This window comes from Pseudomonas sp. 1 (genome assembly GCF_056626735.1).
Genome location: NZ_JBWXMQ010000004.1, coordinates 173,015 through 286,386 on the forward strand (window position 1 = coordinate 173,015; position 113,372 = coordinate 286,386).

Annotated in this window: 109 protein-coding genes and 2 tRNA genes (2 of these 111 running past the window's edge); 63 read left to right on the plus strand and 48 right to left on the minus strand. The window is 60.3% G+C overall.

All coding sequences use genetic code 11. From position 1 onward, the window contains the following. From AC1MDC_RS08120 to AC1MDC_RS08140, 5 genes are all read left to right on the plus strand, one after another. Positions 1-63 carry the end of an AsmA family protein gene (locus AC1MDC_RS08120; RefSeq protein ID WP_480392808.1) on the plus strand. It extends 2,163 nt beyond the left edge of the window, so the window shows 63 of its 2,226 coding nt (coding positions 2,164-2,226); its start codon lies off the left edge, out of view; its stop codon occupies positions 61-63. After that, positions 60-1,127 carry an A/G-specific adenine glycosylase gene (mutY, locus tag AC1MDC_RS08125; RefSeq protein WP_480392809.1) on the plus strand — a complete coding sequence of 356 codons (1,068 nt, stop codon included), beginning with the start codon at positions 60-62 and terminating at the stop codon, positions 1,125-1,127. Before AC1MDC_RS08120 ends, mutY begins: the two co-directional genes overlap by 4 nt. Then, entirely contained in the window at positions 1,124-1,396 is a 273-nt protein-coding gene (locus tag AC1MDC_RS08130; RefSeq protein WP_007952551.1) for an oxidative damage protection protein, read from the plus strand. The genes mutY and AC1MDC_RS08130 overlap by 4 nt, the downstream gene beginning before the upstream one ends. Positions 1,397-1,487: 91 nt before the next feature. Next, positions 1,488-1,563, plus strand: a tRNA-Phe gene (locus tag AC1MDC_RS08135). 205 nt (positions 1,564-1,768) lie between these two features. Further along, complete coding sequence (locus AC1MDC_RS08140; RefSeq protein ID WP_480392810.1) at positions 1,769-2,029, plus strand: hypothetical protein; 261 nt, start codon at positions 1,769-1,771, stop codon at positions 2,027-2,029. Positions 2,030-2,034: 5 nt separating this feature from the next. Here AC1MDC_RS08140 and AC1MDC_RS08145 read toward each other — a convergent pair whose 3' ends face one another. Beyond that, a complete protein-coding gene (locus tag AC1MDC_RS08145; protein ID WP_480392811.1) occupies positions 2,035-2,484 on the minus strand; it encodes a carboxypeptidase regulatory-like domain-containing protein in 450 nt (149 codons plus the stop codon). A 261-nt stretch (positions 2,485-2,745) separates the two neighbouring features. On the opposite strand from AC1MDC_RS08145, the gene AC1MDC_RS08150 reads away from it, so the two are divergent. The 4 genes from AC1MDC_RS08150 to AC1MDC_RS08165 all read left to right on the plus strand — a co-directional run bounded on the left by AC1MDC_RS08150 (position 2,746) and on the right by AC1MDC_RS08165 (position 5,738). After that, positions 2,746-3,804 (plus strand): PDDEXK nuclease domain-containing protein, encoded by a 1,059-nt coding sequence (locus AC1MDC_RS08150; RefSeq protein ID WP_480392812.1) that lies wholly within the window; start codon positions 2,746-2,748, stop codon positions 3,802-3,804. 69 nt (positions 3,805-3,873) lie between these two features. After that, positions 3,874-4,845, plus strand: a complete 972-nt coding sequence (locus AC1MDC_RS08155; protein WP_480392813.1) for an alpha/beta hydrolase family protein — start codon at positions 3,874-3,876, stop codon at positions 4,843-4,845. 20 nt (positions 4,846-4,865) lie between these two features. Continuing rightward, the gene (locus AC1MDC_RS08160) at positions 4,866-5,279 is read left to right on the plus strand and encodes a hypothetical protein (protein ID WP_480392814.1); all 414 of its coding nucleotides are present in this window, start codon (positions 4,866-4,868) and stop codon (positions 5,277-5,279) included. A gap of 6 nt (positions 5,280-5,285) precedes the next feature. Continuing rightward, positions 5,286-5,738, plus strand: coding sequence for a hypothetical protein (locus AC1MDC_RS08165; RefSeq protein ID WP_085698044.1), 453 nt, complete (start codon positions 5,286-5,288; stop codon positions 5,736-5,738). A gap of 70 nt (positions 5,739-5,808) precedes the next feature. Here the strand turns inward: AC1MDC_RS08165 and gabP are convergent, their stop codons facing one another. Continuing rightward, positions 5,809-7,200, minus strand: coding sequence for a GABA permease (gene gabP, locus AC1MDC_RS08170; protein WP_085698043.1), 1,392 nt, complete (start codon positions 7,198-7,200; stop codon positions 5,809-5,811). Positions 7,201-7,752: 552 nt separating this feature from the next. Here gabP and AC1MDC_RS08175 point away from each other — a divergent pair. The 7 genes from AC1MDC_RS08175 to AC1MDC_RS08205 all read left to right on the plus strand — a co-directional run bounded on the left by AC1MDC_RS08175 (position 7,753) and on the right by AC1MDC_RS08205 (position 13,275). Continuing rightward, the gene (locus tag AC1MDC_RS08175; protein ID WP_007897462.1) at positions 7,753-8,526 is read left to right on the plus strand and encodes an ABC transporter ATP-binding protein; all 774 of its coding nucleotides are present in this window, start codon (positions 7,753-7,755) and stop codon (positions 8,524-8,526) included. 13 nt (positions 8,527-8,539) lie between these two features. Beyond that, on the plus strand, positions 8,540-9,286 hold the full coding sequence (locus AC1MDC_RS08180; protein WP_085684088.1) for an ABC transporter substrate-binding protein: 747 nt from the start codon (positions 8,540-8,542) through the stop codon (positions 9,284-9,286). A gap of 78 nt (positions 9,287-9,364) precedes the next feature. Next, complete coding sequence (locus AC1MDC_RS08185) at positions 9,365-10,060, plus strand: ABC transporter permease (RefSeq protein ID WP_085698042.1); 696 nt, start codon at positions 9,365-9,367, stop codon at positions 10,058-10,060. Then, positions 10,057-10,746, plus strand: a complete 690-nt coding sequence (locus tag AC1MDC_RS08190; protein WP_007952568.1) for an ABC transporter permease — start codon at positions 10,057-10,059, stop codon at positions 10,744-10,746. Before AC1MDC_RS08185 ends, AC1MDC_RS08190 begins: the two co-directional genes overlap by 4 nt. Continuing rightward, positions 10,727-11,962: a methyltransferase gene (locus AC1MDC_RS08195; RefSeq protein ID WP_480392815.1), complete on the plus strand. Its 1,236-nt coding sequence runs from the start codon at positions 10,727-10,729 to the stop codon at positions 11,960-11,962. The genes AC1MDC_RS08190 and AC1MDC_RS08195 overlap by 20 nt, the downstream gene beginning before the upstream one ends. A 345-nt stretch (positions 11,963-12,307) precedes the next feature. Beyond that, the gene (locus AC1MDC_RS08200; RefSeq protein ID WP_480392816.1) at positions 12,308-13,123 is read left to right on the plus strand and encodes an FkbM family methyltransferase; all 816 of its coding nucleotides are present in this window, start codon (positions 12,308-12,310) and stop codon (positions 13,121-13,123) included. Between the two features lie 76 nt (positions 13,124-13,199). Continuing rightward, positions 13,200-13,275 (plus strand) — tRNA-Thr (locus AC1MDC_RS08205). Between the two features lie 115 nt (positions 13,276-13,390). On the opposite strand, the gene AC1MDC_RS08210 is transcribed toward AC1MDC_RS08205, so the two are convergent. After that, entirely contained in the window at positions 13,391-13,816 is a 426-nt protein-coding gene (locus AC1MDC_RS08210; RefSeq protein ID WP_480392817.1) for a type II toxin-antitoxin system HicB family antitoxin, read from the minus strand. Positions 13,817-14,344: 528 nt separating this feature from the next. On the opposite strand from AC1MDC_RS08210, the gene AC1MDC_RS08215 reads away from it, so the two are divergent. Beyond that, complete coding sequence (locus tag AC1MDC_RS08215) at positions 14,345-14,611, plus strand: DUF3077 domain-containing protein (RefSeq protein ID WP_480392818.1); 267 nt, start codon at positions 14,345-14,347, stop codon at positions 14,609-14,611. Between the two features lie 58 nt (positions 14,612-14,669). Here the strand turns inward: AC1MDC_RS08215 and AC1MDC_RS08220 are convergent, their stop codons facing one another. From AC1MDC_RS08220 to AC1MDC_RS08230, 3 genes are read right to left on the minus strand one after another with little or no spacing between them, the layout of a single operon-like run. Beyond that, positions 14,670-15,380 (minus strand): SDR family NAD(P)-dependent oxidoreductase, encoded by a 711-nt coding sequence (locus AC1MDC_RS08220; protein WP_480392819.1) that lies wholly within the window; start codon positions 15,378-15,380, stop codon positions 14,670-14,672. 33 nt (positions 15,381-15,413) lie between these two features. Further along, positions 15,414-16,058: a DsbA family oxidoreductase gene (locus AC1MDC_RS08225; protein ID WP_085702719.1), complete on the minus strand. Its 645-nt coding sequence runs from the start codon at positions 16,056-16,058 to the stop codon at positions 15,414-15,416. Beyond that, positions 16,055-16,273 carry a tautomerase family protein gene (locus AC1MDC_RS08230; RefSeq protein ID WP_007952610.1) on the minus strand — a complete coding sequence of 73 codons (219 nt, stop codon included), beginning with the start codon at positions 16,271-16,273 and terminating at the stop codon, positions 16,055-16,057. The genes AC1MDC_RS08225 and AC1MDC_RS08230 overlap by 4 nt, the downstream gene beginning before the upstream one ends. 628 nt (positions 16,274-16,901) lie before the next feature. Between AC1MDC_RS08230 and AC1MDC_RS08235 the strand changes: the two genes are divergently transcribed. Continuing rightward, the gene (locus tag AC1MDC_RS08235; protein ID WP_085684111.1) at positions 16,902-17,828 is read left to right on the plus strand and encodes a LysR family transcriptional regulator; all 927 of its coding nucleotides are present in this window, start codon (positions 16,902-16,904) and stop codon (positions 17,826-17,828) included. On the opposite strand, the gene AC1MDC_RS08240 is transcribed toward AC1MDC_RS08235, so the two are convergent. From AC1MDC_RS08240 to AC1MDC_RS08280, 9 genes are all read right to left on the minus strand, one after another. Next, positions 17,745-18,062, minus strand: coding sequence for an AzlD domain-containing protein (locus tag AC1MDC_RS08240; RefSeq protein WP_007952614.1), 318 nt, complete (start codon positions 18,060-18,062; stop codon positions 17,745-17,747). The genes AC1MDC_RS08235 and AC1MDC_RS08240 overlap by 84 nt on opposite strands. Then, positions 18,041-18,757 (minus strand): AzlC family ABC transporter permease, encoded by a 717-nt coding sequence (locus AC1MDC_RS08245; protein WP_085702720.1) that lies wholly within the window; start codon positions 18,755-18,757, stop codon positions 18,041-18,043. Before AC1MDC_RS08245 ends, AC1MDC_RS08240 begins: the two co-directional genes overlap by 22 nt. Then, positions 18,754-19,131: a GNAT family N-acetyltransferase gene (locus AC1MDC_RS08250; protein ID WP_007952618.1), complete on the minus strand. Its 378-nt coding sequence runs from the start codon at positions 19,129-19,131 to the stop codon at positions 18,754-18,756. The genes AC1MDC_RS08245 and AC1MDC_RS08250 overlap by 4 nt, the downstream gene beginning before the upstream one ends. A 79-nt stretch (positions 19,132-19,210) precedes the next feature. After that, the gene (locus AC1MDC_RS08255; protein ID WP_011331995.1) at positions 19,211-19,957 is read right to left on the minus strand and encodes a 2OG-Fe dioxygenase family protein; all 747 of its coding nucleotides are present in this window, start codon (positions 19,955-19,957) and stop codon (positions 19,211-19,213) included. A 232-nt stretch (positions 19,958-20,189) separates the two neighbouring features. Then, a complete protein-coding gene (locus AC1MDC_RS08260) occupies positions 20,190-21,491 on the minus strand; it encodes an OprD family porin (RefSeq protein ID WP_085698033.1) in 1,302 nt (433 codons plus the stop codon). Between the two features lie 299 nt (positions 21,492-21,790). Next, a complete protein-coding gene (locus AC1MDC_RS08265; RefSeq protein WP_480392820.1) occupies positions 21,791-22,459 on the minus strand; it encodes a DsbA family protein in 669 nt (222 codons plus the stop codon). A 239-nt stretch (positions 22,460-22,698) separates the two neighbouring features. After that, complete coding sequence (locus tag AC1MDC_RS08270) at positions 22,699-22,911, minus strand: hypothetical protein (protein ID WP_007952633.1); 213 nt, start codon at positions 22,909-22,911, stop codon at positions 22,699-22,701. 245 nt (positions 22,912-23,156) lie between these two features. Continuing rightward, positions 23,157-24,263 (minus strand): agmatine deiminase, encoded by a 1,107-nt coding sequence (gene aguA, locus AC1MDC_RS08275; protein WP_007952634.1) that lies wholly within the window; start codon positions 24,261-24,263, stop codon positions 23,157-23,159. 179 nt (positions 24,264-24,442) lie between these two features. After that, positions 24,443-27,355 (minus strand): aminotransferase, encoded by a 2,913-nt coding sequence (locus AC1MDC_RS08280; protein WP_085698030.1) that lies wholly within the window; start codon positions 27,353-27,355, stop codon positions 24,443-24,445. A gap of 179 nt (positions 27,356-27,534) precedes the next feature. On the opposite strand from AC1MDC_RS08280, the gene rfbC reads away from it, so the two are divergent. From rfbC to AC1MDC_RS08300, 4 genes are all read left to right on the plus strand, one after another. Next, complete coding sequence (rfbC, locus tag AC1MDC_RS08285) at positions 27,535-28,080, plus strand: dTDP-4-dehydrorhamnose 3,5-epimerase (RefSeq protein ID WP_085698029.1); 546 nt, start codon at positions 27,535-27,537, stop codon at positions 28,078-28,080. A 106-nt stretch (positions 28,081-28,186) separates the two neighbouring features. Next, the gene (locus tag AC1MDC_RS08290; protein ID WP_085698126.1) at positions 28,187-29,995 is read left to right on the plus strand and encodes a sensor histidine kinase; all 1,809 of its coding nucleotides are present in this window, start codon (positions 28,187-28,189) and stop codon (positions 29,993-29,995) included. Continuing rightward, complete coding sequence (locus AC1MDC_RS08295; RefSeq protein ID WP_480392821.1) at positions 29,992-31,380, plus strand: sigma-54-dependent transcriptional regulator; 1,389 nt, start codon at positions 29,992-29,994, stop codon at positions 31,378-31,380. Before AC1MDC_RS08290 ends, AC1MDC_RS08295 begins: the two co-directional genes overlap by 4 nt. A 40-nt stretch (positions 31,381-31,420) precedes the next feature. After that, positions 31,421-31,876: a YiiD C-terminal domain-containing protein gene (locus tag AC1MDC_RS08300; protein ID WP_085698027.1), complete on the plus strand. Its 456-nt coding sequence runs from the start codon at positions 31,421-31,423 to the stop codon at positions 31,874-31,876. A gap of 13 nt (positions 31,877-31,889) precedes the next feature. Here AC1MDC_RS08300 and cysQ read toward each other — a convergent pair whose 3' ends face one another. Beyond that, positions 31,890-32,723: a 3'(2'),5'-bisphosphate nucleotidase CysQ gene (cysQ, locus tag AC1MDC_RS08305; RefSeq protein ID WP_480392869.1), complete on the minus strand. Its 834-nt coding sequence runs from the start codon at positions 32,721-32,723 to the stop codon at positions 31,890-31,892. Between the two features lie 5 nt (positions 32,724-32,728). Next, positions 32,729-33,295 carry an ADP compounds hydrolase NudE gene (gene nudE / locus AC1MDC_RS08310; RefSeq protein WP_064382762.1) on the minus strand — a complete coding sequence of 189 codons (567 nt, stop codon included), beginning with the start codon at positions 33,293-33,295 and terminating at the stop codon, positions 32,729-32,731. An 88-nt stretch (positions 33,296-33,383) separates the two neighbouring features. On the opposite strand from nudE, the gene yrfG reads away from it, so the two are divergent. Then, positions 33,384-34,046 (plus strand): GMP/IMP nucleotidase, encoded by a 663-nt coding sequence (gene yrfG / locus AC1MDC_RS08315; RefSeq protein ID WP_085698025.1) that lies wholly within the window; start codon positions 33,384-33,386, stop codon positions 34,044-34,046. A 70-nt stretch (positions 34,047-34,116) separates the two neighbouring features. Here yrfG and lysM read toward each other — a convergent pair whose 3' ends face one another. Continuing rightward, positions 34,117-34,557, minus strand: a complete 441-nt coding sequence (lysM, locus tag AC1MDC_RS08320; protein ID WP_085698024.1) for a peptidoglycan-binding protein LysM — start codon at positions 34,555-34,557, stop codon at positions 34,117-34,119. 137 nt (positions 34,558-34,694) lie between these two features. On the opposite strand from lysM, the gene AC1MDC_RS08325 reads away from it, so the two are divergent. The 4 genes from AC1MDC_RS08325 to AC1MDC_RS08340 all read left to right on the plus strand — a co-directional run bounded on the left by AC1MDC_RS08325 (position 34,695) and on the right by AC1MDC_RS08340 (position 39,549). Beyond that, positions 34,695-35,582: a LysR family transcriptional regulator gene (locus AC1MDC_RS08325; RefSeq protein ID WP_064382760.1), complete on the plus strand. Its 888-nt coding sequence runs from the start codon at positions 34,695-34,697 to the stop codon at positions 35,580-35,582. Between the two features lie 92 nt (positions 35,583-35,674). After that, the gene (fdhD, locus tag AC1MDC_RS08330; protein WP_085702727.1) at positions 35,675-36,514 is read left to right on the plus strand and encodes a formate dehydrogenase accessory sulfurtransferase FdhD; all 840 of its coding nucleotides are present in this window, start codon (positions 35,675-35,677) and stop codon (positions 36,512-36,514) included. Next, the gene (locus AC1MDC_RS08335; protein WP_227234130.1) at positions 36,511-38,859 is read left to right on the plus strand and encodes an FdhF/YdeP family oxidoreductase; all 2,349 of its coding nucleotides are present in this window, start codon (positions 36,511-36,513) and stop codon (positions 38,857-38,859) included. The genes fdhD and AC1MDC_RS08335 overlap by 4 nt, the downstream gene beginning before the upstream one ends. A 210-nt stretch (positions 38,860-39,069) precedes the next feature. Further along, positions 39,070-39,549, plus strand: a complete 480-nt coding sequence (locus tag AC1MDC_RS08340; RefSeq protein ID WP_085698021.1) for a glycine zipper domain-containing protein — start codon at positions 39,070-39,072, stop codon at positions 39,547-39,549. A gap of 65 nt (positions 39,550-39,614) precedes the next feature. On the opposite strand, the gene AC1MDC_RS08345 is transcribed toward AC1MDC_RS08340, so the two are convergent. The 4 genes from AC1MDC_RS08345 to AC1MDC_RS08360 form a co-directional block, all read right to left on the minus strand. Beyond that, positions 39,615-40,046, minus strand: coding sequence for an acyl-CoA thioesterase (locus tag AC1MDC_RS08345; protein ID WP_085698020.1), 432 nt, complete (start codon positions 40,044-40,046; stop codon positions 39,615-39,617). 31 nt (positions 40,047-40,077) lie between these two features. Continuing rightward, positions 40,078-41,301, minus strand: a complete 1,224-nt coding sequence (locus tag AC1MDC_RS08350; protein WP_266201101.1) for a 3-hydroxyacyl-CoA dehydrogenase — start codon at positions 41,299-41,301, stop codon at positions 40,078-40,080. Positions 41,302-41,410: 109 nt separating this feature from the next. Next, a complete protein-coding gene (locus tag AC1MDC_RS08355) occupies positions 41,411-43,339 on the minus strand; it encodes a RecQ family ATP-dependent DNA helicase (RefSeq protein WP_480392822.1) in 1,929 nt (642 codons plus the stop codon). 372 nt (positions 43,340-43,711) lie between these two features. Next, positions 43,712-44,215, minus strand: coding sequence for a polysaccharide deacetylase (locus tag AC1MDC_RS08360; RefSeq protein ID WP_480392823.1), 504 nt, complete (start codon positions 44,213-44,215; stop codon positions 43,712-43,714). Between the two features lie 304 nt (positions 44,216-44,519). On the opposite strand from AC1MDC_RS08360, the gene AC1MDC_RS08365 reads away from it, so the two are divergent. The 5 genes from AC1MDC_RS08365 (at position 44,520) to AC1MDC_RS08385 (ending at position 47,550) form a co-directional block, all read left to right on the plus strand. Then, positions 44,520-44,801, plus strand: coding sequence for a hypothetical protein (locus AC1MDC_RS08365; protein ID WP_085698016.1), 282 nt, complete (start codon positions 44,520-44,522; stop codon positions 44,799-44,801). 102 nt (positions 44,802-44,903) lie between these two features. After that, a complete protein-coding gene (locus AC1MDC_RS08370) occupies positions 44,904-46,031 on the plus strand; it encodes a hypothetical protein (RefSeq protein ID WP_480392824.1) in 1,128 nt (375 codons plus the stop codon). 347 nt (positions 46,032-46,378) lie between these two features. Continuing rightward, a complete protein-coding gene (locus AC1MDC_RS08375) occupies positions 46,379-46,678 on the plus strand; it encodes a hypothetical protein (RefSeq protein ID WP_085702731.1) in 300 nt (99 codons plus the stop codon). A 156-nt stretch (positions 46,679-46,834) separates the two neighbouring features. Continuing rightward, positions 46,835-47,278: a hypothetical protein gene (locus AC1MDC_RS08380; protein ID WP_085698013.1), complete on the plus strand. Its 444-nt coding sequence runs from the start codon at positions 46,835-46,837 to the stop codon at positions 47,276-47,278. Next, the gene (locus tag AC1MDC_RS08385; protein ID WP_085698012.1) at positions 47,278-47,550 is read left to right on the plus strand and encodes a type II toxin-antitoxin system RelE/ParE family toxin; all 273 of its coding nucleotides are present in this window, start codon (positions 47,278-47,280) and stop codon (positions 47,548-47,550) included. The genes AC1MDC_RS08380 and AC1MDC_RS08385 overlap by 1 nt, the downstream gene beginning before the upstream one ends. Before the next feature lie 172 nt (positions 47,551-47,722). Here AC1MDC_RS08385 and AC1MDC_RS08390 read toward each other — a convergent pair whose 3' ends face one another. After that, a complete protein-coding gene (locus tag AC1MDC_RS08390; RefSeq protein WP_085702732.1) occupies positions 47,723-49,264 on the minus strand; it encodes a phosphoenolpyruvate carboxykinase in 1,542 nt (513 codons plus the stop codon). 181 nt (positions 49,265-49,445) lie between these two features. After that, positions 49,446-50,348 carry an Hsp33 family molecular chaperone HslO gene (gene hslO, locus AC1MDC_RS08395; RefSeq protein WP_085702733.1) on the minus strand — a complete coding sequence of 301 codons (903 nt, stop codon included), beginning with the start codon at positions 50,346-50,348 and terminating at the stop codon, positions 49,446-49,448. Between the two features lie 104 nt (positions 50,349-50,452). Here hslO and AC1MDC_RS08400 point away from each other — a divergent pair, with 104 nt between their 5' ends. Beyond that, positions 50,453-51,253: a phosphatase PAP2 family protein gene (locus AC1MDC_RS08400; RefSeq protein WP_234206264.1), complete on the plus strand. Its 801-nt coding sequence runs from the start codon at positions 50,453-50,455 to the stop codon at positions 51,251-51,253. A gap of 65 nt (positions 51,254-51,318) precedes the next feature. Here the strand turns inward: AC1MDC_RS08400 and AC1MDC_RS08405 are convergent, their stop codons facing one another. Beyond that, positions 51,319-51,726, minus strand: coding sequence for an RNA-binding S4 domain-containing protein (locus AC1MDC_RS08405; RefSeq protein ID WP_085702734.1), 408 nt, complete (start codon positions 51,724-51,726; stop codon positions 51,319-51,321). 116 nt (positions 51,727-51,842) lie between these two features. Here AC1MDC_RS08405 and rimA point away from each other — a divergent pair, with 116 nt between their 5' ends. Genes rimA through rimK form a run of 3 tightly spaced genes read left to right on the plus strand, consistent with a single transcriptional unit; the run spans position 51,843 to position 54,020 of the window. Further along, complete coding sequence (gene rimA, locus AC1MDC_RS08410) at positions 51,843-52,622, plus strand: S6 modification regulatory phosphodiesterase RimA (RefSeq protein ID WP_234206262.1); 780 nt, start codon at positions 51,843-51,845, stop codon at positions 52,620-52,622. Between the two features lie 16 nt (positions 52,623-52,638). Continuing rightward, the gene (rimB, locus tag AC1MDC_RS08415) at positions 52,639-53,118 is read left to right on the plus strand and encodes a retropepsin-like aspartic endopeptidase RimB (RefSeq protein ID WP_011331964.1); all 480 of its coding nucleotides are present in this window, start codon (positions 52,639-52,641) and stop codon (positions 53,116-53,118) included. After that, positions 53,115-54,020 (plus strand): 30S ribosomal protein S6--L-glutamate ligase, encoded by a 906-nt coding sequence (rimK, locus tag AC1MDC_RS08420; RefSeq protein ID WP_065257794.1) that lies wholly within the window; start codon positions 53,115-53,117, stop codon positions 54,018-54,020. The genes rimB and rimK overlap by 4 nt, the downstream gene beginning before the upstream one ends. A 35-nt stretch (positions 54,021-54,055) precedes the next feature. On the opposite strand, the gene AC1MDC_RS08425 is transcribed toward rimK, so the two are convergent. Continuing rightward, positions 54,056-55,369: an ATP-binding protein gene (locus tag AC1MDC_RS08425; RefSeq protein WP_085698006.1), complete on the minus strand. Its 1,314-nt coding sequence runs from the start codon at positions 55,367-55,369 to the stop codon at positions 54,056-54,058. Between the two features lie 114 nt (positions 55,370-55,483). Then, positions 55,484-56,224 (minus strand): osmolarity response regulator transcription factor OmpR, encoded by a 741-nt coding sequence (gene ompR / locus AC1MDC_RS08430; protein WP_007952694.1) that lies wholly within the window; start codon positions 56,222-56,224, stop codon positions 55,484-55,486. A 360-nt stretch (positions 56,225-56,584) separates the two neighbouring features. On the opposite strand from ompR, the gene AC1MDC_RS08435 reads away from it, so the two are divergent. From AC1MDC_RS08435 to tauD, 7 genes are all read left to right on the plus strand, one after another. Next, the gene (locus AC1MDC_RS08435) at positions 56,585-58,909 is read left to right on the plus strand and encodes a Tex family protein (protein ID WP_085698005.1); all 2,325 of its coding nucleotides are present in this window, start codon (positions 56,585-56,587) and stop codon (positions 58,907-58,909) included. Next, a complete protein-coding gene (locus AC1MDC_RS08440; protein ID WP_007952699.1) occupies positions 58,909-59,292 on the plus strand; it encodes a PaaI family thioesterase in 384 nt (127 codons plus the stop codon). Before AC1MDC_RS08435 ends, AC1MDC_RS08440 begins: the two co-directional genes overlap by 1 nt. Positions 59,293-59,609: 317 nt before the next feature. Next, positions 59,610-61,193, plus strand: a complete 1,584-nt coding sequence (gshA, locus tag AC1MDC_RS08445) for a glutamate--cysteine ligase (RefSeq protein WP_480392825.1) — start codon at positions 59,610-59,612, stop codon at positions 61,191-61,193. A gap of 267 nt (positions 61,194-61,460) precedes the next feature. Then, entirely contained in the window at positions 61,461-62,438 is a 978-nt protein-coding gene (gene tauA, locus AC1MDC_RS08450) for a taurine ABC transporter substrate-binding protein (protein WP_134333984.1), read from the plus strand. A gap of 16 nt (positions 62,439-62,454) precedes the next feature. Further along, complete coding sequence (gene tauB / locus AC1MDC_RS08455) at positions 62,455-63,249, plus strand: taurine ABC transporter ATP-binding subunit (RefSeq protein ID WP_234206256.1); 795 nt, start codon at positions 62,455-62,457, stop codon at positions 63,247-63,249. Beyond that, complete coding sequence (gene tauC, locus AC1MDC_RS08460; protein ID WP_480392826.1) at positions 63,246-64,085, plus strand: taurine ABC transporter permease TauC; 840 nt, start codon at positions 63,246-63,248, stop codon at positions 64,083-64,085. Before tauB ends, tauC begins: the two co-directional genes overlap by 4 nt. 57 nt (positions 64,086-64,142) lie before the next feature. Continuing rightward, positions 64,143-64,985 carry a taurine dioxygenase gene (gene tauD, locus AC1MDC_RS08465; RefSeq protein ID WP_085698001.1) on the plus strand — a complete coding sequence of 281 codons (843 nt, stop codon included), beginning with the start codon at positions 64,143-64,145 and terminating at the stop codon, positions 64,983-64,985. A 161-nt stretch (positions 64,986-65,146) separates the two neighbouring features. Here tauD and mgrA read toward each other — a convergent pair whose 3' ends face one another. After that, positions 65,147-66,184, minus strand: a complete 1,038-nt coding sequence (gene mgrA / locus AC1MDC_RS08470; protein WP_234206254.1) for an L-glyceraldehyde 3-phosphate reductase — start codon at positions 66,182-66,184, stop codon at positions 65,147-65,149. 234 nt (positions 66,185-66,418) lie between these two features. Between mgrA and AC1MDC_RS08475 the strand changes: the two genes are divergently transcribed. After that, entirely contained in the window at positions 66,419-66,679 is a 261-nt protein-coding gene (locus AC1MDC_RS08475) for a hypothetical protein (protein ID WP_085697997.1), read from the plus strand. Positions 66,680-66,703: 24 nt separating this feature from the next. Here the strand turns inward: AC1MDC_RS08475 and betT are convergent, their stop codons facing one another. Both betT and epsC read right to left on the minus strand, forming a co-directional pair. Next, positions 66,704-68,665: a choline transporter BetT gene (betT, locus tag AC1MDC_RS08480; protein WP_176247724.1), complete on the minus strand. Its 1,962-nt coding sequence runs from the start codon at positions 68,663-68,665 to the stop codon at positions 66,704-66,706. 288 nt (positions 68,666-68,953) lie between these two features. Further along, on the minus strand, positions 68,954-69,880 hold the full coding sequence (gene epsC, locus AC1MDC_RS08485; protein WP_085697995.1) for a serine O-acetyltransferase EpsC: 927 nt from the start codon (positions 69,878-69,880) through the stop codon (positions 68,954-68,956). A 190-nt stretch (positions 69,881-70,070) separates the two neighbouring features. Between epsC and AC1MDC_RS08490 the strand changes: the two genes are divergently transcribed. The 12 genes from AC1MDC_RS08490 to AC1MDC_RS08545 all read left to right on the plus strand — a co-directional run bounded on the left by AC1MDC_RS08490 (position 70,071) and on the right by AC1MDC_RS08545 (position 82,234). After that, positions 70,071-71,075: a D-cysteine desulfhydrase gene (locus AC1MDC_RS08490; RefSeq protein WP_085702744.1), complete on the plus strand. Its 1,005-nt coding sequence runs from the start codon at positions 70,071-70,073 to the stop codon at positions 71,073-71,075. A gap of 312 nt (positions 71,076-71,387) precedes the next feature. Next, the gene (tcyJ, locus tag AC1MDC_RS08495; RefSeq protein WP_085697993.1) at positions 71,388-72,188 is read left to right on the plus strand and encodes a cystine ABC transporter substrate-binding protein; all 801 of its coding nucleotides are present in this window, start codon (positions 71,388-71,390) and stop codon (positions 72,186-72,188) included. Further along, complete coding sequence (gene tcyL / locus AC1MDC_RS08500) at positions 72,188-72,853, plus strand: cystine ABC transporter permease (protein ID WP_011331947.1); 666 nt, start codon at positions 72,188-72,190, stop codon at positions 72,851-72,853. Before tcyJ ends, tcyL begins: the two co-directional genes overlap by 1 nt. A 3-nt stretch (positions 72,854-72,856) precedes the next feature. After that, on the plus strand, positions 72,857-73,606 hold the full coding sequence (gene tcyN, locus AC1MDC_RS08505; protein ID WP_064382730.1) for an L-cystine ABC transporter ATP-binding protein TcyN: 750 nt from the start codon (positions 72,857-72,859) through the stop codon (positions 73,604-73,606). Between the two features lie 456 nt (positions 73,607-74,062). Continuing rightward, complete coding sequence (locus tag AC1MDC_RS08510; protein ID WP_085702745.1) at positions 74,063-74,827, plus strand: hypothetical protein; 765 nt, start codon at positions 74,063-74,065, stop codon at positions 74,825-74,827. A gap of 266 nt (positions 74,828-75,093) precedes the next feature. Next, a complete protein-coding gene (locus tag AC1MDC_RS08515; RefSeq protein WP_480392827.1) occupies positions 75,094-76,335 on the plus strand; it encodes an SfnB family sulfur acquisition oxidoreductase in 1,242 nt (413 codons plus the stop codon). 38 nt (positions 76,336-76,373) lie between these two features. Beyond that, positions 76,374-77,567 (plus strand): SfnB family sulfur acquisition oxidoreductase, encoded by a 1,194-nt coding sequence (locus AC1MDC_RS08520; protein ID WP_480392828.1) that lies wholly within the window; start codon positions 76,374-76,376, stop codon positions 77,565-77,567. After that, on the plus strand, positions 77,567-78,919 hold the full coding sequence (locus tag AC1MDC_RS08525; RefSeq protein ID WP_266201082.1) for an LLM class flavin-dependent oxidoreductase: 1,353 nt from the start codon (positions 77,567-77,569) through the stop codon (positions 78,917-78,919). Before AC1MDC_RS08520 ends, AC1MDC_RS08525 begins: the two co-directional genes overlap by 1 nt. A gap of 69 nt (positions 78,920-78,988) precedes the next feature. Next, complete coding sequence (locus tag AC1MDC_RS08530) at positions 78,989-79,798, plus strand: MetQ/NlpA family ABC transporter substrate-binding protein (protein ID WP_480392829.1); 810 nt, start codon at positions 78,989-78,991, stop codon at positions 79,796-79,798. Between the two features lie 2 nt (positions 79,799-79,800). After that, on the plus strand, positions 79,801-80,925 hold the full coding sequence (locus tag AC1MDC_RS08535; RefSeq protein WP_480392830.1) for a methionine ABC transporter ATP-binding protein: 1,125 nt from the start codon (positions 79,801-79,803) through the stop codon (positions 80,923-80,925). Then, positions 80,915-81,559: a methionine ABC transporter permease gene (locus tag AC1MDC_RS08540; RefSeq protein ID WP_016772208.1), complete on the plus strand. Its 645-nt coding sequence runs from the start codon at positions 80,915-80,917 to the stop codon at positions 81,557-81,559. The genes AC1MDC_RS08535 and AC1MDC_RS08540 overlap by 11 nt, the downstream gene beginning before the upstream one ends. Before the next feature lie 48 nt (positions 81,560-81,607). Further along, positions 81,608-82,234: a class I SAM-dependent methyltransferase gene (locus AC1MDC_RS08545; RefSeq protein ID WP_085697986.1), complete on the plus strand. Its 627-nt coding sequence runs from the start codon at positions 81,608-81,610 to the stop codon at positions 82,232-82,234. Between the two features lie 3 nt (positions 82,235-82,237). On the opposite strand, the gene AC1MDC_RS08550 is transcribed toward AC1MDC_RS08545, so the two are convergent. From AC1MDC_RS08550 to AC1MDC_RS08565, 4 genes are all read right to left on the minus strand, one after another. Then, positions 82,238-84,490: a glycoside hydrolase gene (locus AC1MDC_RS08550; protein WP_480392831.1), complete on the minus strand. Its 2,253-nt coding sequence runs from the start codon at positions 84,488-84,490 to the stop codon at positions 82,238-82,240. Positions 84,491-84,580: 90 nt separating this feature from the next. After that, on the minus strand, positions 84,581-87,646 hold the full coding sequence (locus AC1MDC_RS08555; protein ID WP_085697984.1) for an efflux RND transporter permease subunit: 3,066 nt from the start codon (positions 87,644-87,646) through the stop codon (positions 84,581-84,583). Then, positions 87,643-88,707: an efflux RND transporter periplasmic adaptor subunit gene (locus AC1MDC_RS08560; protein WP_480392832.1), complete on the minus strand. Its 1,065-nt coding sequence runs from the start codon at positions 88,705-88,707 to the stop codon at positions 87,643-87,645. The genes AC1MDC_RS08555 and AC1MDC_RS08560 overlap by 4 nt, the downstream gene beginning before the upstream one ends. After that, on the minus strand, positions 88,704-89,807 hold the full coding sequence (locus AC1MDC_RS08565) for an efflux RND transporter periplasmic adaptor subunit (RefSeq protein WP_480392833.1): 1,104 nt from the start codon (positions 89,805-89,807) through the stop codon (positions 88,704-88,706). The genes AC1MDC_RS08560 and AC1MDC_RS08565 overlap by 4 nt, the downstream gene beginning before the upstream one ends. Positions 89,808-89,951: 144 nt before the next feature. On the opposite strand from AC1MDC_RS08565, the gene AC1MDC_RS08570 reads away from it, so the two are divergent. Beyond that, entirely contained in the window at positions 89,952-91,112 is a 1,161-nt protein-coding gene (locus AC1MDC_RS08570) for an AAA family ATPase (RefSeq protein ID WP_085702755.1), read from the plus strand. A 412-nt stretch (positions 91,113-91,524) separates the two neighbouring features. Here the strand turns inward: AC1MDC_RS08570 and AC1MDC_RS08575 are convergent, their stop codons facing one another. The 9 genes from AC1MDC_RS08575 to AC1MDC_RS08615 all read right to left on the minus strand — a co-directional run bounded on the left by AC1MDC_RS08575 (position 91,525) and on the right by AC1MDC_RS08615 (position 100,825). Further along, a complete protein-coding gene (locus AC1MDC_RS08575; protein ID WP_085697980.1) occupies positions 91,525-92,322 on the minus strand; it encodes a MetQ/NlpA family ABC transporter substrate-binding protein in 798 nt (265 codons plus the stop codon). Between the two features lie 164 nt (positions 92,323-92,486). Then, positions 92,487-93,419 (minus strand): sigma 54-interacting transcriptional regulator, encoded by a 933-nt coding sequence (locus tag AC1MDC_RS08580; RefSeq protein ID WP_085697979.1) that lies wholly within the window; start codon positions 93,417-93,419, stop codon positions 92,487-92,489. Positions 93,420-93,472: 53 nt separating this feature from the next. Then, on the minus strand, positions 93,473-94,054 hold the full coding sequence (locus tag AC1MDC_RS08585) for an alpha/beta hydrolase (RefSeq protein WP_085702757.1): 582 nt from the start codon (positions 94,052-94,054) through the stop codon (positions 93,473-93,475). Positions 94,055-94,222: 168 nt separating this feature from the next. Next, positions 94,223-94,624 (minus strand): ExbD/TolR family protein, encoded by a 402-nt coding sequence (locus tag AC1MDC_RS08590; RefSeq protein WP_085697977.1) that lies wholly within the window; start codon positions 94,622-94,624, stop codon positions 94,223-94,225. Between the two features lies 1 nt (position 94,625). Then, entirely contained in the window at positions 94,626-95,351 is a 726-nt protein-coding gene (locus AC1MDC_RS08595) for a MotA/TolQ/ExbB proton channel family protein (RefSeq protein ID WP_227234097.1), read from the minus strand. A 45-nt stretch (positions 95,352-95,396) separates the two neighbouring features. Then, the gene (locus AC1MDC_RS08600; RefSeq protein ID WP_480392834.1) at positions 95,397-96,209 is read right to left on the minus strand and encodes an energy transducer TonB; all 813 of its coding nucleotides are present in this window, start codon (positions 96,207-96,209) and stop codon (positions 95,397-95,399) included. Between the two features lie 379 nt (positions 96,210-96,588). Further along, the gene (locus AC1MDC_RS08605) at positions 96,589-96,915 is read right to left on the minus strand and encodes a hypothetical protein (RefSeq protein ID WP_007952780.1); all 327 of its coding nucleotides are present in this window, start codon (positions 96,913-96,915) and stop codon (positions 96,589-96,591) included. 181 nt (positions 96,916-97,096) lie between these two features. Next, on the minus strand, positions 97,097-98,440 hold the full coding sequence (locus tag AC1MDC_RS08610) for an aryl-sulfate sulfotransferase (RefSeq protein ID WP_480392835.1): 1,344 nt from the start codon (positions 98,438-98,440) through the stop codon (positions 97,097-97,099). 24 nt (positions 98,441-98,464) lie between these two features. Further along, entirely contained in the window at positions 98,465-100,825 is a 2,361-nt protein-coding gene (locus AC1MDC_RS08615; protein WP_480392836.1) for a TonB-dependent receptor, read from the minus strand. A gap of 165 nt (positions 100,826-100,990) precedes the next feature. Between AC1MDC_RS08615 and AC1MDC_RS08620 the strand changes: the two genes are divergently transcribed. Next, entirely contained in the window at positions 100,991-101,935 is a 945-nt protein-coding gene (locus AC1MDC_RS08620) for a LysR family transcriptional regulator (RefSeq protein ID WP_085702763.1), read from the plus strand. 35 nt (positions 101,936-101,970) lie between these two features. On the opposite strand, the gene AC1MDC_RS08625 is transcribed toward AC1MDC_RS08620, so the two are convergent. Further along, on the minus strand, positions 101,971-102,474 hold the full coding sequence (locus AC1MDC_RS08625; protein ID WP_085702764.1) for a hypothetical protein: 504 nt from the start codon (positions 102,472-102,474) through the stop codon (positions 101,971-101,973). A 1-nt stretch (position 102,475) separates the two neighbouring features. Beyond that, positions 102,476-103,522 carry an AAA family ATPase gene (locus AC1MDC_RS08630; protein WP_085702765.1) on the minus strand — a complete coding sequence of 349 codons (1,047 nt, stop codon included), beginning with the start codon at positions 103,520-103,522 and terminating at the stop codon, positions 102,476-102,478. A gap of 322 nt (positions 103,523-103,844) precedes the next feature. Here AC1MDC_RS08630 and AC1MDC_RS08635 point away from each other — a divergent pair, with 322 nt between their 5' ends. Then, positions 103,845-105,455 (plus strand): alkaline phosphatase family protein, encoded by a 1,611-nt coding sequence (locus tag AC1MDC_RS08635; protein ID WP_085702766.1) that lies wholly within the window; start codon positions 103,845-103,847, stop codon positions 105,453-105,455. A 127-nt stretch (positions 105,456-105,582) separates the two neighbouring features. On the opposite strand, the gene AC1MDC_RS08640 is transcribed toward AC1MDC_RS08635, so the two are convergent. Continuing rightward, positions 105,583-106,503: a TauD/TfdA dioxygenase family protein gene (locus tag AC1MDC_RS08640; RefSeq protein ID WP_007952791.1), complete on the minus strand. Its 921-nt coding sequence runs from the start codon at positions 106,501-106,503 to the stop codon at positions 105,583-105,585. 181 nt (positions 106,504-106,684) lie between these two features. On the opposite strand from AC1MDC_RS08640, the gene AC1MDC_RS08645 reads away from it, so the two are divergent. Continuing rightward, complete coding sequence (locus AC1MDC_RS08645; RefSeq protein WP_480392837.1) at positions 106,685-107,605, plus strand: LysR family transcriptional regulator; 921 nt, start codon at positions 106,685-106,687, stop codon at positions 107,603-107,605. Positions 107,606-107,644: 39 nt separating this feature from the next. Here the strand turns inward: AC1MDC_RS08645 and AC1MDC_RS08650 are convergent, their stop codons facing one another. After that, positions 107,645-108,658: an ABC transporter substrate-binding protein gene (locus AC1MDC_RS08650; protein ID WP_480392838.1), complete on the minus strand. Its 1,014-nt coding sequence runs from the start codon at positions 108,656-108,658 to the stop codon at positions 107,645-107,647. A 303-nt stretch (positions 108,659-108,961) separates the two neighbouring features. Here AC1MDC_RS08650 and AC1MDC_RS08655 point away from each other — a divergent pair, with 303 nt between their 5' ends. The 3 genes from AC1MDC_RS08655 to AC1MDC_RS08665 are packed head-to-tail and all read left to right on the plus strand — an operon-like array spanning position 108,962 to position 112,997. Next, positions 108,962-110,560: an ABC transporter permease gene (locus AC1MDC_RS08655; protein WP_480392839.1), complete on the plus strand. Its 1,599-nt coding sequence runs from the start codon at positions 108,962-108,964 to the stop codon at positions 110,558-110,560. Beyond that, positions 110,557-111,372, plus strand: a complete 816-nt coding sequence (locus AC1MDC_RS08660; RefSeq protein ID WP_085702770.1) for an ABC transporter ATP-binding protein — start codon at positions 110,557-110,559, stop codon at positions 111,370-111,372. The genes AC1MDC_RS08655 and AC1MDC_RS08660 overlap by 4 nt, the downstream gene beginning before the upstream one ends. A gap of 14 nt (positions 111,373-111,386) precedes the next feature. Then, a complete protein-coding gene (locus AC1MDC_RS08665; protein ID WP_480392840.1) occupies positions 111,387-112,997 on the plus strand; it encodes an arylsulfatase in 1,611 nt (536 codons plus the stop codon). 130 nt (positions 112,998-113,127) lie between these two features. Here AC1MDC_RS08665 and AC1MDC_RS08670 read toward each other — a convergent pair whose 3' ends face one another. Beyond that, positions 113,128-113,372, minus strand: the end of a protein-coding gene (locus AC1MDC_RS08670) for a fatty acid desaturase (protein WP_480392841.1). The gene runs 832 nt beyond the window's last position; only the last 245 of its 1,077 coding nucleotides appear in the window; its start codon lies beyond the right edge, outside the window; it ends in the stop codon at positions 113,128-113,130.

The following is a 113,372-nucleotide window of genomic DNA, read 5'->3' on the forward strand; positions in this document are numbered from 1 at the left end:
AAACTGGGCGACAAAGTCAGCCCGGAACTGAAAAACGCATTGAAGGGGCTGTTCAAGCGATGAGAGCGGAGCAGTTTTCCACGGCGGTGCTGGAATGGTTCGACCGCCACGGCCGCCATGATTTGCCCTGGCAACAGAACATCAACCCGTACCGGGTGTGGGTGTCCGAGATCATGTTGCAGCAGACCCAGGTCAGCACCGTGCTCAATTACTTCGACCGCTTCATGGCCGCGCTGCCGACGGTCGAAGCCCTGGCCGAAGCGCCGGAGGATGAAGTGCTGCACTTGTGGACGGGCCTGGGTTACTACACCCGCGCGCGCAATCTGCAGAAGACCGCGAAGATCGTCGTCAGCCAGTACGGCGGCGAGTTTCCCCGGGATGTCGAGAAGCTCACCGAACTGCCGGGCATTGGCCTGTCCACGGCCGGCGCGATCGCCAGCATCAGCATGGGCCTGCGTGCGCCGATTCTCGACGGCAACGTCAAACGGGTGCTGGCGCGCTTTACCGCGCAGGAAGGCTACCCCGGCGAGCCTAAGGTCGCGAAACAGCTGTGGGCCAACGCCGAGCGCTTCACGCCGCAGGATCGGGTCAACGCCTACACCCAGGCGATGATGGATCTGGGCGCCACGCTGTGCACCCGCAGTAAACCGAGCTGCCTGCTGTGTCCGCTGAAAAAGGGCTGTGAAGCGCACCTGCTCGGCCTGGAGACGCGTTACCCGATCCCCAAGCCGCGCAAGGCGATCCCGCAGAAACGCACGCTGATGCCGCTGCTGGCCAACGAGGACGGCGCAATTCTGCTTTATCGTCGACCGTCCAGCGGATTGTGGGGCGGTTTGTGGAGCCTGCCGGAGCTCGATGACCTCGACGACCTGCAACACCTCGCCGTGCAGCACTCGCTGGAACTGGGTGAGCGGCAGGCGTTGCCAAGCCTTGTCCACACATTCAGCCACTTCCAGCTGTCCATCGAACCCTGGCTGGTTCAGGTGCAGGAGGTCGGCGGTCACGTGGCCGAGGCCGACTGGCTCTGGTATAACCTCGCCACCCCGCCGCGCCTGGGCCTCGCCGCCCCGGTCAAGACCTTGCTCGAACGCGCGGCCGCCGTCTTGAATGCAGGAGAGTCGACATGACCCGCACCGTAATGTGCCGCAAATACAAAGAACAACTCGAAGGTCTGGAGCGCCCACCGTACCCGGGCGCCAAGGGCCAGGACATTTTCGAACACGTCTCGGCCAAGGCCTGGGCCGACTGGCAGAAACACCAGACCCTGCTGATCAACGAAAAACGCCTGAACATGATGAACGCCGAAGACCGCAAATTTCTTCAGGGCGAAATGGACAAGTACTTCTCCGGCGAGGAATACGCTCAGGCCGAAGGCTACGTTCCGCCAGCCGAATAACCCCCGGATTTCGTAAGCGACGGAATTAATTTAAGAAATTTTAAAAAAGTCGTTGACGTAAATCCGAAAAACCCTTTTAATGCGCCCCGTTGCCCAGATAGCTCAGTCGGTAGAGCAGGGGATTGAAAATCCCCGTGTCGGCGGTTCGATTCCGTCTCTGGGCACCAAATACCGAAAACCCTGAATCGCAAGATTCAGGGTTTTTTTATGCCTGCGATTTGACGGTGGCCCGATTCCGCCCTTCTTGCAGACCGGAAATCGCGATACGTTGCTCAACCCTTACGCAAGAGGGTCATCCGCGCGATGAACCAGAAAAGAACCCGCGTTCCCCTCCCCCATCCCGCTCCACCGATAAAACGCACCGACTGGCTGATGATCGCTCTCGGCTTGGTGTTCATGCTGTGTACCGGCCTGATCGCCTATGAAACCGTGGACGGTTTGATTCAGGGACGCATCGGCAACCTGGCTCGCGGCAAACACTTCGCCGTGTATTCGTTGACCACACAACCCGCCAACTTCTGGTTTGCCATCGCCACGCATTGCCTCCTCGCCCTCTTCCTGTCGGGCGCAGCATGGGTATTGATCTGGCTGGGCCGCACGGCAACGGTCACGCCATCCCGGCGCGACCGGTAACGCTACTAGCTGTTGTCATTCCAGTGAAAAACCAGATTGCGCGCAGCACCGCCGCCTATTTCGGCCGCATCCCGGCGTGTTTCACCATTGCGGGTCGCCACGACCATGTATTTGCCGGGCGGCAACTGCACGTAGACCAATGGCCCGGTCTGATTCAGCGTCAGCACGGTCTGGCCCGGAGCTTTCTGGATCATCACGTCGACATCGGCGGTGTATTGGTTTTGCATGCCGACGGCGAACGTCATGTGCAGGTTGTAGCCCGCGGATTGCTGAATGGCTTTCGACTCATCTTCGCCAATCCCGCCAGCCAGATAGCGAACGCCGTTTTGTTCTTGCTGCTGAGCCTGCACAGCGGAGCTGTCGATCGGCTCCAGACTCGCAGCCTGCGCCATGACCGGAAACAGCAGCACCGCAGCAGCGGCAACGGGCAGCACGAATGAAAGAACACGTTTCATGAGGACGACTCCCGGGCTCTCGCGGAACCCAATCGTTACCTCTCTTTAGATTTTGTCTTGCGGGGTGGGTTTTAGAACGATTGGGAGTTGCGGTTGATACGAAAAGGACTACACGCCGTACTCCTCGTTCGCGGACTCCGTCAGCCTGATCTCGCAAAACCCGCCCACTCTTCCTTCAGTGGCATCAGACACGGCCGGCATCCCCAGGCCCTGAACAATTGGCATGCTCTTGCTTCTGTTCACCCCGAGCCGGAAGACCTGATGAGCCAACTGGAAACGGCTGAACCACAAGATTCAAAACTTGAGTCGCTGCTGGGCGATCTGGGCGACCTGATACGCGAGGCCAGGCAGAAAGTGCTGCGAACGGTCGACACAATTCAAGTCCAGACCTGCTGGCAGATCGGGCGACACATTGTCGAGTTCGAGCAACAGGGAGCCCGGCGTGCGGGGTACGGAAAACAGCTTCTGGCTACGCTGGCGAAGGAGCTGACTGCAGACTTTGGGAAAGGCTTCGACGTTACCAATCTTCGAAAAATGCGGCAGTTTTATCAGCTCTTTCCAATTCGAGACGCACTGCGTCTCGAATTGAGCTGGACCCATTACCGCAGGATATTGCAGGTCGAAAGCGAACCCGCCCGGCAGTGGTACATGAACGAAGCCGCTGCGCAAAACTGGTCAAGCCGCGCCCTCGATCGCCTGATCAACACCCTCTACTACGAACGTCTGTTGATGAGTCGAGACAAAACCGACGTCTATGCAGAGGCCGCAACCAACATTGCCGCGATGAAAAGCAATCCCCGGGAATTCATCCGCGACCCGGTCCTGCTGGAATTTCTCGGCCTGCCATCACCGGGCAAGCTTCAGGAATCCGAACTGGAGCAAGCCTTGATCGACCAGCTCCAGGGATTTCTCCTTGAGCTGGGCAAAGGCTTCGCTTTTGTCGGTCGCCAGCAACGCATCAGCGCTGGCGACGATGATTTTTACATTGACCTGGTGTTCTACAACTACCTGCTCAAATGCTTCGTCATCCTCGATCTGAAGCGCGGCAAACTCAGTGCTCGGGACGTAGGCCAGATGGACATGTACATCCGCATGTACGACGACCTCAAACGTAGCGAGGGCGACGGGCCAACGGTGGGGATCATTCTCTGTGCCCAACAAAATGAATCGGTGGCGCGCTACACGATCCTCAAGGGTAATGAACAACTGTTCGCCAGCAGCTACAAACTGGTGCTGCCGAGCGAAGAGGAGTTAAGAGCGGAGTTGAATCGGGAACACACGCTGCTGGAAGAGCGCTTGAGCGATCAGACGGCTGATTGATCGCCGACGGATTGTTCACCGAGCCAGCTGGGACTATCGTTGGCAGCTACTCCGCGAAGGTCGAGAGCCATGGGTTTTCAAGACACGCACGCACTGGAAGCTGCCCGGAACAGAACCACACTCGCAAGCGATGTTCAGGACGCCCCCTTTCAGGAACCTGCCGCCGACGGTTATCTGCTCGGCGGTTTCACCTGGCGTCACGCCTCACCAGACCCACAACGCCCAGTGGTAATCATCAACGCCGCCACGTCCGTGCGCTGCCGTCACTATTCGCGCTTCGCGGCGTACCTTTTCGCCAACGGCTTCGACGTGATCATTTACGACTACCGGGGCATTGGTGAATCACGACCGAAATCGATGAGGCATTTGCAGGCTTCATGGACGGATTGGGGCGCGCTGGATTTCGAGGCGATGCTCAAACGCGCGCAGCGGGAGTTCCCCGGGCAGCCGATCGATGTGGTCGGGCACAGCTTCGGTGGCTGCGCAGCAGGCCTGGGGGCGTCCGGGAAGATAATCCGGCAACTGGTGACGGTCGGCGCGCAATTCGCTTACTGGCGCGATTACGCGCCCGAGCACCGCTGGCGGATGTTCGGCAAATGGCATCTGCTGATGCCACTGGTCACGCTGTTTTGTGGCTACTTTCCGGGCAAACGACTTGGCTGGCTGGAAGACACCCCCGCCGGCGTGGTGCGCGACTGGAGCACGCCGGACGCACGTTATGAGCGGCGCCCGAGCGGCAGAACGATGACCGACTTGCCCTTCGCCAACGTCCGGGCCAAAGCCCTGGCAATCAGCATCAGCGACGATCCCTACGGCACGATTGCCGCCATCGAACGCCTGCTCGCTTACTTTCACAACGCGCAAAGGACCCACCTGCGAATCGAGCCGCAGGACATCGGTGAACAGCAAGTCGGACATTTCGCCTTTTTTCGCAGCGCATACCAAGCCACACTATGGCCCATCGCTCTGACCTGGCTGCAGACCGGCGAACTGGCCTCCGACACCCCGGGGCGCAAAATCCCACGCAGCCAAGCCCTTTAACGCACCACGGAACACACACCATGGCTTCCGCCAACAAGCAGCAAAAACGCGCCGCCCGAGCCAAGACCAAAGCCAGGCAGAACCGCACCAAGCGTGCCGAAGCACCGGTCGAGCTGGACCCGAACGACGACCGCATCGATTTCGAATCGGTGGACCTGACCGAACTGTTCAAGAAAATGATCGACGCCGGGAAGATCAGCCAGCAGGCCATGTGCACCGCGTTCCTCGAAGACCCGTTGCTGGAGCTGGTGTACGAGCAGGAAGGCGAAGAAGGCGCGATGGATTTCATCCTCGCCGCCCTGATCGAGTACCGCCAGTGGTCCACCGAGACCGACGAAGCCGGCGCCCTGGCCTGGATCGAGTCGCCTGATTTCCAGAAAGACTATGTGGCAGCGTCCGACGCGATCGCCGCACAAACCCAACAGAAAAACTGAGTTCCCATGGCATCCCTGAACAAGCAGCAGAAACGCGCCAAACGCGCCAAGGCCAAAGCCAAGCAGATCCGCATGGTCGGCCGCAAACCTCTGGCCCTGGACGATGACCACGGTCACCTGGCGGAGCCGATCCCGGAATACACCCTGGCGATGTTCAGCAAAATGCGCGACGCCGAAGCCGTCAGCCGCGACGAAATGCTGCTGACCCTGCTGCGGGAGCTGGCGTTCATCATCGTCGACCATCCTGAACTGCTGGACATGGAAAATGCTGACGACGAAGGCATGGCCGCCACTCACCTGGCCGCCGACATGCTGATCGACTACCGCATGTGGGCCGACGGAATGGATCGCGAGACCGCCCAGGCCTGGCTGAGCGAGCCGCAGTTCATCACCGATTTCGGGAAGGCACTGGACACCTACGGCCAGTCGCTCGAAGCGCAGGAAGAAAAGAGCGAATAAACCTCGCCCGCAAACAAAAACGGCCGCTTGTCATCGCTGACAGCGGCCGTTTTGCATGACGCGATACGGATCAGTTCAACACCACCGCACCACGGTTTTCTGCCTTGCGACGGCGTGCCACGAGCAGGCCGGTCGCGACAACCACCAGGCTCAGCAGGCCGGTCGCGAGGATTTCCACGCGGTGGGCTTCCTGGAACAGCATGATGGTCAGGGCCGCCACGATGAATACGATCACCGCGTAGGTCAGGCCCGGGAACAGCCACATGCTGAAGACGATTTTCTCGCCGCGAGCCACGCGTTGTTTACGCATGCGCAGTTGCGAAATCGCGATCACCAGGTACACCAGCAGTGCGATGGCGCCGGAGCTGGCCAGCAGGAACTCGAACACCGCTGCCGGGGCCACGTAATTGGCGAAGGTGCACAGGAACGCCGCGCCGGTGGACAGCATCACCGCCCAGTAGGGGGTGCCGCTCTTGTTGGTGCGGGTCGACATGGCTGGAGCATCGCCACGTTTGCCGAGGGAGAACAGCATGCGCGAAGAGGTGTACAGCGCCGAGTTCAGGCAGCTGGTCACAGCGACCAGTACCACGATGTCGACGATCATCTTGGCATTCGGGATGCCCATGCGCTCAAGCACGGTCTGGTAGGAACCGAGGCTGGCCAGCGCAGGATCGTTCCATGGCACCAGAGCCACAACGATGAAGATCGATACGAGGTAGAACAGGCCGATCCGCCAGATCACCGAGTTGGTGGCCTTGGAAATCTGCTTGCCAGGGTTCTTCGATTCCGCGGCCGCAATGGTCACGATCTCGGTACCCATGAAGGAGAACATGGTGGTCAGGATCGCGCCCAGCACCGCGCCCATGCCGTTCGGCAGGAAGCCCTGGGTGTCGAAGATGTGCGAAACGCCGCTGACCTGGCTGTTCGGCAGGAAGCCGAAAATGGCCGCGACGCCGAGAATGATGAAACCAATGATCGCCACGACTTTGAGCAGGGCGAACCAGAATTCGAACTCACCGTAGTTTTTCACGCTGAACAGGTTGGTCACGGTCAGCAGCATGGTGATGATCAGCGCGAATGCCCAGATTTCCACACTCGGAAACCAGGCGTGCAGGATGGTTGCGGCGGCGTTGGCCTCCAGCGGAATCACCAGAACCCAGAACCACCAGTACAGCCAGCCGATGGTGAAACCGGCCCAATGACCGATGGCACGGTCGGCGTAAGTCGAGAACGAGCCAGTGTCAGGCGAGGCGACAGCCATCTCGCCAAGCATGCGCATGACCAGCACAACCAGCGCGCCAGCAGCGGCGTAAGCCAGCAGAACAGCGGGACCGGCGGCGGCGATGGCATGGCCGGAGCCTACGAACAGACCTGCACCGATCACCCCGGCGATCGACAGCATGGTCACATGACGCGGTTTGAGCCCCTGTTCGAGGCCATTGGAGCTTTGGGTACTGCTCATTGAAACTACCTTTGCGAGGAAAGCGATGGCGTCCGGCCCGTCTGGCGTTCCTTCTCGTAAAAAGAATCCAACGGGGCGTTCCGAATTCTGCACGCAATAATTGCGCCAAAATGTTTCAAAGTCTTCTGGCCTGCGGTTTTCAGCGCGACCGGACAGTCATCGCAAGTCATTGAGAATAATGGCCTTTCGCCAAAGCGTTACCCTGCGACCCACTTTTCAAACGAATCAGCGCACCAGAAACACACTGAAAAAGTACGGGATGCACAATAAAAGGGCGAATGAGGAACGTTCGGCCGGTTAGCGCTTCCAACACCCCGCCAAAGGTGGCAACATCGCGCCTTTTTTTACGCGACACCCACGGGAATCCACGTTCAAACACCCGTTCGGTTGTTGATGGGGCGACAGTCTGCTGCGCCGATGCGACAACCTGCCACACGCCATCCGTTTACCGCTCGTAGCGCTGTTGGCTGCCATTGAAACGCTATGCTAGCTTGGCCGCCTCGCCAGGAAGGCCAACCAACAGCAGGAGCGCAACATATATGAGGAACGCACATGGCTGAGGCCACGCCCGCGCTTGAAATCCGCAACTTGCACAAACGCTACGGACAGCTTGAGGTGCTCAAAGGCATCTCGCTGACCGCCCGCGACGGCGATGTGATCTCGATCCTCGGTTCCTCCGGTTCCGGCAAGTCCACGTTCCTGCGTTGCATCAACCTGTTGGAAAACCCGCACCAGGGCCAGATCCTGGTCGCCGGCGAAGAACTCAAGCTCAAGGCCGCCAAGAATGGCGAACTGGTTGCCGCCGACGGCAAACAGATCAATCGCCTGCGCTCCGAGATTGGTTTTGTATTTCAAAACTTTAATCTATGGCCGCACATGAGCGTGCTCGACAACATCATCGAAGCCCCGCGCCGCGTGCTCGGCCAGAGCAAGGCCGAAGCCATCGAAGTCGCCGAAGCGCTGCTGGCCAAGGTCGGCATCGCCGACAAGCGCCACGCCTACCCGGCGCAACTGTCCGGCGGCCAGCAACAGCGCGCGGCGATTGCCCGCACACTGGCGATGCAGCCAAAGGTGATCCTGTTCGACGAACCCACCTCCGCCCTTGACCCGGAAATGGTCCAGGAAGTACTTAATGTCATCCGCGCACTGGCCGAAGAAGGCCGCACCATGCTGCTCGTGACCCATGAAATGGGATTCGCCCGTCAGGTCTCCAGCGAAGTGGTGTTCCTCCACCAGGGCCTGGTCGAAGAGCAAGGATCGCCACAGCAGGTGTTCGAGAACCCGCTTTCGGCGCGCTGCAAACAATTCATGTCCAGCAACCGCTAACGGAGCTACCCGCATGCAGAACTACAAAAAGGTCTTCCTGGCCGCCGCCGTCACTCTCGCGTTCAGCGCCGGTGCCATGGCCGAGACCCTGAAGATGGGCATCGAAGCGGCTTACCCGCCGTTCAACAACAAAGACGCCAGCGGCAACGTCGTCGGCTTCGATAAAGACATCGGCGACGCCCTGTGCGCCAAGATGAAAGTTGAATGCTCCGTAGTCACCTCGGACTGGGACGGCATCATCCCGGCCCTGAACGCCAAGAAGTTCGACTTCCTGATTTCCTCGATGTCGATCACCGACGAGCGCAAGCAAGCGGTGGATTTCACCGACCCGTACTACTCCAACAAGCTGCAATTCATCGCGCCGAAGGATAAAGAGTTCAAGACCGACAAGGACTCCCTGAAAGGCAAAGTGATCGGTGCCCAACGCGCGACCCTCGCCGGCACGTATATGGAAGACAACATGCCGGGCGTCGAAGTGAAACTCTACGACACCCAGGAAAACGCCTACCTCGACCTGACCTCCGGTCGTCTGGACGGCATCCTCGCCGACAAATACGTCAACTACGAGTGGCTGAAAAGCGACGCTGGCAAAGCCTACGAATTCAAAGGCGACCCGGTGGAAGAAAGCGACAAGATCGGTATCGCTGTACGCAAAGGCGACCCGATCCGCGAGAAGCTGAACGCCGCGCTGAAGGAAATCGTCGCCGACGGTACCTACAAGAAGATCAACGACAAGTACTTCCCGTTCAGCATCTACTGATCCTGACCTGCCGGATCGGCACCGCCACATGGCGGCGCCGATCCCCGGCCTTGCCTGCCGCGATTTGAAAAGAAATCCATGATTATCGACCTCCACGGATTCGGCCCGGCGCTCTTCGCCGGTGCGCTGATGACCGTCAAACTGGCACTCTCGGCCCTGTGCCTGGGGCTGGTGCTCGGTCTGCTCGGCGCCTTGGCCAAGACTTCCCCGTACAAGCCGTTGCAGTGGCTTGGCGGAACCTATTCGACCCTGGTGCGCGGTGTCCCGGAATTGCTCTGGGTGCTGTTGATCTACTTCGGTACGGTCAACGCGATGCGCGCGCTCGGTGAGTTCCTCGGCAATCCCGAACTGGAACTCAGCGCCTTTGCCGCCGGCGTCATTGCGCTGGGCCTGTGCTTCGGCGCCTACGCCACAGAAGTGTTTCGTGGCGCGATCCTCGCCATTCCCAAAGGCCACCGTGAGGCCGGCGTGGCCCTGGGCCTGTCGAAATGGCGGATCTTCACCAAACTGATCATGCCGCAGATGTGGCGCATCGCCCTGCCCGGCCTGGGCAACCTGTTCATGATCCTGATGAAGGACACCGCGCTGGTGTCCGTCATTGGCCTGGAAGAAATCATGCGTCACGCGCAGATCGGCGTGACCGTGTCCAAGCAGCCATTCACCTTTTATATGGTGGCGGCGCTCATGTACCTGTGCCTGACCGTGCTGGCGATGATCGGCATGCATCTGCTGGAAAAACGCGCCGCACGCGGCTTCGCGAGGAGCGCTCAATGAATTGGGAAGTCATCATCAAATGGCTGCCGAAACTGGCCCAGGGCGCGACGCTGACCCTGGAACTGGTGGCCATCGCCGTGATCGCCGGTTTGCTGCTGGCAATTCCGCTGGGTATCGCCCGTTCTTCGAAGCTGTGGTACGTGCGCGCTTTGCCCTACGCCTACATCTTCTTTTTCCGTGGCACGCCGTTGCTGGTTCAACTGTTCCTGGTCTACTACGGCCTGGCGCAGTTCGATGCGGTGCGTAACAGCTCGATGTGGCCATACCTGCGCGATCCGTTCTGGTGCGCCACTGCGACCATGACCCTGCACACCGCAGCGTACATCGCCGAGATCCTGCGCGGCGCGATCCAGGCGATTCCGCCGGGCGAGATCGAAGCGGCACGGGCACTGGGCATGTCACGGCCGAAAGCACTGTTCTACATCATCCTGCCGCGTGCCGCGCGCATCGGTCTGCCGGCCTACAGCAACGAAGTAATCCTGATGCTCAAGGCCAGCGCCCTGGCCAGCACCGTGACTCTGCTGGAACTGACCGGCATGGCGCGCACGATCATTGCCCGCACTTACTTGCCGGTGGAGATCTTCTTCGCTGCCGGTGTGTTCTACCTGGTGATGGCCTACGTGCTGGTTCGCGGCTTCAAGCTGCTTGAACGCTGGCTGCGCGTCGATGCGTGCCAGGGGCGCTGATTCTTCTGACGTGCTGATGGGCGAGGATCTGCTCGCCCGTTTCACGGCACTGGATACATTTCTCACAGCGCATCAGGCGCTGTGGAAACCCCGCCCGTTCACTCATCTGCAACTGCCTTGGGAAGCGTCCTACCCGGAACTGGCCTCGTGGCTACGCAGGCGATCGCTGGAAGATGCGGAAAACGCCCACAACCAACCTGCCGAACTTATAGATGCGCCGGAGCCGTTTGCTTCATTGGCAACGTTGTCGCTTGAGCTGGGTTCGGTGGGTGATTTGCCTGCGCATACGCTGGAAGCCGCCGGACATCGCCTGAATATCGATGTGCCGGGGCGCAAATGGCAGCAGATCGAGGCGTTCGCCAGCTGCTTGGCGTTTGCCGCGCAACCGAAGCACTGGCTGGATTGGTGTTCGGGCAAAGGCCACTTGGGCCGGCGTCTGCTCGGTGCTGACCAGCAACTCACATGCCTGGAATATGACCCGGCGCTGGTCGCCAGCGGTCAGGCATTGAGTCAGCGTCATCATTTGCATGCGCTGCATGTCGAGCAGGATGTGCTTGCGGCGAACACCGCATTGTTGCTGAGCGCCGAGCACACGCCCGTCGCTCTGCACGCATGCGGTGACTTGCACGTGCGGCTGATGCAACTGGCTTCGGCGGCTGGTTGCCGACAATTGGCCATCGCCCCGTGTTGCTACAACCGGATCAGTCGCACGGAGTATCAGGCGCTATCTTGCGCCGGTTCGCGATCAGCCCTGCAGCTCTCGCTGGAAGATCTGTCCCTGCCAATGAGCGAAACCGTCACGGCTGGTGCCCGCGTCCGACGTCAGCGTGACGCCTCCATGGCCCGCCGACTGGCCTTTGATCTATTGCAACGGCAAGTGCGTGGCGTCGACGAATACTTGCCGACGCCGTCCCTGCCGAGCGCCTGGCTGGACAAACCGTTCGCCGATTACTGCCGCGATCTGGCAGCGTTGAAAGAGTTATCCACAGTTGGCGCGCCAGATTGGGTAGCACTGGAAGCCGCTGGTTGGCAGCGATTGGCCGAAGTTCGCAACCTGGAATTGCTGCGCGGACTGTTCCGACGGCCGCTGGAGCTTTGGCTGAATCTGGATCGGGCACTTTTCCTCACCGAACAAGGATATGTCGTACGTCTCGGCACCTTCTGCGAGGCGCCGCTCACACCGCGCAATTTCCTGTTGCTGGCAGAACGCGATTAATCCTTCACAGCCTGTGGATAACTCTGTTGATGGAATTGTCGTGGATCCAATATCTACGGTTGTTTCAGGCCATTAACAGCCTTGGTCATTTTTTGTTCATGAAAAGAAAAAACCGGCAAAACAGGGATTTGCAACTCAGATGAGAACCCGTTCACAAAAACCTGCCTAAGCGCGTTCTCTACAAAGCCTGTTGTGCATAAGCCTTCGAATAAAAGGACATAACCGCCGAATCGCGGACGCCGGCAACCGGCAATTGCGCCTGCCCACCGCCCTTGTTATACAGACCTACGCCGTGCAGGTAGCGCACGCCCGAACAAGAAAAAATCTGACCGACAGGAAGCGACCGTGACGTTCATTTCTTACGCACAGAATTTCGAGGACGTTCGCCTCTGGCGCGCCCTGCAGTATTTTGAAAACGGTTTTTATATCGACGTCGGCGCCAATGACCCGATCCACGACTCGGTCACCAAGGCCTTTTACGATCGTGGCTGGCAGGGCATCAATGTCGAACCGATGCAGAACTACCACGACGCACTCCGCCAGCATCGCCCCCGCGACACCACGCTGCAATGCGTGGCCAGCGACCAGCCGGGCGAACTGACCTTTTACGGTATTCCCGACACTGGCCTGTCCACCGCTGACCCGGTCATTGCACAAGAGCGCAAAAACCTCGGCATGAACGTGCAAAGCCTCACCGTCAATGCACGCACACTGACTTCAATCTGCGAAGAACACGCCGCCGAGCGGCCGATCCACTTCCTGAAAATCGACGTCGAAGGCCACGAAGAAACCGTCCTGCGCGGCATGGACTTCAGCCGATTCCGCCCATGGATCATCCTCATCGAAACCCCATGGGAGCGCGACCACACCTGGGAACACCTGGTGACCGACGCCGGCTACACCAACGTCCTGTTCGACGGCCTCAACAGCTTCTTCCTCGCCAACGAACACATCAACCTCAAACCCGCGTTCGACCTGCCACCGTGCAATCTCGACAACTTCCAGCTGTGCAAAGGCCACAACCTCGCCCACCCGGTAAACCCTGCACTGGAAACCGCCCTGCAACGCGCCGAACAAGCCGAAGCCGAACTGCGAGCCATGCAAAACAGCCGCGCCTGGCGCGCTGTACAAAAACTGCGCAAAGTCCTGCGCCGGGCGTGATTCGAAGAGGGCGCAAAAATAGTCTGAATTCAGGGGTTTACAGAAGCACCCGAGTCGCTATAATCGTCGCCCACACGCCGGTATAGCTCAGATGGTAGAGCAACTGACTTGTAATCAGTAGGTCCCGGGTTCGATTCCTGGTGCCGGCACCATACAAAACAAAGCCCCTGCAGAAATGCAGGGGCTTTGTTGTTTCTGGGGTTTGGGTTTTCCGCGCCAAATGAAAAGCCTCCGACAGCAATCGCTGTCGGGGGCTTTTCTCCAATCCTACGCAGCCTCAACCGAGAGCAAAATCCGGCGCCCAAGCTGCTGCAATGCACGCTCGACATTCTCGATCTTGGAGTGATGCAGGAAATCGACTAATCGATCTACCTGGGGTCGTTGTACACCCAAGCGTCGTGCCAGTTCAGCTTTGCTGACCCCAGATTCCAGAAGCGTATTCCAGAGCCCAACCTTTGCCGCAGTCAGTGCAGGCAGACGCAATACCGCGTCACTTTCCTGCTCTCCCGCATCACCTGTCGGAATCAATCGGCGATCATCAACGTAGATCGACAAGGCTGTTTCCATTGCATCTATGGCGCCGTCGAGTGCTTCCTCGAGGGTGTCGCCAGCGGCGTGCATCTCTGGAATTTCTGCGCAGGACAACCAGACACTGCCCGGCTCCTGGTGGACTTCCAACGCATATTCGAACATCACGTTTCCTCTCATGGGGTACAAACTCAGTCTCACCCTTGTGGCCTAGCTGCATCGCTGAAACTCGATGTCGCTTATGCGCATCACGCGCTATTTCGGCAGAGCGACCGTGCAACATATTTGTTACCCATGCAACATAAGTGTTGCATGCGATTATGTCGGCCTCCCCGCCACCACCTGGCCACGATTGCGCTCTCCCCCTCCCTCAAGCTACCGTCAATCCCGTCGCTGCCAATTCAGCGACCGGGCCTGAGAACCCGCGTAAGATGCAGGCGCACCAGCGCCCCGACCCACGTTTGCCGGCGTTTTTTTGTGCCTGCATTTCCGTGCAATGGCGGCTGTGCGTGGGAGACCTTCGGGTCTGCCGGGTTCCTGTATCTCCGGTTTCTCAGCCTGCGCATAGCTGCCACCCTTTCGCCTGAGAACGAAGTGGTAGCGCTCATTTGATACAGGGAGTTTCACAAATGATTAGCATCGATCCGTCCAGAGTCTGCCCCTTCCACCAACCAGCCAACGGTAGGTGAAGCCATGACCAAACCCAACGATCTGAAAACCCTCGGCCTCACCCATTTCTCCTTCCAGTCCAACCACGCACTCTTCCGCACCAACCCCGGCGTCCCGGTCGTCACCGCCCTCTCCCACGCCTCCCACCTGCTTCATATTTCCAAATTGCTCACCTCGGATACTTCTGCCGCCAACGATCCGGAACTCCACGCCTGCGCCTCGCAATATTTGCAGGAGTTGAGCAAGGCGCTGGTCGATGATGCGGTCAAAGTGCTGAGTCCGGATCCATAAAACGCGACCCACAAAAAAGCCCTCGCATCGCTGCAAGGGCTTTGTGTTACCGGATCAATCAGTGCCCAGCGCTCTGCCCGCCATCCACATGCAGAATCTCACCGGTCACGAATTTGGCGTTATCGAGATACACCACCGCCTGCGCAATGTCGTCGATCTCACCCATGTGCCCAACCGGATGCAGCGCCCCCAGTGCCGCGTGGGTTTCCTCGCCGTGCATCGGCGTCTTGATGATGCCCGGCGATACCGCATTTACCCGAATTCCGCGTTTGGCGTATTCGATGGCCAGGGATTTGGTCGCGGCGTTGAGGCCGCCCTTGGTCAGGGAAGCGAGGACCGAAGGCACGCCGTCGATGGCATGGTCGACCAGGCTGGTGGTGATGTTGACCACGTGGCCCTTGCTCTGTTTTTCCATCTCGGCGATGGCCAGCTGGGTGATGTAGAAGAAGCCGTTGAGGTTGACCGACAGCACCGCCGCGTAGTCTTCCGGGGTGTAGGCGGTGAACGGTTTGGCGACGAAGATACCGGCGTTGTTGACCAGGGTGTCGATGCGGCCGAAGCGTGCCACGCCTTCGCTGATCACGCGTTGAGCAGTGGCCGGGTCGCCGATGTCGCCGGCGATGGTGAGGATCTGCGGGTCGTTCGACGGCTTGATCGAGCGCGAGGTGGCGACGATGTTGTAGCCCAGCTCACGGAAGGCCTTGACCATGCCTTCGCCCAGACCTTGGGAAGCACCGGTGATAACAACGGTTTTTTTCGAGTTGCTCATGATGAAATCCTCAATCAATAAGTGGGTGTTGAATCAGGCGATAGCCAGTTGTTTCAGCATTTGTTCGTAGTACTCGACCGATTGCGAACCGGACACCAGGTGCTTGCCGTTCAGGATCAGCGCGGGCACCGAGTTGATCCCGTGCTGCCGGTAGAACGCCTGCAGTTGGCGCACTTCGCTGGCGAATTCGTCGTTGGCCAGCACCTTGCGAGCCCTCGCCGCATCCAGCCCCGCTTCGGTCGCCAGACGGATCAGCGTCGGGTGATCGTTGGGGTTGTCACCATCGCGGAAGTAAGCGCGCAGCAGGATCTTTTTCAGCGCAACCTGCCGCCCTTCCTGCGCCGCCCACATCAGCAAGCGATGGGCGTCGAAGGTGTTGTGAAAGTGCGTGCGTTTCTCCAGGTCGAACTCGAAACCGATGGCCTTGCCGCGTTCGATCTGCATCTTCTTGCCGGCAGCGACGTCTTCGGCGGTGCGGCCGTATTTGCGCATCAGGTGCTGCACGGCCGGTTCACCTTCGGCGGGCATGTCCGGGTTGAGTTCGAAGGGCTTGTAGGTCAGCTCCACCGAAATCTCGCCGGCCAGATTGCCGATCGCCTGCTCCAGCGCTGTCGCCCCGAGTGCGCACCAGGGGCACACCACGTCGGAAACGAAATCGATGGTCACGGTCGGGGTCATGACTGACCCCGTTCCGCCAGTTGTCGGCGGTATTCGGTGGTGGTGATGCCGGCGTAGCCCCAGTTATCGGTGTCGACTTCTTCGATCACGATGTGGGTCAGGTCCGGGCGTTTGTTGAGGACGCGTTCCAGGGTTTCAGTGATTTCGGCGATCACCTGAGCTTTCTGCTCACGGGTAACGCCGTCGCGGGTGATGCGTACGCTGACAAATGGCATGACGACTACTCCAGTGACCTGCCCTCGGGATGATGGTCAGGTGTTGGAGCTCAATTTAGGCATGTGTCGGGTGGGGAAAAAGTAGGGGTGGGGTACTTCATTTGTGAGGTGGTGTAATGAATTGACAAGCCGAAGTTCAGTGACAGAGAATCCCCTCAAGAGCGCGAAACCGGCTGCCATCAGGTGGCGATAGTCGGCGTTAGGAACCCCGTTGATGACCTGAAAATCAGCGTTCGGGTGAGACCTCTTCTCCCCTGCTTGAGGGAGCACAATTTCGAGTAACTTCGACAAAAAAGCCGACAGTGATGTCGGCTTTTTTATGAGCGTTATTTGAACTTCGTTTGAGATATGCCTGCTCAATTGCTGACATAACGCGCCGACAATGTCAGTCGTTTCCCTTTGAAAATCCCCGCAGACGCACCCAAACCGTGCACTTTTTTTGACCCCAATCACCCCCGCGTCGCCAAAAACCCCGATCCTGTGTCAGCCTCCAGCCATCGGCGAGGACATCAATTCGCTACTAATTGCGCGACAACTATGCTCAGGTACAGGAATATAGCCGGCAAATGGAGCCGTTCAGGCCGTCACGTACACAACAATACCCAGCCCACTTCAGAGGGCATTACCCATGGATAGCAGAACCTTACGCAACCTCATGCGCATCGTGCAGACCGGCTCGTTGTCGGCCGCAGCCGAGCATTCGTGCCTGACCGTGCAAGCCCTGGCCGCACAGTTGAACAAGGTCGAAGAGCAGTTCGGTTTCCGCTTGTTTAGACGATCCAACAAGGGGCTGACGCTGACGCCGCAAGGCACGGAGCTGACGCCCTATATGGACAGAGTGCTGATTGCCACGCGGCAGATGGAAGAGAAAGTCGAAGCGTTGAAGGTGCCGGGACAGCGCACGCTGAAAGTGGCGTTGAACACTACGCTGGACCCGGATTTCAACCGGCGACTGATCGGACGCCTGATCGAGGTGTTTCCCGACTACCAGATGGAATTCAGCTACGCCGAATCGATGGAAAACCTCAGCAAGCTGAAGAACGAGGATTTCGATCTGGCGGTGCTGATCGGGCCGCAGCGTCCGGGCTTGCCGAGCATTGTCCTGCCGGAAGTGCAGGTGCAGGTGGTCGGCGCGCACTGTGGTCAGGAGAACGATCCGCTGACGTTGCTCGGCAACAAGTTTCAGGTGCGTCCGGCAGAAGATTGTCCGTATTCCCACAGCTTTTTGCGTTTTCTCGACGCCGGGCTGGGCAATCACGAGAACAGTCAGCGGACGATCTACTCCTGCAGCGAAACGCTGACCTTGTCGCTCATCACGCAGATGGACGCCATCGGCATGGTCTCTCGCGAGGCCGCTCAGAAAAACGGCCTGACGATCTTCCCCGGGTTCGAGGATTTCCTCGAAGTGCGCCTGGCGGTGAACAACCCGGACCTGTCCGGCCAGGCGTTGAACGACGTGGTCGATCTGCCGCTACATGAACGAGCCGAGCGCAATGTACGCAGCCGTCCCAACCGCCACACTGAGAAAGAGGTTTTTGCTGAAGTACGCACATAACAGCGTCGGAATCGCTGCATAAAATTCCGGGCGATCGAGCTGTATGTGCTGATCCTTGATCAACAAGGGTGTCAGGCTGATCGCAGCGACGATCGCCACCGGCAGGTATTCCAGCGCCCGGGCGACGAAGGGCGGCCAGTGCTCGGTGTTGACCTGCAGCGGCAGAGCCCGAGGCAGAAAGGTCACGGCCATCATCAACGCGACCACCAGAATCAGGAACGTTTGGTCAGGCATACACCCACTCCGCAGCCCACAAACGTGGCGATGAAAACGTTGAACGGCGAGCTGCCCACCAGGCTCAGAGCGCCCATGCAGACGACGGCGGCCATGGCGGCGATGAGCTTGTTGCGGGTGTTGCACAGCGAGACCAGCACGTAGAGCATCATCGCGGTCAGCGCGTAATCGAGCTGGTACTTGATCAGGTGCGACGCGTACTGCGCACACAGGGCGCCGAGCAATCCGCCGATCACCCAGGAGGTGTGGCAGAACAGGTTGAAGCCGATCAGATAGCGGATGTTCACCGGCGCACCGGTGCCGAGTTTGACGCTGTGGAAGGCAAACGATTCATCGGTCAGGCCGCCGGCGTAGCACCAGCGCTCCATGCGGCTCAGGCCCAGCGCCCGCAGGGCTTTTGCCATGTAGACCGACATCAGCATGTGCCGCGCATTGATCAGAAACGTGGTCAGCACGATGGTGGTCAGCGACGCCCCGCTGCTGATCAGCGCCAGCGCCGCGAATTGCGAAGCCCCGGCATACACGAACAGACACATGGCCACCGGCAGCCACAGCGGCAGCCCCGCGTTGACCGCCATCAGCCCGAACACGAACGACACGGTGAAGTAACCGGCCACCACCGGGCTGGCTTCGGCAAAGGTGCGCGACGGCTGACGGTCGACCATCAGCGGCGCACTGCCGGATGTTTCATTCATAGATCCCTCTCAAATGTCCGCTCGCCATGAGGTTCGCAAAAACCCTGGGCCGTCCAGAAACGCTTGCCCGCGAGGTTAGCATCATCGACGAACAGGAACATCCGCAGCACACCGACCCGTTTCATGTCGGCCGACGCCGCTTCCACCAGCCGCTGGCCGACGCCCTGGCTGCGATAGCGCAGACTGACCGCCAGATGGTTGATCGTGCCGCGACTGCCGAGCATGCCACCCAGCACCGCGCCGACGATCTCGCCTTCGACATCGAAGGCCAGATAGGCCGTGGTGGTTTTCTGGATCAGCACGCCGCGCAGGCATTTGGCGTCCTGCCATTCACAGAACGACACTTCGTCGAACTGACGGAAGAAACGCTCCATGCGCTGTGCGTCCTTGGCCGTCGCGCGCCGCAGCACCACCGGCGTCGAGCATTCGACGCCGTCGATTGGGGTGATCTGATTAGCGAACAATGTCGAAAGCGGTCCCGGGCCGCGAGAAGGAAATCGCCAGGATCTGCCGGTACGCCATGGCGTGGGAGTGAGTGTTGCGTGCCGGTGTCACGTAGTGGCGCATGTCGCGGTCGAGGAAGTACGTGGTGTCGAGGATTTCCTGGTAAGTGGTCGACGCCAGTTGCTGCTCGTGAATGTCGTACAGGCGGCTTTCGGCGCCCTCGACATTGTTGCGCCCCCAGAAGTGCACGCCGCTGAACGGATAGCCGTCGCAGTGAATCCCCTCCGGAGTGATTTCCAGTTGTTTGCCGGGTTTGATCTCGATACGGATCTGATGGATCTGGCATTGCCAGATTTCATCGTGCAACTCTTCCGGCAACACGCTTTTGTACACTTCGAAATCGGTGTCGATCAGGCTGCGCATCACCGGCGAGCTGATGACTTCGTCCGAGAAGTCCTGGAAGTGCCGCACCACACCGCCCACATAGCTGTTGTTGGCCTTGGACTGCACGTACGCGCGATGTTCCAGCTGCTTCAGTTCGCGCGTCTTGGGGTTGTATTCAAAGTCGCTGTAACGACGGTAACGCATGCCGGCTTCGGCCTGACCGTAGTAACTGTCAGGCTCCATGTTTTCCCAACTTTTGGTCAGTCTGACGAAGTCGGCGAAATGACCGTAGAGATTGAAGTCAGCACCCTGCACATTGGCGTACTTGTCGCGCCGTAGCGATTCGCCCACTTCTCTGGTTAAAACGATCATTACCCAATTCTCCGCTGCGTTGAGCGGCCTAATCTATTAGGTGGAGAATTTGCGTCCATGAGAAAGAATTTCAGGCACTTAAAGCGCTGTTTGAAACGCGATTTGAAGCCGCCTGAAAGTGCATTTCAAATGACAAAAACACGGGTTTTTATGCTGTTTTTTCAAAAAGCGTCAAAAAAAAACCCCGAACGAGTCGGGGTTTTTCTGTCGCGTCTTGCGGGTCAATCGATCATCAGAAGACGTTGATCGGGTAATCCACAAACACACGCAGTTCGTTGCCGCTGACGTTGTATTCGCTGGATTTCTGCGACACACGCAGGATCGAGCTACGCAGCTTGATGCTCAGGTCTTTGGCCGGGCCACTTTGCACGACGTACTTGAACTGGTTGAAATATTCGCGCTCGGTACCGCCAGTGCTGGTGGAGGTAGTGATGTTGTCGCCACGCACGTACGCGAAGTTGTAGCTCAGACCCGGTACGCCGAACGCCGTGAAGTCCAGACCGTAACCCAACTGCCAGCTGCGCTCGTCTTCAGCATTGAAGTCGGACCAGTAGGAGTTGGCCAGGTAGATGGTATTGCCGCCATCACCCACGCGCCCTTGTTCTTTCTGATAGCCGCCATAGGCATAGCCCAGGTTGCTGTCACCAGTGGAGCGCTGATGCGCCACGGTGAACGAGTGCGGGCCGGTGGCGAAAGTTGCTGCCAGGCTCCAGATCTTGTTGTCGTCGCCGGTCACACCATTTTCGCGGACATAGGAGTTGTCCAGCTTGGTGCGGTAGCCGTTGAAGTCCAGGGTCAGGGACTGGTCCTTGTCGATCGGGAACACGTAGTTGGCGTTCACGTATTGCTTCTTCAGCACGTCTTCGACGTCGGAAGCGTACAGCGCAGCCTTGAACTGTTCGGTGAACTGGTAGCTACCGCCCAACACGTTGATCGACTTCAGACCACCGCTGTCACGACCTTCAGCGCTTTTGCGCGATTCGGCAGTAAAACGACCGGCATTCAGCTCCAGGCCTTTGATCTCTTTGGAAGTGATCAAGGTACCGGTGTAGCTTTCCGGCAGCAGACGCACATTGTCGTAGCTCAGCACCGGCAGGGCCGGCATCTGGTCACCGTAAGTCAATACGGTGTTGGAAATACGGAATTTGACGGCCGCGCCGCCCTTGGACAGGTCATGAGCGGCTTTATCGCTTGAGCCTGGCGGGTGATCGCCCTGCTTGAAAAAGTCGATACCCTGCGCGCCGGTATGGCCTTCGCCACCATCCAGACGCAGTGCATACAGACCGAAAGCGTCCACACCCACACCTACGGTGCCTTGAGTGAAACCGGACGAGAACGTACCGATGGCCGCCTGGCCCCACTCGGCTTTGTCTTTACGACCGTCTTTGTAGTCACGATTGATGTAGGCATTGCGCAGCAGCACTTTGAGGCTGCTGTCTTCCACAAAACCCTTGGACTCGGCCTGGTCGTTAGCCATTGCCTGAGTGGCGCTCAACATCCCCAGTGCGATCAAACTGATTCGCTTGTTCAACATTTTGTTTTCCTTATTACGGGTTGAAACGCGCTGTGTCGAACGGCTGAAACGGCGCTTGGTGCACTCTTTTATTCACCCCGAAACAAAAAGACCCGCTCAAGACAATGTCATGGCGGGCCTGCTCCTGATTTTGAATCATGGCGGTTAGCCACAGGCGTTGGGCCGAATCGTAGCCGCGCCCTCGACAATGTGTCAATTTCAAGAATCGTCTTTAAATAGGCGAAAAACGTCTAAAAAAAGTAAATTTTGCGATGGCCGATTGCACGGAACTGCCAGCAATCAGGGATTTTAATGCGGGATCATGCGCAACCGTCGAGGCCACAGACCGGCAGGCTTTCAGTCCCTCGCGCCGGTGTAAACGACTCCCTCAACCATTGGGCAAAAGCCTCTGGCTTGCCAAGCCACGGCCCGATATCAACCAATGCGAATTGATCGTCCTGTTCCAGTGCGAAAGTTGGAAAACCCTGCCCACCCAGTTTTGCCAACAGGGCGCGGCTGTTCTTTATGTGTTGTTCGGTGTCGACGGACTGCAAGGCATACAAGAACCTCTCGGCGTTGTAACCCTGCGTCACCGCGTATTCCACAAGCACACTTTGGTCGGCAATTCGCCGCCCTTCGACATAGTGCGCAGTCTGCAAACGTCCAAGCATTTCCAGGCCACGGCCGTCGATTTTTTCGGCTGCCATCACAGCGGCAATGGGTGGTGTCGAATCAAACACCGCCGAGTGATCGCGCAACAGACCTTCGAAGTACGCTTCGCCAAACGGCTGACCGGTGTATTCGGCGATGCGCCGGTCGTGAGGCATCACGTAGTTGCGAAGTTGCGGCGAAATGCTCTGGCGGTTGGCACCGGTCATCATGCCGCCGGCGTGGGCGATCACCGGCAGCACCTGCTGCGCGGCTTGCACCAGCGGTGTGGCGCCATAGCACCAGCCACACAGCGGGTCGTAGATGTAATGAAGAGCCATCGGAGAACTCCGGCAAAGGATGGGAAAGATGCCGGCACATTAGTCCCTCGGTCGCTGCGGAAAAACGCCGGAATGACTTTCAGTCTGTTGCGGCAATCGGTCGAATCAAAACCGCCAGCCGTCATCGCCAGAAAGGCAGTCAACCTGGTGGTCAACGACCCCAACAGCTTCTGATATCGCGTCCATAAAAAAAGCGCTGCCATCCCGGCAGCGCTTTTTACAATCCTTGTTTGTTCTTCTTATCCTTCCATCACATCCCAGAGTGCTTCCAGTTCGGCCTCGCTGAACAGGCCAGCGGGGTAACGCTCGATCATCATCCGGCGCGGATCAGGTTCCCTGATCTGACGCGTTCCATTGGACTTCAACCAGTGCGCGACAATCTGGAGCGACTCACTATTTACAGCCATGGGATGCAACGTCCGCTCGCTGATTACGTTCACTTCGGCGTTCATTTCAGCGCTCTCTCCCCGTTCATGAGCGGCTAAGTTATCCAAGGTTTATGACAGAACCGTTGAAGTTCTCCCCCCTCCCTAGTGCGCCATAAGCGATACAAGAGCTATGCCAACGTAATCAAATTGTCGACCAGCGGACATAAAGAAACCCGCAGTCCTGACGGGCTGCGGGTTTCTCTTCAAGCATGGGCAACAAATGACTGCCCGGTCGTTTTTCCAATCAACTCAAGCTGTTACATCCGCACTCACTCTTTGTGCGGCGCGGGTTGCTGTTGGGTAAGGCAGTGAATGTTACCGCCCCCCAGTAACAGTTCACGGCCCGGCACCATGACCACTTCGTGTTGCGGGAACAGGTTCTGCAGGATCTCCCGGGCCGGAGCATCCATCGGGTCGTCAAAGCTCGGTGCGATGATGCCGCCATTGACGATCAGGAAGTTCACGTAGGAACCGGCCAGGCGCACGCTCGGATTGCGCTCCTGGGTGCCGTCCACCGGATCCACGCCCGCGCATTCTTCTTCAGTGGCAAACAGCGGCCCCGGAATCGGCATCTTGTGCACCGTGAACGGGCGCCCCTTGGCGTCGGTGCTGCTTTCCAGCACTTTCATCGCAGCCTGGCAGCGCGGGTAGTTCGGATCCTGCGGATCGTCAGTCCACGCCAGCAGCACTTCGCCCGGACGCACATAGCAGCAGAAGTTATCCACATGGCCGTCGGTTTCGTCGTTGAACAGGCCATCCGGCAGCCAGATGATCTTGTCTACCGACAGGTTTTCGCTGAGCACCGCTTCGATTTCTTCGCGGCCCAGGTGCGGGTTGCGATTGCGGTTGAGCAGGCATTCTTCGGTGGTGATCAGAGTGCCTTCGCCGTCGACGTGAATCGAGCCGCCTTCGAGCACGAAGCCTTCGGTGCGGTAACGCGGGCTGCGCTCGATTTCAAGAATCTTGCCGCCAACCTGGGAATCACGGTTCCACGGCGAATACAGGCCGCCGTCAAAGCCGCCCCAAGCGTTGAAGTCCCAGTTCACACCGCGCACTTCACCGCTGTTGTTGATTACGAAAGTCGGGCCGCTGTCGCGAACCCAGGCATCATCGCTGGACATCTCGACCACACGGATATTCGGCACGTCGAGACGAGCACGAGCGTTTTCGTACTGGCCGGCGGAGACCGCGACGGTCACCGGTTCAAAACGCGCGATGGCCTTGGCCACTGCCGCATGAGCAGCCTGAGCCGGCTTGCCGCCCAGACGCCAGTTGTCCGGACGCTCGGGCCAGATCATCCAGGTCTGGGTTTGCGGCGCCCACTCGGCCGGCATGTAGAAGCCATCGGCGCGTGGGGTACTTTTCAAGGTGGTCATGTCGATCAGACTCCAGGGAACCGTCGAGGTTTTTTCAACACGCCGTACAGAATTGGACGACGGACTATGGCGACTTTATAAACGATAAATATCGGCTTTAGAAGCCATAAACAAAAAACAATCCCAATTTAACCCGTTAAATATCGATACAAATCGGTATTTAACGGGTTCGAAACGCCTTAGAGTCCTTCTTCCAGCACCTTCACCAGCATGTCGACGAAGAAATCCACACTCTGACGCGAGGTGACCATCGGCGGCTTGATCTTCAGCACGTTCAGATAATCACCGGTCGGCTGCATGAAAATTCCCAACTCGCGCAGGCGATCACACAACCGCGTGGTTTCCTCGGTCGCCGGTTCCAGGGTTTCCCGATTGCGGATCAACTCGACCCCCAGGTAGAACCCGGAACCGTGCACCGCACCGACCAGCGGATATTGATCGATCAACGCCTCCAGCCGCGCCTTGAAGTGCGCGCCGACCACCTGGGCGTTTTCCCAGAGTTTTTCTTCTTCCATGACATCCAGCACCGCCATGCCGATCTGGCAGCTCACCGGACTGCCACCGGCGGACGAGAAAAAATAGCCCTCGGCTTCCAGCGCCTCGGCGATTTCCCGGCGGGTGATCACGGCGCCCAACGGCTGGCCGTTGCCCATGCCTTTGGCCATGGTGATGATGTCCGGCACCACGCCTTGCTCCTCGAAACCCCAGAAGAAGTGGCCCATGCGCCCGTAACCGACCTGCACCTCATCGGCGATACACACGCCGCCACGGGCGCGCACCATTTCATAGACCTTTTTCAGGTAACCCGGCGGTAGCGAGATCCCGCCCGCGTTGCCATAGACCGGCTCGCAGATGAACCCTGCCAGTTGACGTTTCTGCTCATCGATCTTCGCCAAATGCTGTTCGACGCTGCGCACGTAATCCGGCGCCGAATCCGGGCCGCGAAATTCGCCGCGATAGGTGTTGGGAGCGGTCACCGCATGTACCCAGTCCGGGCGACTGCTCAGGGCCTGCGGGTTATCGGCAATCGAGGTCGACACCGCATCCGCCCCTACCGTCCAGCCGTGATAGGCCTCCAGCACGCTGATCATGTCGCGTCCACCGCTGGCGGCCCACGCCAGACGAATCGCCAGGTCATTGGCCTCGCTGCCGCTGTTGACCAGGAACACCCGATCCATGCCCTCCGGCGCCAGTTTCAGCAAGCGCTCGGAAAACTCGGCGACCGCCGCATAGTTGAATCGCGAGTTGGTATTGAGCAGCGACCACTGCCGGCTCGCCACCGCCGCCATGCGCGGATGACCATGACCGAGCACCGCGACGTTGTTGAGCATGTCGAGATAGGAGCGGCCCTGCATGTCGATCAGGTGATTGCGCCAGCCACGTTCGATGCGCGGCGGGTCGACGTAATAGTGTTTCTGGGTGCGGGCGAAACTGGCGTCGCGGCGCGCCAGCAGGGTCTTGGCGTCCAGTTCCGGCTCGGCGTCGCAGGCCAGGCCCAGCAGCGCTGCCGGCGACGGGGACAACGCCTGCCACGCCGGCGCACGGCTCGGTGTACAGAACAGCGGCGCCTGCAGATGCGCATCGCGAACCCACTGCACAATCAACGGACCGTCCACCGAACCCAGCACCTGGCCTTTGACCAGCGCTGCGCCGCTGTGCAACGAAGGCTTCACACCGAGCAAACGCAAGCTCAGTTGCGGGCCGTCGAGTCGCAGCGCGCCGTCAGCCGACAGGTGAAATACGCCAGCAAACGGTGCTTCCACCGTAGAACCCTGGGGCACATGCAATTCAACGTGCAGCGGGAATGTCTCTGGCTCTTCGGCACTGTCGGGCCGGGTGCGCGACAACCGGTATTGCCCGTATCGACTGGACGCCAGGCCATGGATAGCAGCAGCTTCACTCAACAGACGCTGATCGATGCCAGGCTGCTCCCAGTTGCCCGCCTCGAAGTGCGCACTCAACACCCCCAGATCGATCAACGCGAACTCGCGCCCGACCAGACCGGGCAACAACGGCGCAAAGCCTTCACTGTCGATGGCCGGTAACGTCTGCCCCACTGCCGTGAGAATCGCCGCCTCCATCAATGCCAGCGGCACCGAAGTGGCGACCCGGAAGATTTCCCATTCGTGGGTCAGGTTGTCGCGGCTGTAGGTGTTGCCCGGATCGATGCTGACCTGTTGCTCGCCACTGAGCACCAGCACCGCCGCCCGCGCCACGATCAGCGGCCACAGCGCCAGAAGCTCTTCGCGTTGCAGCGGATTGACCGCGTGATAGGCCTGCACCGCCGGCAGAATCACGAACGGATCGCCGGCGGCGTGGTGCAGCAGCGCGGCGCAGGTGACCGACAGATCGGTGATGCGCCAGGTGCGCACCAGATCACCGAAATCGATGACGCCCTGCAACTGCCAGTGGCGCCGTGCGTCACGCTGCCAGACCACGTTGTCATCGGTGATGTCCATGTGGATCGCCTGCACCGGCAGCTTTTCCACCAGCGGTTGCAAACGAAGCCGGGCCTGCTCGCCAGCCTCGGCGATCAGCGCACGCTGGCGTTCGTCTTCGATCACCGGCAGCAGGTGCTCGATCAGGGCGCTGGCGTGGCGCGCATCCCATTGCAACGTGCGCTCAAGCCCCGGATGATCGAAACCGGCGAGGGCCAGATCCATTTCGCCGCAAAGTCGACCGAAGCCGGCGACAACCTCATGGCCAAGATGATCAAGGGCCGTCAGCGGCTGCCCCTCGATGTAATCGAGCAGCCGCACATGCACCGACTCGCCCTCGACGTCCAGCGTCAGCAGGTCAGCGCCGTTGCTGGCCGCAATCACCCGAGGCACCTTCACCGCGCCCTGCTCGGCCAGGTACTTGAGGCCCGCATGCTGGGCTTGCAACTCCACCAGCGAATAATCGCCCCGGCAGATCTTCAATACGAACCGCCCACGCTCGCTGTCGACCCGGTAATTGAGGTCCTGTTGGCTGCCCAGAGCCAGTAACGTGCCGTTCAAGCCGTAATGCTGCGCCAGCAGATGCCGGGCCTGCTCCAGCGAAACCTGAGGACTGGGCAAACTGGCGCGATGAATCAACGTGGCGAACGACATGGAACGACCCCTGAAATTTTATTAGGCGCCTATATCGCCATTGCTTCGGGCGATAAGCAACCCCCGACCATCCGTCCCCCGACACGCAGCGAGGCAGATGGATTTGCATGCCCCCCTCGCACCCAACGGCACTTTGCGCAAGAATGTCGGCCATTCAAACCTGCCACTGGAATATCCCGATGAATGTAATCCCCACTGACCTGCCTGGTGTCCTGATCATCGAACCCAAGGTGTTCGGTGACGAGCGCGGGTTCTTTTACGAAAGCTTCAATGCCCAGGCCTTTCAGGACGCGACCGGCCTCGACACGCAGTTCGTGCAGGACAACCATTCGCGCTCGCAGAAAGGCGTTCTGCGCGGGCTGCATTACCAGTTGGAAAACACCCAGGGCAAACTGGTCCGCGTCACCGTCGGCGAAGTCCTCGATGTCGCCGTGGATATCCGCCGCAGCTCGCCGCATTTCGGCAAGTGGGTGGCGGTGCGTCTGTCTGCCGACAACCATCGTCAATTGTGGGTACCGGAAGGTTTCGCCCACGGTTTCGTGGTGCTGAGCGAATTCGCCGAATTCCTCTACAAGACCACCGACTACTACAACCCGTCGTCCGAGCGCAGCATTCGCTGGGACGACCCGGACCTGGGCATCGACTGGCAACTGGATGAAGCGCCAAAACTGTCGGCCAAGGATCAGGCTGCCGCCCTCCTCAAGGACGCCGATGTCTTTTCCTGAAGTCCTGTGTGAATCTTCAGCGCCGCTGCACACCGGGCCACGGGTGCGCAGACTGCGCCTGCAAGCCTAGGCATAATGCGCCTGTACCCACAGGCGCTCGATGCTCATGACTCCAACCCTTCCCCGCCGCCCTCGCTGGCGCAGCCTCGCCCTGCTGGCCCTGTGCCTGGCACCGCTGCTGTGGCCGCTGGAACATCTGGCCGAGCGTTATTACCGCAGCGAACTGGCCGGCCAGAACCGCCAGACCCTCGACCTCTACGTCGCCAACCTGCTGGGCACGCTGCATCGCTATGAGGTGCTGCCACAAATCCTCGGCGACCTGCCCGCGCTGCGCGCAGTGCTCGGCGCGCCGGACGACGGCGTCACCCAGGGCAATGCCAATCGCCTGTTGAAAAACATCGCCGCGCAGACCGGCGCCGAAGTCATGTACCTGATGGACACCAACGGCCGGACACTGGCGGCGTCGAACTGGGACAAGCACGACAGTTTCGTCGGGCGCAATTTCTCTTTCCGGCCCTACTTCAGCGAGGCCATGGCCGGCCGCCTCGGGCGCTTCTTCGGGTTGGGCACCACCTCCGCCAAGCGCGGCTACTTCTTCGCCGCCGCCGTGCGCAGCGGCGAAAAAATCATCGGCGTGCTGGTGATCAAGGTTGACCTCGATCACACCGAAAGCCTGTGGGGCAAAACCCCGGAACAACTGCTGGTGACCGACCACAACGGCGTGGTCATCCTGACCTCGCGCCCGGAATGGCGCTTTCGCGCGACCCGCCCCCTGAGTGATACCGAACGTGCGGCGATTACCGCGATCCAGCCCTATCCGACCCGCGAGCCACGCCCCTTGAACCTGAGCCCGACCGCATGGCTGCCGCAGACCCAGGACATCGCGGAAACCGGCTGGAGCGTCAGCATCCTCGCCCCGCGCACATTGATCGACCGGCCGGTGCGCACCGTGGTGGCGATCGGCGGCGCCACCTTGCTGGTGGTGATGCTGTTGCTGGGCCTGATGATGCAGCGTCGTCGTCATTACCTGGAACGCATCGCCTTCGAAGCCAAGGCCCGACGGGAACTTGAGGGCCGGGTTGCCGAGCGCACCAGCGATCTCGAAGGCCTGAACCGGCGCTTGAAGCAGGAAGTGCTTGAGCGTGAACAGGCGCAGCAGGAACTGGTCCGCGCCCAGGACGATCTGGTGCAGGCCGGCAAACTGTCGGCGCTGGGGACGATGTCGGCGAGCATCAGCCACGAACTCAACCAGCCGCTGGCGGCGATCCGCAGCTACGCCGAGAACGCAGAAGTGCTGCTCGACCATGAGCGGACCGAAGACGCTCGCGGCAACCTCAAACTGATCAGCGAACTGACCGGGCGCATGGCCTCGATCATCGCTCACCTGCGCGCCTTCGCCCGCCGCGACCGCCACGCCCCGGAAAGCGTCGCCCTGCAACCGGCGCTGGATGATGCACTCGCCTTGCTGGCCAAACGTCGCCGCAGCATGGACGTCGAACTGATCCGCGACCTGCCCGCCGCGACCTTGTGGGTCGAGGCCGGGGAAACCCGGCTGCGTCAGGTGCTGGGCAACCTGCTGGCCAACGCCCTCGACGCCCTGACCGAGAAAGGCCCGCCGCGCAAATTGTGGCTGAGTGCCGAATCCACCGACGAAGGCGTCAACCTGTACATTCGCGACAATGGCCCGGGTTTCTGCATGGAAGCCCTGGGCCGAGCCAGCGAACCGTTTTACACGACCAAGACCCGCACGCAGGGTCTCGGTCTGGGGCTGGCCATTTGCGAAACCCTGATGCGCGCCTTCGGCGGCGAACTGTCGTTCGCCAACCACAAGCAAGGTGGCGCCTTGATTACCCTGCGGCTGCGCGCCGGCGCACCCGGGGTCAGCCTGCAACCGTCCGAGGATCGAAGCGCATGACCATCGACAACCGCATTCAGGTGGTGCTGATCGACGACGATCCGCACCTGCGTCAGGCCCTCGGCCAGACTCTGGATCTGGCCGGCCTGAAAATTCTGCCGCTGTCCGAAGCCAAGGGCCTGGCCGCGCAACTGGAGCGCGACTGGCCGGGTGTCGTGGTCAGCGACATCCGCATGCCCGGCATGGATGGCCTGGAACTGCTGAGCGAACTGCACGCTCAGGATCCGGAGCTGCCGGTGCTGCTGATCACCGGCCATGGCGACGTGCCCCTGGCCGTGCAGGCCATGCGCGCCGGTGCCTATGATTTTCTGGAAAAACCCTTCGCCAGTGACGCCCTGCTCGACAGCGTGCGTCGCGCCCTGGCTCTGCGGCGTCTGGTGCTGGACAACCGCAGCCTGCGCATGGCCCTGAGTGATCGCAACGAATTAAGCGCGCGGCTGGTCGGTCAGTCCGCGCCGATGTCGCGCCTGCGCGAGCAGATCGGCGCACTGGCGGCGACCAAGGCCGACGTGCTGATCCTCGGCGAAACCGGTGCGGGTAAAGAAGTCGTCGCCCGCGCGCTGCATGATCTGTCGAGTCGGCGTAACGGCCCGTTCGTGGCGATCAACGCCGGAGCGCTGGCCGAGTCCGTGGTCGAAAGCGAGTTGTTCGGCCATGAGCCCGGCGCCTTCACCGGCGCGCAAAAGCGCCGGATCGGCAAGTTCGAATTTGCCAACGGCGGCACACTGTTCCTCGATGAAATCGAGAGCATGAGCATGGACGTGCAGGTCAAACTGCTGCGCATGCTGCAGGAGCGCGTGGTCGAGCGTCTGGGCGGCAATCAGTTGATCCCGCTGGACATTCGCGTCATCGCCGCCACCAAGGAAGACCTGCGCCAGGCCGCCGATCAGGGGCGTTTCCGGGCGGACCTGTATTACCGACTCAACGTGGCGCCGCTGCGCATTCCGCCACTGCGTGAACGGGGTGAAGACGCGCTGATGCTGTTCCAGCATTACGCCGACGAAGCCAGCGCCCGCCATGGCCTGCCACCGCATGAATTGCAGCCGGCGCAACGGGCGTTGCTGCTGCGGCATTCATGGCCGGGCAACGTGCGGGAATTGCAGAACGCGGCGGAGCGTTTTGCCCTCGGCCTGGAACTGGCACTGGACAACACGCAGCCCGATGGCAGCCCCGGCACCAACGTCGAAATCACGGCGGGAGGGCTCAGCGAGCAAGTGGAAAACTTCGAAAAATCGCTGATCGCCGCCGAACTGGCCCGCTCTCACAGTTCCGTGCGCAGTCTCGCCGAAGCCCTGGGCATTCCGCGCAAGACCTTGCATGACAAACTGCGCAAGCACGGGTTGAATTTCGCTGGCAGCGGCGGCCATTCCGACGAGTCCGAATGAAGCACGCTCAATTCACTTTTCTGCCGCAAGAGGTCCGGGCATGAAGCACGACAGTCGTTATCTGGAATCGGTCCTTCACCACGACATTCCGCTGACCCGGGACATGGGCCTCAAAGTCCTCGACTGGCATGAGCAGCAACTGCGCCTGCACCTGCCGCTGGACGCCAACGTCAATCACAAGAGCACCATGTTCGGCGGCAGCCTGTATTGCGGCGCCGTACTGGCGGGTTGGGGCTGGTTGCATTTGCGCTTGAAAGAGGAAGGCATCGAGGAGGGACACATCGTGATCCAGGAAGGACAGATCAGTTATCCACTGCCGGTGACCGGTGATGCCATTGCGATCTGCCCGTCACCGAGCGCTGCGGTGTGGAAGAAATTTCTGACGATGTATCAGCGCTATGGACGGGCGCGACTGACGCTGCACACGCGGGTCGTCAATACGGGCAGCGATGAAGATGCGGTGACGTTCAGCGGGCAGTACGTCCTGCACCGCTGAAGAGTGAGCGAGCTTACGTGCGGGCGAGTTCCAGCAGCTTCGTCCGCCAGGCGGCTTTCGCCGGCAATGCCAGGAAGAAACCGTTCAATAACGACTCCCGTGGCGGGTAACAGAATGCTTCGCCGCTCAGGTCGAGCACCTCGCCGCCGGCCCCTTCCAGCACACCCTGCGCCGCCGCCGTGTCCCACTGCGAAGTCGGCGCCAGACGCGGGTAACAATCGGCAGCACCTTCAGCCACCAGACAGAACTTCAGCGAACTGCCGATATTGGCCAGTTGCAACTCGCCAAGACTGGCGCTCAAACCGGCCAGCAGACGTTCCTGTTCCGGGCTCGAATGACGACGGCTGGCAACTACGGTGAAGGCTTCACCAGGCCCCGGCACGTCACGTACCTGAATCGCCACCGGTGTACCGCCCGTGTCGCCGCGCCAGGCACCCAGATCCGCGCCGCCGACGTAGAAGCGGCCGTTGGTCGGCATCGACACCACACCGAACACCACCCGGCCGTTTTCGATCAGCGCGATATTGACGGTGAACTCTTCGCTGCCGCTGATGAACTCCTTGGTGCCGTCCAGCGGGTCCACCAGCCACCAGCGCTGCCAGCCCTCGCGCACGCTTTGCGGGATGTTGGCATCCTCTTCGGACAGCACCGGAATGCTCGGATCCAGCGCCGTCAGACCAGCGACGATCACATGGTGAGCGGCCATGTCCGCCGCCGTCACCGGCGAATCATCGGACTTGGCGGTGACCGCCACACCGGCGCGCCAGAACGGCAGGATCGCCTCGCCGGCCCGCAGGGCCAGCTCGACCACCGGCGCCATCAACGGATGGGGAAAATTCATAGACATCTCACTCATGACTGAAAAAATCCGCGCTGGGTCAGCAGATCGCGGGTCAGGTACAACGCCGCCAGGGCGCGTCCCTCACTGAAATTCGGATTCTGCGCCAGCGCCGACAACTCCCGCAGGTTGACCTTGTCCACGCGCATCGGCTCAGGTTCGTCGCCTTCAAGACGCTCTTCGTACAGGTCGGTGGCCAGCACCACCTGGATCTTCTGGCTCATGTAACCGGGCGACAATGACAACTCGGTCAGATGCTCCAGCTGACGCGCGCCGTAACCGGCTTCTTCCTTGAGCTCACGCTCGGCGGCGGCCAGCACGTCTTCGCCGGGTTCGATCAGGCCTTTGGGCAGCGACAGCTCGTACTCGTCGGTCCCGCCGCAATATTCCTCGACCAGCACCGCATGCTCGGCATCAAGCATCGCCACGATCATCACCGCGCCATAACCGGCGCCCTTGCCGACCAGCCGCTCGTAGGTACGTTCCACGCCGTTGGAGAAACGCAACTTCAGCTCTTCGACGCAGAACAGTCGGCTGGTGGCGACGATCTCGCGGGCAAGTACGGTGGGTTTCTGGCGCATGCAAAGCTCCTTGGCGTGAACGCGCTACTATAACGCGGCTTTTCCGATTGTTTGCGTCGGATATCTTTCTACCGTTCGAGACGTTGCCATGCCTTCATTACCGTGGTCCGACATCGATACCGTTCTGCTGGACATGGACGGTACGTTGCTCGACCTGCACTTCGACAACCACTTCTGGCTGGAGCACCTGCCGCAGCGCTACGCCGAACTGCATGGCGTGAGCCGGGCCATGGCGGAAATGGAATTGCAGCCGCTGTTCGAGCGCCATGCCGGTCAATTGCAGTGGTATTGCCTGGATTTCTGGAGCGCGGAACTGAAGCTGTCGGTGCGTGAACTGAAACTGGAAACCGCCCACCTGATCGCCCTGCGCCCGGACGCCGACACGTTTCTGGAGGCGATCAAACGAGCCGGCAAACGTGTGGTGATGATCACCAACGCGCACCGCGATTCGCTGTCGCTGAAACTGGAACGAATCGAACTGGCGCCGTACTTCGAGCGGCTGATCAGCTCCCACGATTACGGTTTTCCCAAGGAAAACCCGCAATTCTGGGACGCCTTGCAGGCCGATATCGACTTCGACCCGGCACGCAGCCTGTTCATCGACGACACCTTGCCGATCCTGCGCAGTGCGCGGAATTTCGGCGTGGCGCATCTGTTGGCCGTGAAGGAACCGGACAGCCGCAAAGGGCCGAAGGACACCGGGGAGTTTGCGGCGGTCGAGGATTATCGGGATTTGATTGCCGGGCTCTGATTGCCGAGCGCTGATTGCCGAGCGCTGAAGACTGCGGGAGCTGCTCAAGGCCGCTCCCGCAGGCGTGCGGTTACTCGGGAATACGCAGCGTCTGCCCCGGATAAATCTTGTCCGGGTGTGACAGCATTGGTTTGTTGGCCTCGAAGATCTTGTTGTACTGATTGGCGTTGCCATACACCGCCAGGGAAATCGCGCTGAGAGTGTCGCCCTTCTTCACGACCACAAAACGCGCCGCCGCCACCACCGGCCCGGTCACGGTGATCTGGTCATCGACGCTGCCGACACCGGCAATGTTGCCCACTGCCAGCAGAATTTTCTCTTTCTCTTCCTGGCTCGCCACTTCACCGGTGACCGTTACCTTGTCACCGTCCACGGTCGCCTGGACATTCGGGTTACCCAACCCGACCTTGCTGATGTGTTCCTTCAGTTGGTCGCTGGCATTGGCGTTGCCGGGGGTCAGCAGGTCGAGCAACTTCTCACCGGCCTCTTTCACAAAGCTCAAAAGACTCATAGCACACACTCCTTGATTTAAGTTCCAGACGCCCAAGCCTAGACCACGCCGGACAAACCCGGTTGCGGCCCGACCAATGACCCTGCCCCCGCGCAAGCGGTAGAATCGCCCACCCTTGCCAGCGCCCCGGAGCGAAGATGGACATCAAGCAGCTGAAATTCCTCATCGCCCTCGACGAAACCCGCCATTTCGGCCAGGCCGCCGCCCGCTGCCACATTACCCAACCGACCTTGTCGATGCGTCTGCGCAGCCTCGAAGAAGAACTCGACCTGCCACTGGTCAACCGTGGCCAGCGCTTCGAAGGTTTCACCGCGCCGGGGGAACGGGTGCTGGCCTGGGCGCGCACGGTGCTGGCGGCCTATGACGGTTTACAGGCGGAAGCGGCGGCCTGTCGCGGCAACCTGATCGGCACCCTGCGGCTGGGCGTGGTGCCGTTGTCGAGTTTCGATGCCTTGCCCTTGATGCAACGCCTGCATGCGCAACACCCGAACCTGCGCTTTGAACTGTCCTCGCTGAGCTCCGAACAGGTTCTGGAGCAACTGGCGAACAACCGCATCGACATTGGCGTGTCTTACCTGGATCGCCTCGACGGCGAGCGTTTTGAATCCCTGGCGTTCAGTGAAACGCAGATGGGCCTGCTCTACGACCAGCGGTTCTTCAGCTTTGGCGAAGCACCGCTGAGTTGGGAATCGCTGATCGAACTGCCCCTGGGCATGCTCACCAGCGGCATGCACTTTCGCCAGTCCATCGACCACAACTTCCACAGCCGAGGTCTGACGCCGCAACCGTTGCTGCAAACCGATGCCGTTCACCAATTGTTGCAAGCGGTGCATGGCGGCCTCTGCTGCGCGGTGATGCCACTGGATGGCGGTCTGGAAAACCTTACGGATAACCTGCGCCTGCAACCTATCGAAAACGCCCAGACCCTCGCCCGACTCGGCCTGATCATGCGTCGCGGAGCACCACGGTCGGCGCTGGCCGAAGCCTGTTTCGCGCTTTATCAAAAATCACCAACGGACGCTTGATCGACGGCATCTATCGAAGCATCGACACTAGCGATTAGACGCGACAACTTGCCGCGCCTAGTCTTAACGTTGATCAATCCGTCGGTGATGCCATGAACGCCAAGCGCCCGGCTTGCGCGGCGCCTGCTCTCGAAACGCCCGCGCCTGCTGCCAGTCAGACCTACAGTTACAGCGATCTTCCCCTCACGGAATCGGCCAGCACCGCGCTGGCCGAAGAGGTCGCGCTGGCGATTGCCTACAACGGCATCAGTCAGGCCGTGATGCTGGTGACGCCGACCGACCTTGAAGACTTCATCGTCGGCTTCAGCCTCGGCAGCGGCATCATCGAAGACGCTTCGGACATCTACGACCTGCAACTGACCGGCTCGGGCTCGGCGCAATACGCGCAAGTGACCATCGCCAACCGCGCCTTCTGGAACCTCAAGCAACAGCGTCGGCAACTGGCCGGCACCAGCGGATGCGGGTTGTGCGGCGTGGAAGCGGTGGAACAGGCGCTGCCTGATCTCAAGGTTTTACCCGGCGCCCCCTTGCCGCCCATCGAATGGCTCGACGGTCTGCGACAGCGCATCGGCGCGTTTCAGCCGCTGGGCCAGCACTGCGGCGCGGTACATGCGGCGGTGTTCATGAACGCCAGCGGTGAATTGCTGCTGGGTCGCGAAGACATCGGACGGCACAACGCCCTCGACAAACTGATCGGCGGCCTGATCCGGCAAAAGATATCCACAACGGGCGGCCTGGCGATTGTCACCAGCCGTTGCAGCCTCGAGTTGATCCAGAAAGTCCTTCGGGCCGGGATTCAGACCCTGGTCAGCCTGTCCGCGCCCACCGGCCTCGCCGTGCAATGGGCCCGACGCCATAACCTCAATCTCATCCACCTGCCGCAAAAAAACGCGCCGCGGGTGTATAGCCCAGAAATGGAGAAACACCCGTGAGCCAACACCATCAAGCCGACCAGAAACCCGTTCCGCGCTACAAGCCTTACAAGGGCCCAGCCGGTGGCTGGGGCGCACTGATCAGCGTGGCCCAGGCCTGGCTGACCAGTGACAACGCGTTGAAAAACCTGCGCGCGATGCTCAAGACCAACCAGAACGGCGGCTTTGACTGCCCGGGCTGCGCCTGGGGTGATTCGCCGGAAAGCGGCATGGTCAAGTTCTGCGAGAACGGCGCCAAAGCGGTGAACTGGGAAGCGACCAAGCGTCGGGTGGACGGCAAATTCTTCGCCAAGCACAGCGTCACTGCGTTGCTGGAGCAGAGCGACTACTGGCTCGAATATCAGGGTCGTCTGACCGAGCCAATGGTCTATGACGCCGAAACCGATCACTACAAGCCGATCAGTTGGGACGATGCCTACGCGCTGATCGGCAAACACCTGCAAGGGCTGTCGAGTCCGGATCAGGCCGAGTTCTACACCTCGGGCCGCGCCAGCAACGAAGCGGCGTACCTGTATCAACTATTCGTGCGCGCCTTCGGCACCAACAACTTCCCCGACTGCTCGAACATGTGCCACGAGGCCAGCGGTGTTGCGCTTGCGCAAAGCGTTGGTGTCGGCAAAGGCACCGTGACCTTCGATGACTTCGAACACGCCGATGCAATTTTCGTCTGGGGCCAGAACCCGGGCACCAACCACCCGCGCATGCTCGAACCGCTGCGCGAAGCGGTGAAACGCGGCGCTCAGGTGGTGTGCATCAACCCGCTGAAAGAACGCGGCCTGGAGCGCTTCCAGCATCCGCAGCACCCGATCGAAATGCTCACCAACGGCGACAAGCCGACCAACACCGCGTATTTCCGCCCGGCACTGGGCGGCGACATGGCGGTACTGCGCGGCATGGCCAAGTTCCTGCTGCAATGGGAACGCGATGCGCAGAAGGCCGGTGCGCCGGCGGTGTTCGATCACGACTTCCTCAATGAGCACAGCGTCAACGTGCTGGAATACCTCGGTGTCGTCGACGACACGCCGTGGGAGCAGATCGTCGCGCAGTCCGGCCTGACGCTGGTGGAAATCGAGCAAGCGGCGCGCATGTACGCCAAAGGCAAGAACGTGATCATGTGCTGGGCGATGGGCATCACCCAACATCGTCATTCGGTGCCGACCATCCAGGAAATCGCCAACCTGATGCTGCTGCGCGGCAACATCGGCAAGCCCGGCGCCGGTCTGTGCCCGGTGCGTGGCCACAGTAACGTGCAGGGCGACCGCACCATGGGCATCAACGAGCGTCCGCCGGTGGCGTTCCTCGATTCCCTGGAGCGTCGCTTCCAGTTCAAGGTGCCGCGCCACAACGGGCACAACGTGGTCGAAGCGATTCACGCGATGGCCGAAGGCCGCGCCAAGGTGTTCATCGGTCTGGGCGGCAACTTTGCCCAGGCCACGCCGGACAGCTCGCGCACCTTCCAGGCGCTGAGCAACTGCGACCTGACTGTGCAGATCAGCACCAAGCTCAACCGCAGCCATCTGGCCCACGGCAAGGACGCGTTGATCCTGCCGTGCCTGGGCCGTACTGACATCGACATCCAGACCGAAGGCCCGCAGGCCGTCACCGTGGAAGATTCGTTCAGCATGGTGCACGCTTCCAACGGCCAGTTGCAGCCGCTGTCGAACCAGATGCGCTCGGAGCCGTCGATCATCGCCGGCATCGCCGCCGCAACCCTGGGCAGCAAACCGGTGGACTGGAACTGGCTGGTGGCCGACTACCGACGCATCCGCGAACTGATTGCCGACACCATCCCGGGCTTCAAGGATTTCAACGAGAAGGTCAAGAACCCGGGCGGCTTCTACCTCGGCAACAGCGCCGGCGCGCGCAAGTGGAACACCACGTCGGGGCGGGCCAACTTCAAGCCGAACATGCTGCCCAAGGACCTGATCCACGAGCGCACTCGCGCTACCGGCAAACTGCCGGACCTGATCCTGCAATCGATGCGTTCCCACGATCAGTACAACACCACGATTTATGGTCTGGACGACCGTTATCGCGGCGTGAAGGGACAGCGTGATGTGCTGTTCGCCAACGAAGCCGACATCATTCGTCTGGGCTTCAAGCCGGGGCAAAAGGCTGACATCGTGTCGCTGTGGGACGATGGCCGCGAGCGTCGGGTGAAGGGCTTCACGCTGCTGGCGTTCGACATTCCGGCGGGGCAGGCTGCGGCTTATTACCCTGAGGTGAATCCGTTGGTACCGCTGGAAAGCACCGGCGATGGCAGCCATACGCCGACGTCGAAGTTCATCGCTATCCGGCTGGAAGCGGCGAGTGAGACGGGGCTGATTATGGCCAGATCGGCCTGATAGAAAACTTTTCTGCGCCCACAAAAAAGGCCGCTTTTGCATAAAAGCGGCCTTTGTGAAGTAGCTAAAGACCGGCGAAAATCCGTTAAGTTCCGCCCAAAAATCAGTAAGTTGCAGAATTGTATACAAGTCGTGTTATTCGTCGGATTTCGATTGTCACGCTCATTCCAGAGCCTCAGGATCGCGCCGTCATCCCTTTGAGGCTCCTCTATGAAGTTCTCCTCGATTCTCTTGTTGTCCCTTGGCCTGGTCAGTGGCTTCGCTTCTGCCGGAGGCACCACCGAAGCAGGTGTGGGCGGCGCATTGGGCGGGGTTCTTGGCTCGGTCGTCGGTCAGTCGTTAGGCGGCAGTACAGGTTCAACCATTGGCGCAGCCCTGGGCGGCGCGGGTGGTAGTGCGGTCGGCGCCGACAAGCGCAGCCGTGGCGAAGCAGCCATCGGTGGTGCGCTGGGCGCAGCCGGCGGCAACGTGGTCGGCCGCAGCATGGGCGGCACCACCGGCAGCCTGATCGGCGCAGCAGCCGGCGGCGGCGCCGGTGGCGCGCTGGGCAACTACATGGGCAACAAGAGTGACGACGATGATCGCCGTTACGATCGTCGCCATGATGATCGTCGCTATTACCGCGACCGTCATCCAGGTCGTGGTCATGCCTATGGTCATCGCAAGCACCACCGCTACTACCGCGACTGAGGTTTGACCTCGTTGCCGTAACAGCCAGATCGCAGCTCCCCCGGGCTGCGATTTTTTTTTGCCTGTCACACCGCCAGGCGTTCCATCGCTTGGCGCAATCGGGCTGGAATCGCCACCGGCCGATTGGATGCCCGGTCGACGAATACATGCACGAAACGTCCGGCCGCACAGGCTTCCACCTCTCCTTCCTTGAACACCGCCAGTTCGTATTGCACCGAACTGTTGCCCAGCTTGCCGACCCGCAGACCGATTTCGATTCGATCCGGGAAAGCAATCGACGCGAAGTAGTCGCAGGACGAACTCACCACAAACCCCACCACCTCGCCGTCATGGATATCCAACCCTCCAACCTGGATCAGGTAGGTGTTCACCGCCGTGTCGAAGAAGCTGTAATAGGTGACGTTGTTGACGTGGCCATAGGCGTCGTTGTCATGCCAGCGCGTGGTGATCGGCTGGAAGTGCGGGTAGTCGCTGCGTTGCGGCATCGGGTTGGACATGAGTGTCGATTCCTGGAGTGATTTGCCCAGTCTAAAGGTAAAAACCCTTGCCTCGCGCCGCCAGCTCGCCAATCAATGACGCCGGCCGCCAGTGATCGCCCTGCCGGGTCTCCAGCGCCAGCAATCGCTTGTGAATGTCAGCCAGCCCCTGATCGTCCGCCCAGGCCATCGGCCCGCCTCGCTCTACCGGGAAGCCGTAGCCATTCAGATAGACCTGATCGATGTCATGCGCCGACTCGGCAATCCCTTCCTGCAGGATCTTTGCGCCCTCGTTGACCAACGCCAACAGGCACCGCTCCAGGATCTCCTCCGAGCCGATATCCCGGCGATGAAACCCCAAACCTTCGCTGACACTCAACACCAGCGCATCGACCTCGGGATCATGTTCGGCCTGACGACTGCCGGGCTCGTAGTGGTAATAACCATTGCCAGACTTCTGACCGAACCGGCCCCGTTCGCACAAGCGGTTATCCACCTGAACCTCGGGCGCGTCCTGCCCCTTGCCGGCCAGCTCGCGAGCGCGCCACTCAAGATCGATGCCGACCACGTCGTACATGCGAAACGGCCCCATGGCGAAACCGAAACTCTGCAATGCCGCATCGACCTGCTGCGGGTATGCCCCTTCGAGCAACATCTTGCGCGCTTCGAGCACATACGGATGCAGCATGCGGTTGCCGATGAATCCGTGGCAGTTGCCCGACACCACACTGACCTTGCCCATGCGCTTGCCCAGCTCAAGCGCGGTTTCAAGCACCGCTGGCGAGGTCTGCGCGCCACGGACTATTTCCAGCAATTTCATGATGTGCGCCGGGCTGAAGAAATGCAGGCCCAGCACTTGAGTCGGACGCCGTGTCGCGGCGGCGATGGCGTCGATGTCCAGCGCCGAGGTATTGCTCGCCAGCAGCGCCTCGGGCTTCAGCACGCCATCGAGCTCGCGGAAGATCTTCTGCTTGAGTTCAAGGTTTTCGTACACCGCTTCGATCACCAGATCGACGTTGCGGATCGCCACATAGTCCGCCGCCGCGCTGATACGGGCGATCCGGGCATCGGCATCGGCCTGTTCAATTCGCCCCTGTCGCACGTTGTGCGCATAGGTGTCGGCCACGGTGGCCAGCGCCTGCTCGAGCATCTGTGGATTGTTATCGACCCACTGCACTGACACGCCGGCGTTGGCCAGGCACATGACAATGCCGCGGCCCATGGTGCCGGCGCCGATCACGGCGGCCTGCTGAATAGCGAAGGATGTCTGGCTCATGTTGTTCTCTTGTTGGCGATCCGAAGACAGCCATCACCATAGTCAGCTACCGGGCATTTTTGAAGTTCATGGCCGTGATGATCGACATTCAGCAGATGGATTCGAGAGCTCAGAGATGCGCCTGAGCCCAGGCCCTCACCTCGGCGTAGGGATATTCCTCCAGCGCCGCAAACCCGGAAATGGCCCGCGCCTTGAGCTTGGTAAACAACGGCACGCTGATGCCGCACAGGAACCGGGTAACCTGCTCCGCCGACGGAGTACTGCCAGCGTGCTGCTGATGCCTGTGGATAAAATCGCCACACAACGCCGCGAAATTTTTATCCACAAGCGCCGGCAATTCCGGAGGTGTCGGCAGCCGGGCGACTTGCCCGTGACACACCGAACAATGCCCGCACTGCTGCGGCGCATCGTGATCGCCGAAATATTCGGCCAGCCGATAACCAAGGCATCGCTCGGTGGCGAACAGCTCGAGCATGGCGTGAATCCGCGCCACTTCGGTTTGCTCATGGCGGGTGAAATAGTCATGCAGTTCAGCGCTCAAGGCCTGGCTGTCGAAATCGCCGCGCAGGACGTTGTAGACCTCGGTCATCTGCTTGCTCTCAAGCTCGACCCAGCCCTTTTCCTGGAAATAATCCAGTGCCTTCACCACCCGATTGCGCTCGGCCGAATACTGCTCGTACATCGCCTCGAAATTCACCGTGGCCCAAGTACGCGCGCGGCTTGAGGTCTGGATGATCGCGGCAACGAAATCCCTGCGCTCGCCCTCGAAACGCTCAAGCAGCGCTTCGGGCTCCAGCAAGTACTTGAAACGGTATTCGGCGTAGTACGCGTAGCGCGGGGCAATCAGCCCTCGCAGTTCCAGCTGCACCAGCAACGTCTTCAAAGGCAACGAACGAATGTTGCTCTGATCCGCCAACGGCCCGAGCAGAAACTCCCATTGGCCTTCGGCTGCGGCGGCCTGCAACTCGTTCAACACATGGCGAATGCCATCCTGTTCCGGCGTGTCGCCGTACACAAAGTTTTCCAGCACGTTGAGGCTGTCGCGGTTGGCCAGCACCAGACAATCGGACGGCTGCCCGTCACGCCCGGCGCGACCGATTTCCTGGCTGTAGTTTTCGATGGATTTGGGCAGGTCGAAATGCACCACATTGCGGATGTCGCTCTTGTCGATACCCATGCCGAAGGCAATGGTGGCGACGATGCAATTGGACTGCCCGCTCATGAAGTGCTTCTGGATCGCGTCCCGTTGCTCATGGGGCAAACCGGCGTGATAAGCCTCGGCCTGAATGCCATTGCGCTCAAGATGTTCGGCAATCTGTTCGGCGGTTTTCTGCAGGGTGACGTAGACGATGCTCGGCTGACCCGCACGCTCGCTCATCCACTCCACCAGCCGGCGGCGCTTGTCCTGTCCACGCACCGGCTCGACCAGCAGATTGAGGTTGGGCCGATAGAAACCGGTGGTCACCACATCTTCTGCAGCGATGGCGAATTTCGCCTGCATGTCGGCGATGACTTTCGGTGTTGCCGTGGCGGTCAGCAGCAAGGTTTGCGGGATGTTGAACTGGCGCTGGTAGTCCGGCAGCTTGAGGTAGTCGGGGCGGAAATTGTGGCCCCACTCGGAGATGCAGTGCGCCTCGTCCACCACCAGCAGCGAGATCGGCACCTGCTGCAAAAAGTTGCGAAAGCGCTCGTTCTTCAAACGCTCCACGGAAATCATCAGGATCTTCAGTTCACCGGAACGGGCGCGAGCCATCACATCGTTGGCGTCTTCGCGGCTCTGCGCCGAATCGATGCTGCCTGCCGAAATCCCGTGCCGGCGCAAGAACTCCAGCTGATCCTGCATCAACGCCAGCAGCGGCGAGACCACCAGCGTCAGGTGTGGCAGCAGGATTGCCGGCACCTGATAACAAAGGGACTTGCCGGAGCCGGTGGGAAAGATCGCAGCCGCCGAGCGCCCGGCGAGAACGGCGCTGATTGCCGCTTCTTGACCGGGACGAAACTGTGGATAACCGAAAACCTGTTCCAGGGTGTTGTGCATTCGCTGTCACTCCGTTGACCGCTGTGATGCCAACAGCCTAGCGGGCGATCGCAGCGCGTCGAGAAAAGGTCGGGGGTCAAATCGATACGGGATGATACAGCGTGAAATGCCGAGTCACGGCTTGAAACAAACGAAACACTTTGTTCCTCGCCTGCATCGCCGTGGCGAGAGTAACGTCCGACATTCATCGCGCCAGGACGGCCGATACATCTAGAGACTCGCCAAGGAATGAATATGTCGAACCGTTTGAAATTGCTCTTCGCCCTTCTTGTCCAGAGCCTGTTACTGGGCGGGTGCCTGCCCTTTCCCGGCGAGCTTCCGCCACTCGCCAGCGTGGTGGCGGCGAGCCCCACGCCAACGGCTTAGCAGACTCTACGGCTGCAACACCGCCACTCGCAATTGCTCGTTCAACAGCTGCTCATGCACGCCCAGGCTTTTGCTGGCCCACAGTGCATGGGCCGGGCTGATATCACCGGTGAATGCCGCCGCCAGCTGACGCAGGTCGGCAACACTGCGCACCCGTGGGCAGAACGCTTGCTCGTCGCAGCTCTGACTGGCGTTGCGATAGGTGGCGAGCAGACGATCCCATAAACCCTCACGCACCTGACGGATTGACTTGAGCTGCGCATGCGGCACACCCAGGCGTTGTTTGAGTGCGGATTCATCCAGGCCTTCGCAGGCCAGCAGTGCCTTGCCGAACATCAACACTTCGGCACGGGAAGCCGTGTCGATGGCGGCCTGGGTCGTGAGTGCGTCCGGCCAGTCCGTGCGCTCCACGTGCGCGAGCACCAGTCCGTTGCCCGCCTCGGAGGCCAACGCCAAACGACATCCACTGGCCCAAAGCAAAATGATCGAGGCCATTCGTAGCCACTGCATACCTAATTCCCTTTAAGTCTGGGTCGGACGTCCGGAAACGCCCCACGGATTCTGGCGCGCACCATACAGATGTTTAACGGGAATCGCCCGCTAAACACGTAGGAAATCTCTCCACTCAGGGTTTGGCTGTGAAAAAGCCGTAAAACCGCGTAGGGAAAATGCCCGAACCCCGGAAAAACCCCTACGAATTCTGTCCATTGTGGCTGTCTTGTCCCATTCGAAGGAGCCCTTCTATAGTGGCCGGCGCGACTGAAAACTCTGTGTCGGCCCGCCGAAGCGACTTCGAAAAGGACACGCCTCAAACATGAACATTTCCACACCGCTGAATAATCGTTTTCGCCCTCTCAAGAGCTGCGACGGCAACAACCCGGTAATGGTCATCGACACCGAAGCAACACCGGTTGACTTACTCGATGCCGCCGATCTTCGGTTGCGCGCCGCCAGCGATCTTCTGGAAACTCTTTACTGCTTGTGTTTCAAACAGGCCGATGTAAAAGACATCCCCAACATCGTCAATGCGCTTTATTTATTGACGCAGGACGGCTGCGACTTATTGGAAGTTGCCAGGCAACGATTAAATAATTAGCGCTCGCGGACAAACTTACAAAGTTCGCAACAACCCACCACTTCCCTTACAGCAAAGTTCAGAACTAGCCTGTTCGCTCTTACATCAACCAAGAGCAATAACATGACTACGCTGACTATTTTCTTTTGCGGTACAGGTTCGACAAAGTTTGATGATACTCACGAAAACTATTGGAATGGAGAATTGGTCTCCACACTTGCGTCTCATCACACGGGGCGCGAGTTCGCCGAATGGATCGTCGTCGATGGCCCCGGTACCAGCAACCTGCAAGCTGATGATCTGTTCACCAAATCCAAGGACTACGGTCTCAGCGGAACTTTGTTCGGCAAGGGCTGGGAGGAGAACGTCCAACACGCGGTAAACATCATCAAGGGCCAATGTGACTGGCAGCGCGAGCAACTGACCGAAGCGGAATATAACCGCCTCAAAGCCGCCGGCATCCCGATTGAAGATGTAAAGGTCGAAGGTTCGTGGCTGTGGCGCAAATACAACTATGGCGATCGCAGCGTCACGCAACAGAAGTTACAGGAGCAGATTATTAAAACCTTCCGAAAGGGTGGTGTTATTCCAACAAAAGTCAATCTGGTGGGCTGGAGCCGCGGGGGTATCAGTTGTCACATGCTGGCCAATGTCATGTTCAAGGACAGTGCACTGAAAAACATTCCAGTGAATATCTTCGCCATTGACCCGGTGCCAGGTATTGGCAATTTTCAGGAACATCGGGTAAAGCTCAACAGCAACGTAAAAGAGTATGTGGGTTTCTACGCTCGGGATGAACGTTCCAAGGGCTTCAGTTGCGTCATCCCGCAAACCGCGACCGGAACCAAGACCAGCATCTTCCCGATGCCCGGCCGTCACGCCACCCTGGTGGGCAACGCCTCCGCCGATGGCAACAGTGGTCCAAAAGTGCTGGCCGAACCCGGCCTGATCGTGCGCCACTTTGCCGAGGTCTGCCTGAAACGCTGGGGCACCGTACTCGACAAAAACCTCAACCTCACCGATGCCGCCCTTCGCAACCACACCGCCGCCATCGTCAACGCGGCAGCGAAATACAAGGCCATGGAGAAGTGTTCCTACACCTGGTTCACCGAGCTGGATCAAGGCGAGCGCTACGTTTCGCTGGGCAGCAAAGGCGTTCCGTTTTCCACGGTGAGAGGCACGATCTACAGCCCGGCGACCGGGCTGACCACGAGTGTGCTGGATATTGAGGCGTATCGATCGATTCGTTGAAAACCGTGATTGATCCGTAGGAACGGGCTGCACGAATCTGCATCCTGTTCCTACACGCAGCGGCGCCTTGTCTTCTATCGGCGCCAGTGGGCCGAAACCTATAGTTGTGACTGTCGCTGACAATTCAGCGACTCGGGCTTGGTCACCCGAATGGATCATGCATTCGCGTCCGCTGTATGCTGCCGGCACTCAATTGCCAGCAGCGTTATGGTGGCTGTGTTTGGGACGCTTTCGAGCGTGCCGGGTATGTGCATGATCCTCACCGGTTGACCAACCCGAACACAGTCGCCTCCAGTCGCTTGGTCACGATGTGGTGGCTTCATTCGAAGCAATTGAGGATCTAAAAAATGAAATCATGGAACGAGCTCCACTCCAATCGCTACCGCCCACTCGACTCCAATCTCACCGACACCAAGCCCCTCGTCATCGACACCGAAGCCAACCCGCAAGACATCCTCGAATGCGCCGTCCAGCGTCTGCGCGCCTCAAGCGACCTGCTGCAAACCCTCTACTGCCTCTGCTTCAAACATGCCGACGTTGAAGACATCCCGCACATCACCCACGCGCTCTACCTGCTGACCAAAGACGGCTGTGACCTGCTGCAAGTCGCCCAGCAGAAAGTGCTCAGCTGGAAAGCCCCGGCCTGACGAACTTCGGGCAGGCGTGTTCATGGCTAGAACTGTCTGTCTCCATCTCGAACACTGACGCTGACATTTCCGGCGCAAAACTTAAGGACCTGAATTTTGCAAACTATTATTGATTGCGTACGATGGGAGCCATTGTTCAACCAAGGGCTTGCTTTCATGACCATTGAAACCATTGATCACAGCACTCTCACGCGACTGTTTGAGAGCGGTTCGATCAGTAGCGCACATATCGTCGCCAAGCCCGGTGGCTGGTCGATTCAAGTTCAGCAAGGAAGCAAAGAGTATTCACTGGCGGCGCAACGCAGTGGCCAGGTGCGGCTGTTTAAGCGGTTCGAAACACTGGTGACCTACCTGCAAGGAGTGGGTATCAATCACTTCGATGTGGACGCCTCCAGTTATGATCCTCTTCAAATAAAAACCTATGCTCGCCCTGATCGCGCCGAAGCGATGAAGCAAGCTCATGAAGCCGCTGCATATGAAGAATGGGTCAAACAACAGGTACAAATCAGCATTGATGACACAAGACCCAGCGTCAGCGATGAAGACGCTCGCAAATTATTTGCCGCCAAGCGGGATGCCTTGCGTCAGCGAGTACGTTGATGAGGTTGGTCTGGCGCCAAGAGGCGCTGGATGACCGAGACAACATCATGGAGCGTATCGGACAGGAAAATCCCGTTGCAGCGATTGAGCTCGATGAGGTTTTCGAACTGAAAGGAGAAAGCGCTCGCAAGCACCCAGCCATATACCGAAAAGGTATCGCGGAAGGCACCCGCGAAATCGTCGTCACCCCAAACTACATCATCATCTACGCAATCAAATTTGATGCTGTGGAAGTGCTGCGAGTGCTGCATACCAGAAGGCAATGGCCATGATGACTGGAGAAAAAATGCTTAGGAGTTCGCGGACCCTTAAGTAGCATTATTCTGGCTGTTCAGCGCGGACTCTGCGGGAATAATGGCAGCTGATCTGACAACGATGTCTAACCAATCACCCACAAAAAAGCCGCCCTCAAGAGGCGGCTTTTTCATTCACCAAAACCCAGTCTTACAACTTAGGCCCGGCAGCCTTGATCGCGTCGCTCACTTCGAACTTCTTGAAGTTCTCGATGAACAGACCGGCCAGTGCTTTTGCAGCTTCGTCGTACGCAGCCTTGTCAGCCCAGGTGTTGCGTGGGTTGAGCAGGTTGGTTTCGACGCCCGGTACAGCCAGTGGCACATCCAGGTTGATGGTGTCCAGGTGCTCGGTGGCTGCACCGATCAGCGCGCCGCTCTGGATCGCTGCGATCACCGCGCGGGTGGTCGGGATGTTGAAGCGTTTGCCGACGCCGTAGCCACCGCCGGTCCAGCCGGTGTTGACCAGGTAGACCTTGGAGCCGAAGCCGCGGATGCGCTTGATCAGCAGTTCAGCGTATTCGCCGGCCGGACGCGGGAAGAATGGTGCGCCGAAGCAGGTGGAGAAGGTCGACTTGATGCCGCTGCCCGAGCCCATTTCAGTCGAGCCCACCAGTGCGGTGTAGCCGGACAGGAAGTGATAGGCCGCTTGTTCTTCGTTGAGGATCGACACGGGTGGCAGGACGCCGGTCAGGTCGCAGGTCAGGAAGATTACAGCGTTTGGCTCACCGCCCAGGTTCTTCGCGGAACGCTTGGCAACGTGCTCCAGCGGGTAGGCCGCGCGGCTGTTCTGGGTCAGGCTGACATCGGCGTAGTCGGCGTGCTTGGCGTCGTCGATCACGACGTTTTCCAGCACCGCGCCGTGCTTGATGGCTTTCCAGATGACCGGCTCGTTCTTCTCGGACAAGTCGATGCACTTGGCGTAGCAGCCGCCTTCGATGTTGAAGACAACGCCTTCGCCCCAGCCGTGTTCGTCGTCACCGATCAGATAACGGCTTTCGTCGGCGGACAGGGTGGTCTTGCCGGTGCCCGACAGACCGAAGAACAGGGTCACGTCGCCTTCTTCGCCGATATTGGCAGCGCAGTGCATTGGCAGCACGTCAGCGGCCGGCAGCAGGAAGTTCTGCACGGAGAACATGGCTTTCTTCATTTCACCGGCGTAACGCATGCCGGCGATCAGCACTTTCTTCTGGGCGAAGTTGATGATCACGCAACCGTCGGAGTTGGTGCCGTCACGCTCTGGTACGCACTCGAAGTTGGCAACGTTCAGCACTTGCCACTCTTCGCGACCGGCCGGGTTGTACTGAGCCGGGTTGATGAACAGGCAACGACCGAACAGGTTCTGCCAGGCAGTCTGGGTGGTCATCTTCACGGCCAGGTAGTGATCTTCGGCCGCGCCTACATGCACGTGGGAAACGAAATGCTCTTGCGCGTTGTTGAATGCTTCAACACGAGCCCACAGCGCGTCGAACTTGTCGGCCGGGAACTTGCGGTTGATCGGGCCCCAGGCAATGGCAGCCTGGGTGGAAGGCTCTTCAACGATGAAACGGTCGACTGGCGAACGGCCGGTGCGGTGACCGGTGCGAACAACCAGAGCGCCGGTATCGGCAAGCTCGCCTTCACCGCGGTTCAGGGCTTCTTTTACCAGATCATCAACACTCAGATCGGTGTACACGGCGTTATTGGCTTGCGTCATGAGGTTCCCCGTCGGCCAGTGGCCGAGTGTGCTCCAAACGTTTTGTAGTAGAAAGTCGTGCACTACTACCGCGAAAAAAGTGGGCCGGATTATGCCAGAAAAGCCCAAAAAGAGTAGGGCCCTCCCGTCGTAACGGCGTTATTCCGTCGTTGAGCAGTGAATTTACCTGCGCTGAACCGTTTTAGTGCCGGGTCTCTGACGGCGTCTCGACGCCCGCGCCAGCGAACAATTGAGCGATATCTGCCGCATCGAACAGGTAGCGCTGGTTGCAGAACTGGCAATCGATCTCGACTTGTCCACCTTGCTCGGCAACAAGTGCCTGCGCATCTTCCAGACCCAGGCTGACCAGTGCATTGCCCGAACGCTCGCGGGAGCAGCTGCAGTGGAAGCGCAATTTCTGCACATCGAACAGACGAACCTGCTCTTCATGGTAGAGGCGATGCAGAATCGTTTCGTTGTCCAGGCTCAACAGTTCATCAGCGGTCAGGGTGTTGCCCAACGCGGTGATGTGCTGCCAGCTGGCGGCGCGTTCTTCTTCGTCTTTCAAGCGATCGGCCGGCAGTTGCTGCAGCAGCAGACCACGGGCACGACGACCATCGGCGCACAGCTTGAAGCGGGTGCCAACCTGCTGGGACATGACGAAATAGTTGGTGAAGCAGTCGGACAGGGTTTCGCCGTCGAGGTCGACGATGCCCTGATAGCGCTGGCCGACGATCGGGTCGACGGTCAAGGCCAGCACACCGTTGGGCATCAGTTCGCCGAGGGTGGCGTCGGCCGGAATCTGATCGGCGTGATAGCGCGCCAGGCCACGGATTTCGCGCTCGCTGGAGCACTCGATCATCAGCAGCGGGATCGGGCCTTCGGAACGGGCCTGAAGAATCAGCAAGCCATCGAATTTCAGGGTGCCCACCAGCAACGACGCGGCAGCCATCAGTTCGCCCAGCAATTGCGCAACCGGTTCCGGGTACGGGTGCTTGGCGAGCACTTCGGCATAGCTGCGCTCCAGCGACACCAGTTCGCCGCGAGTGTCGCTGTCATCGAAGATGAAGCGTTGGGTGTAATCGGTATCGAGGAAATCGGTCATAGGTCTGGGTATCTGAATGTGATGACAAAATGGTTACAAAGGATGAAAATTCCGCGCTTCTGGCATCCTTCTTGATGCCGATGTTCAGCCACGGGAGGCATTTTATGAACAATCCGGGTTTGTTCCAATCAAGGTGGAACCTCGGCCGGCTGGTTCTGTGCAACATCGTGCCATTGGCACTGTTGGCTTTCTGGTTATGGCCTACGGGTCAGATGCTGTGTGTGATTTTCGACGAGTGGCTGTTCCGCTCACTCAACGCACCGCTGGCCAGCAACCCCATATGGCTCCACATCTGGGCAATTGCAAGTCTGCGACCGTTCGACATCGTCGTCGGCCTGATTCTGCTGATGCTACTGATCAAGGGCGACTGGGTGTTCAGGGCGATTGACGTGCGTCGCGCCTTTTTCGGATTTTTCTCGATCCTGCTGTTGATGGTGGTGATCCGCGCGCTGTTTTCCAAGTTCGCCGATCACATGGACTGGCAACACAGCAGCCCGTCGATGGTGCTCGAAGGCGCGGTGCATATCAGCGATTACTTCCCGCATCTGGAGAAGACATGGGAACTGAAGGATCGCTCGAGCCAGAGCTTCCCCGGTGACCACGCTTCGGTGCTGCTGATCTGGGCGCTGTTCATGGGCGTGTTCAGCCGCACGGTCGGCCAGTTCGCAGTGATCTGGGGCCTGGCGCTGCTGTTCATGCTGCCGCGTCTGGTCGCCGGTGCCCATTGGGGCCAGGACGATTACATCGGCGGCATGCTGCTGGCGGTGTGGGCACTTGGCTGGGGTTACTACACGCCATTTGTTTATCACGCGGCGAACTTCTGGTTGAAGGTCACGTCGCCGGTTTTCCGGCTGCTGGGCAAACTGCCGGTGATTTCGCGGATGAGTGTGGTGTCCGCGCAGTAATCAAATGGCTGAAAAAAACGCAGCCGCCGGCGGGTCTTGAACCCAGTCCGGCAGGCTGCGTTTTTTTATTCGCCGCTACTGTTCCCACGAAATTTAAACAGATCCCGACGCTGCTTCTTGCTCGGTTTACCGTCAGTGGTCACGCCCAGGGCGCCGGCCTTGCGCATCGCAGCAGCCGATTCACGTTTGGCAATACTCGCCTCGGTCTCGGCATACAGCGTCTGCGCCTCAGGTGCGCCGCGACGCACGATCGACAAGGCCTGAACCACCACGGTCTTCTCGTCGAAGCCGGTACGAATCTCGAACTCATCACCAATGCGTGGTTCTTTGCCAGGTTTGCAGCGCTCTCCCCGACAATGCACTTTGCCGCTCTCGATGGCAGCCTTGGCCAACGCGCGAGTCTTGAAAAAACGCGCAGCCCACAGCCACTTGTCGAGACGGACCTTGTCGTCCTCTTCCTGTTTTTGCGCCATATGAATTCCTCGTTCAGCCAGTAGTCGGAACTGTACTACCGATTCTGTCGGGCGCAAGAATCCGGCCCTCCAGATAAACTGTGATCTTCGCCGGTTCAACGGCATGGAGTGATCGAGTGACCAAATTTCCGTCTTCATTGACCTCACCCAAATCCCGGTGCGCGGGTTGCCAGCAAAGCGAACCGCTGGGCTTCGATTTTTCCTTCGCCTATCAGCCCATCGTGGATCTGCGTGACGAGTCGGTTTACGCCTACGAGGCACTGGTTCGTGGTGTGGCCGGTGAAGGCGCTTTAACCGTGCTGGATCAGGTTACGGAAGATAATCGCTACCGTTTCGACCAGCTCTGCCGGACTCGCGCCATCGAAGGCGCAGCCGGACTAAATATGCAGACACACTTGTCGATCAACTTCATGCCCAACGCCGTCTATCGTCCAGAGTTATGCATTCGCAGCACCCTGGAGGCTGCCAGGAAACACAATTTCCCGATCGACCGGCTGATTTTCGAAACCCTGGAAAGCGAGCACGTAGATAACTATCGCCATTTGACCAATATTCTGCGTGAATACCGCGAATTCGGCTTCAAGACGGCCATCGACGACTTCGGCGCCGGTTATTCGGGGCTCAATCTGCTGGCCGATTTCCAACCGGATCTGATCAAACTCGACATGTCGCTGATCCGCGATATCGACCGTGACCGTGTTCGTCAGGCTATCGTTCGGGGGATTGTCACAATCTGTGCGGAGTTGAACGTTACAGTCATCGCCGAAGGCATAGAGAGTGCGGGGGAACGGGATTTCCTGGCGGACTGCGGAATATTTCTGATGCAGGGTTTCTGGTTCGCCAGGCCCGCATTCAAAGCGTTGGCCCAGGTGTCCCCTGAAGCGTGGACGCGTTAATCGTTGGTTTTTTCCTTTGAAGACATTTGACCATTTGACCGTTATCGGTCTGCGCGAGTGGGTGGCGCTTCCGGATCTGGGAGTCGCCGGCCTTCGGGCAAAAATCGATACCGGCGCCAGCACCTCCAGCCTGCATGCCACCGACATCGAGCCGTTCGAACGCGACGGTGAGAAGTGGGTGCGCTTTACCGCGCACCTGGGCACCGTCGTGCAGTTGCGCCATCGGCGATGCGAAGCGCCGCTGGTCGCCCGCAAGACCATCAAGAGTTCCAATGGCCAGGCCCAGGTGCGCTACGTGATCAGCACCACGCTGGCCCTGGGTGACAGGGTCTGGCCGATCGAGTTCACCCTCGCCTGCCGCAAGTCCATGCGCTATCGCCTGTTGCTCGGTTCCAAAGCCCTGATCGACGGCCAGCTGGTGGTCAATCCGGGCATCAAATATGTACAAGACAAGCCGGTGTTCCCGGTATCTACCTCCTCCACAGGTGTTGCATGAAGATCGCTGTGCTGTCGCGAAATCCGCGTCTGTATTCCACCCGCCGTCTGGTCGAAGCCGGAACCGAACGCGGGCATGAAATGGTGGTGATCGACACCTTGCGCGCCTATATGAACATTGCCAGCCACAAGCCGCAGATCCACTACCGCGGCAAGCCGCTGGAGGGTTTCGATGCAGTGATTCCGCGGATCGGCGCGTCGGTGACGTTTTATGGCTGCGCAGTGTTGCGCCAGTTTGAAATGATGGGGGTGTTTCCGCTCAACGAATCGGTGGCCATCGCCCGCTCCCGGGACAAGCTGCGTTCGCTGCAATTGCTGTCGCGCCGGGGCATCGGCCTGCCGGTGACCGGGTTCGCCCACTCGCCGGATGACATTCCCGACCTGATCGACATGGTCAACGGCGCGCCGCTGGTGATCAAGGTGCTGGAAGGCACCCAGGGAATCGGCGTGGTGTTGTGTGAAACCGCGACGGCGGCAGAGTCGGTGATCGAGGCGTTCATGGGCCTGAAGCAGAACATCATGGTGCAGGAATACATCAAGGAAGCCGGCGGCGCGGACATCCGCTGCTTCGTGGTCGGCGACAAGGTGATCGCGGCGATGAAGCGTCAGGCCAAGCCCGGCGAGTTCCGCTCCAACCTGCACCGGGGCGGCAGCGCCAGCCTGATCAAAATCACCCCGGAAGAACGCATGACTGCGCTGCGTGCAGCCAAGGTCATGGGGCTGACGGTGGCGGGCGTGGATATTCTGCGTTCCAACCACGGGCCGCTGGTGATGGAAGTGAATTCGTCACCGGGTCTGGAAGGGATCGAAACCACCACGGGCAAAAACGTGGCGGGGATCATCATCGAGCACCTTGAGAAGAATGGCGGGCCGAACATGACCCGCACAAAAGGCAAGGGTTGAACCTTGAATCAGGCGGCCGCAAGGCCGCCTGAAACTTAAACCGCGTCTCGCGGCAGCATCAATCCCAATGGCAACCGGACCCGCGCCTCCAGCCCGCCACCGGAGCGGTTGCGCAACTCGACATTGCCGCCGTGCATCGAAGCAATCCGCTTCACAATCGCCAGTCCCAGCCCGGTGCCCTTGCCGCCCCGCGCACGATCGCCACGGGTGAACGGGTTGAAGATCGCCTCAAGCTCGGAAGGATCGATCCCCGCACCCCGATCCATTACGCTCAGCACCACGTACGGCGCACTGGTGTCTCCGGAGACATAGGCCGCGACGTCCACGCTGCCGCCGGCATGATTCAAGGCGTTGCCGATCAGGTTGTTCAGCAAACGCTTCATCGACACCCGACGCAGCGGGAACGGCTGGATCGGCTCCAGGCGCAGGCGTACTTTCTCTTCACTCTGGTTGAAGGGCGCCGCCACTTCACGCACCAGATCGCTGAGATCCACTTCCTCCACCGACTCGTCCCGGCCATCGCGAATGAATGCGAGGAACTGGTCGAGGATCGCGTCCATGTCTTCGATGTCTCGGACCATGTCCTCGGTCAGGTCGGTGCGGTCGCCCATCAACTCCAGTGACAGCCGCAAACGGGTCAGCGGTGTGCGCAAGTCATGGGATACCCCCGCGAGCATCAGCTCACGCTCGCGACCGGCCTGCTCGACGTCTTCGGCCATCTGGTTGAACGCACGATAAACCTCGGCCATTTCGCTGGGGGTATCGCTGATCGGCAGGCGCACGCTACGGCCCTGGCCGAGTTGCCGGGCGGCATATACCAGACGTTTCAACGGTTGGTTGAGCTGGCTGACGAAAATCCACGCCGACGCCGTGGACAGCAAACCGATCGCCAGGAACCAGCCAAGCACGTTCCAGATTTTCTGGCCGCGCAGCGGGTGTGGATACAGCGGGACTTTCAGCCAACCATCACCGAGACTCGGCGCGCGAACCCACAAGGCCGGCGGCGAGTGCATGCGCAAGCGCACTTCGGTGTCGGCGCCCAGCTCCGCCTGCATCTGCCGCTGGTAGATTTCGCTGTACGGCCAGTGCTGTTCACCTTCCGGCACACCGGCACCAACCACCCGGATCAGGGTCGCGGCATCAGCGATTTTCGCGCGGTTTTCTTCGTCGGCCGCCCAGTAGGCACGCAGCGTCAGGGCGACGCCGTGGCTGTATTGCCGATCCACCAGCACGTCCTCGTTCATCAACAGATAAACCAGAGTCAGTGCCTTGGAAAACAATACGACGATGAGCACCAGCCACAGGGTGCGGGAGAAGAAACTTTGGGGGAACCAGACGGGGGTTTTCATGGATAAGCGCTACACACTTGCAGGAGCGAGCAATGCTCGCATATTGCGGATTGCGAGTCTGCGCGGACGGCATTTCCGACCGTTTCGCGCAGACCCGCTCCTACAAATCACCCATCACTTGGTGGAGTTGCCATCCGGCACGAACACGTAGCCGACACCCCAGACGGTCTGAATGTAACGCGGTTTGGACGGATCGGGTTCGATCATCCGGCGCAGACGAGAAATCTGCACGTCGATGGAACGCTCCAGAGCATCCCACTCGCGGCCACGGGCCAGGTTCATCAGTTTGTCGCGGGTCAGTGGCTGGCGGGCATTCATCACCAGAGCCTTGAGTACCGCAAACTCACCGGTGGTGAGCATGTGCACTTCGTCGCCGCGCTTGAGTTCCCGGGTGGCCAGGGACAGCACGTAATCGCCAAACGTGACGTTTTCTTCTTCACTGCCCGGCGCGCCCGGCACCGGTGCCGCCTGGCGGCGCAATACGGCTTTGACGCGAGCCATCAGCTCGTCCGGGTTGAACGGCTTGGCCAGGTAGTCGTCGGCGCCCAGTTCCAGACCCTTGATACGGCTCAGCTCGTCGCCCTTGGCGGTGAGCATGATGATCGGAATCTGATTGTTCGCACCGCGCAGGCGGCGGCAAGCGGTGAGGCCGTCTTCGCCCGGCAGCATCAGGTCGAGGACGACCAGGTTGAACACCTCACGCGACAGCAGACGATCCATCTGCTCGGTATTCGGTACGGCGCGGGCACGGTAGCCCTTGCTGACGAAAAAGCGTTCCAGCAGGCTGCTCAGCCCCGGATCGTCGTCAACGATGAGAATTTTTTCGCCTTCAGCAGTTTGTGCAGTGCTGCTCATTGGATGCTCCTTTTAGCTCGGCGCGCATTATGGCGTAGCTGCCGTTATACGCACCGTGTGCATTGTTAGCAGATTTTTCCTTCACTGCCAGAAAACCGGGGCTTGTGCCTACAGACTGCGTCGCCCCCGAATGACAGAACGCTGGTTATAATGCGCGGCCTTTTGTGTCAGGCAACGTCTGAATCGTTACCGCAGGTGGCCGCCCCTTATTTTCATGGGCGCCGCAGTAATTGTTCGATTTCACGGGTCAATGGGATGCCTTTTGACCCAGGCAGCGGCCAGCATCAAGCCGCCCCACCAGACTCCGGGCCTTTATTTACGCGCCTGCGAGCCTGCTTTCACAATTTGTCAGGTGGTTTTATGGACAGCATCAACAGCCGCATCGCCGAGGAACTCGGCGTACGCCCACAACAGGTCGAAGCGGCCGTCGCGCTACTCGATGAAGGCTCTACCGTTCCCTTCATCGCCCGTTACCGGAAAGAAGTGACCGGCAGCCTCGATGACACCCAATTGCGTCATCTGGAAGAGCGTCTGCGCTACCTGCGAGAACTCGACGAACGGCGCATCAGCATTCTTTCCAGCATTCAGGAGCAGGGCAAACTCACCCCTGAGCTGGAGCGCGAAATCAAACTCGCCGACACCAAGACCCGCCTCGAAGACTTGTACCTGCCGTACAAACAGAAGCGCCGCACCAAGGGCCAGATTGCCCTGGAAGCCGGCCTCGGCGAGCTGGCCGACGGGCTGTTCAACGATCCGAACCTGGCCCCGGAAACCGAAGCCGCGCGCTTCATCGACGCCGAAAAAGGCGTGGCGGACATCAAGGCTGCGCTGGAAGGCGCCAAGTACATCCTCATGGAGCGTTTCGCCGAAGACGCCAACCTGCTGGAAAAACTGCGCAACTATTTGAAGCAGGAAGCCACCCTCAGTGCCCGCGTGATCGCCGGCAAGGAGGAGGAAGGCGCCAAGTTCCGCGATTACTTCGAACACGACGAACCGCTCAAAGGCGTGCCGTCGCACCGCGCGCTGGCGATTTTCCGTGGCCGCAACGAAGGCATCCTCAGCTGCGCGCTGAAAGTCGGCGAAGAACTGCCGGGCACCCTGCACCCGTGCGAAGGCATGATCGGCCAGCACGTCGGCATTCAGAACCAGAACCGGCCGGCCGACAAATGGCTGGGTGAAGTGGTGCGCTGGACCTGGAAGGTCAAGCTCTACACTCACCTGGAAACCGACCTGCTGGGCGAGTTGCGCGACGGCGCCGAAACCGAAGCGATCAACGTGTTCGCTCACAACCTGCACGACCTGCTGCTGGCCGCCCCGGCCGGCCCGCGCGCCACCCTGGGCCTCGACCCGGGCCTGCGTACCGGTTGCAAGGTTGCGGTGGTCGACTCCACCGGCAAGCTGCTGGATCACACCACGGTTTACCCGCACGTGCCGCACAACAAATGGGATCAGACCATCGCCATCCTGGCCGCCCTGTGCGCCAAGCACTCGGTCGACCTGATCGCCATCGGCAACGGCACCGCCAGCCGTGAAACCGACAAGCTGGCGATCGAGCTGATCAAAAAATACCCGGCGATGAAAATGACCAAAGTCATGGTGTCCGAGGCCGGCGCATCGGTGTATTCGGCGTCGGAGCTGGCAGCCAAGGAATTCCCGGATCTGGACGTATCGATCCGTGGCGCCGTGTCGATCGCCCGTCGCTTGCAGGATCCGCTGGCCGAACTGGTGAAGATCGATCCGAAATCCATCGGTGTCGGCCAGTACCAGCACGACGTGTCGCAGCTGAAACTGGCGCGCGGCCTGGACGCCGTGGTCGAGGACTGCGTGAACGCCGTGGGTGTGGACGTGAACACCGCGTCCGTGGCGCTGCTCGCGCGGATCTCCGGCCTCAACGCGACCCTGGCGCAGAACATCGTGACTCACCGTGACGAGCACGGCGCGTTCAAGACCCGCGCTGCGTTGAAGAAAGTCGCGCGTCTGGGCGAGAAAACCTTCGAACAGGCCGCCGGCTTCCTGCGCGTGATGAACGGCGACAACCCGCTGGATTCCTCGGCCGTTCACCCGGAAGCCTATCCGCTGGTGCAACGCATCGCCGCTGAAACCGACCGCGACATCCGCTCGCTGATCGGCGACGCCGCGTTCCTCAAGCGCCTGGATCCGAAGAAGTTCACCGACGAGACCTTCGGTCTGCCCACCGTCACCGACATCCTGCAGGAACTGGAAAAGCCGGGCCGCGACCCGCGTCCGGAGTTCAAGACCGCCGAGTTCCAGGAAGGCGTCGAGGACCTGAAGGACCTGCAACTGGGGATGATCCTCGAAGGCGTGGTGACCAACGTCACCGCGTTCGGTGCGTTCGTCGACATCGGCGTGCACCAGGACGGTCTGGTACACATTTCGGCGCTGTCGGAGAAATTCATCAAGGATCCGCGCGAAGCGGTGAAGGCCGGTGATGTGGTGAAAGTGAAGGTCATGGAAGTCGACATCCCGCGCAAACGCGTCGGCCTGTCGATGCGCATGAGCGACACCCCGGGCGAGAAGATCGACGGTGCCCGTGGCTCGCGTCCGGGCTCGGCACCACGCCAGTCGCAGGGTTCGGCGCCACGCAAGGAAAGCACCCCGGCTGCTCCGGTGAATAACGCGATGGCGTCGCTGTTTGCCAACGCCAAGCAGTTGAAGAAACGCTGATGGACATTCCGGCCGGGCTCGTCGAGAGCGCGTTTTTCAAGCTGTTGGGCTGCCGCCTGCACAGCCTGGAAACCGGGGTGGCGCAAGTCGCCCTGGCGCTGGAACCCGAACTGCGCAACCGCGGCGGCAAGCTGCACGGCGGCGCGCTGTTCAGTCTGGTGGATATCGCCATGGGGCTGGCCTGTTCCAGCACCCACGGCTTTGACCAGCAGAGCGCGACCATCGAGTGCAAGATCAACTACATCCGCGCCGTCTCCGAAGGCGAGGTGATGTGCACGGCACGGGTAATCCACCCGGGCCGGCGCACGCTGGTGGTCGAAGCCGATGTGATGCAGGGCGACAAACTGGTCGCAAAAGCGCAAGGCACGTTCGCTGTCCTGTAGATGTTGTTCATCATTTTGAGTTAATTTCGGCGCTGTGATCGCAGCGTCGAGCTTTTCTGTGGGAGCAGGCTTGCCCGCGAATGGGGTGTGTCAGACCAGTTGATACTGGCTGATACGCCCCATTCGCGGGCAAGCCCGCTCCCACAGGGACTGCGTAATCTTCGCGTGCATCGGCCAGATTCAGGGAGTGAAGTTGGCGTTTCAACGGGGGCTTCAGAGCCCGAAAAACCAGGCGAAAACGCCAGTTTCAACTTCACCCTTGTAGACCGTCCTGCCCACCCCCATATTGGGGCGACTGACGCGTGAAGGAATCCAAATTGAGCGAACTTCTCAACCGCCGCCTGGCTCTGCTCGGCGAGCGCGCTAACCTCTCTCTGCTTGAGCAGTGCCTTCACGGTATCGAACGTGAATGCCTGCGCGTGACCGGCGAAGGCCGCCTGGCCCAAACCCCGCACCCTGAAGCCCTGGGTTCCGCGCTGACCAACGAACAGATCACGACCGACTATTCCGAGTCGCTGCTGGAGTTCATCACGCCCGCCCTGCCAGACCCTGCCGACACGCTGGCGAGCCTGGAAAAGATTCATCGCTTCGCCTACAGCAAGCTCGGCAACGAGTACCTGTGGAGTCCATCAATGCCGTGCCCGTTGCCGGCCGAGGAAGACATCCCGATCGCCTATTACGGCACCTCCAACATCGGACAGCTCAAGTACGTCTATCGCAAGGGCCTGGCCCTGCGTTACGGCAAGACCATGCAGTGCATCGCCGGGATTCACTACAACTTCTCCCTGCCGGAAAAGCTCTGGCCGTTGCTGAAAGAAGCCGAAGGCTTCGTCGGCACCGACCGGGATTTCCAGTCATCGTCCTATATCGCGCTGATCCGTAATTTCCGCCGCTACAGCTGGCTGCTGATGTACCTGTTCGGTGCCTCGCCGGCGCTGGACGCCGGTTTCCTGCGCGGTCGTCCGCATCAGTTGGAACAACTGGATCCGGACACCCTGTACCTGCCTTACGCCACCAGCCTGCGCATGAGTGACCTCGGTTACCAGAGCAACGCCCAGGCCGGCCTGACCCCGTGCTACAACGACCTGGCGAGCTACACCGACAGCCTGCGCAAAGCGGTGGCCACGCCGTACGCGCCGTATGTCGAAGTCGGCACGCACCAGGATGGCGAGTGGGTGCAACTGAACACCAACATCCTGCAGATCGAAAACGAGTACTACTCGAACATCCGCCCGAAACGCGTGACCTACACCGGCGAGCGGCCGATCCAGGCCTTGATGTCTCGTGGCATTCAGTACGTCGAAGTGCGCTGCCTGGACATCAACCCGTTCCTGCCGATGGGCATCGACCTCACCGAGTCGCGCTTCCTCGACGCGTTCCTGCTGTACTGCGCACTCAACGAAAGCCCGCTGCTGACCAACAACTCCTGCGGCAACGCCACCTCCAACTTCCTCAGCGTGGTCAAGGAAGGTCGCCGTCCAGGCCTGCAATTGCAGCGCGACGGTCGACCGGTCGAGCTCAAGGAATGGGCCGCCGAACTGCTGGAAAAAATCGCTCCGCTGGCGGCGCTGCTGGATCAAAGCCACGGCGGCGATGCCCACAGCAAGGCGCTCGATGCGCAGTTGGCGAAGGTCAAGGATTCGTCGCTGACGCCTTCGGCCCAGGTGCTGGCGGCGATGGCCACGCACAAGGAAAGCTTCGCGCAATTCTCCCTGCGCCAGAGCCAGGCCCACGCCGAGTTCTTCCGCAGCGAGCCGTTGGCGGCTGAAGAACAAGCGAGGTTCGAAGAACTGGCGCGGTCTTCGCTGGCGCAACAGGCTGAGCTGGAACAGAACGAGGTTGGCGATTTCGACGTGTTTGTCGGTGCGTATCAGGCGAGCATTCTGGCGATCAGCAACTGATCGTTTGTCTTTTATTGTTGATCGTTCCCACGCTCTGCGTGGGAATGCCTCAAGGGACGCTCTGCGTCCCAGTGACGCAGAGCGTCACGAGCTGAATTCCCACGCAGAGCGTGGGAACTATCAACCGTCTGCGCGGGAACTATCACGTTCTTTCCCTTAGATTTTTCCGCTCATAAGCTCATTCTAAAAAGTTATTTATTTTTAGTTTCTTAGATCATTTAGTCTCCTTTCACGCCGACGTTCGGTCGCCTGATATGGAGCTTTTCAATGAAACTGAATTTCCCGCTTCGCCTGCTGGCCGTGGCCTCTCTGGCTGCCGCGAGTTTCCTGGCTCAGGCCGCCGACCTCACCGTCGCCTACCAGACCACCGTTGACCCGGCGAAAGTTGCCCAGGCCGACGGCGCCTACGAGAAAGCCACCAAGGCCGACATCAACTGGCGCAAATTCGATAACGGTGCCGACATCATCGCCGCCATCGCGTCCGGCGACGTGCAGATCGGCTACCTCGGTTCCAGCCCACTGACCGCGGCGATCACCCGCAAGGTCCCGGTGGAAACCTTCCTCATCGCCACCCAGATCGGCGCCGCCGAAGCACTGGTCGCCCGCGACGGCTCCGGCATCAAAACCCCGCAGGATCTGGTCGGCAAGAAAATCGCCGTGCCGTTCGTGTCCACCGGTCACTACAGCCTGCTCGCCGCACTGAAGCACTGGAACATCGACCCGTCGAAAGTCACCGTCCTCAACCTCGCCCCGCCAGCGATCATTGCCGCGTGGAAACGCGGTGACATCGACGCCACCTATGTTTGGGATCCGGCGCTGGGTGTGGCCAAGGAAAACGGCAAAGTGCTGATCACTTCCGGCGAACTGGCCAAGTTCGGTGCGCCGACCTTCGACGCCTGGATCGTGCGCAAGGACTTCGCCGAGAAGCACCCGGAAATCGTCACCGCATTCGCCAAGGTCACCCTCGACGCCTACGCCGACTACCGCAAGGATCCGAAAGCCTGGCTGGCCAATCAGAGCAACGTCGACAAGCTGGTGAAGCTCTCGGGCGCCAAGGCCGGCGACATTCCATTGCTGCTGCAGGGCAACGTCTACCCGCTGGCGGCGGATCAGGTCAGCGACCTCGGCGCACCGACCACCAAAGCCATCACCGACACCGCCGCGTTCCTCAAGGAGCAAGGCAAGGTCGAAGCGGTACTGCCGGACTACGCGCCGTACGTCAGCGCCAAGTACATCACCAACTGATCGGGAGTTAATTGCGATGGCCTTGCTACAGCTGGAGCGCATCAGCGCACAGTATCCCGGCAGCCCGGAACCGGTTCTGTCCGACATTTCCCTGACCCTCGGCCCTCGGCAATTGCTGGTGGCCCTGGGCCCGTCCGGCAGTGGCAAGACTTCGCTGTTGAACCTGATCGCCGGTTTCGTCGAACCGAGCGCCGGGCGCATCACCCTCGACAACGTGCCGGTCAAAGGCCCGAGCGCCGAGCGCGGCGTGGTGTTTCAGGACGACGCCCTGCTGCCCTGGCAGGATGTATTGGCCAACGTTGCCTTCGGTCTCGAACTGGCCGGTGTGGCCAGGGACAAACGCGAACAGATCGCCCGGGAAATGCTGGCGCTGGTCGACCTTTGCGGTTTTGAACATCGTCGCATCTGGCAGCTTTCAGGCGGCCAGAAGCAGCGTGTCGGCCTGGCCCGCGCCCTCGCGGCCGACCCGCGTGTATTGCTGATGGACGAACCCTTCGGCGCCCTCGATGCCTTCACCCGCGAACAGATGCAGGAGCTGTTGCTGCAAGTCTGGCAACGCACCGCCAAACCGGTATTCCTGATCACCCACGACATTGAAGAGGCGGTGTTCCTCGCCACTGACCTGATTCTGCTGGCGCCGAATCCGGGGCAGATCGTCGAGCGCCTGCACCTGGATTTCGGCAAGCGTTACGCCGCCGGCGAATCGGCGCGGGCGATCAAGTCCGATCCACGCTTCATCGAAACCCGCGAACACGTGCTGGCCAAAGTGTTCTCGCAACGCAGCGCCGTTCAACGGCAGGAGCGCGCATGAGCAGTTACGACGTTTCCGCCACCGCAGTGAAACCCGCCACCACGTCGGTGGCGATTCCCGTGCGCCGCAGCCTCAGCATCCGCTGGATCAGCCTGCTGACCCTGTTCGCGTTACTGGTGATCTGGTGGGCCGTCACGGCCACCGGCCTGATCGAGCCGTTGTTCCTGCCGCCACCGTCTGCCGTCCTGCAAAAAGGCTGGTTGCTGGCGACCACGGGCTACATGGACTCGACGTTGTGGCAGCACTTGGGCGCGAGCCTGAGCCGCATCGGCCTGGGCCTCGGTTTCGCGATTCTGACCGCCGTGCCGGTGGGCATTGCCATCGGCGCCAATCGCATCGCCCGTGGCGTGCTCGATCCGCTGATCGAGTTCTACCGGCCGATTCCGCCACTCGCCTATCTGCCGCTGATCGTGATCTGGTGCGGCATCGGCGAGTTGTCGAAAGTGCTGCTGATCTACCTGGCGATTTTCGCCCCGATCGCGATTGCTACCGCCACCGGCGTGCGCACCGTCGACCCGGCCAGACTGCGTGCCGCGCAATCGCTGGGGGCGACTCGCGCGCAACTGATTCGCCACGTGATTTTGCCCAGCGCCCTGCCGGACATTCTGACCGGTGTGCGCATTGGTCTGGGTGTCGGCTGGTCGACTCTGGTCGCCGCCGAATTGATCGCGGCCACCAGCGGCCTCGGCTTCATGGTGCAGTCGGCTGCGCAATTCCTGGTCACCGATGTGGTGGTGCTAGGGATTCTGGTCATCGCCCTGATCGCCTTCGCCATGGAAATGGGCCTGCGCGCCCTGCAACGCAAACTGGTGCCGTGGCACGGCCAGGCCCACTGATTTTTCAGCACTGACTACCCCGACAGTTTCGGGGCCCCGGAATTGAAGAGAACCACCATGAGCAGCCTGAACATCACCCCGTTAAGCTCGGCCCTCGGCGCACAGATCAGCGGCGTCGACATCAGCCAGCCGCTGAACCTGGAACAACGCGACGCCATCGAGCAGGCGTTGCTCAAATACCAGGTGCTGTTCTTCCGCAATCAGCCGATCGAGCCGTCGCAGCAGGCGCGTTTCGCCGCCTACTTCGGCGATCTGCACATTCATCCGATCTACCCGAACGTGCCGGAACAGCCGGAAGTGCTGATCCTCGACACCGCCGTCACCGACGTGCGCGACAACGCGATCTGGCACACCGACGTGACCTTCCTGCCGACCCCGGCCATGGGCGCGGTGCTCAGCGCCAAGCTGTTGCCGGAGTTTGGTGGCGACACGTTGTGGGCCAGCGGCATTGCCGCGTATGAAGCACTGTCGGCACCGATGAAGGCAATGCTCGAAGGGTTGACCGCTACGCATGATTTCACCCGCTCGTTTCCGCTGGAGCGCTACGGCAACACCCCGGAAGCACTGGCGCAGTGGGAAGCGGCGCGGCGCAAGAATCCACCGCTGTCGCATCCGGTAATTCGCACGCACCCGGTAAGCGGACGGCGTTCGCTGTTCGTCAGTGAAGGGTTCACGTCGAAGATCAATGAGCTGTCGGAAACCGAGAGTGAAGCGGTGCTGAAGTTCTTGTTCGCCCACGCGACACGCCCTGAATTCACCATTCGCTGGCGCTGGCAGAAGGATGACATCGCGTTCTGGGACAACCGCGTGACCCAGCATTACGCGGTGGATGATTACCGTCCGGCGCGGCGGGTGATGCAGCGGGCTACGGTATTGGGGGATGTGCCGTTCTTTAAATAGGCACCGATCTTCCTGGTGCTTGAGCCGTCCTCTTCGCGGGCAAGCCCGCTCCCACAGGTACAGCGGCGTTCACAAGTTTTGTGTACGACTCGGCCCCCTGTGGGAGCGGGCTTGCCCGCGAAAGCGTCAGAGCAGGCGCCGAATGACTCGGCGCCAGTCACTTATTCAGCCGTGGAAGGCTTCTCCCAAAGATTGATCCCGCCCTCCTGGGCAAACCGGTCAATTTCCGCCAGCTCCTGCGCACTGAAGCTCAGGTTCTTCAACGCCCCGACGTTCTCGACAATCTGCTCCGGCCGGCTCGCACCGATCAGTGCCGAGGTCACTCGCGGATCGCGCAGCGTCCACGCCAACGCCAGTTGCGCCAGGCTCTGGCCACGACGCTTGGCGATCTCGTTCAGCGCCCGCACGTGAGCGATGTTGGCCTCGGACAAGTGCGAAGCCTGCAACGAACCACCGCCCGGACGATTGACCCGTGCATCCGCCGGCACGCCGTTGAGGTATTTGTCGGTCAGCAGACCTTGCGCCAGCGGAGTGAACGCAATCACGCCGGTGCCGAGTTCGTCGGTGGTGTCGAGCAGGTCCTTTTCCACCCAGCGGTTGAGCAGGTTGTACGCCGGTTGGTGAATCAACAGCGGCACTTTCCACTCTTTGAGCAACGCGGCGATTTCGCGGGTTTTCACCCCGGAGTACGACGAGATACCGATGTACAACGCCTTGCCTTGCTGCACCGCAGTGGCGAGGGCGCTGGCGGTTTCTTCCAGCGGGGTGTCCGGATCGAAGCGGTGGGAATAGAAGATATCCACATAGTCCAGACCGAGGCGTTGCAGGCTCTGGTCGAGGCTGGCCAGCACGTATTTGCGCGAACCGCCGCCCTGGCCGTAAGGGCCGGGCCACATGTCCCAACCGGCCTTGCTGGAAATGATCAGTTCATCGCGGTACTGCTTGAAGTCTTCGCGCAGCAGGCGGCCGAAATTGGTCTCGGCGCTGCCGTAGGGCGGGCCGTAGTTGTTGGCCAGGTCGAAGTGGTTGATCCCCAGATCGAACGCGGTACGCAGCAACGCGCGCTGGGTGTCGATCGGCGTGCTGTCGCCGAAGTTGTGCCACAGGCCCAGGGACAGCGCCGGCAGCACCAGACCGCTGCGTCCGACGCGGCGGTAAGGGATGGAGTCATAGCGGTTTTCGGCAGCGGTGTAAGTCATCGAATCCTCTCTTGTCGGTCTTGAATCGGGTGTCGACTTTCACAGGCCGCCCAGCATACGCCGTGTGAAACACCGATAGACCCGTGATACGACCAATTGCTGAAACGTTTCAAAAAAATCTGCCCACCGTCGATGCAGCCCCGAAGGCTGGCGAGAGAAAGGATTGAAGGCTGACCTATGCTCAACCGATGCAAAGTCACTCTTTCATCCCCCAACCTTCAGGCGAAACCCACCATGCACACCGCAATCATCATCTTCTTCGGCCTGATCCTGCTGGCGCTGATGTTCTACATCGGCGAGCGCATCGGCTTCAGTCGGCAGACGCTGGCCTATGGCTTCGCGGCGTTGTGGCTGGCGTTGACGGTGATCAACGGGGCGGTCGGCGTGGTGCACGCCGGGCAGACGCTGGGGTCGGAGATTGCGATCGGCAGTGCCGTGTTCGGCGTGCCGATCGCGGCGATGGTGTTGTTCATGGTGCTGAGCGCCGAGACCTGAAAACGTCCCGGCGCCCTGCCCCGATCAACGCACCAGATGCAGGAACTGCATGTGCCGTTCGTATTGGTCGAGGATGTCGTTGATGATCTGCTCTTTCGTGTAACCGACCAGATCGTAGTCCTGACTGCCCTCGCTCAGATGCACTTCGGCGCGGTAATAGCGGCGATTGTTGAGCTGCTTGGAGCCCATGCCACCGCGGGCGAACGAAGGAGTGAAGTAGCCGCGCATCTGCACCTGGTAGATGAAAGGGTGCTGCTCGCCGTGACCGATTTCCAGGCTGACGCTGTCGTGCGCCGGATCGGGTTGCGTAACGACATTGAGCCCTTTCTCGGCGAACACGGCCGTCACTTCCTCGATGGCCGGTTTCACCGTGGTGTCCATGAAGCGGTACACCTCGTCCCGCGACGGGAAGTGCACGGCCTGACTCAGGCGCTGACGCCAGCCGCCCTTGCCCCGCCGTGAGCCGGACACCGGCGCCAGCGAATGCAGTTGCGCGATCTGCTTCTGCGACTCCAGATAGAAGGCTTTGTGCAGGCCCCACATCATCAGCAGCAGAATCATCGAGAAGGGCAGCGAGGTCAGCACCACCGCCGACTTCAGCGCATCGATGCTGCCGGAGAACAGCAGCGCACTGGTGATCAGTGCGGTCATCGCGCCCCAGAACACCCGCAGCCATTTCGGCCCGTCTTCATCCGGGTTTCCGCCCTTGGCCGACAGGGTCGAGAGCACCACGGTGCCGGAGTCGGCAGACGTGACGAAGAACACGAAGCTGATAAACACCGTCACCGCGATGACGGTCTTGCTCCACGGGTAGGTTTCCAGCAACAGGTAGAGGGTCATCGACGGGTTGTCGAGGGCCGACATGCCCAGAGCCGACATACCGTGATTGAGCACCTGGTCGATGGCGCTGTTGCCGAAGATCGACATCCACGCCAGGGTGAAGCCGAGCGGGATCAGCAGCACGCCGAAGACGAATTCGCGGATGGTCCGGCCACGGGAAATCCGTGCGATGAACAGGCCCACGAACGGCGACCATGCAATCCACCAGGCCCAGTAGAACACCGTCCAGCCGCCGAGCCAGTCGCTCGGTTTGTTGTAGGCGTAGAGGTCGAAACTCTTCATCGGCAACGCGCCGAGGTAGTCGCCCAGATTCTGGATCAGGGTGTTGAGCAGATGCTGTGTGGGGCCGGCGAACAACACGAACAGCAGCAGCGCGCAGGCCAGCAGCATGTTGATGTCGGACATGACCCGCACGCCTTTATCCACGCCGGAGACGGCCACGATGATCGCCGCGCCCATCATCAACGTAATCAGGCCGACCTGAATCCACTGGGTGTGGGCGATGCCGAACAGGTAGTCCAGACCGGAGTTGAGATGGAGCACGCCGAAGCCCATGTCCGCACCGAGGCCGAACACCGTGGCGATGATGCCGAAGCCGTCCACCGCGTAACCGATGGGGCCATTGATGCGCTTGCCGATCAGCGGGTACAGCGCCGAACGTAGGGCCAGCGGCAGGTTGTGCCGGTAGGCGAAATACGCCAGCGCCATGCCGACGAAAGCGAACACGCCCCAGCCGTGCAGACCCCAGTGCAGAAACAGAATCTGCATCCCCTGACGCGCCGCTTCAGCCGTGCCGGCCTCGCCCTGCGGCGGCTGGATCATGTGGGTCAGCGGTTCGGACACGCAGAAGAAAAACAGCGTGATGCTGATCCCGGCGGCGAACAGCATGCCGGCCCAGGACAGGTAACTGAATTCGGGCTCGTCGTGGTCGGCACCGAGTTTGATCTTGCCGTAGCCCGACAATGCGGTGACCACCACGAAGATCAGATAGAGGGTCATCGCGAGCATGTAGTACCAGCCGACCGTGTTGGCCGCCCAGTTCTGCGCTTCGAGAAGCCAGGCGCCGGCCTGTTCCGGCATGGCGATGACCGTCAGGCCGAACAGCAGGATCACCGTTGCGGCGAACCAGAACACCGGTGGATTCATACGCACCAGACCGCTGGCGGGGGTGGAGGATGCACTCATGAACGGTGCACCTCACGGGGTTGGAAAATGGCTGAAATGATCGGACTCAGCAAAGGCAAGCCTCCTGTTGTGAGCGGGCAGCGAACCGCCGGTTTAACTTGAATGAACGTTCAAGTTAAACATGGATAGTACGCTCAGGACTAATCGCAGGGCTCAGCGGTACCTTTCGTACGCTAGCTCAAGGAGGGGTATGACGCTTTAGTGAGAGCGATCGTTCCCGCCTTGCGCGGGAACGATCAGGCGCAAGTGTTACTTCTGTGTCCCGTCATCATGCTGCAGATTGGCCTGGGTCAGGTTGCACCCGGCCGGCACGCTGCGGGTCAGCCAGACGTTGCCGCCGATGGTCGAGCCTTTGCCGATGGTGATCCGCCCGAGAATCGTCGCTCCGGCGTAGATCACCACGTCGTCCTCGACGATCGGATGCCGCGGATGGCCCTTCTGCAACTGGCCGTCCTCGTCCGCCGGGAAGCGTTTGGCGCCGAGGGTCACCGCCTGATAGATCCGAACGCGCTCGCCAATGATCGCGGTCTCGCCGATCACCACTCCCGTCCCGTGATCGATGAAGAAACTGCGGCCGATCTGCGCGCCCGGGTGAATATCGATGCCGGTTGCCGAGTGAGCGATTTCCGAACTGATCCGCGCCAGCAGCGGCAGGCCTGCGCGGTACAAATGGTGAGCCAGACGATGGTGGATCACCGCCAGAATCCCCGGGTAGCACAGCAGCACTTCATCGACGCTGCGCGCCGCCGGATCGCCGTGATACGCCGCCAGCACATCGGTGTCGAGCAGACTGCGCAGGCCCGGCAGCGCCAGAGCGAAATCCTGAATGATCCTGGTGGCCTGCGCCTCGACTTCGCTGTCATCCCGGGCGCTGTGGCGGGCGACGTAACGCAGTTCGAGTCGTGCCTGGGCCAGCAACGCATTCAACGCAACATCGAGGGTGTGCCCGACGTAAAAATCTTCGCTCTCTTCACGCAGATCCACCGGCCCCAGCCGCATCGGAAACAGCGCGCCGCACAGGGCTTCAAGGATCTGCGCCATCGCATCACGGGACGGCAATTCGCGCCCGCCCTGCTCGCCGGAAGCACGGCCATTTTGTGCCCGCCACTGATCCCGCGCGGTACGCAGCTGGCTGACGATGGTCTGCAATTGCCAATGGCTGGAACGCTCGCTCACGGTAAAGACTCCTCACGGGCGGCCGGACTGTCTGGCCGCGTCAACGGCGACTACTTTACGGCAAGCCCACGGGCGCGAATTAAGAACCGATAGTGCTGGCTCAAGCACTTTTGGCTATAAGCGATTGGCGGTTGCCCCGGAAAATCGGCGTGCCTATAGTCCTGTGATCTTCCTCCGCCAGTACGGAACCATGTCCACACAACCGATCAAACAACAGCTGCAACGCTTTAACCGCCTCGACCTGCTCGGCCAACCGACCCCACTGGAAAAACTTGAACGCCTGTCCACCTGGCTCGGCCGCGATGTCTACATCAAGCGCGATGACCTGACGCCACTGGCCATGGGCGGCAACAAGCTGCGCAAGCTTGAATACCTCGCCGCCGATGCCCTCGCCCAAGGCGCGGACACCCTGATCACCGCCGGCGCACTGCAATCGAACCACGTTCGCCAGACCGCCGCGCTGGCCGCGAAACTGGGCCTGGGCTGCGTGGCCCTGCTGGAAAATCCGCTGGGCACCGATGACAGCAACTACACCGGCAACGGCAACCGCCTGCTGCTGGATCTGTTCGACACCAAGGTCGAGCTGGTCGACAACCTCGACAACGCCGACGAACAACTGGCCGCCCTCGCCGTGCGCCTGCGCAGCAACGGCAAGAAGCCGTATCTGGTGCCGATCGGTGGCTCCAACGCCCTCGGCGCGCTGGGTTACGTGCGCGCCGGTCTGGAGCTGGCTGAGCAGATCAAGGACACCGGGCTGCAATTTTCCGCCGTAGTCCTGGCCTCGGGCAGTGCCGGCACCCACAGCGGTCTGGCGCTGGCGTTGAGCGAAGCCCTGCCGCAACTGCCGGTGATCGGCGTAACGGTTTCGCGCAGCGAAGAAGATCAGCGCCCGAAAGTCCAGGGCCTGGCCGAACGCACCGCCGACCTGCTGGGCGTGGCGCTGCCGGACAGCTTCAAGGTCGAGTTGTGGGACGAATACTTCGGCCCGCGCTATGGCGAGCCAAATGCCGGGACGCTGTCGGCAGTGAAGCTGCTGGCCAGCCAGGACGCGGTGCTGCTCGATCCGGTCTACACCGGCAAAGCCATGGCCGGGCTGCTCGACGGCATCGGACGCGGGCGCTTCGATGAAGGCCCCATCATCTTCCTGCACACCGGCGGCGCTCCGGCGTTGTTCGCTTACAAGGACTTTCTGTAATTCGAAGCGCGTACCGCAGCGCTCGTTCCCCACGCCCTGCATGGGAATGCAGCCCGGGATGCTCCGTGTCCCCTTTCAAAGGGGACGCGGAGCCAGGGAACACTCGCAAAACAACAACAAATATTCCAAAGAAGAATAACAAATGGAAAATTCATTATTTTCCATTCTAAAAAAGCCGGCATATAGTCTCGCCGCAGGCGAATTTCGCGAGAGACGCATAAGCTGCTTTAAGGCAGGATAGCGCTGTCGTCCAATTCCCGGATTCGCCAACTTTCCTTAAGCGTCTTCCATAAGAAAACACAGGGGCTTGTCATGATTCTTTCCGCACTACGTCGAAATCTGCTGGTAGGTTCGCTGGGCCTGGCACTGAGCGCCGGTCTGCTGGGGCAGGCGGTTGCCGGTGAGCAACTGCAACAGATCAAGGACAAAGGCGTTATCAACGTCGGCCTGGAAGGCACTTACCCACCATTCAGCTTCGTTGACGAGAACGGCAAGCTGTCCGGTTTCGAAGTCGAGCTGTCCGAAGCACTGGCCAAGAAGCTGGGCGTGAAGGCCAAGATCCAGCCGACCAAATGGGACGGCATCCTCGCGGCCCTGGAATCCAAACGTCTGGACGTCGTGGTCAATCAGGTGACCATCTCCGACGAGCGCAAGAAGAAATATGACTTCTCCGAGCCGTACACCGTTTCCGGGATTCAGGCGCTGGTGCTGAAAGACAAGGCCGCCGCGCTGAACATCAAGTCCGCCGCTGACCTGTCCGGCAAGAAAGTCGGCGTGGGTCTGGGCACCAACTACGAACAGTGGGTCCGCGCCAACGTGCCGGGTGCCGACGTTCGCACCTACGACGATGATCCGACCAAGTTCGCCGACCTGAACAACGGCCGTACCGACGCCATCCTGATCGACCGTCTGGCTGCGCTGGAATATGCCAAGAAAGCGCCGAAAACCGTCGCTGCCGGTGAAGCCTTCTCGCGTCAGGAAGCCGGTATTGCCCTGCGCAAAGGCGAGCCTGAGCTGCTGGCCGCCGTGAACAAGGCCCTCGACGAACTGCGTGCCGACGGCACCCTTGAGAAGCTGTCCACGAAATACTTCAACGCTGACGTCACCAAATAATGGAAGAGGCTTTCCAACTCGCACTGGACTCCGCGCCCTTCCTCTTGAAGGGCGCGTACTACACGGTAATCCTCAGCCTCGGCGGCATGTTCTTCGGCCTGCTGCTGGGCTTTGGCCTGGCGTTGATGCGCCTGTCGCGTTTCAAGTCGGTCAGCTGGCTGGCCCGCATCTACGTGTCGTTCTTTCGCGGCACGCCGTTGCTGGTGCAACTGTTCGTGATCTATTACGGCTTGCCGCAATTGGGCATGGAACTCGACCCGCTGCCGGCGGCGCTGATCGGCTTCTCGCTGAACATGGCCGCCTATGCCTGTGAAATCCTGCGTGCCGCGATCGGTTCGATCGAACGCGGCCAGTGGGAAGCCGCTGCGAGCATCGGTATGACCCGCGCGCAGACCCTGCGCCGGGCCATCCTGCCGCAGGCCATGCGCACGGCCTTGCCGCCGCTGGGCAACAGCTTCATTTCACTGGTCAAGGACACCGCACTGGCCGCCACCATTCAGGTGCCGGAGCTGTTCCGTCAGGCACAACTGATTACCGCCCGGACTTTCGAAGTCTTCACCATGTATCTTGCCGCCGCGCTGATCTACTGGATTCTGGCCACGGTGCTGTCGCACTTCCAGAACAAGCTGGAAGAGCGGGTCAATCGGCACGACCAGGAGTCCTGACCCATGATTGTCGTGGAAAAACTGACAAAGCAGTTCAAGGGTCAAGTCGTGCTCAACGGCATTGATCTGGAGGTGAAGGAAGGCGAGGTCGTGGCCATCATCGGCCCCAGCGGCTCGGGCAAGACCACGTTCCTGCGTTGCCTGAACTTCCTCGAAGAACCCACCAGCGGTCGGATCAAGGTCGGCGAGATCGAGATCGATACCAGCCGCCCGCTGAACCAGCAGCAGAGCCTGGTGCGCAACCTGCGCCAGCACGTGGGCTTCGTGTTCCAGAACTTCAACCTGTTCCCCCACCGCACCGCCCTGGAAAACGTCATCGAAGGCCCGATCGTGGTCAAGAAGACGCCCCGCGATGCAGCCATTGCCCTGGGCAAGAAGCTGCTGGCCAAGGTCGGCCTGGCGGGCAAGGAAGACGCCTACCCACGGCGCCTGTCCGGTGGCCAGCAACAGCGCGTGGCGATTGCCCGGGCGCTGGCGATGGAGCCGGAAGTGATCCTGTTCGACGAGCCGACCTCGGCCCTCGATCCGGAACTGGTGGGTGAAGTGCTGGCGACCATCCGCGGCCTCGCCGAGGAGAAACGCACCATGGTGATCGTCACCCACGAAATGGCGTTCGCCCGCGACGTGGCCAACCGCGTGGTGTTTTTCGATAAAGGCGTGATCGTCGAACAAGGTGAGGCGAAAGCGTTGTTTGCCAATCCGAAAGAAGAACGCACTCGACAGTTCCTCAGCAAGTTCAGAAACAACGGCTGAGCCGCTAACTTTCCTGAACACAAACTTCCATGGATGGAAGTTTTATTTACATCCTTCCTGCCAAGAACTTAATCAATCCATTGCGGTACATATATATGTCCTGCAACAGACCCGGCGTGATTAAAGTCAGCGCCCTTCGAATAGCCAGCTACCCAAACCAATCGACGTCAGAACCGTCAAACCCGGCAAAATCCGTGGCCCGATTCGCCAAGCCGGATAGGTAGAGTGCTTTATCGATGTAGGAGCATTCTGATAAGTCCGTAATTCTTAAATTAAACAATCCTGTCCGTTGACATGCCATTCCGCGAACTTTTATCTAGTCACTCATCGCAACCCGCACATTACCAAGACCCAATACCGATCGGCCGAGAAGTCCTGTTTTTTATTACCAGGTCATTCTGGTCTTTTGAACTTTCAGAAACGGATTTCGCTGCAAGGCTTCAAGGAGAGGATTTCATGACCCGCACTTCGCACATCCCCGAACTGGCCGCGCCGCGCCTGGCGCCCTCGCAAACCAACGGCATCAACCTCGCGGCAGCGGCCCGCTTGCGGGTCGATGTACCGCCCTATCCGGACATGGACACCGGCGACTTGATCGAACTTTTCTGGAACAACTGCTATGTCGCCTCTCATGTGCTGACAGCGCAGGATGTCGCTGCCCCGGTCAGCCTGCGAGTGCCGGAAAGCTTCATCGCCAGCGGCTCGTCACGCATCCACTATCGGGTCATGCGGGTGGGTCACGGGCCATCGCTGTCGGCAGCCGCGCGGGTCACGGTGAAGCTCGACTGCCCCGGCGGGCAGCCTCCAGCGCTGTGTGGCGACGAGAACCAGCAACTTGCACCGGTGACATTGCCCGACACCATTCGCCGCAACGGCGTCAACGCGAACCAGATCAGACGCGGCGTGCCGCTGACCATAGAGCCGTATCTGAACATGGCCGAAGACGACGCCATCACCTTGCGCTGGGGCGATGTACGGATGGACCTGGCGCGCATCACCCCGGCCGACATCGGCAAGCCGGTCCAGGTCTGGGTGCCACCGGCGATCATCACCGAAGCCGGTGAAGATCTGCGGCTGGACGTCACCTACTGCATCCTCGACCGGGTCGGCAACAACTCGCGCTGGGCGCCGCCGCGAACGCTGAAAATCGGCTGCGTGAACCCTTACCTCAAGGTGCCGCTCAAGAAAACGCTGAAGGCAGCAGAGCCGCGAGAAAAATGAGCATCGATGGTCGGCGAGGGACAACGTCCTTCGCCGCCGCACGCTTAACCAGACGGACCACGCCCTCTTCTATACATATTCCCAAAAGTTAGTTTATTTAAAATTTATACGCGTTTAGGGTATATAAACCGGACCACCGGACATTCTTTCGTTCGCCGCACTTTTGCGGCGTCTTTCATGAGATGTGAGGTAGGTAACATGGTCCGGAACACAATCACCCCAGTGCAGATCGCCAGGGCATTGCGTGCAGTCAAGGAGCGGCACTGATGTCCAGTCTGGCAGACGCAAACGTCCAGAGTGACCTGGACATCGCCCCGTTGTTGTTGCCCGCGCAAGTGCTGCGCAACGACGATCAAGCCATCAAGGCCGCCCATGAACTGGCGCAAGTCGCTCGCGTGCAGGCCGCCCAACGTGACCGCCAGCGCAAGCTGCCATGGTCGGAAATCGAACAGTTCACCCGCAGTGGTCTGGGCAGCATCGCCATCCCGCGCGAGTTCGGCGGCCCGCAGGTTTCCTTCGTCACCCTGGCCGAAGTGTTCGCGATCATTTCTGCAGCCGACCCGGCGTTGGGACAGATCCCGCAGAACCAGTTCGGCATCATCAACCTGATCCTCGGCAGCGCCACCGAACAGCAGAAAAAACAGCTGCTGCAGAGCGTGCTCGAGGGCTGGCGCATCGGCAATGCCGGACCTGAACGCGGCACCAAGGACACTCTGGAACTGAAAGCGCGCATCAGCGCCGACGGCGATGACTACGTGATCAACGGCCAGAAGTTCTATTCCACCGGCGCCCTGTTCGCCCACTGGGTGGCGGTCAAGGCGCTGAACGATGACGGCAAGCAAGTCCTGGCCTTCGTCCGTCGCGGTACCCCGGGATTGCGCATCGTCGATGACTGGTCGGGTTTTGGCCAGCGGACCACCGCCAGTGGCACGATCCTGTTGAACAACGTGCGGGTCGATGCCGGCCTCGTGGTGGACAACTGGAAAATCAACGAAAAGCCCAACACCCAGGGCGCAGTGTCGCAGCTGATTCAGGCAGCCATCGACGCCGGCATCGCCCGTGGCGCCATCGATGACGCCATCGAATTCGTCAAGACCCGCGCCCGGCCGTGGATCGACGCCAGGGTCGAGCGGGCCAGCGATGACCTCTACGTGATCGCCGACATCGGCAAACTGAAAATCGAACTGCACGCCGCCGAAGCATTGCTGCGCAAGGCCGGGCAAGTGCTGGATCAGGTACACGCCGCGCCACTGACCGCCGAATCCGCCGCCCGCGCTTCGATTGCCGTGGCCGAAGCCAAGGTGCTGACCACCGAGATATCGCTGCTGGCCAGCGAAAAACTTTTCGAACTGGCCGGCAGCCGCGCCACCCTCGCCGAATTCAACCTCGATCGTCACTGGCGCAACGCCCGGGTCCACACCCTGCACGATCCGGTGCGCTGGAAGTACCACGCGGTCGGCGCTTATCGCCTCAACGGAAAACTTCCGGCTCGCCATTCCTGGATCTGACGACCAGAACACTTTTGACCAGATCTCTGGAGAAACACATGACTCTTTCCCACCCCGTCGCGGTCATCACCAGCGACGAGCAAGCCCTGATCGTCGCCAGCGACCTGGCCGAAGACTTCCAGCGCGACAGCAACCTGCGCGACCGCGAACGCCGCCTGCCGCTGCCGGAACTCGACGTGTTTTCCCGCTCCGGCCTGTGGGGCATCAGCGTGCCCAAGGAATACGGCGGCGCCGGCGTATCCAACGTGACCCTGGCCAAAGTCATCGCCCTGATCGCCCGGGCGGACGGCTCGCTCGGGCAGATTCCACAGAACCATTTCTATGCCCTGGAAGTGCTTCGGGTGAATGGCAGCCACGAGCAGAAACAACGCCTGTACGCCGAAGTCCTCGCCGGCCGGCGCTTCGGCAATGCCCTGGCAGAACTGGGCACCAGGACCGCCCACGACCGAGTCACCAGCCTCAAACGCGACGGCAGCGGCTATCGCATCAACGGCCGCAAGTTCTATGCGACCGGCGCGATCTACGCCCAACGGATTCCAACGTCCGTGGTCGATGAAAACGGCGTGCAGCAACTGGTCTTCGTCCCGCGCGACAGCAAAGGCCTGACCGTGATCGACGACTGGAGCGGCTTCGGCCAGCGCACCACCGGCAGCGGTTCGGTGGTGTTCGAAGACGTGTATGTCGCTGCCGAAGATGTCATCCCGTTCCAGAGTGCTTTCGAACGCCCGACCCCGGTCGGCCCGCTGGCGCAGATCCTTCACGCCGCCATCGACACCGGCATCGCCCGCGCCGCTTACGAAGATGCGCTGCACTTCGTGCGCAGCAAGACCCGGCCATGGATCGATTCGGGCAACGACAAGGCCACCGAAGACCCGCTGACCCTCAAGAGTTTCGGCCATCTGAGCATTCGTCTGCACGCCACCGAAGCCTTGCTCGAACGCGCCGGCGAATACCTTGATGCAGCGCAGGCCGAGACCAACGCCGAGACGGTTGCAGCAGCCTCGATTGCCGTCGCCGAAGCACGGGCGATCAGCACCGAAATATCCCTGGCCGCCGGCAGCACGCTGTTTGAACTGGCCGGCAGCCAGGCCACCCTGATCGAGCACGGCCTCGACCGTCACTGGCGCAACGCCCGGGTGCACACCCTGCACGATCCGGTGCGCTGGAAGTATCACGCGGTGGGCAATTACTACCTCAACGATGAAAACCCTCCGCTGCGAGGGACCATCTGATGAGCAAGAAAAAGATCCTGCTCAATGCGTTCAACATGAACTGCATCGGCCACATCAACCACGGCTTGTGGACTCATCCACGCGACACCTCGACCCAGTACAAGACCCTCGAATACTGGACCGAGCTGGCACAGCTGCTGGAGCGCGGGCTGTTCGACGGGCTGTTCATCGCGGACATCGTCGGCGTGTACGACGTCTATCAGAACTCGGTGGACATCACCCTGAAAGAGTCGATCCAGTTGCCGGTCAACGATCCGCTGCTGCTGGTGTCGGCCATGTCCGCCGTGACCAAAAACCTGGGTTTCGGCCTGACCGCCAACCTCACCTACGAGCCGCCATATCTGTTCGCCCGACGCATGTCGACCCTCGATCACCTGAGCCGCGGGCGGGTGGGCTGGAACATCGTCACCGGTTACCTGGACAGCGCCGCCAAGGCCATGGGCCTGAGCGAACAGGTCGAGCACGACCGGCGTTACGACCAGGCCGACGAGTACCTCGAAGTGCTCTACAAACTCTGGGAAGGCAGTTGGGAAAACGGCGCGGTACTCAACGATCCACAACAGCGGATCTACGCGCAGCCAGACAAGGTGCACAAGGTCGAACACAAGGGCGAGTTCTATCAGGTCGAGGGTTATCACCTGTGCGAACCGTCGCCGCAGCGCACGCCGGTGCTGTTCCAGGCCGGCAGTTCGGATCGCGGTCTGCTGTTCGCCGGGCGTCATGCCGAGTGCGTGTTCATCAGCGGCCAGAACAAGCCATCGACCAAGGTGCAGGTGGACAAGGTCCGCGCCAGCGCCGTCGAAGCGGGTCGCAACCCGGAGGACATCAAGGTGTTCATGGGCCTGAACGTGATCGTCGGCGAGACCGAGGAAGCGGCCTGGGCCAAGCACGCCGAATACCTGAGCTACGCCAGCGCCGAGGCGGGCGTGGCGCATTTTTCGGCGTCCACCGGGATCGATTTTTCCCGCTACGAAATCGACGAGCCGATCCAGTACGTCAAGAGCAACGCGATCCAGTCCGCCACCACGAACCTGCAGAACAACGACTGGACCCGGCGCAAATTGCTCGACCAGCACGCCCTCGGCGGGCGCTACATCACCGTGGTCGGCTCACCGCAACAAGTGGCGGATGAGCTGGAATCGTGGATCGCCGAGACCGGTCTGGACGGCTTCAACCTGACCCGCATCGTCACCCCGGAAAGCTATGTGGATTTCATCGACCTGGTGATTCCCGAACTGCAACGGCGCGGCTCGTACAAGACCGCATACGACACCGGCAGCCTGCGGGAAAAACTGTTTCACGGCGAAGCGCACCTGCCGCAGCAACACACGGGCGCCCACTACCGACACTAACCCTTGCACCGATCGTTCCCACCTCCGCGTGGGAGCGATCAGGCTGAATCAACTGACTGGAAAACCACCATGACCAAGAAAAACCTGTCCCACCCAGTCAAAGCACTGGCCCTGGCCTTCGGCCTGTTCAGCTCGGCGGTGTTCGCCGCCGATGCGCCGTTGAAAATCGGCACCACCGCCGCGTTCGCGATTCCGCTGGAAGCGGCCGTCGAAGAAGCCTCCAAACAGGGCCTGAAAGTGGAACTGGTGGAGTTCACCGACTGGATCGCACCGAACGTCAGCCTCGCCGCCGGTGACATCGACGTGAACTACTTCCAGCACATCCCGTTCCTGGAAAACGCCAAGGCCGCTTCCGGTTTCGACCTGGTGCCGTTCGCGCCGGGCATCATCAACAACGTCGGCCTGTACTCGAAGCAATACAAAAGCTTCGACGAACTGCCTGAGGGCGCCAGCGTCGCCATCGCCAACGACCCGATCAACAGCGGACGCGGTCTGCAACTGTTGGCCAAGGCCGGTCTGATCACCCTGAAACCGGGTGTCGGCTACAAGGCCACCGAAGACGACATCGTCGCCAATCCGAAGAAGATCAAGATCCTCCAGGTCGAAGCCGTGCAACTGGTGCGCGCCTACGACGACGCCGATCTGGTCCAGGGCTACCCGGCCTATATCCGTCTGGCGAAGACTTTCGATGCCGGTTCCGCGCTGCTGTTCGACGGCCTCGATCACAAGGAGTACGTGATTCAGTTCGTGATCCAGCCCAAGAGCCAGAACGACCCGCGCCTGATCAAATTCGTCGACATCTACCAGCATTCGCCGGCCGTTCGCGCGGCGCTGGATAAGGCCCACGGCAAGCTGTACCAGGCCGGTTGGGAAAGCTGAGGATGACGGCAGCCATTCAACGGCGACTGGATCTTCCAGAGTCACCCGCGCTTGCGCAGCGCACCGAACTGCATCCCGAACTGAACCGCGCCCATGTGCGTTTCGTCGGGCTCGGCAAAACCTACGACGGCAAACAAGGCCCGGTCGCGGCCCTGCAAGGCATCGACCTGGCAATCCAGCGCGGTGAAGTGTTCGGCATTATCGGCCGCAGCGGCGCCGGCAAGTCATCGCTGATCCGCACCATCAACCGCCTCGAACAACCGACCTCGGGCCGGGTGCTGATCGATCAGGTGGACATCGGCGAGTACGACGAAGATCGCCTCGTCGCCCTGCGCCGGCGGATCGGCATGATCTTCCAGCACTTCAACCTGATGTCAGCGAAAACGGTGTGGCAGAACGTCGAACTGCCACTGAAAGTCGCCGGCGTTCCGAAGGAGCAACGGGAAAAAAAGGTTCGCGGACTGCTGGAGCTGGTGGGCCTGCAAGCCAAGCACAAGGCGTATCCGGCGCAGTTGTCGGGCGGGCAGAAACAGCGCGTCGGCATCGCTCGCGCGCTGGTGCACGACCCGGACATTCTGCTGTGTGACGAAGCCACTTCGGCGCTGGATCCGGAAACCACCCAGTCGATCCTCGGCCTGCTGCGCGAGATCAACAAACGCCTGGGCCTGACCATTGTGCTGATCACTCACGAAATGGCGGTGATCCGGGAAATCTGCGACCGCGTCGTCGTGCTGGAACATGGCCGCATCGTCGAACAGGGTCCGGTCTGGGAAGTGTTCGGCAACCCGCAGCACGAAGTCAGCCAGACATTGCTCGCGCCACTGCAACATGCCTTGCCCGAAGAGTTGCAGAGCCGTTTGCAGGCGCAACCGTCTTCGTCCGATGCGGCCGTGGTGCTGCGTTTGCAGTTCACCGGCAGCCAGCAGGATGAACCGGATCTGGCCGCGCTGTTCGCCGCCCTCGGTGGTCGGGTGAAATTGCTGCAGGGGGGCGTGGAGCGGATTCAGGGCCATGCACTCGGACAATTGCTGCTGGCAGTCGCGGGATCGAAGCTGAACGCCGAGGAACTGCGTCAGCGTGCGGGCCAGTGGGCACAACGCACGGAGGTGCTGGGTTATGTGGTTTGATCGCTTGCTGCAGGGTTTCATCGACACGTTTCTGATGGTTGGCGTGTCATCGCTGATTGCATTGCTCGCCGGGATTCCCATGGCAGTGATTCTGGTCACCAGCGACAAGGGTGGTATCTACGAAGCGCCGTTGCTTAATCGTGCGTTGGGTGCGTTCGTGAATCTGTTTCGCTCGATTCCGTTCCTGATTCTGATGGTGGCACTGATCCCGTTCACCCGGCTGATCGTCGGCACCACCTACGGTGTCTGGGCGGCCGTTGTGCCGCTGACCATTGCGGCCACGCCGTTTTTTGCGCGGATTGCCGAAGTAAGCCTGCGTGAAGTCGACCACGGCTTGATCGAAGCCGCGCAGGCCATGGGTTGCCGGCGCTGGCACATCGTCTGGCATGTGCTGCTGCCCGAAGCGCTGCCGGGCATCGTCGGCGGGTTCACCATTACGCTGGTGACGATGATCAACTCATCGGCGATGGCCGGAGCGATTGGCGCCGGCGGTCTGGGCGACATCGCCTATCGCTACGGCTATCAGCGCTTCGACAGCCAGATCATGCTGACCGTGATCGTGCTGCTGGTGGCGCTGGTGGCGGTGATTCAACTGGGCGGCGACCGTCTGGCGCGAGGGTTGAACAAGCGCTGAATCCCATGGCGTATAGTCGGCAACATCCATTGCCAGCGCAGCCCGACCATGAAACAGACGCCTATCGATCTGGAACAGATCACCTCCACTACCCTCGGCCACTACAACGCGGTGGCCGAGGATTTTCGTGAAGGCACCCGCGACCATGATGTCAGCCAGAACATCGACGCCCTGCTGCGGCATATTCAGGCTGAAGGGCCGCTTTCCATTCTCGACTTCGGCTGCGGGCCGGGCCGGGACTTGCAGACCTTCACACGAATGGGTCACATCGCCGTCGGCCTCGACGGCGCGGAAAAATTCGCGCAGATGGCTCGAGAGGACAGTGGCTGTGAAGTGTGGTGTCAGGACTTTCTGAAGCTGGATCTGCCGGCAGAACGCTTCGACGGAATCTTCGCCAATGCGGTGCTGTTTCATGTGCCGTTGCAGGAATTGCCACGGGTGTTGAAGCAGTTGCACGGGACACTGAAACCGGGGGGCGTGTTGTTCAGCTCCAATCCTCGCGGGGACAACCGTGAAGGCTGGAACGGGCCGCGTTATGGCTCGTACCACGATCTGGAGGCATGGCGCGGGTTGTTGACCGCTGCCGGATTCGTGGAACTTGAGCATTACTACCGGCCGGCAGGGCTGCCTCGGGAGCAGCAGCCATGGCTGGCGAGTGTCTGGCGCAAAACCTGAAACTCAGGGCCTCGCCTCAACCTGAAACCGGGTCGGCGCACTTGCGGGTGAACGCACCGTAAGGCTCCGCCCGGGCAGCGTCTGCCCCTGTACTTCACGCGCCTGAATATCAAAATTGGCCAGCAAAAGCGTGCCGTCTTCAAAGGAGGTCTGCTGAACCAGCCGGTCCGCGCTCAACCATTCGAAACCGGTGAGCGCCTGGGTCGCCAGACGCTCATGCAAAGGCCGGAAGAACGCATCCTGACGGGCAATCTGCGGCAATCGCTGTGCAAGCGTGTCAGCACTGAGGTGATACAGCGGCGCAACGTTGTAGAGCAACTGTGCGAGTTCGTTGTCCGCCCTTACATTGGTCAGTTTCAGACTATCGAACAGCCAATGGTGGGACGTGATGACCGACCCATGGAACACCGCCTGATACAACGGCAAACGGCTGGCCGGGTCAAAGTGAATACGCCGCAAAGACTCTTTGATCGGCACAGGTTTGAAGAAAACCTCTGGCTGCTCCGGCGGATACCACTTGCCTGCAAAGTACCTGGATTCGGGGTTCTTGCTCATTTCGACGTCACCCCAACCGATCACCGGGGTCTGCATGCCATGGGTGAACAACACGCCTTGCGCGGTCGTTGCGTTGCCATCCTCTGAACCGGTGGGCAGTTTCAACACTTCATTGATCCAGCGTGATGCCCCGATGTTGCCTTCGGCATTCTGGGCCTGGGTCATCGTTGCCCCGGGTCGGTAGCTGTCGAACAGCATGCCGGTGGCATAGGCATCGAGAAACCAGCTGTTGAAACCGGCGGCGTCGCGAATCGCCGCGACCCGCTGTTCAAGCAACGGCCGCACGCAACGGGGATCGGTGTAATGCCCCGATTGCTGGAAGCCGCTTTTCAGCGTTCCGTCGCTCTTTACGACTGCGCATTCAAGATTTGCCTTGTCCCCCAGATGGGCCGTGGTCCAGTCAGGGTTTTCATTGCGGCTCAGCGCCGTTTCATAGGAGTCATACGGTGCGATCAGATAACCCGCCGCCACGCCGGCCTTGATCGCCTCGGGGTGCCACAGGCCACCTTCCCAGCCTTCGCCCAATCCCAACCACAGACGCGACAGACCGGCATTCTGTACTTGCCTGATCGTTTCCAATGACAAGGTGCTGCCCCAGCGCTCGGGCTCGGGGGTCAGCGCTTCACCGAGTGAAGCTGCCACTTGCGCGCGCACATCAGCGTAACCGCTCGCCAGCGCCTGCATGTCCGGCACGGCACGGGCCTGCCAGGTCTTGCGCGCCAGCGCATTCAAGGCGTGGTTGAGACTGCGCAGAAACACTTTTTTCTGATAACCGTTCAACACCGTGCCACTGGCAAGGATCTGCAACGCCTCACGATCCATTCCCGCTTTCAGTTCACGGATCAACGCATCACCCCCGCGCAAGGTGTCGAGCAGCAAGGGCCAACTGCGTACATCCTTGGCGCCCAGCAGGTCGTTGCCCCACAGGTACAGATGACTGGCGCCCAACAGCCGCTTCGCCTCAGGTGTTTTTTCGAATTTGCTGTTCAAGCTTTCATGGCGACCGTTATCGATCAGCCACTGCCGGTAGCGTTTGGCGCCAGCCAACGGGTCGGCCGCCCCGAGAAACAGGGTGAATGTCATTGGTGTGGACGGCTCGAGCGGGGTGAAACGATGCCGGGCGGACAGTGCCAGAGCCTTGCCCTGGTCGCTGAACAGCAGCCGATTGTTGTAGGGATTGGTCATCAGCCAATGCAGGCTGAACCCGTCATGTTCACCCCCCCAGAGCGGCAAGCTCAGATCCTGAGTGGTATTGAATTCCCCCTGACTCAACAGAAAGGCCTGCCATACCGGATCGCCAGGCGGCACATAGTGCCCCTCGGCCAGAGGCCAGATCAGCGCCTTGCCCAGCGCGCTGGCAGGCTGATGGAGAAATTCCAGTTCTGCCGGCTCACGCGCCTTGATCGAGAAGGACAGATCACGTTGATCGAGCGTGGCGCTGAGGGTCCAGGCCCCGTCATCCCATTGCCAGTCGATGCGGTTGTCGCGTCTGCTCAACTGACTGACTTTGTGTGGGGCAATCCCCGCCGATGCCTGCACCGTCTCGCCGCCGGCCGGGGTGACACGGACAGCCAGCGTTGCAGGATCGAGTTGCACGCGCCACAGCGAGTTTTCCAATGACGTGTCGGCCCATGACAGGGATGAAACGCACAATCCGGCAATCAGCAATAGCGCGCGCAGCCAGCGAATAACGGTAGACATCAGACGTCCCTTCTCCCAAAGGATCGGGGACGTTAACTGAATACGCCGACGCTGTAAGTCAGACCCTTCGCAAATATGTAACAAGCCTGCTTAATGGGCCGATGTCGAAGCGTCCTTCTTCGGCTCGCGAATCTTGTACCAGGCCACATACAGCGCCGGCAGAAACAGCAGTGTCAGCAGGGTCGCCACCACAATCCCGCCGATCATCGCGTAGGCCATCGGCCCCCAGAACACTTCCCGGGCGATCGGGATCATGCCCATGCTCGCCGCCGCAGCGGTCAGCAGAATCGGCCGGCGTCGGTGCTCGGTCGCTTCCACCACTGCATCCCAGGGCGAGTAGCCTTTGCGCTCGAATTCGTCGATCTGGGTCACGAGGATCACCGAGTTGCGGATGATGATGCCGATCAACGCCAGAATCCCGAGGATGGCCACGAAGCCCATCGGCGTACCGGTCGGCACCAGCGCCAGCACCACGCCGATCAACCCCAGCGGCGCGACGCTGGCCACCAGGAACAGCTTCTGCACGCTGTGCAGCTGGATCATCAGGAAAGTCGCCATCAGGAACAGCATCAACGGCAACACCTTGGCGATCGGCCCTTGCGCCTTGCCACTTTCCTCGACCGTACCGCCGGTGGCGACCTTGTAGCCCACAGGCAGCTTTTCGGCGAAGGCATCAATGGACGGCTTGAGGATTTTCACCAGATCGGTCGGCTGAATCTCGTCACGCACCGACGCCTTGATGGTGATGGTCGGCAGGCGATCACGACGCCACACCAGCGGCTGCTCCAGCTCATAACGAACCGTGGCGAAGGCCAGCAGTGGAATCGACGTGCCGTTGGGCGTAACGATTTGCAGGTTCTGCAGGGTTTCCGGCGTACCGCGCTCGGAATCCACAGCCCGACCGACCACGTTGATCAGGTAGATATCGTCGTCGACCTGGGTCAGCGGCGCGCCACTGACGATGCCGTTCATCAGGTTCGCCACGTCTTCGGACGACAGGCCGAGCTGGCGCGCCTTGTCCTGGGCGATGTCGATTCGCAGGACTTTGCCTGGCTCGTTCCAGTCGTAAATGATCTCGCCGATGTGCTCGTTCTTGTCCAGTTCAGTCGCCAGGTCGATGGCATGCTTGCGCACCTGATCAATGTCCTTGCCGCTGATCCGGTACTGGATCGGACGTCCCACCGGCGGGCCCATTTCCAGCGCCTGCACGTAACTGCCGATGCCGACGAAATCCTTGTGCAGACGTTCGCGCAGGCGCTTGCTCAGCGCCTCGCGGGCTTCGAAGTCTTTGCTGACGATCACCAGTTGCGCGTAGTACGGGTTCTGCAATTGCTGGTCGAGCGGCAGGTAGAAACGAATCGCACCCTGGCCGATGTAGGTGCTCCAGCGCACGATGTCCGCATCGCCCTTGAGCGTGGCCTCGAGTTTGTCGACGGCCTTGCGGGTTTCGTCGATCGAGGCGTTTTGCGGCAGGTTGAGGTCGACCAGGATTTCCGGCCGGTCCGAGGACGGGAAAAACTGATTCTGCACAAACCGCATGCAGAACACCGCCAGCACAAACAACAGCACGGTGATGCCGATGGCCCACCAGCGATTGCGCATGCACCACAGCAAACCGCCATTGAATGCGCGGCCGACGCGTCCCGGTTCGGCTTCATGGGGTTTCACGTTGGTGCTGAGAATGTGCACGCCGATCACCGGGGCGAAGAACACCGCCACGATCCAGGACACGATCATCGCCACGGCAATCACCGCGAACAGCGTGAAGGTGTACTCGCCGGCCGAGCTGGCGTTGAGACCGATGGGGACGAAACCGGCGACCGTCACCAGCGTACCGGTGAGCATCGGGAACGCGGTCGAGGTGTAGGCGAATGTCGCGGCCTCTTCCTTGCTCTCGCCCATTTCCAGGCGCGTGACCATCATTTCCACGGTGATCATCGCGTCGTCCACCAACAAGCCGAGGGCAATGATCAGAGCACCGAGGGAAATCCGCTGCATGGTGATGCCGCTGTATTCCATGAACACAAACACCATCGCCAGCACCAGCGGAATCGAGCACGCCACCACCAGCCCGGCGCGCACCCCGAGGCTGATGAAGCTGACCACCAGCACGATCACCACCGCTTCGAACAGCGCGCTGGTGAAGCCGCCGACGGCTTCCTCTACCACCACCGCCTGATCGGACACCGTGTGCACACCCACGCCCACCGGCAGATCCGCCGTCACCTCATCAATGCGTTTGTGCAGGGCCTTGCCGAACTCCTGAACGTTGCCGCCCTTCTGCATGGCAATCGCCAGACCGATCGCCGGCTTGCCGTCGAAGCGGAACTCGGGGGTGGCCGGGTCGACGTAACCACGGGTGATTTCGGCGATATCGGCCAGGCGATAGAAGCGGTCGTTGAGTTTGAGATTGACCTCGGCCAGATCTTTCTCCGAAGCGAACTGCCCGGACGTTCTCACCGAAATCCGCTCGGGGCCCGCCTCGATCACACCGGCGGGAGTCACCGCGTTCTGCGATTGCAGGCTCTGCACGACTTGTCGTTGATCGATGCCCAGCGCCGCCAGTTTGCGGGTCGAGAAGTTCAGGTAAATCACTTCATCCTGCTGGCCGATCATCTCGATCTTGCCCAGCCCCGGCACGCTGCGGATCTCGGCCCGCGCCTGTTCCACGTAATCGCGTAACTGGCGCATGGTCAGGCCGTCGGCGGTGAAGGCGTACACCGAACCGAACACGTCACCGAATTCGTCGTTGAATCCCGGCCCTTGAATGCCTTGAGGAAACTGCCCGCGAATATCGTCGATCTTCTTGCGCACCTGGTACCAGATTTGCGGTATGTCCTTGGCACTGGTGGTGTCGCGCAGGTACACGTAGACCGTCGATTCGCCGGGGCGCGTGTAGCTTTTCACGTAGTCGAGGGAATCGAGTTCCTCGAGTTTTTTCTCGATGCGGTCGGTGACCTGCTTGAGGGTTTCCTCTTGAGTCGCACCTGGCCATCTGGTCTGGATCACCATGGTCTTGATGGTGAACGAAGGGTCTTCCTCGCGCCCCAGATTGAAGTAGGAAAACACCCCCATGAGCAATGCCACGAACATCAGATACCAGACGAAAGACTGATGCTTGAGGGCCCATTCGGAGAGATTGAAAGAGCCTTTCATTGACTGTCCTCGTCAAGTTTCACGGATTGTCCGGGTTTGAGGCTGTTGACGCCGGCGCTGACCACGCGCTCGCCGTTCTTCACGCCCCCCGCGAGCACCACGCTGCTGTCGGTGCGGCTGATCACGCTGACGTCGCGCGGGTTGACGGTTTTGTTCTGGGTGTCGATGACCCAGATTCGCGGTTTGCCGTCGACCTCCTGCAACGCCGTGGCTGGTAATTCGATACGCGGTTTGATCGCCGAGCTGAGGGTGACGCTGATCGCCGTGCCGAGGCGGAAGCCGTCGGGTGTATTGGCCAGGGTCAGCCGTGCGCGTCGGGTGCGCGTCGCACTTTGTGCCTGCGGTTCGATCTCGCGCAGGGTTGCCGTGGTGTTGATACTCGGGTCGAGTTGCCCGGCCACCAGAAACACCACGTCGGGCGGGATCTCATCGACCAGGGTGTCGGGCAGATCGATCACGGCTTCCTTGATGTCCGGTTGCGCCAGGGTCACCACCTGTTGGCCCGCCGTCACCACTTGCCCGGCCTCCGCATTCCACGCGGTCACCACGGCTTTGTGATCCGAACGCAACTCGGTGTAGTCGAGTTGATCCTTGCTTTGTTTGACTGCCGCCCGCGCCTGATCCAGCGAAGCCTGGGTGGTTTTCAGGTCAGTCATGGCAATGTCCAGCTGCGCCTGCGCGCCCACGCCCCGGTCGAACAGCGCTTGCTGACGGCGGGCGTTGGCCTGAGCGTTGATCAGCTGTGCCTGAACCCTGGCCAGGTCGCCCTGGGCCGAACGCAACTGGTTCTGCTGATCGGACGGATCGAGGGTGGCGAGCAGCGTGCCCTTTTGCACCTCGGTGCCGACATCGACGTTGCGGCTGGCAATGCGCCCGCCGACGCGAAAACCGGTGTTGCTTTCATAGCGCGCCTGAATGCTGCCGGCGAAACGCCCGAGGTTTTCCTCGTTCATCGCCTCGACCTTGACCGACAACACCGGCCGTACCGGCTCCGGCGGTGGCTCGCTTTTCGAACAGGCGGCCAGCAACACGCCAATGGATATCAGCCCCAGACGCTTCATGGCTGCGCTCCCGGTTGCAGGCCCTTGTAGGTGTTTTCGGCAATTTCGACCTTCATGCCCGGATGCAGCAATTGCCCACCCGCGACAATGACTTTTTCCCCGCCCTTGAGACCTTCGCTGATGATGACCTTGCCGATCAGGTAGCGGCCGACGGTGACGTTGTGGAGCTGCGCTTCACCGTTATCGTCGACCATCCACACCGCTGGATCGCTGACGTTCTTGGTCAGCGCCGACCACGGCAATTCAACGGCCGACTTGCCAGTGCCCTTGGCCGTGGCGCTCACCACCGAGCCCAGTTGCATCCCCTGCGGCAGGCTGTCGAGGCTGACCTTGACCTGCACCGTGCCAGACTGCGCGGACACCGCCGGGGTGATTTCGCGCACGGTACCGGTGGTCTTGATGGCGGGGTTGTCGAGCAGGCTCACGATGATCGAACGTTCCGCCGGCCGCTCGGCCAGCAGGGACTCGTACACGTTGAACACGGCGTCGCGGTCGCCGTCCCGGGCCAGGCTGAAAATCGGCGCTGTGGCCTGAACCACCTGGCCGACTTCGGCCTGACGCTCGGTGATGACGCCGGGCGCATCGGCGATCAGCGAGGTGTAGCTCAATTGATCCCTGGCGTTGGCTAACTGCGCCTGGGCCGCGCTCAGGGCACTCTGGCTGCTGCGCAATGCGGCCTGCGCGGAATCGTATTCGCTCTGGCTGGTGTAGCCCTTGGGCAAGAGTTTCTGTTGGCGGACGAACGCGGCGGCGCTCTGTTTGACCCGCGCCTGCTCGGCCAGCACCTGGGCCTGGGCGGAATCGACGTTGGTCTGCAAATCCTTCGGATCGAGTTTGGCCAGCACTTGTCTGGCCGAGACGCGGTCACCGACATCGACCATGCGCTGAATGATCTTGCCGCCGACGCGGAACGACAGTTCGGTCTGCACCCGCGCCTGAACATCGCCGGTGAGGGTCACGGCGGCGGCGTAATTGACGGGGCTCACTTCCTGGACGAAGACCCGGGGCAGGTACTCTTCGGGCGCCTTTTTCTCGCCGCATGCGCTCAACAAAGCGAAAAGACTCAGCATGACCGCTGTTTTCAATCCGGGACTCGCCATGCAGACTCCTTCCTGTGTACGAACGTGCAAGTGACGATACGACTGTGAGCTTAGAACAGGGTTCAACCTTCGTCCGCGCGATACAGGCATTTCTGTGCAGCGAGTATCCTGACCCGGATTTCGGGGCACCCAAGAAGGATTTTCATGCTCAAGACCCTCGCGGTAGCCAATTACCGCTCGATCAATAAATTGGTGATTCCGCTGGGCCGTCTGAACCTGATCACCGGCCCCAACGGCAGCGGCAAGTCCAACCTGTACCGGGCGCTGCGGCTGCTGGCGGAAACTGCTCAGGGCGGCGTGGTCAATGCGCTGGCCCGCGAGGGTGGGCTGGATTCGACCTTCTGGGCCGGACCGGAAACCATCACCCGGCGCATGCGCAACGGCGAGGTGCCGATCCAGTCCACCGTGCGCCGGGGCGTCAAACGCCTGCGCCTGGGCTTTGCCGGGGAGGACTTCAGCTATTCGATCGCCTTGGGATTGCCGGAGCCGAGTCTTTCGTTCTTCTCCCTCGACCCGGAAATCAAAAAGGAATGCATCTGGGCCGGCCCGCTGTATCGTCCGGCGAGTTTGCTGGTGGATCGCGACGGGCGGATGATCCGTGTCCGTGACGGCCGCAACTGGGACGTGCTGGCCCAGCACACACCGAACTTCGACAGCCTGTTCGATCAGGTCGGCAGCCTGCGCAGCTCGCCGGAAGTGTTCCAGATGCGCGAGTTCATCCGCCGCTGGCGCTTCTACGATCACTTTCGCAGCGACGCCGACGCCCCGGTGCGCCAGCCGCAACTGGGCACCCGCACGCCGGTGCTGCATCACGACGGGCGAGATCTGGCAGCCGCTTTGCAGACGATCCGCGAGATTGGCGATCCCGACGCGTTGCAGGCCGCGATCAGTGATGCGTTTCCCGGCGCACGGCTGAATATTGCACCGCTGGCGGGCGGCCGCTTTGCCATCGAGTTTTTTCAGGAGGGTTTGTTGCGACCGTTGTCGGCGGCGGAACTGTCGGATGGCACGTTGCGTTATCTGCTGCTGGTCGCCGCGCTGCTGACCCCACGCCCGCCGTCGCTGATGGTGCTGAACGAACCGGAAACCAGCCTGCATCCGGACCTGCTGCCGGCGCTGGCGCGCTTGATTATCCGCGTGTCGGAGCAGTGTCAGGTGTGGGTGGTATCCCATGCCCGGCGGTTGATTTCGGCGTTGCAGCAAGACCCGGAATGCAATTGCATCGTGCTGGAAAAAAACCTCGGCCAGACCGGGATCGTCGGGCAGAGGGTTCTGGATGAGCCGGCGTGGAATTGGCCTGATTAGCCCTGCCAGCCAAGAGCCGGTCATCGGAACACCGCCCGCCTGACCATCTCCCAGTCAGCGCTTCGACGTCGGAGAACTTCTCCAGGAACTGCTGCACGGGATTTGCCCCGACAGAATAAGAAAGCTATTTTTCCTTCCGCTGTAGGACGGATCTTTTTTTCATGAAGGCCCTCCAAGGACGAACAGCTTTTGGCCAGACTCCCCCGGCCAAACCATAACAAGGAAGAGAACATGGACGTAAAAGTGCCGCAGCGACCGGACCCGCAGGACTTCGTGAAATGGCTGGTGGCTTTGCGCAGGGCGCTGAAAACCAGCGCTGCCTGAGTGACCCACGCCCCAAACAAAACGCCGATGACCATCGCTGGTCATCGGCGTTTTTTTCAGCCTTTAAGAGGGTTGCTGTTGCGTCGGATCAGAACGCCGGCAGTACCGCGCCGTCGTACTTCTTCTCGATGAATGCTTTGACTTCAGGACTGGTCAGGGCAGCGGCCAGTTTCTTGATGGCATCGCTGTTCTTGTTGTCCTCACGGGCGACCAGGAAGTTCACGTAAGGCGAATCCGCGCCTTCGATCACCAGGGCGTCCTTGGTCGGGTTCAGCTTGGCTTCCAGCGCATAGTTGGTGTTGATCATGTCCAGATCGACTTCTTTCAGAACACGCGGCAGCAGGGCCGACTCCAGTTCCTTGAACTTGAAGTTGTGCGGGTTCTTGGCGATGTCTTTTGGCGTGGCCAGGGCGTTCTTCGGATCTTTCAGCTCGATCAGGCCGGCCTTCTGCAGCAGGATCAGTGCGCGACCGCTGTTGCTGCCTTCGTTCGGAATGGCGATGGTGGCGCCGTCAGGCAATTCGGCCAGGGTCTTGTACTTGCTCGAGTAACCACCGAACGGTTCAACGTGAACGCCTTGCACGGTTACCAGGTACTTGGCCTTGTCGTCCTTGTATTTGCCCTGGTTGAAGCTGTTCAGGTACGGCAGAGTCTGGAAGTAGTTGGCGTCCAGACGCTTCTCGCCCACTTGTACGTTCGGCTGAACGTAGTCGGTGAAGACTTTGATTTCCAGATCCACGCCTTCTTTGGCGAGGGTCGGTTTGATCAGTTCGAGGATCTCGGCGTGCGGCACTGGCGTCGCGGCCACCACCAGTTTCTCGCCGGCCTGGGCCAGGGAAGCAGTCAGAGCAGCCGCCAATGCGGTAAACAACAGAACCTTTTTCATGCAGTGTCCTTATCGAAAATCGGTCGTCATCGACGACGGCATTAATACGTGTGCCAGCGATGTGCTACTGCTGGCGTGAAGCGGACAATACCGGGATTTTTTATTCCAGGACAATAACGTTTATTCAGCTTCATATTCCATTTTGTTCATGTTGAACAAAATGGTTACAACGCCTCGCTCAGACTCAACAGCAATTCTTTCAATGCCTTACGTTCGTCGGCGGTGCCATTGAGGCTGATGCTCGCCGCCTGACGCTCGATCTGAACCAGCGGCCCAGACACTTCGGGCAGGTTCAGGTGCTCCGGCAGGATTTCGTCGCCGGTGCTCACCAGCAGCGCAAAATGAATGACATTTTCCAGCTCCCGAGTGTTGCCCGGCCAACTGTGTTGTTCCAGCACCTGCTGCGCCGCTTCGCTGATCAGCGGCACTGGCAGATCGAGGCGCTGGCTGTAGATGCCGAGGAAGTACTCGGCCAGCGACAGAATGTCGCCGACCCGCGCGCGCAGTGCCGGCAGTTCCAGTTGCCCTTCGCTGAGATAGTGATAAAGCCGCTCGTGGAATTTCCCCGCCGCCACCGCTTGCGCCAGATCGATGCTGGTCGCCGCCACCAGACGTACGTCCACAGGGCTCGGTTGATGAGCACCGACGCGGGTGACTTCGTGATTTTCCAGGGCGGCAAGCAACTTGATCTGGATCGGCAGTGGAAGGTCGCCGATTTCGTCCAGGTACAATGTGCCGCCGTTGGCCGAGCCGAACCAGCCAGCGCGGCTGCTGGCCGAACCGCTGTAACTGCCGGCGGCGTAGCCGAACAATTCGGCATCGGCGTAGGTCGGGCTGATCGCACCGCAATTGACCGAGACAAACAGCCCGCTGCGATCACTGGCACGGTGGATGTGGCGGGCGAGCAATTCCTTGCCGGTGCCGGTCTCACCGCGAATCAACACCGAGATCGAGCGCGGTGCGAGTTGGGCCATTTCCTCGCGCAACTGGCGTGAGCGCGGATCGACGAACACCAGCGCCTTGGCGCGAATGCTCAGGGGACTTTTTTCCGCATCGGGAAAGGTCAGCAACGGCTGACCGAAGGTTTCAAAATTCATGGCAGACTCCCGCCCCAAATCGCCGGGAGACGGGGGCGTTGAAAAAAAATGGGTCAGGCACGGCGCCGGGCGTGGTGTTCCATGCGGTTTTGCAGGCGATACAGATAAGCGAATCCCTGCTCCCAGCGTTGATGCCCGGACTTCACGTTGATATGGCCGGCGCCTGCGAGAATCCCCGCCTCGGCGCCCCAGTTGCGCGCCAGTTCCAGCGCACGCGGCGCGCTGACGGCGGCGTCGTTGTCGGAGCTGACGACCTGGCTCGGGAACGGCAACAGATCGGTCGGAATCGGTGCGAAATTGCGCAGTGCCGGCGCGCAAGCCGGGCGTTCGACATCCGCCGGAGCGACCAGCAGCGCGCCGCGCACCTGACGCAGGTGATGCAGCGGCGCGGTGGCCGCCCAGTGCGCCACGGTGATGCAGCCCAGGCTGTGCGCGATGAGAATCACCGGCGAGCTGTCGGCGGCAATCGCCTCGGCCAGCGCCGCGACCCAGTCTTCACGACGCGGCGTCAGCCAGTCGGCCTGCTCCACCCGCGCGCTGTTCGGCAGGCTGTTTTGCCAGTGGGTTTGCCAATGATCTTCTGGCGATCCTTGCCAGCCCGGCACAATCAGATAGCGGATTGATTCGTTGCGCATGGGGGAGCTCTCCTGCGTCGTGTCTGTTCCTGAACGAGTATAGGGACGGGATTTATATTCGTTAAGGAATAAGAAGCTATTTATTAAGACCCTAAACGAATATCAAGCAACGAACAAAAAAGGGGCCGCACCCTGCCAAGGAGACGGCCCCGGAAAAACGTCAAACCCTTATCGTGCAGTGATCACCGACAGCCTGGTGATGCCCGCCCGCTCAATCGAAGCCATGGCTCGCGCCACTTCGCCGTAATTCACCCCGTTGTCGGCCTGCAATTGCACGCGCACTTCCGGGTCCTTGGCCTTGGCCGATTTGAGGTTGAACTCCAGCAAATCCGGCTGGATTTCGTCCTTGTTGATAAACAGTTTTCCCGTACCGTCGATGCTCACCACCAACGGGTCTTTCTGCTCGACCGGTGCCACCGCTTCGGTTTTCGGCAGGTTGATCGGTATCGCGTTGGTCAGCAGCGGCGCGGTGACGATGAACACCACCAGCAGCACCAGCATCACGTCCACCAGCGGCGTCACGTTGATCTCGCTCAGCACCTCGTCGCTGTCTTGCGTGGAGAAGGCCATATCAGGACGCCTCCTTCACTTTTGTCGCGTTGCCCTGGACCGCAGCCTTGTGCGCGGTCGGGTGGATCAGCACACGGAACGAGCTCTTTTGCGCCAGGCTGTAGAAGTCGTGGGCAAAGTCATCCAGGTCCGCCGCCGTCAGTTTCAGACGACGCAAAAAGTAGTTGTAAACCAGCACCGCCGGCACCGCGACCGCGATCCCCACACCGGTGGCGACCAGCGCTGCACCGATGGGACCGGCGACCGTTTCCAGGCTCGCCGAGCCCGCCGCGCTGATACCTTTCAACGCTTCCATGATTCCCCACACCGTGCCGAACAGACCAATGAACGGCGAGGTGCTGCCAATACTCGCGACCACCGCCAGACCGGTTTCCAGCGAACGGCGCTCGCGGACAATCTGCTGGCGCAAGGCACGTTCGAGACGATCCTGATGGTTGATCGCCTGGCTCAGGTCATTGGCCTGCGGGGCCTCGCCCACCTGAATCGCCGCATAACCGGCCTGTGCCACCCGCGCTGCAGCGCCGGGCTGGGTTTCGCTCAACTCGGCGGCGGAGTCCAGACTCGACGCCGCCCAGAAGCGCTTGTGAAATTTGCGGTCCTGCGCCTTCAACCGGCCGAACTGCAAAGCCTTGAGCAATGCCAGGCCCCAGGTTGCGACAGAGAAGACCACCAGCAGCCAGATCACCGCGCTTTCGATGGATTCCAGTGGAGATGCCAGTAACGTCATGATGAGTTCCCTCGTGTAAACATTTCGCGCGAATTTGGTTTCGGTTTAGTGAATCTTGAAATCGATGGGTACGCTGACCCAGCCGTCTTGGGCGACATCACCCTGCTTGGCCGGCACGAAGCTCCAGCGCTTCACGGCGTCCAGCGCCGCGTCGTCGAGCTGTTGCCGACCACTGCTTTTCTGAATCTGGATTTCTCCCGGTTTGCCGCTGGCCAGCACATGAACCCGCAGCAACACCGTGCCTTCCCAACCGCGACGCTGGGCCAGCGACGGATATTCCGGCGCCGGGTTCTTCAGGTACGTGGCGTTGGCCGAGGCCGGCGTCACCGGAGCAGGCGCCGGTGGTGCAGGTGGCGCTGGCGCAGCGACCGGGGCTGCCGGTTGTGGCGGAGCCGGTGTTTGCTCGACCGCTTTTGGCGCTGGTTTCGGTACGGGTTTGGCGACCGGTTTCGGTTTGAGAATCGGCTTCGGTTTCGGTGGTGGCTTGGTCGCCAGTTCGTCTTCCACCGGCGGCGGAGGCTCGACCACAGGTACCGGTGGCGGCGGCACAACCACAGGCGCCGCCGGGGGTGCCGGACGCGAAAACTCGATGGTCATCGGTGGAATTTCCGGCGGCACGATCGGCAGCGCCGGCGTCGGATGCTGGTTGATCCAGTAGATCACCGCGCCGTGCACTACCAGCGCCAGAACGCCGAGCAGAATCGTTTCGCGGCGGCTCAGGATGCCCTTGGGCGCGCGCTGCAGACGCAGCTGCCCCAACGGCACACGATGAGGCCGGCCGAGATCGACCAACTCGCCGCTCGGCGCCTGGCGCCACAGCACCTCCTGTGCACTGGCGGCGGTCTGGACATTGCCCATTGATTGACTCCCTGCGGTCTCTTTGCGTTTTTTCGCTTAACCAATCCGCCGCTTGTTGAATCCCCCACGGCGTGATCGATGGATCAATCATTGGGCCAGCCGCTTATCTCCGAAAGTAATCTTTCATCTTATGGATAGACGCATATGGAATATAAGAAACAGTCATTTCCGCCAAAGCCCCGACCAGCAAGGCTTCCAGCGATTCGCCAAAATCGGCATGCTTTCCCGACATAAAAAGTATTCATCCAAGGCATCAGGTTATCGATGACCCGGGATTCAGTGACAACTAATACCAAGGTGATAGTTGACCAATTTTTTAAAAGGCAAATAAAAAGGCCGATGCATGATTAATGCATCGGCCTTCGCTTTACAGAATTTATTACTGCTTGACAAACTCCCCGGCCAGACCGACTACATCACCGTCAAAGTTGGTGCGAGAGCCCACCGCACGCACTTTCGAGTAGTTATGATCCGGCGAGAACAGGGTCCAGGACTGATAGCCAGTGCCGTCATTCAGTGCCGCGAAAGTAATGATCGTAGGCTGCCCGGTGCTGTTCTGGAAGTGGTAGTGACCGTACGCGATGTCGTAGTTCACGCCGTTCTGGCTGAACTTGCCGCTGAAGGTGCCGTTGGAGTCGTTGCCATCGGTGATCGTCAGTTTGGCGCCAGCGTTAGCGTTTACATAGTTTCCATTAATGCTCGACATAACGAGATTTCCTTTATCGTTGGATAAGTGTCTTCCGATGAGAGCAAGTTTCCTCCTGGAAACTCACGACACTCAGGATGGTTGGACATTCATTTATTGTCCACGCGACTTTTCAACGAAATTGCTATATGCACTATTCAAGTCATTCATAACTTATTTCGATTGTGAACAGTCGTGATAACTAACGACTGGCATTGGTTTGTTGCACACCAATGGCCGGCGCAATCACTGCCGTCTCCGAACGCGGCGTTTCCGCAGGAACCCAGTCATAACTCACAGGAAGGGCCCGATAGACCCAATTGCTGATCGCGTCACTGCCCGGTGCCTTGCCCAAATAAGGGCTGACGTATTCCCAGACGTTTTCGCCATTGGCCGTGACCTGGAAAAATCGCCCGTTCATGCCCTCATCAATCAACGTGTTGCCGTTGGGCAAGCGCCGCGCGCTGCTGATGAACGAGCTGTAGAACGCCCACCCCGGCTGCTTCGAATTGGCGGCGCTGTACTGCCAGACGATTTCGTTTTTCACCGGGTCGATTTCCAGCACCCGCGAACCGGAAATCAGCCCCAGCGTGACGTTCGGGTAACCCGCCGAACCCTGGTTGTCGAACACCAGCAGATTGCCCGCGCCGGGCAACCCCGCCGGGATGATGTGCGCGTCATGCTGACCTACAAACTGGTCTACCGGACGCGGAATCTGCTGCGCGGTTTTCGGATTGGCCAACGGCAGGTTCAGCCCCAGGCGCCACACCACTTTGCCGCTGTGTTTGTCGATGATCGCGATGAAATTGGCGTTGCGCGAATCGAGCAGCAGGTTGTCCGGGTTGAAGCGCTTGTCGCCGGCATCGAACCACTTGTTCGGCCCGACCAGGCTGAGGTTGTTGATGTGCAGGTAATCCGGATTTTCGCTGGCACGTACCAGCTTCAATTGTTCGGCGGTGAAGCCGAACTCGTTCAAGTGATCCGACGCCAGCCACTGCCATTTCACCTCGCCCGCGGGGCTGACCTCGTAGATCGCATCGTCGATCACCTCGGGCACCTTGAAGCCTTTGACCTTGTGCACCTTGTTCGCCAGCACCACGGTGTTGCCGTTGCTCAGGCGACGCTGATCGTGATGCTGTTGCGCAGCACCACCGGGTGCCTGGTCGCCCCACTGCCAGACGACTTTGCCGTTCCAGTCCAGCTCGCCGATGCTCTGATTGCCGAGGCCGTTGCCGGCAGAGCCCAACTTGCCGGGATCCTTTTCGCTCAGCTGCAGCAACACATGGCCGCGCTCTCCACCGACCAGTTTCGGGTCGATGATTGCCGAGGGAAAACCTGATTGCGGCCAGCTCTTCACCTCATTGCCGTTCATGTCGATCAGGTGCGTCTGCTTGTCGGCACCGCTGAAGATCACATATTGATTGAAGGCCTTGGCCGGGTCGTAACGGGTAACGCCGGTGGGGTAGACGCTGGGCGCGGCGAGCGCCCCGGCACTGAGCACTGCGCCGGACAACAACACCGGTAAAGCGGTTGTGATGGGCAACATGATTGCGGCTCCTTGAAGGATCGATCAGAAGTCGTAGCGACCGGTGACGCCGAGGGTGCGCGGCGTACCGAGCAGGCCTTCATAGCCGCCGTTGCCGCCAGTCCACAGGGTCGTGTAGTAGGTTTTGTCGAAGGCGTTTTTCAGCCACAGCGAGACATCCCACTGGCCCTGATTGAAGTCGCCGCGCAAGCCGGTGGAGAGGTTGACCACCGCGTAGCTCGGGATCTGGCCGTAGTCGGAATCCTCGACCGTGCCCACCGCTTTGGAGCGGAATGCGTAGCTGCCGGTGACGTAAGGTTGCAGGCCGTTATCCAGATTCCATTCGTACTTGCCGTTGGCGTTGCCGATCCATTTCGAAGCGCCGACCACCTGATGACCGCTGAGGTCGCAAGAGGCCGGAGCACCCGGGGCCTGGCTGACTTCCGGCGGGCACGGCGCGTCCTTGTACGAGAGATAACTGACGTCGTTGTACGAGCCGTTGAAGTTCAGCGTCAGGCCGCGCACGGGGATCACGGTGCTGTCGAACTCCACCCCGCGCGAGCGCACTGAGCCGGCGTTGGTCAGGTATTGCACCCGGTTGACGTCGTCATAGGCGTTGGTCTGGTAAGCGTTGACCTGAGTCCAGAACACGTTGGCGTTGAGCTGCAAACGCCGATCCCACAGCGTGCTCTTGAAGCCGAGTTCGGCGTTGTTGGCGCGCTCGGTGCCGATCAGCAGCGAGTCGGCGCCAGCGGTAGGAGCCGAGCCGACCACGAGGTTGACCCCACCGGATTTCTCGCCGTGGGACAGCGTGGCGTAGCCGAGCAGATCATCGGTGAAGCGATAGCTGAGGTTGAGCAATCCGGACGGGCTGGAGCTGTACTGGTTCAGGTCGCCGGAATCGTAGGCGCCGGTGCGGCCGCGTCGCGCATTGGCTGCGGCGCCGGTGACCGCTGCGCCACCCACCGGCGCATCACGATTGACCCAGGCGTTCTTCTCTTCATAAGTGCCACGCACCCCGGCGGTGAAATCCAGACGCGGGGTCAGGTGCCAGGTGCCTTGGGCGAACAGCGCGAAGCTGTCGGTCTTGATATGGCCACGGCCGACGCTGTTGACGTTGGCCAGTGCGCCCCGTGGCGTGCCGTTCCAGATGTCCGCCTGTGGGCCGTAATAGGCGAAGGATTTGTTGTCCAGGTCCGAGCCGAAATAGTAGGCACCGAGGACGTAATCGAAGAACTCGCCCTTGGGCGATGCCAGGCGAAATTCCTGGGAATACTGTTTGTCCTCCACCGACACCCCGGCGTTGTAAGTCGCCGCCACGTTGAGGCCATCATCGTTGCGCGGGGTGAAATTCCAGAAGCGGTAGGAGCTGACCGAGGTCAGGGTGAAGTCGCTCGGCAGCGTCCAGTTGGCCTCCACCGACGTGCCGCCCTGATGCACGGTGACGTGTTGGTCGTTGTCCAGATTGACTTTGCGGTGCGAGCCGTTGACCAGTGTCGCGCCAGCAGCGGCGGCTCGGGTCGAGTAGAGATTGACGCCATTGATGGTCGGCCCGGTGTTGAACAGCACGCGGGTGCCGGCGCTGGAATCCTCTTCGTTGTAGTCACCGATCCAGCGCAGATTGAAGTCTTCGTTGGGCTTGAACAGCAACTGCGCCCGGAAACCGTCGCGGGAACCACCGTTCAGATCATGGCCGTTGAATTCGTTCTTGATGTCGCCGTCGCTGCGAGTGCGATAGGCAGATATGCGTCCGGCCAACTGATCGTTGAGCGGCCCGGACAGCGTGCCCTTGGTCTGGAAGTAACCGTCCTCGCCGAACGAGGTTTCGATGCTGCGCTCCGGGGTGAAACTCGGCGCACGAGTGCTGATGTTGATCACCCCGGCGGTAGTGTTCTTGCCGAACAACGTCCCTTGCGGCCCGCGCAGGACTTCGAGTTGTTCGATGTCCATCAGGTCGAACACCGCCATCCCCGGGCGACCCAGATAAACGTTGTCGATGTACAGCCCGACGCTGCCTTCCAGACCATCGCTGGCCGGGTTGTTGCCCAGGCCCCGGATCGACACGCTGGACTGGCGTGCATGCATGTAGGCGACGTTGACGCTGGGTACCAGCTGCTGCAGATCCTGAATCCGGTAGACCCTTTGCGTCTCTAGCGTCTGGCCGCTGACCACGCTCATTGGCGTCGGCACATCCTGAGAACTTTCTTCGCGACGGCGGGTGGTGACGGTCACGGTTTCCAGTTGCGAAGTGGCGCTCGTGGTCTTGTCTGCCGGTGCCGGCGCAGGGGTTTGCGCTTCAGCGGCGTAGCCGTGGCTCCAAATGGCACTCCCCGCCAGCAACAGGGCCAGAGGCAGATGTTTGAGCCGTCGTGGCGGCGGCGGTGAAGCGATATTCAGCGGACTCATGGGGCTGCTCCTGGTCAAAAAACACGCAGACATCAACCGCACTGCATATTCTTCTAAGTTATTTATTTATGTTTTTACAAAGATTTACTGCATAAGAGATTGCCTTTATAAGGAGTCGACCTAATGCATATCCAATGCATTTCCCGGATATTTTTTATGTGAAAAATGCATATCGACTTGCGCCAACTCAGACACTTCATCGCCCTTGCCGAACAACGCAGCTTTGTCGCCGGCGCGCAGGCGGTGAACCTGTCGCAGTCGGCGTTCAGTCGCAGCATTCAGGCGCTGGAGCACAGCGTCGGTTGCCAATTGGTGGATCGCGGGCGCAAGGAATTGCCGCCGACCAAACAGGGCCAGGTGCTGCTTGAACACGCGCGGCGACTGGTCAGCGGTGCGCAGCAGATGGCCAACGAGATCAGCCAGTTCAACGGGCTGGAGGCGGGGGAATTACGCTTCGGTTGCGGCCCGGCGCCGGCGGCAGGATTGATCCCGCGAGCGATCGGCAGCTTCATCGGCCGCTACCCGAAAGCGCGGGTGCACTACCAGGTCGATGACTGGCAGAGCCTGAGCAAAAGACTGCTGAGCGAGGAGTTCGAATTCTTCGTCGCCGACACTCGGCACTTCGAGGCGGACCCGGATTATCTGACCCACCGCTTGCGGCCACGCAAATGGCATTTCTGCTGCCGCGCCGGGCATCCGCTGGGCGCTTTCGAGCAAGTCACGGCAGAGCAATTGATGAGTTATCCACTGGCCGTGAGCATTCGTCCGCCGAACCTGCGCAAGGTCATTGTCGACCTCAGTGGCCGCCCGGATTTTGTCCCGAACGTGGAGTGTGAAAACAGCGCCAGCCTGCTCGGCGTGGTGCTGCGCTCCGATGCAATCGGCATCGTCGGTGCCTATTCGGATGCGCTGCATCAGGCTCGTGGCGAGTTGGTGTGTTTGAAGGTCAAGGGGTTGGCGGATGATCTGGATGAGCTTTACACCCGTTACGGAATTGTCAGCCGCGCCGGGTATCGCCTGTCGCCGTTGGCCGAGGCGATGATCGAGCAGATCAAGGCAATCGATGCGGTGGAAGAGGAGGTCTGCTCGCTGGCAAATCTGGCCGTTTGAATTTCAACTTTCACACCAATGAACCCAGAGGCAGACTAACGGGCAGACACACTCCAAACCATACCTTGAGGTTTGGTCATGCTGACAATCTTGGGGTGAGCATCAATAGCACGCAGGAGCTTTTTCAGCTTTTGCTTCACATCAGCCAAATCTACCTTCGGTAAATGAGCTTGAGGCTGTTCGATGTGCACGACTATCTGAAGCCTTTGACAATTCAAGACATCCCGACTCAGTTCTCTCTCATCGTCCTCGGTACTGGCATGCAGTCGAGCTGGTAAAAGCGCAGCTAGAGTACAGAAGACTTTATTGGCGATGGCCTCTGGGAGATCCGAAGGTTTAACCGCTTGCGGATGACGATAATCTTTTACCTCTACCAAAAATGCAGTGTTTTCTGGAGAGAGAACCAGAATATCTATCGCTTTAATCTTGTCGCGCTGCTTCAAGAAATGATTTCGATAGTATCCCCACTCATCAAATTTGCTAGCCCGCCACTCCTCGGGAAAACTAAAAAAAAGCCCGTCTACATCCAATCTCGGCATATCAGGACTCCAGTTCCAGATAGCGATCTGACTGTTGAAGACTTTCTTCAAGCGCTGTGATATCGCCTATATCTTCCAGCCCCTTGCCTTGCTGAACGACAACGCCGATTTCGCTGGAATGCAAACCAAAAAACGCGGTATCCAGAGATCTATTGGCCAGAAGAATTTCCAACTCGCGCAACAAAAACAAACTATGAGTTGCTACAAAAATTTGAATTCCACTGGCGCTCAAGTCAACGATAGTCCTCGCTACTTGCTTGATCAGCCGAGGATTCAAATTAGCTTCGGGTTCATCCCAAAACAAATAACCTTGATGGAGCAAAGCACCGGTACTGATGAGCCGGGCTAACATTCCCAATTTGCGCAGACCTTCCGCCACCAGCGGCATTTCCATTCGCCCACTGTTATTGCGCAGATAGAATCGCCCACTTTTATCAAGCTCGATGCTGCCCTGCATAGCGGCTTCCAACGGGGCAAGCAACTCCCTAACCCTTTCTTCGGTAGGTCCTTTACGCAGCAGTCCCCCAAGCAGGCGACAGGTATCTCTCCATGTTTCTTCAAACTCTAGATAGTGACCGTCATAAACCGCGAGAAAGTTTGGGTAAATACTCAATAACTCACGAGTAGGTAAATAAGTAGGTGTAGCTTTTAACCAACGATGAGGAAGATGCTCCACACTGACTTCCGTCTTGCTGTTAGTTGCAAAGCTGAAAGCCAGATCATATTCATTCTTATCAAAACAGAGCCTGATATCACACCGTTCTCGCCCCCTCCTACGTCGAGCCAGCCGACCTAAGGATTCGGGGCGGAAAACACCGATCAATTTTTCTGCCATACGCAGCTGCAACGTCGCCTTGGTCGGTTCTATAGAGAGAGCCACCGGCCTGTTACTTTCTTCAGAGCTAGTCGCCAAACCGGCGTACGCCAGCTTCAAGAGATGCGTCTTGCCTGCACCATTTTCCCCCACAATCACGTTCAAATGCTTTGCGAACTGGAGATCGGCCTCTTCAAAGACTGTGAAGTTTTTTATGTGGAGTTGCTTGAGCATGGTGTCCTCGAGATAAGAGCGCAGCGGCACAGATAAAGTCGCCATTAGCGACGTTAACACTACCAAACCTGGGGCATCAGGAGATTTGTATTAGCAAAATTTGAATCGGCCAAGGGCTGCCGCACGCAAGAATGCCTAGGGATGATAGCTTGGTTAGCTGGCCATTGCTTAATCAAAGAGACTCAAGAATCACCTGTGTTCTAAGGATTTTTCCCTCTCTGCACTATGCAATTGCTGCATCGAAGGCATTCCCCGAATGCACTTGCCGAACACCCTCGCCGAAAGCGAAAAACCTCACCTGTCTTTCTGACCGGTGAACCCCATGTCCAACCCGCAAAACCCTGTGCGCAACGTGCTGTACATCATGTGCGATCAACTGCGCCGCGATTACCTGTCCTGCTACGGCCACCCGCACCTGCACACTCCGAACATCGATCGCCTGGCCGCCGCCGGCGTGCGTTTCAGCCGCGCCTACACTCAAGGCACGATCTGCGGCCCGTCACGGATGTCGGCCTATACCGGGCGCTATGTCAGCAGCCATCAAGTGGCGTGGAACGCCGTGCCGCTGCCGCTGGAAGAACTGACCATCGGTGATTACCTGCGCCCCCACGGCATTCGTACTGCGCTGGTCGGCAAGACCCACGCCACGGCCAACGTCGATGCCTTGCAGCGGCTGGCGATCAACCCCGAAAGCGCCCAGGCCGAAGTGCTCAACGAAGTCGGCTTCGAGCCGTACTTTCGTCACGACGGCATCTTCCCCGACGACCCGCTGTTCGATGACAAGCGCGAATCCGCGCCCTACACCCATTACCTGCGCGAACAGGGTTTCGAAGGACGCAACCCCTGGCACGACTGGGCCAACGCTGCCGAAGGCGACAACGGCGAAATCCTCAGCGGCTGGCAAATGCGCAATGCCCATTTGCCAGCGCGAATTCCCGAGCAACATTCAGAGACTGTCTACACTACAAATCGAGCCATCGACTTCATCGGTGAGCAAGGTGAAAAACCGTGGTTTTTACACCTGTCCTATATCAAACCCCACTGGCCTTACATCGTACCGGCTCCGTACCACACCCTGTACAGTACGAAATCGATTCTCGAACCGGTACGTAATGCCTCTCCAAGCGACCACCCGGTCTATCAGGCCTTTCGCCAGCATGAGGAAAGCCTGAATTTCTCCAAAGATCCGGTACGACTGAACGTGATCCCGACGTACATGGGCCTGGTCAAACAGGTCGATGATCAGTTGGGGCGGCTGTTCGATTTCCTGCAAGGCACCGGCCGCTGGGAAGACACGCTGATCGTGTTCACCAGCGATCACGGCGACTTTCTGGGCGATCACTGGCTGGGCGAGAAAGAGTTTTTGCTGGAGCAGGCAGTGGGCGTTCCCTTGATCGTGCGCGACCCGCGTGCAGCGGCGGACGTCACACGGGGCACGGTGGACGAGCGCCTGGCGGAAACCATCGATGGCGTGCCGACCTTTCTCGAAGCGCTGGGTGTGACGGGAGCCGAACATCGCCTTGAAGGTCGTTCGTTGATTCCACTGCTGCACGGTGAAAGTCCTGACTGGCGCCGCTATGCGATCAGCGAATACGACTATGCCTTCCAGGCCCCGGCACGTGAGCGACTGGGCCAGCCGATCGACCGCTGCCGCATGACCATGGTGCGCAGCGAGCGCTGGAAATACCTGGCGTACGACGGCTTCCGGCCGCAGCTGTTTGATCTGTTGAATGACCCGCAGGAGCTGCAGGATCTGGGCGCGGATCCGGCATATGCGGCGGTGCGCGAGGAGCATGCGGGGTATTTGTTCGAGTGGGTGCGCGGACTGAAGCGGCGTACCACCATCAGTCATCAGGAGATTGATTTGCGTGGGCAGCGGTTTCGTTATGGGGAGCCGGAGACGGAGAAGATGGTTCAGATCGGCGTGTGGTGACAGTGATCATTCCCACGTCGAGGCGTCGAACCGTCCGCGTGGGAATGCCTCAATGGACGCTCTGCGTCCGCTTTGGGACGCAGAGCGTCCCGGGCTGCATTCCCACGCAGAGCGTGGGAACGATCAGTCAGACGCCGACGATTTCTGCGCCTTTGATGGTCTGACTACGCTGCCCATTCGCCCCGACCGGCACTTCCCCTTTGAGCGTCACCCGCCTCACCACCCGATCCTGAGTGCCGTAGTCATCAATCGCATAATGCTGCGTCGAGCGGTTATCCCAGATCGCCACATCACCGGCCTTCCAACGCCAGCGCACGACGTTCTCCTGGCGGATCACATGACTTTGCAGCAAGCCGAACAGATGCGCCGAATCAGCCTGGGAATAGCCCTTGATGCGCTTGACGAAATGCCCCAGCAGCAAGCTCTTTTCGCCGCTGATCGGGTGTACACGCACCACCGGATGTTCGGTCTCGTAAACCGTCGAGGTGAAGATCTTGCGATAGCGCTCAAGCTTCTCTGCCGACACATCCGGCTTCACAGCGGCGTAGTCGTATTCGTTGCTGTGCACGGCCACCAGCTTGTCCGCCAGCTCGCGCAATTCGGTCGGCAGTTCGTTGTACGCGGTCGCGGTGTTCGCCCAAAGGGTATCGCCGCCGAATGCCGGGGCCACTACCGAACGCAGGATCGAGGCTTTCGGGTAGGCATCGACGAAAGTTACGTCGGTGTGCCAGGAGTTGGCGCGCTGCCCTTCGGCGCCGTCCAGTTCCAGCAGATAACGGGTGCCCTCGCGGGACGGCACGGTCGGGTGCGCCACTGGCTCGCCCAGCAAATGCGCAAAGGCTTCCTGACGTTGATCGTCGAGCTGGGTCTGCTCGCGGAAGAACACGACCTTGTACTGGATCAGCGCCTGTTGAATGGCTTCAACCGTCGCGGCATCCAGCTCACCGGACAGGTGCACGCCACGGATTTCGGCGCCGATGCGGCCGGCCACCGGATGAATGTCCAGCGCGTGGACAGCGGGTTTTACAGCGAGTGCGGCATTGCTCATGGGTAGACCCTCATCGACTGCTTGCGGTTGGACGGCAGCGAAACAACGCTCTATCTATATTCCATTTACATCTAATAGATATTCACATGCTTCGTTGACGGAATAAGAGCTTGCATTTAAAACCTCAGGCAGCCCTCGTCGCAAATGCCTTCGAGCTATTTTTAGGATGCCGGAAAAGCATATGGATCTTCGCCAGTTGCGCTACTTCATCGCCCTCAACGAACACCGCAGTTTTGTCCGCGCGGCCGACGCCATGGGCATCACTCAACCGGCGTTCAGCCGCAGCATTCAAGGGCTGGAGCAGGAGTTCGGCTGTGTACTGGTGGATCGTGGCAACAAGGATCTGCGCCCCACGCCCGAAGGCCAGGTGGTGCTGCAGCACGCCCTGACGCTGGTGCAAGGCGCGGCATTGCTCAGCGCCGAAGTGACGCAGATGACCAAGCTCGACGCCGGCGAACTGCACTTCGGTTGCGGCCCGGCGCCAGCGGTGAAACTGGTGCCGGACGCGGTGGCGCAATTCATCAACGCGCACCCGAAAGTGCGCACCTGTTTTCAAGTAGATAACTGGGAAAAACTCAGCCGCGCCCTGAGCCGCGAGGAGATCGAATTCTTCATCGCCGACATCCGCCATTTCGAGTCCGACCCGAACTTCCAGACCCAGCCGCTGACTCCCAAGCGCGGAGTGTTTTTCTGCCGGCCGGGGCATCCGCTGCTGGCCAAGGAAAGTCTGTCGACCAACGACATGTTCGACTACCCGCTGGCGACCACGCTTATCCCGCCGGGCATTCGCAAACTGCTGGCGAATCTCAGCGGACGGATCGACTTTTCGCCGACCATCGAGACCGAGCATTTTCCGGCGATGGTGAAAGTGGTGCTGCAGTCCAACGCGATCGGCGTCGGCACCGAAGAGGCGTTTGTCGAGGACATCGCCCAAGGCTCGCTGGCGTTGCTGCACTGGCGCAACCTGCCGCAGAACCTGGAGAGCATGAATGCGCGGTGCGGGATCGTGAGCCGCACGGGATTCCGGCTGTCACCGGCGGCGCGGGCGATGATCGAGACGCTGGTGGCGGTGGACAAACAGGAAGTCAGCGTCGCGGTTTGAGGGTCATTCCCACGCTCTGCGCGGGAATGACCGCATGACTCACAGCTTCGCAGCCGCCAGCTTCGGCGCCACCCACTCGTTCACCTTGAACGGCTTGCGGATCAGCTTCTGCTGCGCCGCCAGATCCACTTTGCCCTGCAGGTTTTCGAGGAACAGCGGGTCCAGTGTCGACGGGAATACTTCGCTCAGATTCTGATCCTTCAGATCCTGGCTCAGGATCACCGGCGGGTAACTTGCGAGTCCCGACACAAGCTGCACGTAAGCGTCCTTGTTGCTGTCCTGAGTCAGCCACTCCACCGCCTGTTGCTGCGCATTGAGCAGCTTCGCCACGGCGTCCGGATGCCCATCGACAAACTTGCCGGTCCCTACCAGCACCGACTGCACACTGCCTGCACCGCCGAGATCCTTGGTGTTCAGGGGCAACTCGGCCAGGCCCTTGGCCTGCAATGCAGTCAGCCCGGAGCTACCCCACGACGCATTGATCTGCTTGGCCGCCAGCGCCGCCACCGCTGCGTTGAAATCGAGGTTGATCACTTTCACGTCCTTCTCGCTCAGGCCCACGCTGGCCAGCGCCGCGTCAAACGACAACTGGGTCGCCGTACCCCGGAAGATCGCCACGCGCTTGCCCTTGAGATCCTGCAACGTCTTGATCCCGGAACCCGGCACCACGCCGAGGTATTGCTTCACTCCCCGGGCGCTGGCGCTGAGCAGGCGCGTATCCAGTCCGTTGGACTTGCCGATGATCGCCGCCAGGTCTCCGAGATAGGCCAGGTCCACCTGGCCGTTGGCGAATGCCTCGTTGATCACCGGTCCAGCGCCCTTGAAGAAGCTCCACTGAATCTTGATGCCCTGATCGGCGAAGGCCTTTTCAAAGATCTGCTGATCGCGCAGCACGTCCACGATGCCCCCGCCACTGTGCTGGGTGCCGGCGCTCAGATCAGGCACGGCAATCCTGATTTCCTTGAGCTCGTCGGCCTGGGCAGAGAACGCCAGCAGACCCGCCAGGGCCGGCGCGGCAAACAGACTGATGACACGTTTGAGACGAAAGTTCATGGGTACGGCTCCTGATCACGGCGGGCATTGAGGAGCCGAAAGTAGGCGCAATCCCCGCCAGCACTTAAATACTTAAAAAGCACATTTTTATAGCTTTTCAAGCTAAGCCAGGAAAGTCCGGCCATGCAGAGCGGTATGCAGGGAGAGCATCGAAAATATTCTTCGAATGCATTGGATGCGCGCAGGGCTGGAGGCCTTAAATGGCGCTGCTTATCTCCAAAATGATTATTTTCAAACTCGCTTATAACCATTGTTATTCAGCTAATTCCGCTGACTCGATCCAACCCGACAACGGAGGTCACCATGGCCCGTGAATCCCTGCTCAGCCTGCCCCTGGCCGCACCACCGTTGAAAAGCCGGCGCACCTGGCCAAGCCTGAGCCACCGCGTCCTACCCTGGATATTGCCGCTCGGACTGTTCGCCCTGTGGTGGCTGGCGGCGCGCAATCAATGGATGAGCGAACAGATCCTGCCGGCGCCGTCACTGGTGTGGAACAGCGCGATCGAGCTGTCCCAAGGCGAGTTGTGGAGTCACTTGTGGATCAGCCTGCAACGGCTGTTCTGGGGCCTGCTGACGGGCATTACCGCCGGCGCGGTACTCGGCGCGGCGCTGGGCTTGAGCCGTCGCCTCGAACGCTTGGTCTTCCCGACTTTCGCCGGTCTGGCCCAGGTGCCGACGCTGGCGTGGATTCCACTGTTCATGGTTTTTTTCGGCATCGGCGAAACGCTGAAACTGGTGGTGCTGGTCAAGGCCATCGTGGTGCCCGTGACCCTGCACACGCTGGTCGGCGTACGCGATGCGCAACCCAAATTGCGCGAAGCCGCCGCCGTGTTGCGTCTGCCGCCACGCCTGCTGATTCGCCGACTGGTGCTGCCCGCCGCCCTTCCGGCGTTCATGGCCGGCGTGCGCCTGGCGCTGGCCGCTGGCTGGACGTCGTTGCTTGCCGTTGAGTTGTTGGCCTCCAGCGAAGGCATCGGTTACCTGATGGTCTGGGCGCGTCAATTGTTCATGCTCGATATCGTGTTCGTGTGCATCGTGGTGATCGGCCTGATCGGCGTGGCGATGGATCGCGGCATCGGCCTGCTGGACAGGAAACTGGTGCACTGGCCGCATCCCGCCACGGCAGAAATTCGTCGCGGCCCACGCTATGAAGGCTGGCAGCGCGTGCAGCCGTGGCTGTTGCCACTGGCGCTGTTCGCGCTGTGGCAACTGGCGGTCGATCAGCAATGGATCGATGCCAACATTCTGGTCAGCCCGTGGGCAGTGCTTGAGGCGACGAAAAACGGATTGCTAGACGGCACGTTGATTTCAGGTATGGCCCTGAGCCTGGGCCGCACCCTCGGCGGCTTGCTGATTGGCGGCGGCCTCGGCCTCGTGCTGGGCTTGTTGCTGGGTCTGTCACGGACCAGCGAGCGCGTACTCGGTCCGACCCTCGCCGCCCTGCGCCAGATCGCGATTTTCGCCTGGGTGCCGCTGCTCACCGCCTGGTTCGGTCTGGGCGAACTGTCGAAGTGGGTGTTCGTCGCCCTCGCCGCTTTCTTTCCGTTGTTTGTCGCGACCCAACGCAGCGTCGCCAACCTCTCACCGCAGCTCAACGAAGCCGCACAAGTACTGCGCCTGAGCCTCGCTCAACGCCTGCGTCGATTGGTGTTGCCGGGCGCTGCGCCGGGGATTTTCGCCGGCCTGCGCCTGAGCCTGATCTACGCGTGGCTCGGCACCATCGGCGCCGAATACTTCATGCCGTCCAACGGCGGCATCGGCAGCCAGATGATCGGCGCCCAACAACTGCTGCGCATGGACCTGATCATGGCCGGGATGCTGCTGGTCGGCCTCACTGGTGCCCTGCTCAACCTCATTGGCCAACGCCTGGAAATCCGCGCCACCCGCTGGAGACACGCATGAACGCACCGATTGTCAGCTTCAACCATGTAGGCAAATCCTTCGACGTCGACGGCTTCGAACTGGAGGCGATTCGCGAGTTCAACCTCGACATTGCGGAGGGCGAGTTCGTCGCCATCGTCGGTTCCAGCGGCTGCGGCAAATCCACCCTGCTGCGCTTGCTGGTGGGCCTCGATACGCAATTTCGCGGGCAGATCACAGTCGATGGCAAAGCCGTCAACGGCATCGGCGGCGAGCGCGGCATCGTGTTTCAGGAACATCGTTTGTTCCCGTGGCTGACGGTCGCCGACAACATCGGTCTGGGCCTGGTCAATGAGCCGCTGGCTGCCTCCGAAAAACAGCAGCGCATCAACGACTTCATCGAGCTGGTGGGGCTGCGCGATTTCACTCGCGCCTATCCGCATCAACTCTCCGGCGGCATGGCCCAGCGCGTGGCGATCGCTCGCGGGCTGGTGGCAAGCCCGCGGATCTTGCTGCTCGACGAACCCTTCGGTGCCCTCGACGCACTGACCCGCCAGCAGATGCAGGACGAACTGCTGGCGATTCGCGAACGGGCAAAAATCACCACGATTCTGGTCACCCACGATGTCGAGGAAGCGATTTTCCTCGCTGATCGCGTAGTGGTGATGGAGCCACGCCCGGGCCGGATCAAACAGGTGGTGGGCATCACCCTGCCCCATCCACGCCAGCGCAGCAGTTTTGACTTCCATCAGTTGCGCGAAGAGCTGCTGCACGAACTGACCAGTGACGATCATTACCAACCGAGCGCACCGGTACAGATCCGTGATCTGCCGTTGTCGTTCATTGCCTGCTGAACAGGAGCCTGTTGATGCCGCAACGTCCCAACTTTCTGGTGATTCTGGCCGATGACCTCGGCTTCTCCGACATCGGTGCTTTTGGCGGCGAAATCGCCACGCCGAACCTCGATGCCCTGGCCAACAACGGTCTGCGCCTGACCGACTTTCATACCGCACCGACCTGCTCACCGACCCGCTCGATGCTGCTTACCGGCACCGATCACCACATCGCCGGCATCGGCACCATGGCCGAAGCGTTGACCCCGGATCTGATCGGCAAACCGGGCTACGAGGGTTACCTCAACGACCGTGTCGTCGCGTTGCCGGAGTTGCTGCGCGAAGCCGGTTACCAGACCTTGATGAGCGGCAAATGGCACCTGGGCCTGACCGCCGAACTGGCGCCCCACGCCCGTGGTTTCGAGCGTTCGTTCTCGCTGCTGCCTGGTGCGGCCAACCACTACGGATTCGAACCGACCTACGATGAGCACACGCCCGGCCTGCTGAAATCCACCCCGGCGCTGTACATCGAGGACGACACGTTCATCGACGAATTGCCGAAGGATTTCTATTCCTCCGACGCCTTCGGCGACAAGCTGTTGCAGTACCTCAAGGAGCGTGACCAGAGCCGGCCGTTCTTCGCGTACCTGCCGTTTTCCGCGCCGCACTGGCCGTTGCAGGCGCCCGCCGATATCGTCGAAAAATACCGTGGCCGCTACGACGCGGGGCCGGAAGTGTTGCGCCTTGAGCGGCTGGAAAAACTCAAGTTGCTGGGGCTGATCGAAGCGGATGTCGAGCCGCATCCGCTGATCCAGCTGACCGCGCAATGGGCTGCGCTGAGCGATGAACAAAAACGCATTTCCGCGCGGGCGATGGAGGTCTACGCCGCGATGGTCGAGCGCATGGACTGGAACATCGGCCGCGTCGTCGACTACCTGCGCCAGCAGGGCCAGCTCGACAATACCTTCATCCTGTTCATGTCCGACAACGGTGCCGAAGGCGCGCTGCTGGAGGCCTTCCCCAAGTTCGGCCCGCAATTGCTGACCTATCTGAACCAGCATTACGACAACAGCCTCGACAACATCGGCCGCGCCAATTCCTACGTCTGGTACGGACCGAACTGGGCGCAGGTGGCGACCGCGCCGTCACGCCTGTTCAAAGCGTTCACCACCGAGGGCGGGATTCGCGTTCCGGCACTGTTGCACTATCCGCAGCTGCCGCTCAAGGGGCAGATCAGCCATGGTTTCGGCACGGTGATGGACATCACGCCGACCCTCCTCGATCTGGCCGGCGTGCGCCATCCCGGCAAGCAGTGGCACGGCAAACCGGTGGCGCCGTTGCGCGGGAAATCGTGGCTGGGTTTCCTGTCCGGCGAGACGGCGCAGGTGCATGACGAACACACCGTCACTGGATGGGAGTTGTTCGGGCGCCGGGCGATTCGGCAGGGTCAGTGGAAGGCAGTGTGGATCCCCGGGCCGGTGGGGCCGGCGACCTGGCAACTTTATGACCTGGGGAGTGATCCGGGAGAGATTCATGATCTGTCCTCGAGCCAGCCGCAGAAGCTTGAGGCGCTGATCGAGCATTGGCAGCAGTATGTGGAGCAAACCGGGGTGATTTTGAGCGAGTCGCCGTTTCAGCCGGATTGAGGTTGCCTCATTGGCCGCCCGCGCGGGCCAGCCCGCTCCCACAGAGGTCGATGTCGGTCACAGAGCTTGTGTTCAACATCGTCCAGTGTGGGAGCGGGCTTGCCCGCGATGTGGTCCTCATGCTCGCCGGTTACGCCTGGGCTGTACGCGCATCCTTCTGCATCAGCGCTTCATCCTTGCGAACAAACCGGTTCGCCCGCCCGAACGTCCCGAAATCGTTAAACCGGACGCCCATCTCCCGCATCACCTTGTGCGCCACCGGCACCGTCATCTGGCGGATGTAGAAAGGCTCCTTCACCACAAAGTGATGGATGCCATGGCTGCTGCCGAAGTTGAAGCAGAACGCCTGCAACGGCCACAGCCACCAAGGGTTCA

Bases quoted from the DNA above. Each gene is read 5' to 3' on its own strand.
- mutY (WP_480392809.1), top strand. From the start codon at position 60: ATGAGAGCGGAGCAGTTTTCCACGGCGGTGCTGGAATGGTTCGACCGC.
- AC1MDC_RS08130 (WP_007952551.1), top strand. From the start codon at position 1,124: ATGACCCGCACCGTAATGTGCCGCAAATACAAAGAACAACTCGAAGGT.
- AC1MDC_RS08140 (WP_480392810.1), top strand. From the start codon at position 1,769: ATGATCGCTCTCGGCTTGGTGTTCATGCTGTGTACCGGCCTGATCGCC.
- AC1MDC_RS08145 (WP_480392811.1), bottom strand. From the start codon at position 2,484: ATGAAACGTGTTCTTTCATTCGTGCTGCCCGTTGCCGCTGCTGCGGTG.
- AC1MDC_RS08150 (WP_480392812.1), top strand. From the start codon at position 2,746: ATGAGCCAACTGGAAACGGCTGAACCACAAGATTCAAAACTTGAGTCG.
- AC1MDC_RS08155 (WP_480392813.1), top strand. From the start codon at position 3,874: ATGGGTTTTCAAGACACGCACGCACTGGAAGCTGCCCGGAACAGAACC.
- AC1MDC_RS08160 (WP_480392814.1), top strand. From the start codon at position 4,866: ATGGCTTCCGCCAACAAGCAGCAAAAACGCGCCGCCCGAGCCAAGACC.
- AC1MDC_RS08165 (WP_085698044.1), top strand. From the start codon at position 5,286: ATGGCATCCCTGAACAAGCAGCAGAAACGCGCCAAACGCGCCAAGGCC.
- gabP (WP_085698043.1), bottom strand. From the start codon at position 7,200: ATGAGCAGTACCCAAAGCTCCAATGGCCTCGAACAGGGGCTCAAACCG.
- AC1MDC_RS08175 (WP_007897462.1), top strand. From the start codon at position 7,753: ATGGCTGAGGCCACGCCCGCGCTTGAAATCCGCAACTTGCACAAACGC.
- AC1MDC_RS08180 (WP_085684088.1), top strand. From the start codon at position 8,540: ATGCAGAACTACAAAAAGGTCTTCCTGGCCGCCGCCGTCACTCTCGCG.
- AC1MDC_RS08185 (WP_085698042.1), top strand. From the start codon at position 9,365: ATGATTATCGACCTCCACGGATTCGGCCCGGCGCTCTTCGCCGGTGCG.
- AC1MDC_RS08190 (WP_007952568.1), top strand. From the start codon at position 10,057: ATGAATTGGGAAGTCATCATCAAATGGCTGCCGAAACTGGCCCAGGGC.
- AC1MDC_RS08195 (WP_480392815.1), top strand. From the start codon at position 10,727: ATGCGTGCCAGGGGCGCTGATTCTTCTGACGTGCTGATGGGCGAGGAT.
- AC1MDC_RS08210 (WP_480392817.1), bottom strand. From the start codon at position 13,816: ATGTTCGAATATGCGTTGGAAGTCCACCAGGAGCCGGGCAGTGTCTGG.
- AC1MDC_RS08215 (WP_480392818.1), top strand. From the start codon at position 14,345: ATGACCAAACCCAACGATCTGAAAACCCTCGGCCTCACCCATTTCTCC.
- AC1MDC_RS08220 (WP_480392819.1), bottom strand. From the start codon at position 15,380: ATGAGCAACTCGAAAAAAACCGTTGTTATCACCGGTGCTTCCCAAGGT.
- AC1MDC_RS08225 (WP_085702719.1), bottom strand. From the start codon at position 16,058: ATGACCCCGACCGTGACCATCGATTTCGTTTCCGACGTGGTGTGCCCC.
- AC1MDC_RS08230 (WP_007952610.1), bottom strand. From the start codon at position 16,273: ATGCCATTTGTCAGCGTACGCATCACCCGCGACGGCGTTACCCGTGAG.
- AC1MDC_RS08235 (WP_085684111.1), top strand. From the start codon at position 16,902: ATGGATAGCAGAACCTTACGCAACCTCATGCGCATCGTGCAGACCGGC.
- AC1MDC_RS08240 (WP_007952614.1), bottom strand. From the start codon at position 18,062: ATGCCTGACCAAACGTTCCTGATTCTGGTGGTCGCGTTGATGATGGCC.
- AC1MDC_RS08245 (WP_085702720.1), bottom strand. From the start codon at position 18,757: ATGAATGAAACATCCGGCAGTGCGCCGCTGATGGTCGACCGTCAGCCG.
- AC1MDC_RS08250 (WP_007952618.1), bottom strand. From the start codon at position 19,131: ATGGAGCGTTTCTTCCGTCAGTTCGACGAAGTGTCGTTCTGTGAATGG.
- AC1MDC_RS08255 (WP_011331995.1), bottom strand. From the start codon at position 19,957: ATGATCGTTTTAACCAGAGAAGTGGGCGAATCGCTACGGCGCGACAAG.
- AC1MDC_RS08260 (WP_085698033.1), bottom strand. From the start codon at position 21,491: ATGTTGAACAAGCGAATCAGTTTGATCGCACTGGGGATGTTGAGCGCC.
- AC1MDC_RS08265 (WP_480392820.1), bottom strand. From the start codon at position 22,459: ATGGCTCTTCATTACATCTACGACCCGCTGTGTGGCTGGTGCTATGGC.
- AC1MDC_RS08270 (WP_007952633.1), bottom strand. From the start codon at position 22,911: ATGAACGCCGAAGTGAACGTAATCAGCGAGCGGACGTTGCATCCCATG.
- aguA (WP_007952634.1), bottom strand. From the start codon at position 24,263: ATGACCACCTTGAAAAGTACCCCACGCGCCGATGGCTTCTACATGCCG.
- AC1MDC_RS08280 (WP_085698030.1), bottom strand. From the start codon at position 27,355: ATGTCGTTCGCCACGTTGATTCATCGCGCCAGTTTGCCCAGTCCTCAG.
- rfbC (WP_085698029.1), top strand. From the start codon at position 27,535: ATGAATGTAATCCCCACTGACCTGCCTGGTGTCCTGATCATCGAACCC.
- AC1MDC_RS08290 (WP_085698126.1), top strand. From the start codon at position 28,187: ATGACTCCAACCCTTCCCCGCCGCCCTCGCTGGCGCAGCCTCGCCCTG.
- AC1MDC_RS08295 (WP_480392821.1), top strand. From the start codon at position 29,992: ATGACCATCGACAACCGCATTCAGGTGGTGCTGATCGACGACGATCCG.
- AC1MDC_RS08300 (WP_085698027.1), top strand. From the start codon at position 31,421: ATGAAGCACGACAGTCGTTATCTGGAATCGGTCCTTCACCACGACATT.
- cysQ (WP_480392869.1), bottom strand. From the start codon at position 32,723: ATGTCTATGAATTTTCCCCATCCGTTGATGGCGCCGGTGGTCGAGCTG.
- nudE (WP_064382762.1), bottom strand. From the start codon at position 33,295: ATGCGCCAGAAACCCACCGTACTTGCCCGCGAGATCGTCGCCACCAGC.
- yrfG (WP_085698025.1), top strand. From the start codon at position 33,384: ATGCCTTCATTACCGTGGTCCGACATCGATACCGTTCTGCTGGACATG.
- lysM (WP_085698024.1), bottom strand. From the start codon at position 34,557: ATGAGTCTTTTGAGCTTTGTGAAAGAGGCCGGTGAGAAGTTGCTCGAC.
- AC1MDC_RS08325 (WP_064382760.1), top strand. From the start codon at position 34,695: ATGGACATCAAGCAGCTGAAATTCCTCATCGCCCTCGACGAAACCCGC.
- fdhD (WP_085702727.1), top strand. From the start codon at position 35,675: ATGAACGCCAAGCGCCCGGCTTGCGCGGCGCCTGCTCTCGAAACGCCC.
- AC1MDC_RS08340 (WP_085698021.1), top strand. From the start codon at position 39,070: ATGAAGTTCTCCTCGATTCTCTTGTTGTCCCTTGGCCTGGTCAGTGGC.
- AC1MDC_RS08345 (WP_085698020.1), bottom strand. From the start codon at position 40,046: ATGTCCAACCCGATGCCGCAACGCAGCGACTACCCGCACTTCCAGCCG.
- AC1MDC_RS08350 (WP_266201101.1), bottom strand. From the start codon at position 41,301: ATGAGCCAGACATCCTTCGCTATTCAGCAGGCCGCCGTGATCGGCGCC.
- AC1MDC_RS08355 (WP_480392822.1), bottom strand. From the start codon at position 43,339: ATGCACAACACCCTGGAACAGGTTTTCGGTTATCCACAGTTTCGTCCC.
- AC1MDC_RS08360 (WP_480392823.1), bottom strand. From the start codon at position 44,215: ATGCAGTGGCTACGAATGGCCTCGATCATTTTGCTTTGGGCCAGTGGA.
- AC1MDC_RS08365 (WP_085698016.1), top strand. From the start codon at position 44,520: ATGAACATTTCCACACCGCTGAATAATCGTTTTCGCCCTCTCAAGAGC.
- AC1MDC_RS08370 (WP_480392824.1), top strand. From the start codon at position 44,904: ATGACTACGCTGACTATTTTCTTTTGCGGTACAGGTTCGACAAAGTTT.
- AC1MDC_RS08375 (WP_085702731.1), top strand. From the start codon at position 46,379: ATGAAATCATGGAACGAGCTCCACTCCAATCGCTACCGCCCACTCGAC.
- AC1MDC_RS08380 (WP_085698013.1), top strand. From the start codon at position 46,835: ATGACCATTGAAACCATTGATCACAGCACTCTCACGCGACTGTTTGAG.
- AC1MDC_RS08385 (WP_085698012.1), top strand. From the start codon at position 47,278: ATGAGGTTGGTCTGGCGCCAAGAGGCGCTGGATGACCGAGACAACATC.
- AC1MDC_RS08390 (WP_085702732.1), bottom strand. From the start codon at position 49,264: ATGACGCAAGCCAATAACGCCGTGTACACCGATCTGAGTGTTGATGAT.
- hslO (WP_085702733.1), bottom strand. From the start codon at position 50,348: ATGACCGATTTCCTCGATACCGATTACACCCAACGCTTCATCTTCGAT.
- AC1MDC_RS08400 (WP_234206264.1), top strand. From the start codon at position 50,453: ATGAACAATCCGGGTTTGTTCCAATCAAGGTGGAACCTCGGCCGGCTG.
- AC1MDC_RS08405 (WP_085702734.1), bottom strand. From the start codon at position 51,726: ATGGCGCAAAAACAGGAAGAGGACGACAAGGTCCGTCTCGACAAGTGG.
- rimK (WP_065257794.1), top strand. From the start codon at position 53,115: ATGAAGATCGCTGTGCTGTCGCGAAATCCGCGTCTGTATTCCACCCGC.
- AC1MDC_RS08425 (WP_085698006.1), bottom strand. From the start codon at position 55,369: ATGAAAACCCCCGTCTGGTTCCCCCAAAGTTTCTTCTCCCGCACCCTG.
- ompR (WP_007952694.1), bottom strand. From the start codon at position 56,224: ATGAGCAGCACTGCACAAACTGCTGAAGGCGAAAAAATTCTCATCGTT.
- AC1MDC_RS08435 (WP_085698005.1), top strand. From the start codon at position 56,585: ATGGACAGCATCAACAGCCGCATCGCCGAGGAACTCGGCGTACGCCCA.
- AC1MDC_RS08440 (WP_007952699.1), top strand. From the start codon at position 58,909: ATGGACATTCCGGCCGGGCTCGTCGAGAGCGCGTTTTTCAAGCTGTTG.
- tauA (WP_134333984.1), top strand. From the start codon at position 61,461: ATGAAACTGAATTTCCCGCTTCGCCTGCTGGCCGTGGCCTCTCTGGCT.
- tauB (WP_234206256.1), top strand. From the start codon at position 62,455: ATGGCCTTGCTACAGCTGGAGCGCATCAGCGCACAGTATCCCGGCAGC.
- tauC (WP_480392826.1), top strand. From the start codon at position 63,246: ATGAGCAGTTACGACGTTTCCGCCACCGCAGTGAAACCCGCCACCACG.
- tauD (WP_085698001.1), top strand. From the start codon at position 64,143: ATGAGCAGCCTGAACATCACCCCGTTAAGCTCGGCCCTCGGCGCACAG.
- mgrA (WP_234206254.1), bottom strand. From the start codon at position 66,184: ATGACTTACACCGCTGCCGAAAACCGCTATGACTCCATCCCTTACCGC.
- AC1MDC_RS08475 (WP_085697997.1), top strand. From the start codon at position 66,419: ATGCACACCGCAATCATCATCTTCTTCGGCCTGATCCTGCTGGCGCTG.
- betT (WP_176247724.1), bottom strand. From the start codon at position 68,665: ATGAATCCACCGGTGTTCTGGTTCGCCGCAACGGTGATCCTGCTGTTC.
- AC1MDC_RS08490 (WP_085702744.1), top strand. From the start codon at position 70,071: ATGTCCACACAACCGATCAAACAACAGCTGCAACGCTTTAACCGCCTC.
- tcyJ (WP_085697993.1), top strand. From the start codon at position 71,388: ATGATTCTTTCCGCACTACGTCGAAATCTGCTGGTAGGTTCGCTGGGC.
- tcyL (WP_011331947.1), top strand. From the start codon at position 72,188: ATGGAAGAGGCTTTCCAACTCGCACTGGACTCCGCGCCCTTCCTCTTG.
- tcyN (WP_064382730.1), top strand. From the start codon at position 72,857: ATGATTGTCGTGGAAAAACTGACAAAGCAGTTCAAGGGTCAAGTCGTG.
- AC1MDC_RS08510 (WP_085702745.1), top strand. From the start codon at position 74,063: ATGACCCGCACTTCGCACATCCCCGAACTGGCCGCGCCGCGCCTGGCG.
- AC1MDC_RS08515 (WP_480392827.1), top strand. From the start codon at position 75,094: ATGTCCAGTCTGGCAGACGCAAACGTCCAGAGTGACCTGGACATCGCC.
- AC1MDC_RS08520 (WP_480392828.1), top strand. From the start codon at position 76,374: ATGACTCTTTCCCACCCCGTCGCGGTCATCACCAGCGACGAGCAAGCC.
- AC1MDC_RS08525 (WP_266201082.1), top strand. From the start codon at position 77,567: ATGAGCAAGAAAAAGATCCTGCTCAATGCGTTCAACATGAACTGCATC.
- AC1MDC_RS08530 (WP_480392829.1), top strand. From the start codon at position 78,989: ATGACCAAGAAAAACCTGTCCCACCCAGTCAAAGCACTGGCCCTGGCC.
- AC1MDC_RS08535 (WP_480392830.1), top strand. From the start codon at position 79,801: ATGACGGCAGCCATTCAACGGCGACTGGATCTTCCAGAGTCACCCGCG.
- AC1MDC_RS08540 (WP_016772208.1), top strand. From the start codon at position 80,915: ATGTGGTTTGATCGCTTGCTGCAGGGTTTCATCGACACGTTTCTGATG.
- AC1MDC_RS08545 (WP_085697986.1), top strand. From the start codon at position 81,608: ATGAAACAGACGCCTATCGATCTGGAACAGATCACCTCCACTACCCTC.
- AC1MDC_RS08550 (WP_480392831.1), bottom strand. From the start codon at position 84,490: ATGTCTACCGTTATTCGCTGGCTGCGCGCGCTATTGCTGATTGCCGGA.
- AC1MDC_RS08555 (WP_085697984.1), bottom strand. From the start codon at position 87,646: ATGAAAGGCTCTTTCAATCTCTCCGAATGGGCCCTCAAGCATCAGTCT.
- AC1MDC_RS08560 (WP_480392832.1), bottom strand. From the start codon at position 88,707: ATGAAGCGTCTGGGGCTGATATCCATTGGCGTGTTGCTGGCCGCCTGT.
- AC1MDC_RS08565 (WP_480392833.1), bottom strand. From the start codon at position 89,807: ATGGCGAGTCCCGGATTGAAAACAGCGGTCATGCTGAGTCTTTTCGCT.
- AC1MDC_RS08570 (WP_085702755.1), top strand. From the start codon at position 89,952: ATGCTCAAGACCCTCGCGGTAGCCAATTACCGCTCGATCAATAAATTG.
- AC1MDC_RS08575 (WP_085697980.1), bottom strand. From the start codon at position 92,322: ATGAAAAAGGTTCTGTTGTTTACCGCATTGGCGGCTGCTCTGACTGCT.
- AC1MDC_RS08580 (WP_085697979.1), bottom strand. From the start codon at position 93,419: ATGAATTTTGAAACCTTCGGTCAGCCGTTGCTGACCTTTCCCGATGCG.
- AC1MDC_RS08585 (WP_085702757.1), bottom strand. From the start codon at position 94,054: ATGCGCAACGAATCAATCCGCTATCTGATTGTGCCGGGCTGGCAAGGA.
- AC1MDC_RS08590 (WP_085697977.1), bottom strand. From the start codon at position 94,624: ATGGCCTTCTCCACGCAAGACAGCGACGAGGTGCTGAGCGAGATCAAC.
- AC1MDC_RS08595 (WP_227234097.1), bottom strand. From the start codon at position 95,351: ATGACGTTACTGGCATCTCCACTGGAATCCATCGAAAGCGCGGTGATC.
- AC1MDC_RS08600 (WP_480392834.1), bottom strand. From the start codon at position 96,209: ATGGGCAATGTCCAGACCGCCGCCAGTGCACAGGAGGTGCTGTGGCGC.
- AC1MDC_RS08605 (WP_007952780.1), bottom strand. From the start codon at position 96,915: ATGTCGAGCATTAATGGAAACTATGTAAACGCTAACGCTGGCGCCAAA.
- AC1MDC_RS08610 (WP_480392835.1), bottom strand. From the start codon at position 98,440: ATGTTGCCCATCACAACCGCTTTACCGGTGTTGTTGTCCGGCGCAGTG.
- AC1MDC_RS08615 (WP_480392836.1), bottom strand. From the start codon at position 100,825: ATGAGTCCGCTGAATATCGCTTCACCGCCGCCGCCACGACGGCTCAAA.
- AC1MDC_RS08620 (WP_085702763.1), top strand. From the start codon at position 100,991: ATGCATATCGACTTGCGCCAACTCAGACACTTCATCGCCCTTGCCGAA.
- AC1MDC_RS08625 (WP_085702764.1), bottom strand. From the start codon at position 102,474: ATGCCGAGATTGGATGTAGACGGGCTTTTTTTTAGTTTTCCCGAGGAG.
- AC1MDC_RS08630 (WP_085702765.1), bottom strand. From the start codon at position 103,522: ATGCTCAAGCAACTCCACATAAAAAACTTCACAGTCTTTGAAGAGGCC.
- AC1MDC_RS08635 (WP_085702766.1), top strand. From the start codon at position 103,845: ATGTCCAACCCGCAAAACCCTGTGCGCAACGTGCTGTACATCATGTGC.
- AC1MDC_RS08640 (WP_007952791.1), bottom strand. From the start codon at position 106,503: ATGAGCAATGCCGCACTCGCTGTAAAACCCGCTGTCCACGCGCTGGAC.
- AC1MDC_RS08645 (WP_480392837.1), top strand. From the start codon at position 106,685: ATGGATCTTCGCCAGTTGCGCTACTTCATCGCCCTCAACGAACACCGC.
- AC1MDC_RS08650 (WP_480392838.1), bottom strand. From the start codon at position 108,658: ATGAACTTTCGTCTCAAACGTGTCATCAGTCTGTTTGCCGCGCCGGCC.
- AC1MDC_RS08655 (WP_480392839.1), top strand. From the start codon at position 108,962: ATGGCCCGTGAATCCCTGCTCAGCCTGCCCCTGGCCGCACCACCGTTG.
- AC1MDC_RS08660 (WP_085702770.1), top strand. From the start codon at position 110,557: ATGAACGCACCGATTGTCAGCTTCAACCATGTAGGCAAATCCTTCGAC.
- AC1MDC_RS08665 (WP_480392840.1), top strand. From the start codon at position 111,387: ATGCCGCAACGTCCCAACTTTCTGGTGATTCTGGCCGATGACCTCGGC.